This is a genomic window from Arthrobacter sp. 135MFCol5.1 (assembly GCF_000374865.1).
Taxonomy (GTDB): domain Bacteria; phylum Actinomycetota; class Actinomycetes; order Actinomycetales; family Micrococcaceae; genus Arthrobacter.
On the sequence record NZ_KB895453.1, the window covers coordinates 1 to 115,343 of the forward strand.

Below are 115,343 nucleotides of genomic sequence, written 5' to 3' on the forward strand. Positions count from 1 at the left end.
GTCGTGTCGCAATGATCGAAACCATCCCCCGATACGTAGGAGCCGACCCTATCGTGGACCTCCTCCTGGAGGATCTGCCCATTGTTGATGGCAAATGGTCACCGCCCCGGCACGAAGGTCTGTACCTCCCCCTGGACTGGGCCCGCGTCGAGGCGTTGGCCAGTGTTTCTCGCACCTGGGCGCTCTGAAAAGACCCACGCCCGCAATCTGTTCCCTGTAAATCACCATCTCGAAGAAGAGGTAAAGCAATGAAAATAGGAATCCTGACAGCACTGTTCGACGCCAAGCCGCTGGACGAAGTGGCAAGTTATGTAGCTGATCTCGGCTACGAAGCGGTCGAACTCACCACCTGGGCAGGCTCTGGCCATTTCGATCTCGAGCAGGCCATCTCAGACCCGCAATACAGCCGAAATTTGAAGAAGATGTTGAACTCGCGAGGGCTTTCCATCTCGGCTCTCTCGGACCACCTGTCAGCACAGCAGGTGCTCCCGCCCAAGGACGCCAGTTTCGATGACTGGTCGCCGACAACCGACAAGCAGGAGATGTTCGAATACGGGAAGCAGCACCTGCTGAACACCGCACGAGCAGCATCAGACCTTGAAATCCCGGTGGTCAACGGCTTCTTCGGCTCGACCGTCTGGGGCTCCTGGTACACCTGGCCTCCGAAGCACCTGGAGCTTTACAACGAAGGCTGGGACCTCTTTGTGGAGCGCTGGAATCCCATCCTGGATGAATTTGCCAAACTCGGCGTGAAGTTCGCGCACGAGGTCCACCCGACCGAAATCGCTTACAACATCACCACAGCACAGACTGCTGTGGAAAAGCTTGGTCGTGACGACTGGGGTTTCAATTTTGATCCCAGCCACTTCATCTGGCAGCAGATCGACCCTGTCGTCTTCATTAAGACCTTCGGCAACCGGATCCTCCACGTCCACGCCAAGGACTTTGAAGTGCAGGAAGACGAAATCCGACGCGACGGGGTGCTCTCCACCGGATCATGGCGGAACATGCACCGGGCAGCACGGTACCGCGTGGTCGGATGGGGCCAGGTGCCGTGGAAGAGGGTCATCACTGCGTTGCTGGAGGTGGGATACGACTATGTCATGTCCTATGAGCACGAGGACCCGGTAATGAGCGAACGCGACGGTGCCGAAAAGGCCATTGACTACCTGCGCCCCCTGATCGTGAAAGAGCCGATGGATCCCGAAGCCCACCACTTCTGGCTCGTCTAAGACAAGTAAAAGGGAAGATTACGATGACACAGGATTTGCCAGCCTTCTTCACCCAGGGGCTGATGAAAGATGATCACCGGGAAGTCCCGGCCATCGGCGTCGGCATGCTCGGCTATTCGTTCATGGGCAGGGCACATACGAATGCCTTGAAGAAGATCACGTATACCTACTGGCCGCCGCCGATGCAGCCGGAATTGGTCGGAATCGCAGGCCGCACCCAAAGCGCCGTCGATGAGGCAGCCCGTCGATACGGTTATGCCAAGTCAACGACCGATTGGCGCGAGCTGGTCGAAGACCCAGCGATCGGGCTATTCGATAACACCGGGCCGAATGACCAGCACAAGGAACCAACCATCGCCGCGGCCAGGGCCGGCAAGCACGTTATATGTGAGAAGCCCCTCGGTCGAACTGCCGATGAAGCATACGAGATCTGGACCGAAGTCGCGAAGACTGGCGTTAAGGCGATGACCGCCTTCAACTACAGATTCTTTCCAGCAATCCGCCTGATCAAGGAGATGCTTGACGACGGGACACTGGGTGAAGTCCGCCATTTCCGGGCCAGGTACCACCAGGAGTGGCTCGTTGACCCGAAGAGCCCTACCTCATGGAGGCTGGACAAGAGCATCGCAGGTTCAGGAGCGCTCGGGGACCTCGGTGCCCACATCATCGACCTTTCCCGGTATCTCGTTGGTGAGCCCGTAAGCGTGTCAGCAAACATGAAGACGTTTGTAGAGGACCGTCCGGGCGGGCACGTGGACGTGGATGACGCGTTCGACGCCATCATCACCTTTGACACCGGCGCGCTCGGCACCCTGGAGGCAACCCGGGTTGCCCCGGGCCGTAAAAATCACATGCGCTTCGAGATCAGTACAACGAAAGGCACGGTGATCTTCGACCAGGAACGGATGAACGAGATCGAACTGCACCTGGCCGACTCGACACCAGGCCCGAAAGCACAAGGCTTCCGTACAGTTCTCGTTTCCGAAAGTTACCACCCGTACTGGGAACACTGGTGGCCGCACGGCCACATGATCGGGTGGGAGGACAGCTTCGTCCACGAGCTCGGCCACCTGCTGCAAGCCATTGCCGATGACAGCGAGATCGGGCCCCATGGCGCGACCCTCGAGGACGGTTACCGCTGCGCCGAGGTGACCGATGCCATCGAACGATCAGCAACAACCGGTGCACGACAAGAGATTGTTTATCGAGAGGCATCAGTGCCTGGTGTTGGAACTGCCGGAGAGAACAACCGCCCAAGGTACGCTGATCCGCAGCCAACCGCTTGAATGAAACCGAACTGCTGCCTCAGCTGACGTAAAAGGAGATCGGTGCGGGTGCACCCGCACCGATCTCCTTTGCGCGTTCCGTGAAAGACCTAGGACTGCGGCATCAGCAGCGTTTAGGGCCTTTTGCGCCATTGCTACGAAATTTGAGCGCCTTAGGGTCCTGCCCATTGGCAGAGCTGGAAAGGCGGAGGATGTCCCGGGACGTTCTCATTATCATCAGCCGGTGAAAGGGGATGGGACATGTCGAACCGCGCTGCCGAATCGGGGGAGTCAGCCGTACTCTAAGAAGCACACCTTATCCCGCACCGGAATCTAATGGTCATCTCCGCCCGGTTTCCGCTTGAAGCGGATCCAATCTAGGTGGTAAACGGGGGGACCATAGACGTTGCGGGGCACCCCGCTCAGCCCCTATAGCCCATTCGGTGTGAATTCCGTGACTCATGACTTGGCCGGGGGAGCACCCGGAAGAGGGGCCTCAGGCCTGGACTTCAAGGAAAAGTGCTTACGGCGCTAGATACGGGCTGCGAGACGCGAAATGCCCCGGCAACCTCAACCCTAAGAGCTATTTGGGTCGGCACTCAACTTATGCCCGCGTTACCGATAACCGCCGTCCACTTATGAATCAGGAACCAAAACGATGCGCGGGCAAGCCTTTAACACCGAGGCCCTCAATAGCGAAAACGGCGCCTCGCATCGGGCCGTCGTCGGGCAACCCAGGCAGGGGCGGCCGGCCCATGCTCGTCACGTACAGAATGTCGAGATTGGGACCACCAAACATGACACTGGTGACCTTCTTGACCGGCATGGCGACCGTGCGGTCCAGCGATCCGTCCGGTGCGTAGCGGTTGAGTTTGCCTCCGAATACATGCGCTTCCCACAGATAGCCTTCCGCGTCGACCGTCATGCCGTCCGCGACTCCACCGTCTGATTTGTCCATGCCGACAAAGCTCCTACGGTTCGATACAGCTCCAGATTCCGGGTCGTAGTCGTAGGCCCAAATGTCGTTGCCCCATGAGTCGGTGAAATAAAAGGTCTTTTCGTCAGGGCTCCAGCAAGGTCCGTTTGAGCAGACGATCCCCGAGTCCAGGGTGGTGAGGGTGAGGTCAGGGTCAAGGCTATACAGCTTTCCGGTGCCATCCTTTTCGTTAGTGTCCATTGACCCGACGACAAACCGGCCTCGGGAATCAACCTTGCCGTCGTTGAAGCGGTTGGACGGAATATCGGACTCGGGGGAGTGGAGCAGCTCAAGCCGGTCATGTTTAAAGTCGAAACTATACAGTCCATGCTGAAGAGCCACGATTGCGCTCTGCCCGTCTGCACGGAGCGCCATGGACCCAATCTTTTCGCGGACATCCCATGCCTTGATTTGCTGACCGTCCGCCGTAGATCGGAAAATACGGCCGTCGGCGGAGTCAACGAAATAGAGCATCTGCTGCTCCGCGTCCCAGAGCGGGCCTTCTCCGAGGCTTGTTTTCAGGTCTGCAATGGCACGGATGCGCACTGGTCTCCTCTTAGCTGCTAGTAGTCACTTAGTCCTACAAATGGGGATCAAAAACGAACTTCATCCCGTCTCCCTCACGGGTGGCTTTAAAAATGCGTTCCCAGTCACCTAGGCCGGCGACTTCGGTTACGAGGGGCCCTAGGGAAACTTTTCCGCTCGTGACCAGTGCGATGGCTCGGTGCCAGGCAGGGGTCGGAGAAGCCAGGCCAGATGTGATGGTCAATTCCTTCATCAACACTTTGTCCAGTGGGACAGTCACGGGCTTTCCGAATACTCCCACCTGAACGTAGGCCCCGCGGGGTCCCACGTTTTCAAGGCACAGAGCAGCACCTGCAGGGTGGCCGGAGCATTCGATAACGACGTCGGCGGGGCGTGTCCCTGGCCTATAGCTTTCGTCGGTAGCAGTGGCCAAGCCGAGGGAGTTGGCGATCTGCAGCCGTTGGGCGTCCCGGGCGGTACCGACGACGGTTACATGGGCTCCCGATGACTGTGCGATCTGAGCCGCGAGAATCCCCATCGTGCCGGGCCCCGTGACAAGAACGGAATCGCCGGGGTTGATGATGGGCGGATCCAACAGGCAGTTCGCCACGGAACCCAGGGGTTCCAGCAGTGCCGCATGGTGCAAATCCATCCCGTCCGGAAGACGGTGCAGGTTTCGGACCGGGACGAGCACTTCTGAAGCAAAGCCCCCGTTGACATGGCTGCCGATGGAGACCCGCTCTGGACATAGATTGCGGTGCCCGGACAGGCAGGATGGGCAGTGCCCGCATGTGGAAAAGAAACTCTCAAGGGCGACAGGGGAATCCCGCCAGGCTTCGTCCACGCCTGGACCAAGGTGGCGGACAATCCCGGCAACTTCGTGCCCAAGCACGACGGGAGGATTAGTAGGCCACTCTCCGTCCATGATGTGCAGGTCAGTACCGCAGAGCCCAGCACCATAGACCTCAACAACAACCTGATCTGGTCCCGGAGTGGGCCGTTCGACCTCCGTCAGGAACATAGCGCCCCTGCCCGGGCTGAGCTTCACGATGGCAGACATACTGGGCATAAGGGAACCTCCACGGCTTTGGGGCGGCAGTAAATCAGGCGGACTTCGAACTCCAGCAAGAATAGCCGATAACGCTTACAACTGTAAATATATGAAATCACTTTCAGATAGCAATACTCAAGGGAGAGCTAGTCCACGCCAGCTCCAGCCCTCTTATAACTATCTTGAGCGGATTCAATATATTGACAAGATATCCGCCTCCCTGCCAGACTTCCTAAGGTGAACGACATCGAGGTCGGATGGAAACAGGAGCATGCGGCAGGCGGGCACGTGGCTGTGCCTCGCGCGTCGGCTTGGGACTTTGCGTCCTGCCCGACGGACGTCGTTCGCTGCCGCAGGCCTCGCAGAGGCACTTGGCCGCAACAGCCCGGTGAGCGTGCCAGCCGGGGTGAGGCAACTTCTAGCTGCAGGGTCCTCGGTAAGTTCACGCTAACGAGGGCACCTCTGCAAACTTCCGTCCGTGCAACCGACTCTTCCGTGAAATATCCCGTATCCGCCGCACCTTGTTGATTGCGGAGTCCTGGAGGGCGTGGGCTTGCGCAAGATCCGTCGGCGCTCAGCAGTCCGGCAAGTAAACATGAAGTGAGGAAGAATGACCATTTCCAGCGAATTGACACCCCTTGAGGCCTACAGGCGGATGGCGCTTATTCGCGCATTCGAAGAACGTGTACTGGCGTTGTCGCTTGACGGCCACGTAGCAGGCTCAGTGCACCTGTGCCTCGGCCAGGAGGCCATTCCCGTTGGAGCCTTGGCGGCACTCGGGCCGGCCGACCGCGTTCTTGCTACCTATAGAGGACATGGGTGGGCGATCGCTCGCGGCAGCAGCCCTACCGGGGTTCTCGCCGAAATCGCACAGCGGGAAGGCGGGGTTAATGGGGGCCGTGCCGGTTCTCCGCTGCTCAGCGACCCGGCAGTAGGTTTCCTTGGAGAAAATTCCATTGTGGGCGCCGGATCCCCCATTGCCTCTGGTGTCGCCCTTGCCGCCAAAACTCAAGGCTCCGACCGGGTCGTTGTCACCACCTTCGGTGACGGTGCCATGAACCAAGGCGCAACCACCGAAGGCATGATCTTCGCGGCAGCGAATAATCTTCCCGTTATCTTTATCTGCGAAAACAACGGCTGGGCCGAGATGACACCGCAGGACAGAACAACCCGCGGCCCCGATCTCGCCATGCGGGGAGAAGGCCTGGGGATCGAAAGTCACGTCGTAGACGGTGGCGACCCGTTCGCTGTTCGCGACGCAGTCGCAGCAGCAGCAGAAACCTGCAGGCGCGGCGAGGGCCCAGTACTGCTCGAGTGCAAGACCGTCAGGTTGAGCGGACACTACAACCGGGACATCGAACACTACCGCCCTAAGGCCGACAAGCAGAACGCCATCGACACCGAGCCGCTCACCCGCCTCCGTTCCAGCGGCGCGCTGAACGGGGACGCGGTCGCAGCCATTGACGCCGAAATCGCAGCCGAAATCGAAAAAATTGTGCAAAGCGTCCTGGCCATGCCAACTCCAAACCCGTCGACTGCGCAGGATCACCTCTACGGGCCTGCCGTAGAACTTGATACCAATGCCAAGCACACCCAGTCTAAAGAGCTCACATACCAGCGAGCGGTCAACCAGGCACTCGCGGATGAACTGGACAGCAGGCCGGACCTTCTGGTCTACGGCGAGGATGTCGGGTTTGCAGGCGGCATCTTCGGCGTCTCCCGCGGTCTTCAGAAAAAGTATGGCGAAGAGCGCGTCTTCGACACCCCCATCTCCGAGTCCGCAATTCTCGGTTCTGCCGTCGGGGCCGGCATGGAGGGAGTACGGACGGTTACGGAAATCATGTGGGCTGATTTCGTATTCGTTGCTCTGGACCAGATCATCAACCAGGCTTCAAACGTCAGGTACATCAACCGGTCAGCCATCCATGCCCCCTTGACCATTCGGATGCAGCAGGGCGTCACGCCGGGATCGTGTGCCCAGCACTCCCAGAGCATAGAGGCGATCCTGGCCCACATTCCGGGTATCAAGGTAGGTCTGCCGGCGACACCGCAGGATGCCTACGACATGACACGAGCGGCCATTGCAGACCCAGACCCAACCATCCTCCTCGAGAACCGTGCGCTGTATCAGGTTTCCGCTCCGGTGAACTTTGGTGCGGTAGTTGAACGTGCGGAGGGCGCCCGTCACCACCGCGATGGCAAGGATCTCACTATCATCACGTGGGGCAGCACACTTTCCCTTGCCTTGGAAGCCGCAGAGGAATTGGAACGAGACGGGATTTCCGCCGGAGTTCTCGACCTTCGATGGTTGCGGCCATTGGACCTGGATGCCATTGCCCGCGCAGTCAGTGCTTCTGCTGGACGCATCCTTGTCGTCCATGAGGCGCACACCAGTGGGGGGTTCGGCGCTGAAGTCGCCGCAAGGATTACAGAACTGCACTTCGAGAAACTCACCGCACCAGTCCAGCGGGTGGGTACCCCTGATGTGCGCATGCCATCGGCGCCTGCACTTCAGGATGCGCTGCTGCCGACCACCGGCAGGATTGTCGCGGCAGCCCAGGCGTTGGTGAGTAGCGCGCCTACTGGCCACGCCATCGGAGTGTAAAGGCGGTGGAGTTCCTCGTTGAAGTATCTTTCACAACTCCAGTTGGAATGGATCCTGGCGTTCTTGAGGAGCTCAAAACGGCAGAAGCACGGCGGGCCGGGCAGCTCGCTGCCTCCGGGCATCTGCGTCGGTTGTGGCGCCCCCAAGTGCCGGGATGGCGGAACATCGGTCTGTGGGAGGCCGAAGACGTGACCAAACTCCAGACGCTGTTGGACTCCCTGCCGCTAAGGGAATTTATGTCAATAACAATTCGACCGCTGGATCCCCATCCATCTGACCCACCGCTGATGCTGGGCAAGGTTTAACTACCATGCTCGTTGACGGGTTCTTTTACTGCTAGAAGGTCTGGCCCCATCCGCCTGGGCGGGGCCAGACCGCCTGCTCATCATCGAAGCCGCATGCCCAGCTGCCCGCCACTCCTTTTGCGGCCCGTCCCGCAAGATTCCGAGATGTTACCAGTTCGTCGCCCTGAAAGGGCTTTGAGAAACGACGTGAAAAGCCTGTATCCACGACAGCAGCAGCACCATCACGCTGCGTCCAATCCTAAGTGAGCAGACGTGGTTGGAACGATGCCAGTGAAATGCAACTGTCCACCTGAGGAGAGTCGCCCGCCGAAGGCCCTTCCCCGGCATGTCGACGATTGGACCGGTTTGACGGGATCCAGGGTCGAGATTCGGAAAGACGGGCAGGTTCACTCTGCCGGCATTGTTGATGCCGTCACTTCTGACGGCATGATTCTCTGGCTTCAACCCCCATCCGACCAAAGGCGGCTCTACGAGAAATCCGCCTCGTACGAAGTCTGGGTGCACGTCGCACCTGGGTAAGGCCCAATCAAGGCACCCCTCATTCCGCGCTAGTTACCGGAACGGAGCCACGATTGGCCAACTGTTTCGAGATGGAGGGGGCATGAACGGTGAAAAATATAACGCGATCTTCCTGATCAACAGCTGTTTGGGCCTTTATGAAACCGCCAGCTGGCCTCCCGTCCTCCCCAAAGCGGCAAAATTGCGTGCACCACCAAGCAGATCGTTTCGAAGTTACCGTCAATCGTCCTGAGGAATCGAGCCGGCTATTAGACAAAGGCTCACCCAAATGATCCCCGCATTGGCATGAATGCAAGACCACAGAAGTAAGGTTCACAATGGAGTCTGCCGATATAACTTTCCGCACTCGAAAGTGGGTGCGCCCAGAAGACCTGAATGCGAACGGAACCCTGTTCGGTGGAAGTCTTCTCAAGTGGATTGATGAGGAAGCGGCGATCTATGCCATTCTCCAGCTTGGCAATGGCCGGGCGGTGACCAAGTACATCTCGGAGATCAACTTTGTCAGCTCCGCCGCGCAAGGGGACCTCATCGAGATGGGTCTGGCGGCAACCAAATTTGGCCGGACTTCACTGACTATGCGAGCGGAAGTCCGCAACATGATCACCCGACGAAGCATCCTCACCATCGAAGAGATCGTGTTTGTAAACCTGGACGTCGAGGGCAAGCCTGAGCCCCACGGCTACGCAGAAATCACATACGACAGGGACAGGATCCCCGCTCACCACCCCGCAGGATGGCGACCCGAGTAGAAGGTAGCTGCGCAGAGTTACCACGCTAACCATAGGTGCCCCAGGAAACTTAGCCTCTCAGCGGACTCTCATTGACGTCCCCTATTTCTACGTCCCAACCCGGCAGCACCCGAAAATTCCCGATGACCAGCTCAAAGTTGAGCTGAACGCTCATCCATATACAGGAGGTAAATCTTGTTTCCACTGATAGTCGCCACGGCTGGCGGATCAGCTGACGTCCCGCCGGCAAGTGGTCCGGCGCAATTGATCACGGTCGCCCTTATCGCAGTCGTACTTATTATCGCCCTCATCTCGTGGCTCAAAGTACATCCTTTTCTTGCCCTGACTGGCACAGCCATCTGCGCCGGGATCGCCGCTGGCATGGCACCGGGTAAGTCAGTCGATAGCTTCACAAATGGTTTCGGGGCAACTATGGCGGGCGTCGGCGTTCTCATCGCTATAGGCGCTATTTTTGGTAAGCTCTTGGCCGATTCTGGCGGTGCGGACGCGATCGTTGACGCTCTCTTGCATCGGGCAGGGTTTCGGTCGCTGCCTTGGATTATGGCGGTAATTGGCGCCGTAGTGGGCCTGCCAATGTTTTTTGAAGTCGGTCTGGTCCTTCTCATGCCGATCATTCTTCTGGTGGCACGCCGTAGTGGCGTGCATCTGCTGAAGGTTGCTCTGCCGGCGATAGCAGGCCTCTCGGCGATGCATGGGCTTGTCCCTCCGCATCCTGGTCCGCTTGTGGCCATCTCCACGCTCAACGCCAACATCGGCCTAAGTCTGGCCATCGGGGCAGCATTGGCGGTGCCCCTCGTGGTGCTCGCCGGCCCTGTGCTCAGCTTTGCTGCCGCACGATGGATGCCGCACGTTCGAGTTCCCGAAATGTTCACAGGAGAAGGCCGTGGCGGCGTTCTCCAAACGAACAGTAATGATGACTCATCCAGGCCTCCGGCTGGTTCCCACGGTGGCCATTCTGTGGGCTTGGAACTGCAGGAGCAAACACAGCTCTCGACGGCCGTTGTCCGAAAGCGGCCGTCCGCTCTCGTGACAACAATAGGAATTCTGCTCCCCATCGTTTGCATGCTTGTTCGCGCCGTGAACGAATCGTTGAATCCAAATGCCACCGATTCGTTCTCAACTTTGATTCACTTCATAGGAACTCCAACTATTGCTCTGGGTTTGGCTTTGATCTACGCAATGATTTTCTTCGTCCGCGCGAGCAACATGCGGCAAAGTGACGTAGGAAGGTCCGCAAGCGATGCGCTGCTTTCTGTAGCCGGCATCTTACTCATTGTCGGTGCTGGTGGAGGCCTAAAACAGATCCTCATTGATGCCGGAATTGGAAGTCTGTTGGCGAAGGCTGCCTTGGGCAGCGGTATCTCCATCGTATTACTCTCATGGTTGGTCGCAGCTCTGGTCCGCGTTGCCACAGGGTCAGCAACCGTCGCAACGGTAACCGCCTCCGGAATTTTGGCTCCTTTGGCTGTCGGCCTTTCATCACCGGAATTATCCCTCTTGGTCATTGCAATCGGTGCTGGCTCACTCTTCTTGTCCCATGTGAACGATCCTGGTTTTTGGATGGTGAAGGAGTTCTTAGGTCTCACGGTCAGCCAGACATTCAAGACGTGGACTCTCATGGTAACCCTGCTATCTTTTGCGGGCCTTGCCGGAGCATTGCTTATCGAAGCATTTATTTAGAGTTAGCAACTTTCACACTCCCTTAGTTGTTGTGAGCAACGAGAAGACAAGAAGTCATGGCATTTGAAAGGTTGGGCAATATGACGCGCCAGACCGCGCATTCGGATCCGGTCGTCCTTGAGATGCGGTCCATCACCAAGGAGTTCCCGGGCGTTAAAGCCTTGTCGAACGTGAGCCTCCGGGTCAGGGCCGGCGAAATCCACGCCATCTGCGGCGAGAACGGCGCCGGGAAGTCCACCCTAATGAAGGTCCTCTCCGGGGTGTACCCATACGGCAGCTACGACGGGGACATCGTCTATCAAGGGCAGGTGCAACAGTTCCGGGATATCCGGGCCAGCGAGCACGCGGGCATCGTGATCATCCACCAGGAACTGGCGCTGATTCCGGAACTGTCCATCATGGAGAACATCTTCCTGGGCAACGAACCCACCAAACGCGGAGTCATCGACTGGGCCGAGGCGCGGCTGCGGTCCCTGGACCTGCTGGCGCGGGTGGGCCTGCGGGATGACCCCAACACCCCCATCAAGGAAATCGGCGTCGGCAAGCAGCAACTGGTGGAAATCGCCAAGGCGCTGAACAAGTCGGTCAAGATCCTCATCCTCGACGAGCCCACTGCGGCGCTGAACGAGTCCGACTCCCAGCACCTGCTGGACCTGATGCTGGGCCTGAAGGCCAAGGGCATCACCTCGATCATCATTTCGCACAAGCTCAACGAGATCGAGCAAATTGCCGATTCGATCACCATCATCCGCGACGGCAAAACGATCGAGACCCTGGACGTCAAGAAGGACGGCGTGGACGAGGACCGGATCATCAAGGGCATGGTGGGCCGGACACTGGAATCCCGATTCCCGGACCACACACCCAAGATCGGCGAGGTGTTCTTCGAGGTCAAGGACTGGACTGTTGGCCACCCCACCGTGCAGGACCGCCTGGTCTGCAAGAACTCCAGCTTCTTCGTCCGCCGCGGCGAGGTCGTGGGCTTCGCAGGGCTCATGGGCGCCGGCCGCACCGAGCTGGCCCGCTCGGTCTTCGGCCGCTCCTACGGCCGCTTCATCGATGGTCACATATATAAGGACGGCAAGGAGGTCGTCCTCAAAAACGTCCGCCAGGCCATCGACGCCGGACTGGGATACGTCACCGAGGACCGCAAGACCCTCGGCCTAAACCTCTTGGACGACATCAAGACCACCACCGTGTCAGCGAATCTCGAGAAGATCAGCCGCAACTCGGTGGTGGATCCGAACCAGGAGTTCACGGTGGCGGAGCAGTACCGCAAGTCGCTGCGTACCAAGACGCCGTCCGTGGAGGAGGGCGTGGCCAAGCTGTCCGGCGGCAACCAGCAGAAGGTGGTCCTGGCCAAGTGGATGTTCACCGACCCGGACCTGCTGATCCTGGATGAGCCCACGCGCGGCATTGACGTCGGGGCAAAGTACGAGATTTACGGCATCATCCAGCAGCTGGCCAACCAGGGGAAGGGGGTCATCGTGATTTCCTCCGAGCTGCCTGAGCTCTTGGGCTTGTCCGACCGCATCTACACCATCTTCGAAGGCACCGTCACAGGTGTCCTGAACAAAGACGAGGCCAGTCAAGAGAACTTGATGAAGCTGATGACCTCCGCCCGCAAAGCCGAAGCCGCCTGACCCTCTGAATCATCCCAGAACCTTCCGGACACAAGGACTGACACCATGAACGCCCTCAAGAAGCTGTTTGGCGGAAACACCCGCCAATTCGGCATGATCTTTGCCCTGGTGGCCTTGATCGTCTTCTTCCAGATCTTCACCGACGGCCGGACCCTGACGCCCGGCAACGTCATCAACCTCTTCAACGGCAACTCCTACATCCTGATCCTTGCCATCGGCATGGTCCTGGTGATCATCGCCGGCCACATCGACCTTTCCGTCGGCTCGGTTGCGGCGTTCGTGGGTGTCACGGTTGCCCTGGCCATCCGGGACTGGGGCATCCCCTGGTGGGCGGGCGTGCTGCTCGGCCTCGTACTCGGCGCCGCCATCGGTGCCTGGCAAGGCTGGTGGACCGCCTATGTGGGGATCCCAGCCTTCATCGTCACACTGGCCGGCATGCTCCTGTTCCGCGGATTCAACCAGTTCGTCGGCAAGTCCAACACCATCCCCGTCCCCAACGACTTCCAGTACCTCGGCTCCGGCTACCTTCCGGAAGTCGGGCCCAACACCGGGTTCAACAACCTCACCCTGCTCCTCGGCATCGCCGCCGCGGCGTTCGTGGTCTGGGGAGAACTGCGCTCCAGGTCCCGCGCCAAGGCCTTGGGCGCCGAGGTCCCCGAAATGTGGGTCACGGCCCTGAAGCTGGTCCTGGTCTGCGGCGCCATCCTCTACGCCACATACCTGTTCGCCACCGGCCGGCCCGGGACCTCGTTCCCCATCCCCGGCCTCATCCTGGCTGTCCTGGTACTGATCTACGGCTTCATCTCCTCCCGCACCATCCTGGGACGGCACGTCTACGCGGTCGGTGGGAACCGGCACGCAGCCGAGCTCTCCGGCGTCCAGTCCAAGAAGGTCAACTTCCTGGTCATGATGAACATGTCCATCCTGGCCGGCCTGGCCGGCATGATCTTCGTGGGACGCTCCACCGCGTCCGGCCCCTTCGACGGCGTCGGCTGGGAGCTGGACGCCATCGCCGCAGTCTTCATCGGCGGCGCGGCAGTCACCGGCGGTGTGGGCACCGTGGTCGGCTCCATCATCGGCGGCCTGGTCATGGCAGTGCTCAACAACGGCCTGCAGCTCCTGGGCGTAGGCGCCGACCTCACCCAGATCATCAAGGGCCTGGTACTGCTGATCGCCGTCGCCTTCGACGTCTACAACAAGAGCCAGGGCAAAAAGTCGATCATCGGCCTCCTGACCCGGAACATGAACGGCCCCACTTCCGGGCCCAGCAATCCGTTCCAGCCCGACGAAACCACCTCCACCAAGGAAGCAATCGCCAGGGAAGCCTGAGCTTGCAGCCTGAATACCGTTCCATCACACAAAGAAAGAGAACCAACAATGCGAATGATTGGCAAAGCAGGAAAGGCCGCAGCGGTAGCTGCCATCGCGGCACTGGCGCTGACAGGCTGCGGCCGTGCCGAGACGGGAACTTCCAGTGGGGCAACCGCCGAATCCATTCCCAAAGATTCAGTGATCGGAGTCGCTCTCCCTCAGAAAGCAAGTGAGGTCTTCGTTCGGGCAGAGGGCCTATTCCGAAAAGGGCTCACGGATGCGGGATTCAAGCCGGATATTCAATTCGCCAACGGCGGTGCATCGGAGCAGCAGAACCAGATCAGTGCCATGGTCACCAAAGGCGCCAAAGTCATCATCGTCGCGGCAAACGACGGCTCGCAGCTTGGCACGCAGCTCAAGCAGGCCAAAGACGCTGGCGTTACAATCATCGCGTACGAACGACTGCTGCTGAACACCGATAACGTGGACTACTACGCGGCCTACGACAACTTCAAGGTCGGCGTCCTCCAGGGCCAGGCCCTGCTGGAGGGCCTCAAGGCCAAGAAGCCTTCCGGACCGTACAACATCGAACTGTTCGCCGGATCCCCGGATGACGCCAACTCCAAGGTCTTCTTCGACGGCGCCATGAGTGTCCTGAAGCCGAAGATCGACGACGGCACCCTGAAGGTTGTGTCCGGCCAGACCAGCTTCGAGCAGGCCGTAACCCAGGGCTGGAAGGGTGAAAACGCACAGAACCGAATGGACACCCTTCTCAGCGGCAGCTATGCCAGCGCATCTTTGGACGGCGTTCTGGCCCCTAACGACAATCTCGCTCGGGCAATCCTGACCTCGATCAAGGCCGCCGGCAAACCTACCCCTGTCGTCACTGGGCAGGACTCCGAGGCGGAGTCGGTCAAGTCCATCATGTCCGGCGAGCAGTACTCCACCATCAACAAGGACACGAGCAAACTGGTTGAGCGCGCGATCACAATGGTCAAGGACCTGCAGGCCGGCAAGAAGCCCGAAATTAACGACGACAAGTCATACAACAACGGAGTGAAAACTGTCCCTGCATACCTGCTGGACCCGGTCCTCGTGACAGCCGCAAACGTCAAGACTGCCTACGAGGGCGATCCAGTATTGGGGCCGCTCACCAAGTAACGTGCTCCTGGAGTGTCTGAGCTGTGGGGTCTGGCCGGCCACAATTGACTCATACATTGAACTGCTCCCCGTGTAGCTCTTGATCCAAAAGACGCCAACACGGGGGGCAGTTCCATCTCGGAAAGCCATTCGACAACGAAGGCGACCGACACCACAACCAAAAACTCCACGGCGCCGCCGCAGGCATCATCGCCCATCTCGGTATAACCATCAAACAGCTCGCTGTTTGATGGGTTCCGTAGCGAGCCTCGCCACCGCAAGTACTTCTACTCGTCTTACTCGAACGCCGATAATTAATCTTTCGTCAAGCTAACGGCCGAGGCTGGGGAAGGGGCCTGCCTCCTACGGCCGGGGCCGTGAGGCCTGTAAAAATGGGTGCCATGGACAACTCAGAGGCGAGACCGGGTATTGGACATGGACAAGGCTCCGTCCTGGAGGTTCGCGTGGCCCTCGTCGACAGCGTGCCTGAGATTTGGCGTCGATTCGAGCTCCGGGGCTACCTGACCCTAAGCCAGGTACACCAGGTCCTGCAGGCAGCATTTGGCTGGGAGGACGCGCACCTGCACAGGTTTGTAACAAGCGACCCGTTCGCGCCGCTGCGGCCGGTCGACGGTGAATTTCCGGAAGTCCCGCAGTGGCTTCCAAGGCAGCAGTGTGAAGAACCGGGCGACAGGCCTGAGGAAGATTGCTCCCTGGATCAGTTGCTTGCGCTGGGTTCTGCCGAGGCGTTTTACGAGTACGACTTTGGTGACAGCTGGCTTCACCGGCTTGAGCTGGTATCCCGCCGGCCGGCGGACAAAGATAGTCCGCCGGCCCGGTTGATTGACGGCGCGCGGCGCGGCCCGCTGGAAGACTCCGGCGGTTTTCCCGGGTACGAAGAGATCATGGACGCGCTGGCCGACCCGACGCATCCCGACCACGTTGAGCACTCGGCCTGGGTCGCCGACATAACCGGCTCCGTTGCGCCTCTTGACCCTGCATTCCTCGACATTCCCGCCGTGAACCGGGCGCTGGCTGAGCAGTTCCGACGGACGCAGTCTGGGGAAAAATCCCGTAAGTGACGGGCAGGAAATAGCCCCTTTTCGGGGCGCTCCCCGCCTGTTTTAAGGAGCCGATAAGATAGGTTCTGTAAAGCTGCGGGAGTAGGGGAATAGCCTAATATGCTCTGGGGACCGAGCTGCCCCACCCAAATTTGGTTGCGTTCATAAACGCCTTAGCGCTTGAGGGCCTGCTAAACGCGGGGTTGGTTATTGCAAACCACAGCGAATGCACAATACGACGCCCGTTGAGCATGCAGATGCGAAAGTCATGTAGAAGGGAGACACTCCCGGAGGTACATGTCAGGAGGACGCTCCGGAGGGTGCTGCGGCGTCTGACCCGCCAACCACCTGCCGAGCAAGGCGGTGAGGCTCAGGCAGTGTCCGGGTGCTTTAGCATGCTGAGATGAGTGGAAGTAAGTCGAGAGCGGCGCGGCGCAGTCAGCGATCCGAATCAAAAGGAGTTGGCATACCGAGGACAATCAACCTCTATGGCTCGCCAGACATCGTTCACTTCTTTATTCCCTTGCCGGAGCCAATCAAAGTTCTTGACGTCACTGAACTGCCTGTCAGCTACGTTTGGAACCCAATTGCTGATGACGGGCCCTGTTTCCTTCTGCCATCCAAAGGAAACGTCCATTACGCATCTCGGCAGACCATGATCTTCCACCAAGACGAAGTGTCTATGGACATGGGTCCGTTCGAAGCGGCGATGAAGATTGCAACCATGGCTTTGAAACTGTCAGGGTCGCGTTTTGGGAAATTGCCCGCAGAGGAAAATCCTGGGCTTCCGCTGGCCCATACCACCGTCGAAGTAATATGTATTCTAGAGCCCAGCCAGGCTGACCCCATGGAGTACGCTCTCGAACGAGCCTTGGAAGTGGTCAGAGACTTCCAGACGTATTACCACCTGTTCACGAAGACTCCGGTACGCAGGCTGACAAGGAAGCTTCTCCCACCGGTTATACCAGTCATACGCCGGTCGTACCCGGCGCTCGATACGTGGGAACCCGAATTACTCCATGTGAACAACGGAGGGACGGCCTTGCGGGCGGCCGCCACCCCGACGCTGTCTCCAGAGCAGCTACAGAATCTGTTGAAGCACAACCGGGCGTCAAGGGCAGATGTTTTTAATGCTTTCCTGCTGATGCGCCAGGAAGCTATGCTCTCCTTCGCTACGGGCAGCAATGCGGCGGCGAGCCTGTTCGTCGCGATTGCGGCGGAAACGCTACTGACTGAGCTGTTCCTTCTACTGTCTTGGGAAGAAGTTGCGGATCTTCAAAAGACCGCTGACATCCTGGGGGAACGTGACAACATATCCAAGCGTCTCCTCAACGAACTGGCTTCCAGACTCAAGGGCGACTGGGACCGGAACGGTAACGGTCCGCTCGGCGAATGGCAACGCCAGATAGCGAATTTGCGTAACGATGTGGCGCACGCAGGGAAGGTCCCGTCCGAGCCTGAAGTCGACGCGGCTATGAATGCACTCACGGCACTTGAGGCATACGTGGGAGATCGGCTGGCCGAAGTCTTCAGAAGTTACCCGCAGGTGGCGGAGATTTATCTGGGGAACGACGGCTTCGCCAGAAGGAACAAGCTCAAGTCATGGCAAAAGTTCTCACCACAAGTACAGTTTCCGGCGCATGCCAGTGAGCTCTTCACCAGATGGAAGGCCGAAGTAAAGCGTTTTCGTTCAGGTCCACATGAGGGCAACTTGGAGGTCAGCAAGGCCGTCGTTGTTATGTTTGGGAATGGAGCAGAACGGTGGTACCTGGTCGATGACGAGAAGGAATTGTCTTGCCCTATCCCAGCACCTCGGCTGTCCCCCTTCTCACGCGAGAACCTCGTCAAGCTTTATAGCGACGGAGGATTCGATGTGCTGAGTATGGAATTCGACGACCTCAAACCTTCATTTCCGAAGGATCCCGAGTGGGTGCCGAGTTATGCCGTACTGCCGCTAGCGAGTATCCACCGCTGGGAACAATGCCTGTGGGTCCCCCCGACTCGTCATCCGTAGATTTCCGTCGGTATACGGAGGCCCTTTTCGGACCTCTTCCAAAGGGCATTTTGAACCCGATAATTGATCTTCTGTAGGGCTGGGGGAGTGGCGAGGTTAGAGCGTATTTTCAGGAACGGTACATGGGGTGTCACCACATGGTCGGCTCGTGTCGCCCGGCAGCACTCTGAAAATCGTGGATCGCATCCACGTGGACACCATGCAAAAACGTCCGTCCGCACCTTCATTTTTCTCCGTATGCTCTCATGGGAAGTGAGCAATCATAAGGCCGGGACCCGAGGCGCGTACGCATGAAACTTGACACTATCCAGTATGGTCAAAGGTAGAAGAAGCTGCCTTCCTCCCAGCACAGGATCCGATTCTGCAGCACTCGAGGACCGGAACTGCAGACCGACCCGCGGCGCTGAATTTGCCTGGCGATAGACACCCGAACCCTCAACTTGCAAGTGACACGGAAGTCGCGGGAATATCGGGCATAGCTCAAGAAGGACCCCTGCCTGCCGCAGGGGACTCCTCCTTGCGAAGGCGAGAAAACACTGGCCGATGATCTGCGTGCACAGTTGAATTTGGAGCGACTGCTAATGTAGAAATAGACACCAACGTCCCCTGTTACGCGTAACCAGAACCTGTTGACACGACCCGCCATCATGATTCGTATAGGCAGTCTGATCGCCAGCCTTCAGACCCTGTGATCATCACCGTTGAATTGGTAACGGCATACGGGGCATACTGCCTCAACAACCTTCGAACCTCTGCAGCAGCAGGGGTTCTTTTCTTTTAAGCACCGAAAGGAGTCAACCTTTTCACCCTAAATCAGCCTCAAAATCATGACCCCTCAAAGGACCGTCTCCTGGACGGTCCTTTTTTGCGCTTATCCCAAAATTCCGGGCGCCGCAGACGCCCCTCAGACACTGGAGGTTAACCATGAAGTCACACCCATATGCACGCTTCATCAACTGGACCGCGGCGACCTACATCGAGGAGCGGCGGCCGGGCACCGGGCAGTCCCAGGCGGTATTCACTTGGCTGAGAGCCTATGGCATTACAGCCGCAAGGGTCGATGCGTTCCTACGGCTTGGCGGCCAGGACGCCGCGACAATGGCCAACGCGCTGGTCATGGACATTCTGGAGCTCAGCAACTCAAAGGTCCGCCAAACGCTGAAGGACGAATATCTGCTCGATGCGCTGCTTCACACGTGGAGCTCCCTGGCAGATGTCTACGGCAGGGCGGCTACCCCGGCCGCCCAAGAAGTGGCCAGACTACTACTTCTGGACGAAGGCGGCCACGCGCTCATCATGGCCCAGGGCGTGGGATACCCCGGAGAAGAGACATTGCTGAGGAGGTACTGGTTGGAGACCGACCTCCTGGACCTTTCCCAGATTCACAAAGGCACAGCGGGTTTCAAAGATGTCGGCAGGCTCCTTGAGGACATCAAGCGGCAGAGGAAGGAGCTTCCACAGCGGCCAACTCCTGCGCAGGCCCCGCAACAGCAGCAATCTGTACGACCGACTTCAGCGCACAGGAAGACGCCAACCTCTTCGGCATACCAGCGCCCGGGCACCTGCACGCCTGACCAGGATTCTGATCGACTCCCGCCTCTGCCTACCAGCGGTCGGCACTGGCGTCACCCCTCTGCAGACCTGAACGATGGACTGTACGGAAACTGGCGCGATCATTGGGACAACACGTTGCCCGAACGGTAAAGCATCCTACTCCGACCCCGCCGCTCACTTCGCGGCGGGGGAACGGCGCCTCCCTACCGTCCGTTCACGCGTTGACACCGCCCCTGACATTTGTCAGGCGATGTCGGCGGAAGGCCTGGAATTGGCGAAACTCCGGCCAAATAGCGCTTGGCCGAAGTTCCATGAACAACCCTGCAGGGTAAACCTTGGGGTTGTCTGGGATCGCATAGGAGGGGAGGGGCCTACTTCAACGCTGCGTGGCGGAGGTACTGATAGACCGTTTCCCTGCTGATTCCGTAATCGCGGGCCAGGACGACTTTAGGGATACCGCTGCCGGCGCGTTGAACCAGTTCTGCTGCACGCTCTGGTGTCAGCGTCTTTTTCCGTCCTTTGTAAGCGCCGCGCTGTTTGGCCAGGGCGATGCCCTCGCGCTGGCGTTCCCTGATCAGTGAGCGTTCGAATTCGGCGAAGGCACCCATGACGGAGAGCATGAGGTTAGCCATGGGGGAGTCCTCACCGGTGAAGACGAGCTGCTCCTTGAGGAACTTCACCCGCACCCCGCGCCGGGTGAGCCCTTGGACCAGGGCGCGCAGGTCATCGAGGTTGCGGGCGAGCCGGTCCATGCTGTGCACGACCACGGTGTCCCCGTCACGGACGAACCGCAGCAACTCTGTCAGCTGCGGCCGCGCGGTGTCCCGGCCCGAGGCCTTGTCAGTGAAAACCCGGTCCAGGATCTGGTCCTCGAGCTGACGCAGCTCATTCTGGTCCACGGTGCTCACCCGCACGTAGCCGATCCGCTGCCCATTCACGGCGGCCTCCAATCCTGACTGTGAGAACGAGTGTCAGCCTCTTTGAGGAGGAGGTCAAGATATCCGCAGACAGGGTATGGCCGAAACCGTCAAGGAATCCCGGGACTGTTCCCTGGAGGCGCTGAAATCCGCCAGCGCCCCGGAAGCCCGCAGCGTTGTCACCGAACTAGAGGAGGCCGAGGCCCTCGACGAAGGGCTGACGCCCGGCGGGGAAACCCTCTCAGAGGAACTCATCGTCCAGGTCGTCCCGCAGGGCGCGGACGAGTTCACCTGCTCATCCTGCTCACCGCAGCTTTACATACGTCCGCTATCAGCCAGGCAATGCCTCACAGCCTTCCGCAGTGACGGACTCCCCGCTTACGCTTCATCGGTGAAACACATGGGCTAATCAGCGACCGTCACAGATTCGAATCCCAGGCCACCTGAGTGCCATTTTATGGCACTGGCCACGCCGTCGGCGGTCCGGTGCAGGGACGCAGCGATGCTGGAGGAGAGGCCCGACAGGGCGTTCTTCTGTCGCGTGACAATGGCGTGGATCTCGGACCAGGTTACCCATGCAACGCAGAACGGAATCGAGGCAAGCAAAGCCTCATAGTCTTCGGCAGTCATTCCGGCGCGGGCGCACAACGACTCAAGGCCTATGGCAACGCCCGCGTCGATCTCGTGGCGGCCACTGCCGGCGAGCCTGATGGGTGGGGGAGTGGTCAGAACCAACAGGAGCAAGGGCGCGCGGTTCTTGTTGTGCGCGTGTAGGCAGAGCAACTCCCGAGGAAGCTGTTCGACATTGAACGTCGCTCCTTTCCTAAAGCCTTTGGCCTCCACTAAAAGTTGGACCGAGGGAGTGGTCACCCACACGTCCGGCTGGACATCGATTTTGAGGGCAGGCAGCAGAAGACTGCCAGGCAGCACGTCGAGGTCAGCATGCTCAGCCTCGTCAGCTGCCGCTAGTCGGGTTTCGTCTGCGCCATGGGCACACCGCAGGATCTCGCCGAGGAACAAGTCTCGCGGGAGGTTGGACAGGCCCTGAAAAACCTCTGCGGTCAGCGGGTTTTCCATGCCGCGACCGCCGTTGCGGTAACGCTTGACGTTGCTGCCTTCCCACGACACCTCGTCCAGTAGCCGGCTGATAACCGAGGGCTTGTGATCAGGTTCCATACCCACACGGTAATGCCCACCATCAACATCGTCGGCTTGCTTGCGGAGCTGACATATCGAAAGTCGCCCTCAATGCGGGAGAGAGGCTGCCTGTTATAAGCGGTCAACGGGCTACATGGTGATCGCACTCAAGACCGGAAAATATAAACCGGAGTAGCCTGGCAAGGGCCGGACTCGCAGGACCCCGACTCGCCCTTGGACATCAATCACGCGTTCAGACAATCCTGGTGACGATTTCCTGGTATTGGGCGCAAGGACCAGCAATCTCAGGCGATTGGATCACTCGCCAGATCTGAATGCAGCACAGAAAATACATGTCCATATCGCCTACATACTTTTTGAATTAGATCGCTCACCCAACCGGGAGCGTCTGGGGCAACGTGAACAGCCTGAATCAACCGCTTGAGATCGACAGGTATGGGAATCACCGGCGGCTCCGGCCCAAGGGGGATGGTGGTGTTTTCCTCAGTAGGGTGCGGCATGCTTCGCCCTGTCATCATGATGAGACGAACCTCGCGCTCGTGGCTGAAACTCAATCGCTTGTGCATGAAACGATCGAAGAAGTTGCCCTCCGGGATAAAGGTTGTCCTGTAATCGACGTAGTTGACGCGACCTCCGAAAATACTCCTATCAGAGCCGATACTCGCTATCAGGTTCGCCCATGTTGTCTTAACGGCGACTCCCCGGCCCTCACGCTGGTAAATGTCCCACATGGCCGCCGATTCAACGGGCGACTCATGCCAGCAATTAATGTGAGTCGATCTAAGCCCTGATTCGCGCATGCCCACATACTGACGGTTCATATCCTCAAACAACTCACCGTAGAGCTGCGGGCGCAGCTCCACGTTTGCTTGGCTAAAGGAGCCTTCCCACCTGTCGCTCATCTGGTCTGCGCGAGCAAAATAGATAGCTTCGTCTTCAAGTAAAGAGAGGAACCGGGCAAGATCCATGTAACGCCAGAGCACATCATCGTCGCCCGGCTTGTTCGTGAAGCTGGGGTGAAATTCAGAAACAAACACGTCCTGCAGCCTATCCGCTTGTCAGCTCGGCTGGATGCTGGGTGAAGCCTTGCGGCGAAGGCTAATAGCCCCAGCATGGCATTGGGAACCTTTCCTGACGCCAAGGACTCGCGGTGCTCCGAAGGAAATGACAACTTTTCAGAGAGCGGGAAAAGGCCCCGAAATGATGCATCGGATGCAACACTCAGCCTTCAGGTTGACGTAACGTCGGTTATCGGTTCCGGCCGGTGTCCGGCCGACTCCGATCCTGGGCCAACTTAGGACCTTCCTTCCCGCCGTAGCATCCGGACACACAGCGCAACGCAGGCACCCCCACACGTAACCTGATTAAATGCCTCGTTTCGCACTGGACATCGAGTCCGTCCCCCGCCCCGCCCGTTCCCAGGAACTCCTGGACGCAGTGAACCACCGGGTGGTCATTGCCGACGGCGCCATGGGCACCATGCTGCAGGGCCGGGACCTGCAGCTCGACACGGACTTCCAAAACCTCGAGGGCTGCAACGAGATCCTCAACGACACGCGCCCGGACGTCATCGCGGATATCCACGACGCCTACTTCGCCACCGGCATCGACGCCGTGGAAACCAACACCTTCGGCGCCAACTGGTCCAACCTCTCCGACTACGGCATTGATGGCCGCATCGAAGAGCTCGCCCGCAAAGGCGCCAGCATCGCCCGCGAACGCGCCGAAGCGGCAGAAGAAACAGACGGCCGCATGCGCTGGGTCCTCGGCTCGATGGGCCCCGGCACCAAGCTCCCCAGCCTGGGCCACACCAGCTACGACTACCTCAAGCAGACCTTCGCCCTTCAGGCCGAGGGCCTCATCGACGGCGGTGCGGACGCGTTCCTCATCGAAACCAGCCAGGACCTCCTGCAGACCAAGGCCGCCGTCAACGGCTGCAAGCAGGCCATCGTGAACCGCGGCGTCCGGCTCCCCATCTTCGTTGAGGTGACGGTCGAAACCACCGGAACCATGCTCATGGGCTCCGAAATCGGCGCCGCCCTCACCGCCCTCGAACCGCTCGGCGTCGACGCCATCGGCCTGAACTGCGCCACCGGCCCTGACGAGATGAGCGAGCACCTCCGCCACCTCTCCAAGCAGTCCTCCGTGGCCATCGCCTGCATGCCCAACGCCGGCCTGCCCATCCTCGGCGCCAACGGCGCGCACTACCCGCTCACCCCCACCGAACTCGCCACCGCGCACGAACAATTCGTCCGCGAATTCGGCCTCGGTCTGGTGGGCGGCTGCTGCGGTACGACGCCGGAGCACATGGCCGCCGTCGTCGAACGCCTTGCTCCCTTCCGCACCAAAGCCGTGGACGCCAAGGCAAGCAACGCACCGGCGCGAATCCCCACCGAGCGCGAGGCCGGCGTCGCCTCCCTCTACCAGCACGTGAACTTCGACCAGGAATCCGCCTACCTGGCCATCGGCGAACGCACCAATGCCAACGGCTCCAAGGCTTTCCGCCAGGCCATGCTCGAGGAACGCTGGGACGACTGCGTGGACATCGCCCGCGAGCAGATCCGCGTCGGCGCCCACCTCCTGGACGTCTGCGTGGACTACGTGGGCCGCGACGGCGTCGCGGACATCAAAGAGGTCGTCTCCCGCTTCGCCTCCGCCTCCACCCTCCCGCTGGTCATCGACTCCACCGAACCCCCGGTGCTGCAGGCAGGCCTGGAACTCATCGGCGGCCGCCCGGTGGTCAACTCCGTCAACTACGAGGACGGCGACGGCCCCAACAGCCGCTTCGCCCGCATCATGCCGCTGGTGAAGGAACACGGCACCGCCGTCATCGCCCTGACCATCAACGAAGAGGGCCAGGCCCGCACCACCGAGGGCAAGGTGGCCATCGCCTCCCGCCTGGTGGACGCCCTGGTGGGCGAATGGGGCATGCGGGTGGAGGACATCATCGTCGACTGCCTCACCTTCCCGGTCGCCACCGGCCAGGAGGAAACCCGCCGCGACGGCATCGAAACCATCGAGGCCATCCGCCAGATCACCGCCAAGTACCCCGGCATCAACACCACGCTCGGCGTCTCCAACGTCTCCTTCGGCCTCAACCCGGCCGCCCGCATGGTCCTGAACTCCGTGTTCCTGCACGAGGCCGTCCAGGCCGGCCTGACCAGCGGCATCATCGACGCCGCCAAGATCGTCCCGCTCGCCTCCCTCCCGGAAGAGCAGCGCAAAGTGGCGCTGGACCTCGTCTACGACCGCCGCGAGTACGACGCCGACGGCAACACCACCTACGACCCCCTCGCCAGCATGCTGGACCTCTTCGCCGGCGTCGACACCGCAGCGCTCAAGGACCAGCGCGCCGCCGAACTCGCCGCGCTGCCCACGGGCGCCCGCCTGGAACGGCGCATCATCGACGGCGAAGGCAAGGGCCTGGAAGAGGACCTGGACCTGGCCCGCAGCGAAGGGATGACCCCGCTCGGCATCATTAACGACCACCTGCTTGAGGGCATGAAGGTGGTGGGCGAACGCTTCGGCGCCGGCGAAATGCAGCTGCCGTTTGTGCTGCAGTCCGCCGAGGTCATGAAGAACGCCGTGGCGCTCCTCGAACCGCACATGGAAAAGGCCGACTCCTCCGGCAAGGGCACCATGGTGATCGCCACCGTCCGCGGCGACGTGCACGACATTGGCAAGAACCTGGTGGACATCATCCTCACCAACAACGGCTACAAGGTAGTCAACATCGGCATCAAGCAGGGCATCGCCGAGATCATCGCCGCCGCGGAGGAACACGACGCCGACGTGATCGGCATGTCCGGGCTGCTGGTGAAATCCACCGTGGTGATGAAGGAAAACCTCGCCGAACTGCAGACCCGCGGCCTGGCCAAGAGGTGGCCGGTCATCCTGGGCGGCGCCGCCCTCACCCGCGCCTACGTGGAGCAGGACCTGGCCGAACAGTTCGAGGGCACCGTCAGGTACGCCAAGGACGCCTTCGAGGGCCTTGCCCTCATGGAACCGCTGGTCCGCGTGGCCCGCGGCGAGGACCCGGACTCCGTGGGCCTGCCGCCGCTGAAGAAGCGCATCCACAAGGGCGGCCCGAAGTTCACCATCACCGAGCCCGAGGCCATGCCCGGCCGGTCCGACGTCGCCACCGACAACCCCGTCCCCGCGCCGCCGTTCTGGGGCACCCGGATTGTCCGCGGCGTCTCGCTGCACGACTACTCTGCCTTCCTCGACGAGCGCGCCACCTTCATGGGGCAGTGGGGCCTCAAGCCCGGGCGCGGCGAGGACGGCGCCTCCTACGAGGAACTGGTGGAACGCGAAGGCCGGCCGCGCCTGCGCTACTGGCTGGACCGCATCCTGGGCGAGGGCATGCTGGACGCGTCCGTGGCCTATGGCTACTTCCCCGTGGTCTCCGAAGGCGAACAGGTGGTGGTGCTGCACTACGGCGAGGATCCCGACGGCGTCCTGGGCCAGGCGGGCCTGCTCGCCCCGGACGGTGGTTCAGGCGGTCCGATCGGCACCGACCGCCTGCGCTTCGATTTCCCGCGCCAGCGCCGCGACCGGCACCTGTGCCTGGCCGACTTCGTGAAGTCCCGCGAATCGGGACAGATCGACGTACTGCCCGTGCAGTTGGTCACCGCCGGCTCCAAGATCGAGGAGTTCACGTCCAAGATGTTCGCGGCCAACCAGTACCGCGACTATTACGAGCTCAACGGACTGGTCATGCAGCTGACCGAGGCGCTGGCCGAGTTCTGGCACGCCCGGATCCGCAAGGAGCTCGGCTTTGGGTCCGAGGAGCCGAAGGACACGGCCGGGTATTTCAAGCTCGACTACCGCGGCGCCCGGTTCTCGCTGGGCTACCCCGCCTGCCCGGACATGGAAGACCGCCGCAAGGTCACCGAGCTGCTGAAGCCCGAGCGCATGGGCGTGGTCCTGAGCGACGAGCTCATGCTGCACCCCGAACAGTCCACCGATGCGTTCGTGTTCCACCACCCGGAGGCCAAGTACTTCAAGGTGTGAGCTGGCGCCGGCCCGGCCGTCCGCGCCGGAAGCGGCGCCGGGCTCTTGTCATTCCGCGCCAGGCAGCGAGGCCAGCTCCGTCAACGACCCGTCGCGTCCCATGCCGAGGATGAGGTCCAGGTCCAGCCGGTCCAGGAAGGCGTCATCGTGGCTGACCACGATGACGGCGCCGCCGTAGGCCCCGAGGGACTCCACCAGCTGGTCAACGCTCCGGATGTCCAGGTTGTTGGTTGGCTCATCCAGGATCAGGACTTGAGGCGGCGGGTCGGCGAAAAGCAGCCGGGCCAGGGAAACCCTGAACCGCTCACCGCCCGAGAGCGTGTGCACTGGCCGGTTCACGCTGTCGCCGCGGAGGAGGAACCGGGCCAGCTGGTTGCGGATATCGCCCGCAGGCACGTCCGGCGCGGCGTTCTGCACGTTTTCGAGGGTTGTTTCGTCCTCCCGCAGCCCGTCGAGGCGTTGACGCAGGTAGCCGGCGCGGTCCGTCAGCAGGCTTCCACCGGCTTGGCCCTCCATGCACGGGACACCGCCCATCAAGCGTTCCAGGAGTGTGGTCTTGCCGGCGCCGTTGGGTCCGGTGATGGCCACCTTCTCCGGGCCCTGCACCACGAAGGAGCGGTTGGTGCCCCGCAGTTCCGCGATCCGCCGGCCGCGCGGAACGTCCGGGTCGGGAAGGTTCAGGGATATCCGCTCCTGGTCCCGCACCCTCGCTGCGGCGGCGTCCAGGGCCGCTTGCGCGGCCTGCACTTTGGCGTCCATGCCGGAACGCATTCGTCCGGCTGAGACCTGGGCATCAGAGGCCCGCTGGTTCATCAGGATCTTGGATCCCTTCTTAGTGTCGTAGCTGGCCTGGCCCGTCCTGGCCCGTTGGGCGAGCTTCGATTCCGCCTCCTGCTTTTGCCGCTTTTCCTTCTTCACCAGTTGTTCAGCGGCACGGGTTGCCTGTGCGGCTGCGGCTTGCTGGCTGTCCAGGTACGCCTGCCACTCGCTGTAGGGGCCGCCGAACACCGTGAGCCCTCCCTCGTACAGTTCGGCCGTGCTGTCCATGAGTTCCAGCAGTGCCAGGTCGTGGCTGACCACCACCAGGCTGCCCGGCCAGTCAGCCAGCATCCCTCCGAGCGCCGAGCGTGCCCCGCGGTCCAGGTTGTTCGTCGGTTCATCCAGCAAGGTGATGGGGGTGCGCCGGATCCGGAGCCCGGAGATGGCGGCCAGCATGGCTTCCCCGCCGGACAGTTCGCCCACGCGCCGGTCCAGTCCGACGCCGGTCAGGCCGATCCCCTCCAGCGCCTCGTCCGCACGGGCCTCGATGTCCCAGTCGTCGCCCAGCACATCGAAGTGCTCCACCGCCGCGTCGCCGGATTCGATAGCCCGCAGGGCACGGACTTTGTCCCTAATCCCGAGCAGCTCCATCAGGGTGGCATCGTCGTGCAGCGTCAGGGTCTGCGGAAGGTAGCCGACGTCGGCTCCCGTGCTGATACTGCCGGCCGTCGGTGTGAGGGTCCCGGCCACGAGTCGCAGCAGCGTTGACTTCCCGGAGCCATTCGTTCCGACGAGCCCGGTTTTCCCGGGCCCGAAGCTCCCGGAGATCCCGGACAACGCCGGCGAGCCGTCCGGCCACCGGAAATGCACGTCCGTGAGGACGATGGATGGATTTTTTGTTGCAGGCATGGTGCTCCCAAAACAGGGTGTTGGGCGGCTGGGCCGCGGTTCGCCAAGGTCAGGTCCGAAAGGAGCGGGTCCTAAGGCGGACGGGACGTGGCGGCGGGCGGCCACGGCGGCCCGGGGAATGGGCAGGCGTATGCTGCGGGGCAGGAAATCAGTGCAGGGGAAAGAAAGCCGTGGATCGGCATCGGGCTCCGGGTGGTTTCAGCGGGTGAAGCGCTGAACTTGCCGGCCCTTGGGGCATCAGGGAAGTGTCAGCGCGCGGACTGCGTCGCGAAACCTGAAATGCCCGTCAAAACATTGCCTAACACTGGGGAACAGAGGACAACAGTGTCACAAATTCGTTGGCTGGAGGCAACCTTCCTGCGTCACGGTGTGAGCTGGCGCCGGTCCCGCACCTGCGGTGACGGCACACTGGCGGCCGGGCCGTCCGCGCCGGAAGCGGCGCCGGCCACCGGCTTCACCCGGCGGAGCGAGGCCAGGACGGCGCGCCCCACCACGGCGATGCCGATGACCGTGGTGACGGCGCGCAGGGTGTCCCAGCCCGCCGTCGACGTCAGCAGTGAGTAGAGCAGGAAGCTGCTGAGGTTGGTGCCCAGCGGTGCGCCCGGCACGTAGGAAATCCCGGTGCCGCTGCCCACGGCGAAGGGCCAGAACCACAGGTTGAGCAGCAGGCCGAACACATAGGACGCCACCACGCCGTACCCGGCAAGCATCCACAGCTCTGCCCTGCCGCGCACCCGGCGGGGGAGCAGCCCGGCTCCCGCACCCACCCAGGCGCAGGCGAACATCTGGAACGGTGTCCACGGCCCGATTCCGCCCCACAGCACGCTGGAGACGGCGATGGTGGCGGCGCCGAGGAGCAGGCCAAACCGCGGACCGAACGCCCGGCCCGCCAGGACCAGCAGGACGAACACGGCCTCCACGCCGCCGACGCCGGTACTCGCCACCCGGACCGCGGAACCTACCGCGGCGAGGACGCCGAGCAGCGCCACGGTGTGTGCCGAGCGGACCGAGCCGTCCAGGGACACCACGACGGCGGCCGCCGCCAGGGGTGCGATGGCCAGGGCAGCGTACGGGGTGGCCGCAGCGGCATCCTGCGGCAGTGCCGCGGCCAGCAGCGGCCAGCAGAACGCCGCCAGGGCCACCAGGTTTGCTGCCGCCAGGACGGCCAGCTCGGCGCCCCGCGGCATTCGAGGGCGGCGGGCCGGCTTCTCGGCAGGCAGGTCAGGCCGGCGCCCGGCGGCCCGGGCCGAGGCCACGGGCAGTGCCGCGGGAACGGCAGCAGCGACATCTACTGACTCGGCCAGCACGGCTGTCACGGCGGCCGGCGCCACCCCGTCCCGCATCGGCAGGATCCGGGCCCCAAGCCGGTGCGCAAACTCGAGATCGTGGGTGGCGAACAGGACCGCGGCGCCGTCATCCGCGGCCGCCCGCAACGCCGCCGCCACCGCCGTCCGCGCCGCGGGGTCCAGCCCACGGGTGGGCTCGTCAATCAGGAGCACCTGCGGCCGGTCCATGGTCTGCAACGTCATGGCAAGGATCCTGCGCTCGCCGGCGGACAGGTCCCGGGGATGCTCATGCCCGATCGGCATGCTGGCGTTGCCCCGCAGGAGGGCCAGCCGGGACGCCGCAAAGCCGGGCTCCGCAGGCTGGCCCGGCTTTCCCCGCGCCAGGCGCCGCTCCGCCGCCCGCAACTCGGCGGCGACGGTGTCCCTGGTGAAGAGGTCGTCCGAGGCGTCCGGCACCAACGCCACCCGGCCGCCGTCGTCCGTCCTTGAACCGCTGGTCCCCTCACCGAGGGCCAGCGCCACCAGGAGGGAGGACTTCCCGGCACCGTTCGGGCCCACCAGCGCCACAATCTCGCCGGGATGCAGGGCAAGGGAAGCCTCCCGCACCACGGGCGTGCCGCCGCGGTGCACGGCCAGGTTCACGGCCTCCAGCACGGGCGCGGAGGCCGGCGGCGCCGTGGCCGGACCAACAAAGGGACGCAGGGGCGCGGGCGTTGGGGCCGTACCCGCCACCAGCACGCAGCCCTCAAGGGACCACCAGGAATCGGCGACGGGGACCAGCGCTTCCGCCCGGTGCTCCGCCACGATCACGCACACCCCGGAGTGGTGCGCAAGGCTGCCGAGCACGGCGGTCACGCGTGCCCTGGCAGTGGAATCCAGGTCGGCCAGCGGCTCGTCCACCATGAGCAGGACGGGATGGTCCACGACGGCGGCCGCGATGGCCACCAGCGTTGCCTCACCCGCCGAGAGGGTGCTGGGATCCCGATCCAGCAGCGCCGAAACCCCAACCCGCTCCGCCACCTCCAGCACCCGGGCTTTGGCGGCCGGCCGGCCCACGCCACGCAGCTCCAGGGCCAGGCCAATCTCGTCCCGGACCCTTGTGCTGGCAAAGGCGGCGCGGGGATGCTGCAGGACCACGCCGATCAGGCGCGCGGTGTCCCGCGGCGGTACGGCAGCGCGGTCAACGCCGGCCACCTGCACCATGCCGGAGATGTCCCCGCCGTCGACGTGGGAGAGCAACCCCGCGATGCCGCGCAGGACGGTGGACTTGCCGGACCCCGTAGGCCCGGTGATCACGGTGAGGGATCCGCCGGCGGGCGCGAACCCGGCCGCGTGCACCTGCGCCCCGCCCACCCGGAACAGCGCGTCCCGGACCACCAGCGGCGCATCGCTTCCGGAGGCCGGTGGCGGTACGGGCCGGCCCGCGAAGCCGCGCAGCTCCAGGGCCGCCGCAACCCGGCCGGCATGTTCGAGGGTGCGCTCCAGGACGGGCACCAAGGCCCGCGGCCCGAAGCGTTCGCCACGCAACCGGAAGGCCAAGCGAACGGACCCCGCGGCGTCGGCGAGTGCCGGGAGCGCCGCCCACGCCACCACCAGCATCCGGGCCACGCCCTGCAGCGGGCCGCCCCGGGCCAGCCGGACGAATCCGCGGGACACATCCACCCACGCATTGAGCAGGCCGAAGCCCAGGATCAGCCCGGCAATGGGCAGCGCGGACAGGACCGCTTGCCAGAGACCGGGTGCCGTGACCGGGCCCAGGAACACCACGTGGGCGTACGGAGCCGGAAGCCGCAGCGGCGGCAGGGCCAGCAGGAGCGGCTCCCCAATACCCGCCCCGTTAAAGAGGACCCGGTAGAGGACCCGCGCCGCAATGAACACAGCAGCGAGAACCGCTGCTGCGCGCAACGGCGCGGGCCGGAAGGTCATGCCGCGGGTGCAGCCGGTTCGTTGTCCACGGTGTAGAGCAGTTCAAGGCTCTCGCCGGGGCTGAGCTTGAGGGTGTCCAGGCCTTCCTGCGCGTAGGCCCATGCGCCGGCGGCGGGCTTCACCCAGAGGGCCCAATAAGAGACCGTGTTTTTGTCATCGCACGCTTCGCGGGTGCTGCCGCCCTTGTGCTTGATGTCGAAGTCCGCAGCGGGCACGCCGTTGACGCGGCACGCGAAACTCGTGGGGTACTTGGCGGTGCCCTCGATCTTCACGTTGGCCTTGGCCAGCACGTCCGATGCCGGAGTGGGTCCGTCCGCGGGCACGCAGGCGGAGGTGTCGGCGGCGGACTGCTTCAGGGAGGCGGAATCCACCACGACCTTCACCCCGGTGCAGGGCCCGGCGGAGGCAGAGGCGCTGGCCGATGCCGAGGTGGAAGCGGATGCGGAGGGAGCGGACTGGGTGGCGGCCGGCGTGGAGCAGGCGGCAAGGGTCAGCAGGAGGCCGGCGGCGGCGAGGGAGCTCGCGGCGGCGGTGCGGGTCTTAGTCAATGTCACCTGTCAAGGGTAGGGCGTGCCGGGCCGGGAACCGGAGGCGGTCGCGTTGTGTGACGCAACGTCTCGGCCCGGCGCGCACCCGGCCCCGCGCAAAGGCCGACGACGGCACCCGGGTGGGGCGCCGTCGTCGGCCGTTCTGTTTCAGTGCTGTTAGCTTTCGGTTGCCAGGACCGCGTTGGCCGGCACCGCGTCCTCCGGCGCGTCGTACCGCGGGTCATTGGACGACGGATGGGCGGCAACGGACGCAGCATGCTCGGCCAGCACCCCGGTCTGGTGGCGGATCTTCAGCCGGTAGAGCAGGGTCCCGCCAACCACCACCGCGGCCACGAAGATCACCCCGCCCCACTGCAGGTACCACTCGAACGGCGGCACCGAGTTGTAGATCTCCGGGCGGGGCCACACCAGGTTCACTGTCATGGCGGCACCCCACAGGACCGCCAGGATGTTCACCGGAACTCCCCACTTGCCCAGGCAGAACCCTGGCTCGGAACTGTCGTCGGCCAGCGGCCATTTCTTCAGGAACCGTTTGCGGAGCAGGGGAACCGTCACCAGGAGGTAGGAGAGGTAGATCAGGACGATGCTGATGCTGGACAGGATGGTGAAGATGGCCGGCTGCGTGACGTTGACCAGGAGCGGCAGGACGGCCAGGACGCCAATGACGATCGCCGCGACCGTGGGGGTCCTGCGGACGGGATCCACCTTGCTGAGCTGCCGGCTGAACGGCAGGTTGTTGTCCCGCGCCATGGCGAACATCATCCGGATGGCGGCGGCGTGGACGGCCAGGGTGCACACCACCACGGCCACCACGATGCATGCCAGGAAGGCCTTGCCGAACGGGCCGCCCAGGACGGAGAGCACGATGTGCTGCAGGCCGCCGTCGGGAGACCCCACCTGCGGGTCGGTGAGGTCCGGTGCGGCCAGGATGCCGAACAGCAGGATCCCGCCGCCCAGCAGGAACGATGCCGTGACGGCGCGCAGGATGGCCTTGGGAGCGGTCTTCTTGGGGTCCTTGGTTTCCTCGCCGAGGGAGCTGGCGGTGTCGAAGCCGTACATGACGTAGCCGGAGGCCATGGCGCCGATCAGGAAGACGCCGAAGAAGCCAAGGTCGTGGCCTTCGCCGAAGCCGTTGGTCTGGAAGAAAACCTCAGGGCCGCGCACCACATGCCAGCCCAGGGCCAGGATCAGCAGCACGGCCGCGACCAGCTCCACGAACACGCCGATGCTGTTGATCCGGGTCATCAGCTTCACTCCGAACGCGTTGATCAGGGTGGAGATGGTGATCATGATGGTGGCCAGCACCACGCCGTTCATGGCGAAGTCGTACGGGCCGGTGCCGTCACCGACGAACTGGAAGCCGGACCAGAGCTGCGGCAGCGTGATCTGCAGGGCCAGCGCCACCGAGCCCAAGGCCATGATGGAGGAGAGCAGCAGCAGCCAGCCGGCCAGCCAGGACGAGGTCCCCGACGCGAGCCGCTTGGCCCAGTTGTACACGGAACCGGCCACCGGGTAGCGGCCGGCCAGTTCGGCGAAGCACAGGGCCACCATCAGCTGGCCGACGAACACGATGGGCCAGGACCAGGCGTACGCCGGGCCGGCCATGGAAAAACCGAAATAGAACAGTTGGAAAACACCGGTGAGGATGGAGATGTAGCTGACACCTGCGGCGAAGCTGGCAAATTTGCCGATGCTCCGGTCAAGGGTCTGGGTGTAGCCGAATTCGTCCATGCCGCTTGAATCAATACTCTTGCTGGGTTCCACTATGGACTCCTGGATCAGAAAGCACGATTGGACCGGCCGCCCTGGGGTGCGGCGGAATGACGTTGGCGGGGGCCGTTGCCGTTGGGGAGACGGCCCCCTGAGGTCCTGCCGCTCAGGCGAGGGACGTGGTGAGCTCCTTCTCTTCCATGGCCTCTTCGGCCGTGCGGTCCGCGGCCGTTTGGGCGGCCCGGATCAGATCGGCGCAGCGCTCGCCGATCATCATCACGGTGATGTTGGGGTTGACCGTGACGTGTTCGGGCATGACGGACGCATCGGCCACGCGGAGGCCTGTGACGCCCTTGACCCGCAGCTCGGGGTCCAGCGGCGACATGTCGTCGTCGGCTGCGCCCATGCGGACGGTGCCCACCGGGTGGTACACGGTGTTGTGGGTCTTGCGGATGTAGTCCTGCAGCTCCTCGTCCGTCTGCGCCTCGATGCCGGGCGAGAGTTCGCGGCCGGTCCACTCCGCCATGGCGGGCTGCGCGGCGATGTCGCGGGCCTTGCGGATGCCGGCCACCATGACGCGCATGTCGTGGCCTTCCGGATCGGTGAAGTAGCGCGGGTCCACCATGGGCTTGTCGCGGAAGTCGCGGCTGCGCAGCCGGACGGTGCCGCGGGAGCGTGCGTGGGTGACGTTGGGAGTGAGGCTGAAGCCGTTTTCCGTGGTGGGGTAGCCGTGCCGCAGCGTGTTCATGTCGAACGGAACCGAACCGTAGTGCATCATCAGGTCGGGGCGGTCCAGGCCGGCCTCGGTGGGGGTGAAGATGCCGATCTCCCACCACTGCGTGGAGGTCTGCACCATGGGCTGCCTGGCCTCGAACTGCACCACGCCTTCCGGGTGGTCCTGCAGGTTCTCGCCGACGCCGGGGGAGTCCACCAGCACTTCGATGCCGTGCTGGGCCAGGTGCGCTGCCGGGCCGATGCCGGAGAGCATGAGCAGCTTGGGGGAGTCGATGGCGCCGGTGGACAGGATAACCTCGCGGTGCGCGGAGAGCCGGTGGGTGCGGCCGAACGCCCCGTCCACCACGTCCACGCCGGTGCAGCGCTTGTCCGCGTCGAACACCAGCTGGCGGGCGCGCAGGCCGGTCAGCAGGGTGAAGTTGGGCCGGTCGATGATGGGGTGGATGTAGGAGACGGAGCTGGAGGAACGGGTGCCGTCCGCGCGCCGGTTGATCTGGAAGAAACCCGCTCCGTTGACCACGGTGGTGCCCGTGTTGAACTTCGCGCGGGGGATGCCGGCCTGCTCACAGGCGTCCAAAAGCGCGACGCCGGCAGGATCCGCCGGGGGAACGTTCATCAGGTGCACGGGGCCGGAGTCGCCGTGGTGCGGTGCGTCCGGGCCGGCGTCCTCGTTGGTCTCCAGTCGCTGGTACAGCGGCCAGGCTGCGTCGGAGTTCCAGCCGGTGGCGCCGTACTTGGCTTCCCACTCGTCCAGGTCCTCGCGCGGCGCCCAGAAGGCGATGCAGGAGTTGTGGCTCGAACAGCCGCCCATCACTTTGGCGCGGGCATGGCGCATGAAGGAGTTGCCGTTTTCCTGCGGTTCGATGGGGTAGTCCCAGTCGTAGCCGGATTCGAGCAGTTCCATCCACCGGTCCAGCTGCAGGATCTCCGGGATATTGCGGTCATCCGGGCCGGCTTCGACGAGGGCCACGGTCACCTCCGGATCCTCGCTCAGCCGGGCGGCGACGGCGGCACCGGCGGATCCGCCGCCGATGACGACGTAGTCGAACCCGCGGTCGGTGAGGTCCTCGATGTTGTCGTAGTGCATCTAGTTCTCCTTGCCGTGGTCAGCGAACCAGCCGGTGACCTGGGGGCTGGTGTTCTGGTAGATGTGCTTGGCTTCCTGGTACTCGGCCAGGCCGGTGGGGCCCAGCTCGCGGCCCACGCCGGACTGGCCGAAGCCGCCCCACTCGGCCTGCGGGAGGTAGGGGTGGTAGTCGTTGATCCAGATGGTGCCGTGCCGCAGCCGGGCGGCGACGCGCTGCGCCTTTCCGGCGTCCTGGGTCCACACCGCGCCGGCCAGCCCGTAGATGGTGTCGTTGGCGGTGGCCACGGCCTCGTCCTCGGTGCGGAACGTCTCGACCGTGACCACGGGGCCGAATGCCTCGTCGGTGACCACGGACATGCCGCGCTGCACCTGGTCCAGGATGGTGGGCTGATAGAAGAACCCGGCGTCGTACTTCCCTCCGGAAGGTGCCGCGCCGCCGGTCCGGAGCCGGGCGCCTTCCGCGATGCCGCGCTGGACGTAGGCGCTGACTTTGTCCCGGTGGGCCGCGGAAATCAGGGGGCCGGTTTCGGCGTCGTCGTCGAACGGGCCGCCGAGCCGGATCTCCCGGGCACGGCGCACCAGCTCGTCCACGAAGCGTTCAGCGATGGATTCCTCCACCACCAGCCGCGCCCCGGCGGAGCAGACCTGCCCGGAGTGGACGAAGGCGCCGTTCAGGGCATTGTCCACGGCGGCGTCGAAGTCGGCGTCCGCGAAAATGACGTTGGGGTTCTTGCCGCCGAGCTCCAGGGCCATCTTCTTGACGGTGCCCGCGGCCGCCGCCGCGATCCGCTTGCCCGTTTCCAGGCCGCCGGTGAAGGAGACGAGGTCGACGTCGGGATGTTCCGAGAGCGGTGCGCCTGCCTCAGCGCCGGCCCCGGTGACGAGGTTGGCGACGCCGTCCGGCAGGCCAAGGTCCTGCAGCAGCTGCATGGCCAGGATGGCGGTGGACGGGGTCAGCTCGGAGGGTTTGAGGACGAACGTGCACCCGGCCGCCAGCGCGGGCGCGATCTTCCACGCCGCCTGGAGCAGGGGGTAGTTCCACGGGGTGATCAGGCCGCAGACGCCCACGGGTTCGTAAGCGATCCTGCTGACCACGGCGGGGTTCCCGGCGTCGACGATGCGGCCCGCCTGCTGCCCGGCCAGCCTGCCAAAGTACTCGAAGCAGGCGGCGATGTCGTCCATGTCGATCCGGCTTTCGACCATCCGCTTGCCGGTGTCCAGGGACTCGGCGCGGGCGAATTTTTCCCGGCGTTCACGGAGTCCGGCGGCCACCTTCAACAGGAAGGTCCCGCGCTCCGGGGCAGGAACCGAGGACCAAACGCCGGCGTCGAACGCGGCGCGGGCCGCGGCAATGGCCCGTTCGGCGTCTTCGCGGCCGGCCTCGGAGACCGTGGCGACCAGTTCGCCGTCGGCCGGGTTGCGGATTTCACGGACAGCGCCGGACGCGGCCGGCTCCCACGCGCCGTTGATGAACAGGGTGGCTGCTGCCTCGGGTGCAGTGCTCTGGGCGGCTTCCCGCGCTGGTGTGGCGTAAGTCATAGGAAGGACAGTAATGCACCTTGAACGAGTGTTCAATACTTTTTTGAACGCTCGTTCAATGTTACTGAGGGGCTGCCGGCGTGACCGCGGCCGGTCGTTCAGTGCGGGCGGAGTTCCGCGCTGCCCGTGCTTCCGTCATGGACGGGAGCGAACGCGATCTGCTCCGTCCGCTCGATGCTCCGCTGGATGGCGGCCGTGTCGACGCCGAGCAGCGCCGTCAGCCACACGCCGTTCTGGATCACCACGATGTCCGCCGCCCGGTCCCTGCAGGCCTCCCAGGACAGTGCGGGCTGGGCGGCGGACACCAGCGCGGCGACGCCGTCGATGTAACGGTCAAAGGCCACTGCGTTGATCTGGGCGTAGTCCTCGTCGGCCTGGGCCAGGGCCCACAGGTGCAGGCGGAGGGACAGGTAGCGGGTGGTCAGCAAATCCTTGGCCGCCACCCGCCGCAACGCCTTGCGGAGTTGCTCGTCCGGGGGCAGCGACGGGTCCGGCGCGACCAGCAGGAGGTCATGCTCGTCCACGCGCCGCAGGGCAGCCCGGATCAGCGTGGTTTTGTCATCGTAGTAATAGTTCACCAGGCCCAGCGCCACGCCTGCTTCGCGGGCCACGGACCGCATGCTCACCCCGGCGATGCCATGCCGGGACAGCAGGTCCATCGCCGCCTCGAGGATGCGCGATTGCCTGTCCACCTGTTCGCCGGAGTTCACGGCACTCGTCCCCATCTGGCCAGACTATTGCCTCCCGGCGCGGAGCGCACTTTCCCGGATACCTGCCAGCACAAGGAGAATCCCCGCCGGGAGCAAGCGGCATGCTCACAACCCGGCGGGGATCCATTCGTCGGCGGGCCGCCTACTTCTTGGGCAGGCCCGCCGGGTTCAGTTCGGACTTCTGGATGGCCTCGGAAGAGAGGCCCCAGCGGTCCAGGATCCTGGCGTAGGTGCCGTCGTCAATCAGGTGGTTCAGCGCTGCCTGCGCGGCAACAGCCAGGCCGTTGCCCTTCTTGGTGGTGAAGGCGATCTGCGCGGTCAGAGGCCAGCCGCCGTTCAGCGTGCCCACCTGCTTGGTCTTGCCGTCCTGCGCGGACTTGTACGCCGCGGCGGCGTTGGGTCCGAAGGTCAGGTCCGCACGTCCGGACTGGAGGGCCAGGCTTGAGGCGGAATCGTCGTCGTAATACTGGAACTGGACCGGCGCCAGGCCGTTCTTCTTGTTCTCCTCGTCCCAGCGCACCAGGATCGCTTCCTGGTTGGTGCCCGAGCCCACGATGATCCGCTTGCCCGCCACGTCCTTGGCTTCCTTGACCTCCCCGATGCCGGAGTCGCTCTTGGCGTAGAAGCCCAGCAGGTCGTTGCGGTAGGTGGCGAAGTCGAACTTTTCCTTGCGCGCCTCGGTGACGGTCACGTTGGACAGCACGGCCTCGTACTTGGACGATTCGATGCCCAGCGGCCAGTCCGCCCAGGCGACGGGCAGGACCTCGACGTCCAGTCCCAGGGCCCCGCCCACGGCTAGGCGATGTCTACCTCGCTGCCGATCAGGGTCTTGTTGTCCGTGGCGAACAGGCTCAGCGGCGCCGCGCCGCCCGTGGTCACTACGGTGAGCTTGCCGTCGGCCTTGACCGCCTCAGGCACCAGGGCCGCCGCGGCGGCGTCCTTGCTCACCGGGAAGCGGTCCTGCTGCGGCGACAGGTTGAAGGTCCTGCCCGCGGCGCTGGCGGTTGATGACGACGACGGTGCTGTCGCCGCCGAGGCGCCCGGATCGGCGCAGGCGGACAGCCCCAGCAGTACTGCGACGGTGAGCGCCACGACGGCGGACGGCGTGGATTTGATGGCCAATGGTTCCTCCTTGGAGGTGGGTGGGGATGCGGGGGAATGTGCGCGTTGCAGCAACTATCCGGCAGCCCCGCCAAGGGAACCAAAGCCCGCGAAACCGGGAGATACAGGGCGTAACGGCGGTTAACCGGAGGACCGCGGCGGTCACATTACGGGCCGCTCCCGGACTCCGCGGCACGCACCATCGAGGTGCCCGCGGCACGCAAAAGGGGGACCGGCGAACCGGTCCCCCTTGCCCTGCGCTGCCAGCCGGGCGTTAGCTGAGCGCGGCCAGGACTTCCTTGGCCACGTCCTCGCTGGACTGCGGGTTCTGCCCGCTGATGAGGTTGCCGTCCCGCACCACGTGGGAGGACCAGGCGGCCCCGTTCTCCACCACGGCGCCCTTGTCCTTGAGCGCGTCCTCCACCAGCCACGGGGTGTTCTCGCCGGTGCCGCCGCCGAGTTCTTCCTCGTTGGTGAAGACCGTCAGGCGCCGGCCCTTGAAAGCGAACCCGCCGCCGTCGTCCGTTGCACTGAGCAGCCCGGCTGGGCCGTGGCAGAACGGCGCAATGACCTTCCCGTCCTTGTTGGCTGCCACCAGCAGGCGGCCCAGGTCCGCGTCCTTGAACAGGTCGGCCATGGGGCCGTGGCCGCCGGGCATCACCACGGCGTCATAGCCGTTGATGTCGACGTCGGCGAGGACCAGCGGGTGCGCCAGCTCGCCGTCGATCTTGGCCAGGTAGTCGCGGAAGCCCTGCGCACGGTCCTCGCCGCCGGCCGATTCGGGGGCAAGGCTCACCTGGTCCACCGTTGGCTTCCTGCCGCCGGGGGTGGCGATGTGGACGGTGTTGCCGGCATCGGTCAAGGTCTGGTGGGAGACCACCAGCTCCTCCGCCCAGTAGCCGGTGGGGTGTTCGCTGCCGTCCTTCATGGTGAGGGAATCGGCGGCCGAGACGACCATCAGGATGCTTGCCATGGTGTTTCTCCTGTCGTTGGGTTTCTACTTGCCGGCGGCTTCGAGCCCGGCGTACGTCTCATCGTCGAGCGTGAGGCCGGCGGCGGCCAGGTTTTCTTCGAGGTGGGCCACGGAACCGGTGCCGGGGATGGGCATCATCACCGGGGAACGGCGCAGCAGCCACGCGAGGGCCACCTGGGAGGTGGTGGCACCGAGGCGCTTGGCGGCTTCATCCAGCGGTCCGCCCGGCTTGGCGAGCTCGCCCGCGGAGATCGGCGCCCACGGGATGAACCCGATGCCGTTCTCCTCCGAGTACCGCAGCACGTCCTCCGAGGACCGGTCGGTCAGGTTGTAGCGGTTCTGGACGGTGGAGACGGTGAAGTGCTTTCCGGCTGCCTCCAGCTCCGCCACGCTCACCTGCGACAGGCCCAGGGCGCGGACCTTGCCCTCGTCCTGGAGCTCACGCAGCACACCGAACTGCTCCTCGGCGTCCACCTTGGGGTCGATCCTGTGCAGCTGCAGCAGGTCCAGGGTGTCCACCTTCAGCTTCCGCAGGCTCAGTTCCGTCTGCTGGCGCAGGTATTCAGGACGCCCCACCGGGATCCACTTGTTGGGCCCGGTGCGGGTGAAGCCCACCTTGGTGGCCACCTTCAGGCCCTCCTTGTACGGGTGCAGGGCCTCCGCGATGATTTCCTCGCTGATGTTGGGGCCGTAGGAGTCGGCGGTGTCGATGAAATCCACGCCGAGCTCGACGGCGCGGCGCACCACGGCCACGGCGGCGGCGCGGTCTGCGGGCTCACCCCACACCCCGTCGCCGACGATGCGCATGGCGCCAAACCCGAGCCGGTGCACGGTTCCCAGGTCCTTGAGGTCGATCGTTGCGGACAGTTCCAGCTGCTTCGTTGAATCTTGGCTCATAGGGGCGGCAACATCATCAGCGTGCTGAGTATTCCGCAACTCACAGAAATAAGCCGGGGCCCGCCGTCGTTATGCATCAAGTGCCCGCCGCCATCCGGGGGCACGCCCCACGAAACGTTTTTTTGAAAGGCCGGCACCTGACGTGACTCTTCCCCTCTCCATCCTTGACCTGGCAACCATCGGCAAAGGCCAGACGGCGGCGGAGAGCTTCGCGGGCAGCGTGGCCATGGCGCAGAGCGCGGAGAAGCTCGGATACCGGCGGGTCTGGTACGCGGAGCACCACAACATGTCCTCCATCGCCTCCTCCGCCACCAGCGTATTGATCGCGCACGTGGCCGCCCACACCGAAAGCATCCGGCTGGGCGCCGGCGGCATCATGCTGCCCAACCACTCGCCGCTGACCATCGCGGAGCAGTTCGGAACCCTGGAAACCCTTCACCCCGGCCGGATCGACCTGGGCCTGGGGCGGGCACCGGGCAGTGACCAGAACACCATGCGCGCCCTGCGCCGGGACCCGATGTCCGCGGACAGCTTCCCGCAGGACGTCCTGGAACTGCAGGGCTACCTAACCGGCCCCACCCGCATCCAGGGCGTCGAAGCCACCCCTGGCAAGGGAACCAACGTCCCGCTGTACATCCTGGGCTCCTCCCTGTTCGGCGCCCGCCTGGCCGCGCAGCTGGGCCTCCCGTACGCCTTTGCCTCGCACTTTGCCCCCGCCGCCCTGCGGGATGCCGTGGCCATTTACCGCCGCGAGTTCAAGCCCTCCGCGCAGCTGGACGCGCCGCACGTGATCGCCGGCGTCAACGTGATCGCCGCCGACTCCGCCGCCGAGGCCCAGGCCATGTTCCAGGCCACCAAGCGCGCCCGCGTCTCGCTGTTCTTCGGCGGCGGCCGGGAGTTCACCGACGACGAGGCGGACATGGTCCTGGACTCCCCGCAAGGACAGCATGTGGCCCAGATGATGCGCTACTCCGCCGTGGGCACCCCGGACGCCGTGGTGGACTACCTGGCAGATTTCGGCAAGCACGCCGACGCCGACGAACTCATCGTGGCGCACCAGAGCACCGGCACCGAGGCGCGGCTGCGCTCCGTCGAGCTGCTGGCCGAGGCCGCCGGACTGGCCCGGGTGGGCGCCTGAGGTTTCGCCGGGCACGATGCCCGAAGGTCCTGTCCGCTGCTTTTACACGGACGCAATGAAAGCGACTCCCCGGGGAAACCCCCGCGGCTGAAGATGGGTACTGCCCCGTCAGGGATTGCTGGGATTTCCGGGCGGGGCACCAACCGGTAGTCCGCAGGCGATCCAGCGGCTGAGTTCCCGGCCTGGTTCTGCCTTGAAGGGGTACCTGGATGCCTACGCCGTTGAACCAAAGCGTGGCGGAATCCGCGCTGCTCACCCGCTCGCTCCCGTTGGACATGCTCCGCGCCTTCATCCAGTCCGATGCCGCGGACAACGGGCTCACCCCCGCGCTGCTGGCCGAACTCAAGGTGCTTGCCCGGGTTCCGTCCCTGCTGGTGGCCTGCAACTACGGCGGGACGCTCTGCGAGGCTGAGGGCATCTCCACGGAGATCCTGCCCCTGGGCAACGCGGCGATCGCCCTCCGCGCCCTGGCGGCCCTGCCGAACACGCATGCAGCGATTATTTCCGGCCGGTCCCTGCGCGACCTGGCGGCGGTGTCCCGGCTGCCCGTGGAGGTCCACCTGATCGGGTCGCACGGTGCGGAGACGGACATGGGCTTCGCACATGCCCAGAGCCTGGCCACCGAATCCGTCCTGCTCAAGGTCAACGCCGCGCTCAACGAGGCCGTGGGCTTCCAGGAGGGCATCTGGATCGAACGCAAGCCCGTGGCCGTTTCCGTCCACACCCGGCCCGCGCCGCCGGAGGTGGTGGAATCGGTCACGGAAACCGCCCGGGAAATCGCCCGCCTCCATGGCTTGTTCTTCATCGTGGACGGGTCCGTGCTGGACCTCTCCGTGGTGGAACCGTCCAAGGCGGAGGCACTGGAAAGCCTCCGCTCCCGGCTCGGCGCCAGCGCCGCCATGTTCGCCGGTGACGCCTACAGCGACGAACTGGCCATCGCCACCCTCCGCGGTCCGGACCTGGGACTGCGGGTCGGGCCCGGGGAGACCGCCGCCGCACACCGCGTCCGCGACCCCGAAGCCTTCGCCCGCGTCCTGGCCCTCCTTTTCGAACTGCGCCGGGCCTGGCTGTTCGGTGAGGACGCCGTCGGCCTGGAACGGCACTCGATGATCGGCAACGGCTCCTCCACCGCGCTGCTGACCCCGGACGCGAAGATCTGCTGGATGAGCCACCCGCTGCCGGACTCCGGATCCCTGTTTGCCCATATCCTGGGCGGCGACGCCGCAGGCCACTTCTCCGTGGAACCGGTCAAAGCCTCCCAGGTGCTGGGCCAGCGCTATGTGGACAGCACCATGATCGTCGAAACCCGGTGGGCGGACGTGACGGTAACCGACTACCTGGAGCCCGCCCCGGACGGCATCACCAGCCTGGTGCGGGTGCTCTCCGGCCACGGCGCCGCGAGGATCACCTTCGCGCCCAGGCCGGACTATGCCAACGCCCCGTTCAGCATGGAATCGCGCGGAGAGGAACTGCATGTGGTGGGGACGTCGGATCCCATCATCCTGTTCGCGCCGGGGGTGAGCTTCAGCATCGCCTCGGACGGCATCCACGCCACGGCCACGGCGTCGGTGAACCTGCAGGACGGCCCCGTCGTGTTGAACCTGCGCTGTGGCGATACCGATCCGCAGCCTGCGGATCCCGACGGCGAGACGGAGCGCCGGGCCGGGGTGGCCCTGCAATCGCGCCAGTGGGTGCAGGACCTCGCCCTGCCCTCCGTCAAGCCTTCCCTGGTGCGGCGTTCAGCCCTGGTGCTCCGCGCCCTGGTCCACGAGCCCACGGGCGCCGTCCTCGCCGCACCCACCACGTCCCTGCCCGAGGGCATCGGCGGGACACGGAACTGGGACTACCGCTACTGCTGGCTGCGCGACGGCTCCATGACGGTCAACGCGCTCGTGGACCTGGGCTCCACCGCCGAGGCCGCGGGTTTCCTGGACTGGCTGGGCCGCATCCTCGAACACGCACCCGGCCCCGAATGGCTGCACCCCCTGTACTCGGTGACCGGCGCACCGCTCTCCACGGAAGCCGTCGTCGACAGCCTGCCGGGGTACGCGGGATCCCGCCCGGTGCGGATCGGCAACGCGGCGGACCACCAGGTCCAGCTGGACGTTTTCGGGCCGGTCGCCGAACTGATCCATGCGCTGAGCGGGCGGGAGGGGTCGCTGGAGGACGCCCACTGGGAGCTGATGGTGCAGATGGCATCGGCCGTCCTGGCCCGCTGGCACGAACCGGACCACGGGATCTGGGAGGCCCGGCGCGCGGCCCGCCACCACGTCTACTCGAAGGTGATGTGCTGGGTCACCCTGGACCGGGCCCTGCGGACAGCGGCCCGCCACGGCCGCCGGCCTGACCCTGCATGGGCGCCGGCGGCGGCAACCATCCGCGACGAGGTCCTGCGCGAGGGCTGGGACGAATCGGCCAGGTCCTACACCGTGGCCTACGACAGCCCGGACCTCGACGCCGCCGTCCTGCACATCGGCCTCTCGGGCCTGCTGGACGTCACGGACCAGCGCTTCCTGGAGACCGTCACCGCCGTCGAACGCGAACTCAGGGTGGGTCCCACCGTGTTCCGTTACCGGTACGACGACGGCCTGCCGGGCCTGGAGGGCGGGTTCCACATCTGCACTACGTGGCTGATCGAGGCCTACGTGGCCGTGGGCCGCATCGACGAGGCCTGGGACCTGTTCGACCAGTTGGTGAACCTCTTCGGGCCCACCGGACTGCTCCCGGAGGAATACGATCCCGGCACCGAAACCCACCTCGGCAACCACCCGCAGGCATACTCGCACCTGGGCTTCATCCGCTGCGCCCGGCTCCTGGACGCACACCAGGGCAGGCGGTAGTCCGCTTCCGTCGTGGGTACCTAGAGTGGAGGTAGCAGGGACCCGAAAAGACTGAAACGAGACTGATGATGACTGCCCGCGCCCAGGGAGTGGGGTTCCGTTCCGAGCGGGGCCCGATTCTCATCGCCTTGATGCTGTCCACCGGACTGGTGGCCATCGACTCCACCATCGTCGCCACCGCCGTACCGTCGATCGTCCGCGATGTGGGCGGGTTCTCATCCTTCCCGTGGCTCTTCTCCGCCTACCTGCTGGCCCAGGCGGTCTCGGTGCCCATCTACGGCAAGCTGTCCGACATGACCGGCCGCAAGCCCATCATCCTCACCGGCATTGGGCTGTTCCTGCTTGGCTCGGTCCTCTGCGGCCTGGCATGGAGCATGCCCTCCCTGATTGCCTTCCGGGCCCTGCAGGGACTCGGCGCCGGGGCGGTGCTGCCGGTGTCCGTGACCATCGCCGGCGACATCTACACCCTGCAGGAACGCGCCAAGGTCCAGGGCTACCTGGCCAGCGTGTGGGCGGTCTCCTCGGTGGTGGGTCCCAGCCTGGGCGGCATCTTCTCCGCACTGGGTATCTGGCGCGGCATCTTCCTGGTCAACGTTCCGCTATGCCTGCTGGCCGGCTGGATGCTGGTCCGCACCCTGCACGAGGACGTGGAACGGGCCAAGCACAAGGTGGATTTTGCCGGTGCCGTGCTGCTGGCGGGATCCCTGGGCCTGTTGATCCTCGGCGCCCTCCAAGGCGGCCAGGCGTGGGCGTGGAACTCGCCCATCAGCATTGGCGTGTTCGCGGTGGGTGCCGTGCTGCTGGTCGCGTTCCTCCTGGTGGAGCGGCGTGCGGCGGAGCCCATCCTGCCTTCCTGGGTGGTGTCGCGCCGCCTGCTGGCCACCACCACCCTGGTGTCCTTCGGGGTCGGGTCCGTCATGATCGGCCTGACCTCCTACGTGCCCACCTACCTGGAGGGTGCGCTGTCCTCCTCGCCGCTGGTGGCCGGCCTGGCGCTCGCCGCGCTGACCCTCGGCTGGCCCCTCAGTGCCTCGCAGGCCGGCAAGTTCTACCTGCGGATCGGCTTCAAATCCACGGCCCTGATCGGCATCGCCATTTCCGTGGCGGGCCTGCTCATCCTGTCGCTGACTGCCTCATCTCCCAACGTGGCGCTGATCGCCATCAGCTGCTTCGTCGTCGGGCTCGGCCTGGGCCTGCTGGCCACGCCAACCCTGATCGCCGCCCAGTCCAGCGTCCCCTGGCACGAACGCGGCGTGGTGACCAGCACCAACATGTTTGCCCGGTCCATCGGCAGCGCCCTGGGCGTGGCCGTCTTCGGCGCCGTGGCCAATGCCATCTACGGCGGCAGCAGCGGCGGCGATACCGACCCCGCCACGGTGGTGGCCGCGTCCGGAGCCGTGTTCTTGGCGGCACTGGTGGCCGGGCTGCTTACCGTGGCAGCGGTCCTGGCCATGCCGGCAGTGAAGGCTGACGATGCCGGAAAGGCCGACGGGCAGCCGGTCCCCAGCAGCGCGGAGGGCAGCGCCACCTAGCGTAAACCCGCGGCTGGCGGGGTGCCGCGGCCAGTTGGAAGCTGCGGCTAGCGGGATGCCCGGAAGATGGCAGGTGCGTCCCGCGTCCCGGTGGCAAGGTCCGCGAGGATCCGGCCGATCACGGGCGTGAACTTGAAGCCGTGGCCGGAAAACCCTGCGCCAATCACCACCGGGCCCACCCGGTCCAGGACGAAATCCTCATCCGGGGTGGTGGTGTAGGTGCAGCTGATGGCCTCGAACTGCTCGGGGTCGACGCCGGGCAGCCAGTCCCGCGCGTACCCCTGCAGGGCGGCGAGCTGGGCCGGCTCCGGCAGGAAATCCCGGTGGTCCGGATCCACCACGGGCCCAACACCGTGCCAGCCGGCCTTGATGCCTTCACCGGGGGTCTGCATGCCGTACACGGGGGAGTACCAGCCCTGGTAGTCCGGGCCCGGGTAGTGGTTGAACCCGGGCCACACTGCCCCGGCGTCTGCCACCCGGAAATGCGCCGGCTGCTCCTGCGTGACCCGCAATTTCGGGATCCGCATGGCCGCCGCATCGATCCCGGCGGCGGAGGCCAGCAGCTTCTCCGTCCAGCCGCCCGCCGTCACCACGGCCTGGGCTGCGGTGACCACCTCGGTGCCTCCGGCGGATTCGAGCGTCAGCCGGACGCCGTCGTCGAACACCTTGAAGTCCACCACCTTGGTGTGATGCCGGATCTCGGCGCCCCGGGCCGCCGCCAGCTGCTGGAACACCGGAAGCGCGGCCTCCGGATTGAGCTGCCCGCCGTCGGGCATGTGCAGCACCTGCCGGTCGAAGCGGATGCCGCGCCACCGCTCACCGGCTTCCGCCGGCGCCAGGAACTCGGCGCGGATCCCGGCCGAACCCAGCGCCGCGGCCACCTGCCGCGGATCGAAGCCGGGCCCGTGGTTGACGATGCCCGTACGCGCCAGCAACCGGACGCCGCTCTCCTGCTCCAGCTCCTCCCACAGCGACAAGCCCTCGGCCAGCATGGCCACGTAGTCCGGCTGGTGGTAGCCCGGATTCAGGTTCCGGGTGGCACCGTGCGACGCGCCAATCGTATGCCCGGGGCCAAACTGCTCCACCAGCGTCACCTGGCGGCCGCGGCGGGAGAGCGCCCAGGCGGCCGCGGAGCCCATGGCGCCGCCGCCGATCACCACGGTGTCAAGATTGGTATTCATCAGCCCTCCAAGCTGGGGTGGTGCGGTCAAGAAGCTAGGCCAACAGGAGCGCGACGCCGATCATCGCCGGCACGGCCACCACCGTGGTGATCAGCACGGTATCCTTCGCCACGGTGAGCCCGGTCTGGTAGCGGCTGGCGGCAACGAAGACGTTCTGGGCTGTGGGCAGCGCCGAGGTGACCACCACCGCGAAGAGGGCATGGCCGTCCATTCCCAGCACGAAGCGGGCGAAAACGTACGCAAGGGCCGGCTGGACGGCGAGCTTAAAGCCACTCGCCAGCAGGGTGTCCACGCGGCGCCCGGCGGAGGCCTGCAAGGGGCGGGTGCCGTTCAGGCTCATCCCGAACGCGATCAGCATGGCGGGAATCGCGGCGCCGCCGATCAGGTGGATGGGTTCCATCACCAGCGCCGGGACCTGGAAACCGGTACCGGCCACCACCAGGCCCAGGGCGGAGCCGACGATCATCGGGTTCCGCAGGATCATGAGCACGAACCGCAGGGGAGTGGTGCGGTGGGCGCTGGTGCTTGAATCGAGGACCATGAGGAACATGGGAGTGAAGAACGCCAGCTGGAAGATCAACAAGGGTGCCACGTAGCTGGCGTCCCCCAGGACATATACCGCAATGGGAATACCCAGGTTGGCCGAGTTCGCCAGCGAAGCGGACATGGCGGACATCAATGATTCCGGCAGGGCCCGCTTCAGCCAGAACCGCGCGATCAGGAAAAAGATCGACGCGGTGGTGATTGCGGCCACCGCCGTCACCAGCAGCGGCTGGGCAAAGACTTCATGGAGCCGTGCCTTGCTCAGCGTTTCAAAGAGCAGCGCCGGGCTTGCCACGAAGAAAGTCAGTCCGCTCAGCACCGGCCGGGCGTTCTCGCCGAGGATCTTTTGCCGGCCCACGAACCATCCCACCAGGATGATGCACCAGACCACGAAGAATCCTGCCAGGACCCCTAGCACGGGATCCCTCCGCGGCCGCGGCGGGAGCGTCTACCGGACTTCACGCTCCGGGTTCAGAGGGTGGCGTTGTTCAGCGCGAACGGCGGACGCATCGTGCCGGCGGTGAGGCCCTCGGCGGGGTCGTTGCCCAGCTGGATGATCCGGTTGCCCTGGTCCACGTGGACCACCCGGGGCTCGTACGCCTTCGCTTCCTCGGTGGTCATCTGGGCGTAAGTAATCAGGATGACAATGTCGTTCTCGTGCATGAGGTGCGCCGCTGCACCGTTAATGCCGATCACGCCGGAGCCACGTTCACCGGCGATGGTGTACGTCTCCAGCCGTGCCCCGTTGGTGACGTCCACGATGGACACCAGCTCGCCGGGAAGGATGTCCGCAGCCTCGAGCAGGTCAAGGTCAACGGTGACCGAACCGACGTAGTGAAGGTCGGCGTGCGTGACGGTGGCCCGGTGGATTTTGGACTTGAACATTGTTCGATTCATAACGGATCCAGTCTAGACCTGTGCTCCGTTGCCCGCAGTGACGCAGGAAACACATTGGTCACGGACGACGGCGGCCGGTCACCCGGCGTCGTTCCCCGCCACGGCTGCGGCGGCTGCGGCGAGCGTCTCGCGGGCCGCGAGGATTGCCGGGCGCTGGACGCTGGAGCGGCGGACCGAGGTGAAGATGGTGCGGTGCGGCGTGCCGGGAAGCTCCAGGAGCTGCGCTGTGGTGCCGCGGCCGGTCCACACCAGGTCCGGCATCAGCGCCACCGCGTTGCCGGACTCGATCAGGCGGGCCTGGGCCTGCAGGTCAGCGGTTTCAAAGCGGACATCGGGCTCGAACCCGGCACTGCGGCAGGCCTGCTCCGCCCAGTGCCGGGACGCGGCACCCCGCGGTTCCATGACCCAGGCAAGGTCCGCGGTGTCCGCCAGCGACCGGATGGCCGGGCCGTCGTCGGACGCCGGGGGAACCGCAAGCCGGATGGCGTCGGTGGTCAGCTTAACCCGGTCCAGCTCGGGGTAGCGCGGGGCGGCGTGGCCCGGGTACTGCTCCGCGATCACCAGGTCGAAGTCCCGCGCCCACGTCTCGTGCAGTGCCGTTTCGGGCTCCCGCTGGATCATCTCGATCCGCACCTCGGGGTAGGCGGCGGCCATGCGCGTCAGGGTGTCCGGCATCAGCGCCAGCGCGGCCGACTGGAAGACCGCAATCCGCACCGTGCCGGTCACCGTGGTCAGGGATGCGGCCAGGTCCGCCTCGGCTTGTTCCATGGTTTCGAGCAGTTGCGCGGTGTGCGCCACGAGCACCTCGGCCTGGGGCGTGAGCTGCACCCGGCGGCCGGTTTTGCGGAGCAATTCGACGCCGACTTCCTTCTCCAGGAGCGCGAGCTGCTGCGAGACGGACGACGGGCTGTACTGGAGTGCCTCCGCCACCTCCGCGAGCGTTCCACGGATGCTCAATTCTCGCAGGAGCCGCAGCCGGCGGACGTCAAGCATAGCGGATTCCTAACTGAAACTAACGAATATTGGTTAGAAGGATTCACTTTATCTAATGCAAGCGCCCACGCATACTGTTGGAACCGAGTTACCCCCGTCACAGCCATCCCCTGGCGTGCCGCGGCGGGGTCGCACCCCACAGCAGGAGTTCCTGATGAGTAGAGACATGACCCAGTCGATCATGCGGCGCAAGCCCATCGACGACATCGAAGAAGAAAGCAAACACAGCGGCCTTTTCAAGTCCCTCGGGCTGTGGCAGCTCACCGCCATCGGTGTTGGCGGCATTATCGGCGTCGGCATCTTCTCCCTCGCGGGACTGGTGGCGGCCGGCAGCGACGGAACTCCCGGGGTGGGGCCCGCGGTGCTGATCTCGTTCCTGATCGCAGGCCTCGCCTCAGCGGCCGCCGCCCTCTCCTACGCGGAATTCGCGGGCATGATCCCACGTGCCGGTTCCGCCTACACCTATGGCTACGTAGCGCTCGGCGAGGTGATCGGCTGGTTCATCGGCTGGGACCTGCTGCTGGAATACATTGCCATCGTCGCCGTGGTGGCCATCGGCATCTCCGGCTACCTTGACGCCTTCCTCGCCGGCATCGGCATCCACCTGCCGGCCGCGGTCACCTCCACCTTTGACGAAGGCAAGGGCGGCATCGTCAACATTCCCGCCATCCTGGTCTGCCTCCTGGTCACCTGGATCCTCTCCCGCGGCACCAAGGCGTTCGGCCGGTTTGAACTCGTGGCGGTGGGCATCAAGGTGGTCCTGATCCTCTTCATCATCGGGCTGGGCGTCTTCTACATCGACACCAACAACTACAACCCGTTCATGCCCAGCGGCTTCGGCCCCGTGGTTGCCGGCTCCGCCACCGTCTTCTTCGCCGTGTTCGGCTACGACGCCATGAGCACCGCGGCCGAGGAAGCCAAGGACGGCAAGAAGCACATGCCCAAGGCCATCGTGCTCTCACTCATCATTGCCATGCTGCTGTACGTTGCCGCCACGCTTGTCCTCACCGGCATGCAGAACTACAAGGACATCGACCCTAAGGCGGGCTTCGCCTCCGCGTTCACGTCCGTTGGGCTGCCGGTTATTGCCACCATCATTTCGGTGTTCGCCGTGCTGTCCATCCTCACCGTGATGCTCACCTTCCTCCTGGGCGTGACCCGCGTGTGGTTCTCCATGAGCCGCGACGGCCTGCTGCCGGGCTGGTTCGCCAAGACGGACCGCAACGGTACCCCCCAGCGCGTCACCTGGATCGGCGGCATCGCGTCCGCCTTCCTGGCCGGCGTCTTCCCCATCAAGGCGGTCGCGGACCTGACCAATATCGGCATCCTGGCCGCGTTCGTCGTCGTCTGCCTGTCCGTGATCATCTTCCGTTACAAGCGGCCGGACGCGCCCCGTACCTTCCGCCTGCCCCTGATGCCCGTGATCCCGGCCTTCGGCGTGCTCGCCTCGGCCTTCCTGATGCTGCAGCTGCACTGGGAAACCTGGCTGCGGTTTGTGGTGTGGCTCATCATCGGCCTGGTGATCTACTTCGGCTACGGACGCAAGCACTCGCTGATGAACCCCAACAGCCCGCGCCACCAGGAGCTCGCGGACACGCACCGCCCCCTGTCCTGACCCCTTCCCGACGCCCGCTCACATCCGACCGTTATTCCTGAGACGCCCGCTCACATCTGGCGGCGGTTCCTGAAACGCCCGCTCACATCTTGCAAGAACAGGGGACCCTACTGCGCATCACGTGCAGGAGGGTTTCGCTGTTTAGTCGCAGAATGTGAGCGGGCGTTTGGAATTTATTCGCAGGATCTGAGCGGGGGTTGGGGTTTTGAGTGTCAAAGGTGAGCGGGGGTTGGGGTTTTGAGTGTCAAAGGTGAGCGGGGGTTGGGGGAGGGGCTAAAAGATTGGTTTTCCTAACCTGTATTGGTTGGAAAAGATCGCTTTATCTTATGTGATTCGAAGCTCATACTGGTGGAAAGACCTCCTCCCAACCCCAGGAAAGAACGGGAAAACCATGACCCACGTTGCAATGGAACCGGCAGCCCCCGTCGCTGCCACGGCGCAGACGGTCGACGTCGACGTCCCCCAGGCGAAGGCACTCGCCGACGAAGCGGTCGCCTTGGTCCGCCGCTGGCTCACCGAAGCGTCGAAGGTTCCGGTCGACGCCTCCGCCCAACAGCTCGCCGGCGTGCTGAAAGACCCCAACGGCCTGGAGTTCACCGTTGGATTCGTGGACGGCGTGGTCCGCCCCGAGGACCTGAACGTCGCCGCCCGCAACCTGGCCGCACTGGCCCCCAAGGTTCCGGCCTTCCTGCCCTGGTACATGCGCCGCGCCGTGGCTCTCGGCGGGACCATGGCCCCCGTCCTGCCCCGGGTTGTCATCCCCGTGGCCCGCAAGGTCCTGCGCGAAATGGTGGGCCACCTGATCGTTGACGCCACCGATGCCAAGCTGGGTCCGGCCATCGCAAAGATCAAGAAGGACGGCATCAAGCTCAACGTCAACCTGCTCGGCGAGGCAGTCCTCGGCGAGCACGAGGCCTCCCGCCGGCTGGAAGGCACGCACACCCTGCTGGCCCGCCCCGACGTCGACTACGTTTCCATCAAGGTCTCCTCCACCGTGGCCCCGCACTCGGCCTGGGCCTTCGAGGAAGCCGTGGAGCACGTCGTCGACAAGCTCACCCCGCTGTTCCGGCGCGCTGCCTCCTTCGCGGGCCCCGGCAGGAAGGCCAAGTTCATCAACCTGGACATGGAGGAGTACAAGGACCTGGATATGACCATCGCGGTCTTCACCAGGATCCTGGACAATCCGGAGTTCAAGGACCTCGAAGCCGGCATCGTGCTCCAGGCCTACCTCCCGGACGCACTGTCCGCCATGATCCGGCTGCAGGACTGGGCCGCCGCGCGCCGCGCCAACGGCGGGGCCGGCATCAAGGTCCGCGTGGTCAAGGGCGCCAACCTCCCCATGGAGCAGGTGGAATCCTCGCTGCACGACTGGCCGCTGGCCACCTGGGGCTCCAAGCAGGACTCCGATACCAGCTACAAGCGGGTCATCAACTATGCGCTGCACCCGGACCGGATCAAGAACATCCGGATCGGCGTGGCCGGCCACAACCTCTTCGACATCGCCTTCGCCTGGCTGCTGGCCAAGCAGCGCGGCATCGCGGATACCGCAGAACAGGGTATCGAATTCGAGATGCTGCTGGGCATGGCGCAGGGCCAGGCCGAAGCCGTCAAAAAGGACGTCGGCTCCCTGCTGCTCTACACCCCGGTGGTGCACCCGGCCGAGTTTGACGTCGCCATCGCCTACCTGATCCGCCGCCTCGAAGAGGGCGCCAGCCAGGAAAACTTCATGTCGGCAGTGTTCGAGCTCAGCGAGAACGAGGGACTGTTCGAGCGGGAAAAGCAGCGGTTCCTGTCCTCGCTGGACGCCCTGGACAACACCGTTCCGCTGCCCAACCGCAGGCAGGACCGGAACCAGGCCCCGGAGGCCCTGCCGCACACCGGATTCCGGAACACCCCCGATACCGACCCCGCGCTGCCGGCCAATCGCACCTGGGGCCGGGCCATCCTGGAACGCGTCCCGTCCTCCACCCTGGGCAACGCCGCTGTTGAGGCCGCCTTCATCAACGGCGAAGCCGCGCTCAACACCGCCATCGAAACCGCCGTGGAAAAGGGCAAAGCCTGGGGCAAGCTTTCCGGCAACGAGCGCGCCGAGATCCTGCACCGCGCCGGCGACATCCTCGAGGCCCGCCGCGCCGATCTCCTCGAGGTGATGGCCAGCGAGACCGGGAAGACGATCGACCAGGGCGATCCCGAGGTCAGCGAGGCCATCGACTTCGCGCACTACTACGCCGAGTCCGCACGCAAGCTGGACACGGTCGACGGCGCCACGTTCGTCCCAGCCAAGCTCACCGTCGTCACACCGCCATGGAACTTCCCGGTCGCCATCCCCGCAGGCTCCACGCTTGCGGCACTCGCCGCCGGGTCCGCCGTCGTGATCAAGCCCGCCAAGCAGGCCGCCCGCAGCGGTGCCGTGATGGTCGAAGCCCTGTGGGAAGCCGGCGTCCCCAAGGACGTCCTGATCATGGTGCAGCTGGGGGAGCGGGAGCTCGGCCGCCAGCTGATCAGCCACCCGGCCGTGGACCGCGTGATCCTCACCGGCGGCTACGAGACCGCCGAACTGTTCCGCTCGTTCCGCAAGGACCTGCCGCTGCTGGCCGAAACCAGCGGCAAGAACGCCATCATCGTCACCCCCAGCGCCGACCTGGACCTGGCAGCCAAGGACGTGGCCTACTCCGCGTTCGGCCACGCCGGCCAGAAATGCTCCGCGGCCTCGCTGGTGATCCTGGTGGGCTCCGTGGCCACGTCCAAGCGGTTCCACAACCAGCTGATCGACGCCGTCACCTCACTCAAGGTGGGCTACCCGCAGGATCCCACCAGCCAGATGGGCCCCATCATAGAGCCCGCCAACGGCAAGCTCCTCAACGCGCTCACCACGCTGGGCGAGGGCGAAAGCTGGGCCGTGGAACCGAAGAAGCTGGATGGCACCGGGCGGCTGTGGAGCCCCGGCGTGCGGTACGGCGTCAAGCGCGGCTCCTACTTCCACCTGACCGAGTTCTTCGGCCCGGTCCTGGGTGTGATGACCGCTGCGACGCTGGAAGAAGCCATCGCCATCCAGAACCAGATCGAATACGGACTCACGGCGGGCCTGCACTCGCTCAACACGGAGGAACTCGGCATCTGGCTGGACACCATCCAGGCCGGCAACCTCTATGTGAACCGCGGCATCACCGGCGCCATCGTGCAGCGCCAGCCCTTCGGCGGTTGGAAGAAGTCAGCCGTCGGAGCCGGCACCAAGGCGGGCGGCCCGAACTACCTGGCAGGCCTGGGCGACTGGGTTCCTGCCACCAGCACCGCCACCGCCCCGGTGACCCACGCGGGTGTCCGCCGGGTCCTGGACGCAGCCGCACCGGTTCTTGGCGCCGCAGCGCTGGAATCGGTCCAGCGGGCACTGGCGTCCGACGCCGAGGCCTGGGCCGGGGAGTTCGGCACCGCCAAGGACGTCTCGGGCTTGAGCGCGGAACGCAACGTCTTCCGCTACCGGAACCTCCCCGTCACGATCCGCCTGTCCGATGGTGCTCCGCTGGCGCACCTCGTCCGGACCGTGGCGGCCGGCGTGCTGGCGGGCTCCGCGCTCACCGTTTCCACCGCCGTCGAACTTCCGGCCCAGCTGCGTGCCGTGCTCACCGCACAGGATATTGGAGTGACGGTGGAGTCCGACGCCGGCTGGCTGGCTTCGGCAGGACGCCTCGCCTCCGCGGGCAAGCTGTCCGGCGGCCGCATCCGCCTGATCGGCGGCGATGCATCCGCCCTTGCCGAGGCGACCGGCGGACGGCCCGACCTTGCGGTGTACGCCCATCCGGTCACGGAGGCCGGGCGGGTGGAGTTGCTGCCGTTCCTGCACGAGCAGGCCGTCAGCATCACCGCCCACCGGTTCGGAACCCCGAACCACCTCTCCGACGCACTGATCTGAGCCACTGAGGCTCTGATCCCTGGCAACCCGCGCGCCGCAGCCAGGCGCAAGGAAAGGCCGGGCAGCCACTGAATGGTGGCTGCCCGGCCTTGTCTCTTTAATGCAATGTGTCTGGCCGGTTTCTTTAGCCCAAGTACCAGCCGGGCGGCGTCCAGGTCACTGGGACGTTGTGGGCCGAGAATTCCTCGCAGTGGGTGCAGGTGTAGGCCACTTCGCCCAGTGCGGCCACGCTGCCGTCGCGACGGTACGTGGGGGGAATATAGGACTCAAGGTAGACGAATTCGTCGGTCCGGCACTTGTCGCAGGTGGGTTTGCCGACGTATCCGGTATCAACCGAAGCCCGTCCGCTGCCGAGGGTGCTCTGGCGGGTGGAAGGCCGTGCCTCGGCGTACGGGCGTGCGTGCGCGGAGTTGAGATGGGTGTTCCTGGCTGTCGTCATTGGCTGCCTGTCCCAAACGCGGCCGGCATGCGGACGCGCGTCTGTGTTGGTGAACGCGGCCTGCTGCTTGACCTTGGTAACAGAGCATAGAGGATGGCACCTCCCCTATCAATGGACACGGTCCCCCTAATCCCGCCAAATGCTGGAATTCGGGCTTCCGCGGGGTTAGGTTTGGCGGTTAATGGTCCTGCCAACGATCGATTGGGTGAGGGCGTCAATTACCTCTGAGTTTGCCAGCGGATTGCGGATCAAGGTGAAGTCCACATCTCCCACCGCGGGCAGGTCGAAGCGCCGGGTGATGATCTTCAGGTCATCCGGGACCAGTGACGTGGGCATGACGGCAACGCCGATGCCCGCCCGGACGGCCGCGAGCACCCCGCTGATCTGGCGGGTGGTGCAGGTGATCCGCCAGGTCCGGCCGTGGGCTTCCAAGGCATCGATGGCCAGTTTCCGGCTGAGGCTGGGGGACGGGTAGGCGATCAACGGCACGGGCGTTCCGGGTTCCAGTGACGTTTGTTCAAGGCCCACCCACGAGAACGAATCGTGCTGGACCACCGTGCCGTCCTTCGCCCCGGCCACCCACTTCACGAAGACCAGGTCCAGTTGGCCGGCGTTGAGTTTTCGGTAGAGCTGGTCACTTTGGCCCACCGTGAGTTCCAGGTTGATCTGCGGATAGATCTGCCGGAATTCGCGCAGGATCCGCGGCAGGCCGGTGATGGCGAGATCATCCGCCGTGCCGAACCGCAGCCGCCCGCGCATTGCGGACCCGGAAAAGTAGCGCGCGGCTGCATCGTGGGCCGCGAGGATATTCCGGGCAAATCCGGCCATGGCGTCGCCGTTGTCGGTGAGCCGCACGTCCCTGGTGTCCCTGGCGATCAAGCTGCGCTTGGCGGCCGTTTCAAGCTTGCGGATGTGCTGGCTGATGGTGGGCTGCGCCAGCCCCAGGCGTTCGGCGGCCTTGGTGAAGCTCAGGGTATCGGCCACCGCAAGGAAGGATCGCAGTTGGGCTGGTTCAAACATCTCGTGGCTCCCGCGGCATTCACAGTCGGCGTGTATTGCGTTTTGCAATACGAGTTATAGGGACCATACCGCTCCATAATTGGCTCCGCCAGCCTAGCGTTAAGGACATCCCAGACCGCCCGCAATTTTGAGGACACACCTGTGGCACCCCCACCGCCTTCGTCGGCCTCCGTCACCCAGCCAGTTATCGACGCGGCGGGCTCAGCGCCGCCGGACAACCAGACCCAGCCGCTCGCCGTCGTCCCTGAAAAGCTGCCTTGGCGGCACACCTTCATCTCGCTGAAAGTGCCCAACTTCCGGATCTTCGCCATGGGCCACTTCATCGCCGTCATCGCCATCTGGATGCAGCGCATCGCCCAGGACTGGCTGGTGCTGCAGCTCTCGGGATCCGTGACGGCCGTGGGGTTCACGGTGGCCCTGCAGTTCATGCCGTCCCTGGTGCTTGGCCCCTGGGGCGGGATGATCGCGGACAGGTTCGCCAAACGGAAGATCCTGATCCTGTGCCAGAGCGTGGCCGCCGTCCTTGCGGCGGCGCTGGCCGTCCTGGCCCTGACCGGCGTGATCATGGTGTGGCACGTCTACGTCATCGCGTTTGTCCTGGGCCTGGTGACCGTCCTTGACCAGCCCGCCCGCCAGGTGTTCGTCAACGAGCTCGTGGGCCCCAGGTACTTGCGGAACGCCATCAGCGTCAACTCCACCACCTTCCAGCTGGGCGGCCTGATCGGGCCGGCCATCGCGGGGCTGCTCCTGACGGCGGTGGGGGCCGGCTGGGCGTTCGCGGCGAACGCGCTGGCCTGCTGCTCCACGGTGACCATGCTCCTGCTCCTGCGCAAGGACCAGCTTTTCGTCAGCGCCCCGACGCCCAAAAGCAAGGGCATGCTCCGGGAGGGGCTGCGCTACGCCCTGAGCAAGCCCACCATTTACTGGCCATGGCTCATGGCCGGGTTCATCGCGGTGTTCGCCATGAGCCTGCCGGTGCTGCTTGCCGCGTTCGCGGACCACGTCTACCAGGTGGGGGCCGGCGGGTATGGCCTCCTCAACGCCCTGGTGGCACTCGGGGCACTGTTCGGCGCCGTGGCGTCCACCCGGCGTCGGCAGTTGCGCCTGCGGTCCGTGGTGTTCTGCGCCGGGATGTACGGACTGATGCTCTGCCTGGCTGCCCTTGCCCCGTCCATGGTGTGGTTCGGGGCGGTCATGGTCCTGTCCGGGTTCTGGTGCCTGATGTTCCTCACCGGGTCCAACCAACTGGTGCAGGTCAGTTCCAACATGGCCATCCGCGGCCGGGTCATGAGCCTGTACATCATGGTGCTGATCGGCGGCCAGGCGCTGGGCGGGCCCATGCTGGGCTGGATCGCCGAGCATGTGAACCCGCACGCCGCGCTGCTGGTGTCCGGTGGCGTACCCGCGCTGGCCGCGTTGTCGGTGGGGGCCGTGCTGGCCCGCAAGGGCGGCCTGCAGCTCCGGATGGACCTGAAGGGGCGCCACCCGTTGCGGATCGTCAGCCGGCACGCCGGCGCCTAAAACCCCGGCGCCCCAAAAACCCGGCGCCTAATAGGGGCCGCAGGCGCTACTGGGGCAACCGGGGTCGGCGCCGTGCCCGGTTGCCCTTCGGGGGGAGCTGCCTAGAGGGCTGCCAGCTGCAACGCCGGGTGCGGGTACTCCGCGGCGCGTTCCTGGAATTGCAGCACAGCCTCGTTTCGAATGACGCCGTCGCGGATCTCGATGGCCCGCGCTATTGTGTCGTTCGCGTCCCACGCGGCCGGTCCGCCCATGACTGTTTCGAGGAACGGTTGAAGCGCCTGGCTGATCTCCCAGCTTGAGGAGTTCCAGAGGTAGGACGGGCTGTGGTCCACCGCGTAGTAGTTGATGTGGTCGCCGACCGTGATTATCGGAGCCGCAAACGTGGTGGACTTGGCCCAGCTGAAGCCCATGCCATCATCGCAGGAAACATCAACGATAAGGCTGCCGGGGCTGAATGCTGCCAGGTCCTCGGTCCGCAGGTACGTGAGCGGGTTGTTCGGGTCCTGCAGCGTGCAGTTGACCACGATGTCGCTCTCGGCGAGGAACGGTGCCAGCGGAACCCTGCCCCGTTCGGTGATGACCTGGCTCAGGAAGGGAGCCTCGTCGTCGTGGTCGAACTGCACGATGTTCACTGAATGGATGGGGGCGCCCACCGCTGCTACGCCGCGGTTGGTCAGCACCTGGACATCGTGGATGCCGTGCGCGTTCAGCGCCGTCACCGCCCCGCGCGCCGTGGCGCCGAAGCCAATCACGACGGCGCTTAGCCGGCGCCCGTAGTCCCCGGTGGAACCCGTCAGCGCAAGGGCGTGCAGGACCGAGCAGTAGCCGGCCAGCTCATTGTTCTTGTGGAACACGTGCAGGCCGAACCCGCCGTCGCTGGCCCAGTGGTTCATCGCCTCAAACGCGATGAGGGTCAGTTTCTTGTCAATCGCCAGCTGGGTGATGGCGCGGTCCTGGACGCAGTGCGGCCACCCCCAGAGGACCTGTCCGTCCCGCATCTCCGCCAGGTCTTCCGGCTGCGGTTTGGGCAGGAGGACGACGTCGGCCGCGGCCAGCAGTTCTTCCCGGGCCGCCATGCGTCCCACCAGCGTGGAGAGGTGGCTGTCCGGGACGCCGAAGCGCTCGCCGTAGCCCTGCTCCAGGATGATGCGCTGCCGCAGTGCGGGGGCGATCCGTTCGACGTGCAGGGGGTGGATGGGTACGCGGCGCTCGTCCGGTTTTCGCGTGGAGGCCAGGACGCCCAGGCTCAGCCGGGGTTCGTGGCCGCTCACTTCTTTTTTGCGGCCTTGGTGGACGTGATGTCCAGGGAGCTGGCCGGCGCTGCGGCGGCCTTCTTGTCTGCGCGCTTTTCCTTGATGGACTTGCCGGACTTTTTTGATGCCGATTGACGCGGGGACTTGTCAGCCATGATTGCTCCTGTAGCGGAACCGAAAGGGTTCCTGACTACCGACCCTACACCCCTGCACCTAATGGGCACCGGGGTGGCTGCAACATGCGGGGAGTGAGGTTTCAGAGCGGCTGACGGGAATCGAACCCGCGTATCAAGCTTGGGAAGCTAGCGCTCTACCATTGAGCTACAGCCGCAGTGCCCCCATTCGCGCGGGGCAGAACTTAGCTTAGCGCAGATCGAGGGGCTCCCCGCCAACCCGGCAAGCAGGGCGTTGCGTGTCCTCCAAACCCGCGGCGTCATCCAGTAACTCTTCAATAACGTCGGCCCTGCCGGCTAGGTCCGGCGGACGGGCGCTGGCTAACCTGATCCGGGTAGCGGCCACGTTGGGGGAGGCGGCTACTGCGGCAGCCGACGTCAACCACAGGAAATATCTTCATGGCAAGCGCAGAAAACGAGGTCCTCATTGAGCGTGACGCCATGGCCGTCTACCAGTTCCTCCTTGACGCCACCAACCTCCCCTCCTGGCGGCACGACGTCCGCAGTGTCAAGCTCGTGCAGGGTCCGGCCGACAGCAAGGGCGCCGTTTACCGCAAGATGGTGGCCGGCCGTTCCGGGCTAAGCATTCCGGCGGAGCTGGAAATCACCAATATCCGGCCCGGGGCTGAAATCGAGTTCCACATCGTTTCCGGGCCCGCCACCCGTTGGGGCGGGTACTACCTCAGCACCGAAGGCTCCGGCACCCGCGTCAGGTTCGCCGTGGAGGCCAAACGCGAAGGCCGGTTCAGCATCTTCAACCGGTTGGGGCTCCTGGACGGGATGCTGCAGCGCCGCGTCAGCTCCGACGTCGGCCAGCTCGATCGGCTGAAGGACGTCCTGGAACTCCAGCCCGCCCTCTGAACCCTGCGGAGCCGGCGGCCCCACCTCCCGGGACTACTGCGCCAGCCGCTGGCCGGTCCAGGGCCCGGCAATGTTCGACGGCGACGCGAGGCTTCCGGAGCCCAGGTCCCAGTACTGCACGGTGTCGTTTGCCCGGCGCAGTGCCACCCCCCGGGAGTTCAGCGCGGTGACGTTGCGCAGCGCGCGGATCCCGGTGACGTCCGTCCATCCCGTGGCTACGGTGGGCCGTGCCTCAGCGCGAAGCGTGGTGGTACCCCACCCGCGGTACAGCGTGGCACTGCCGTCGGCCTTGAGCGCCAGGATGTCCTGGAAGCCGTCACCGTCGAAGTCCACCATGGCCAGCCGGGAGGCGGTGATGCCGGTGGCAATGGTGACGCGGTCGGCAATGTCGCCGGTGCCCTTGTTCGGGTAGAGGAACAGGTTTCCGGAGCCGTCGAGGGCGAGGATCTGGGGCATCCTGTTGTTGGCGCACCAGCCTCCCACCGCCAGGGTCAAGGTGTTCCAGCCGCCGGTGCCGAGCGTGATGGGCGCCTGGAAGCCGCCGGTGGCGATACCCCGGTAGAGGGCCAGGTTGCCCGTGGTCCACTGGACCAGGACGTCGTAGGTGCCGTCGCGGTCCCAGTCCGTCACGAAGACTTCCTTGGCGCCGGCAAACCCTGAGCCGATCACTTTCGCTGCGGCGTAGGTACGGGGGCCGGTGGCTGCCCTGTTCAACAGTTGCCCCGCGGAGTCGACCGACACGAGGTCAGCCGGGCCGGTGATGGCGGCGGCGGAAAGGTTCAGGGTGGGCGGCATGTGCCGTACCGGGGCATCGCAGAGGCTTGGCGGGGGTGCCGGGAAGGGCCCGCCGGAGCCGGCGCCGCCCGGGGAATCGAGGGTGCCGGCGGGCAGCGTGGTGTAACCGAAGAAGTTCACCACTCCCCAGATCTGGTAGGTGGAGTTGGTGTAGGAGATGCCGGCTCCCATGACGTTGAACCTGGGATCCAGGAGCATGGCGTTGTGCCCGGGGGAGCCCTTCCACCATTCCACGAGCTGGGCGGCGTCGCGGTCCGTGCGGATGGCGATGATCTCACCGGCCCCGTTGTTGGGGCTCATCGCGCGGGGGTCTGTCCAGAAGGAGGCCCGGTGTTCCACCACCTCACGGGTGGCGATATTGTCAGACCAGTCCTGAGCTAGCCCCGCCACGATGGGGTGGTATTTCACCTTGTTCAGGCCGTTGGCCACCCGGTACTCATTGATCTTGGTGAAGACCGTGAGGATGGCGGCGGCGTTGCTGTCCGGGACCAGCGCCTCGGTGGAGGGCAGCGCGGTGGCCGATTCGGGTGCGGCCAGCTGGGCCGGGGCGGCGAGTTCGTGGTCGGGCGCCCAGAGCGGAGGGATGGACGGCACGTCGGATGTCGTCGCTGCGGAGGTGGCGGCGGGGAGCGCCCCGGTGGACGGCGTGGTGGACGGCGTGGTGGACGGGGAGGATGCCGCAGCCGTTGATGACGTGGCGGGCGCGGACGCAGCGGTGGGCGGGGTGGAGGCGGGCACAGGTGAAGCGGCCCGGATGTCCGGGTCCACGGCCGGCGTGAGGTTTCCGACGCCTGTGTTCGCCGCAGCGGACCGGCCGGCGTCGCGCACCAAGGGAGCCGCGAGGGTGATGCTCGCCGTGCCCGAAGCCTGGCCAAACGGCGGCGCAGGAGGAGCAGTGGCGGACGATGAGACCAGCGCCAACGCGCAGAGCACGCCAATAAAAGACGGTGCCACCAATTTATTCACAACATCCCCAGCTCTGTCATGCCTACCCGGGAGACCATTCCGGCGGCTTTCATTCGCAACATTAGCCCCACGGGGCCACAGCAACAACGGGAAAGTGCGGGTGTGGATAACCGATACGGTAATTTGGGAGCCGTGCTGATCTCTGACCGCGACATTCGTGCCGAAATTGATTCCCAGCGGATCGTGCTGGAACCTTACGACCCCGCGATGGTCCAGCCATCGTCCGTGGATGTGCGGATCGACAAATTCTTCAGGTTGTTCGACAACCACAAGTACGCGCACATCGACCCAGCGCTGGAGCAGCCCGAACTGACGCGGCTGGTGGAAGTGGAGCAGGACGAAGCGTTCATCCTCCACCCTGGGGAGTTCGTCCTGGGGTCCACGTACGAAACCGTCACCCTGCCCGATGACATCGCCGCCCGCCTGGAAGGCAAGTCATCCTTGGGCCGGCTTGGCCTCCTGACACACTCCACTGCAGGCTTCATCGATCCTGGTTTCTCCGGGCACGTCACGCTGGAGCTGTCCAACATGGCCACCCTGCCGATTAAGCTCTGGCCCGGCATGAAGATCGGCCAGCTCTGCTTTTTCCGGCTCAGCTCCGCCGCGGAGTTCCCCTACGGCCAGGGGGAGTACGGCAACCGGTACCAGGGCCAGCGCGGTCCCACGGCCAGCCGCAGCCACCTGAACTTCCACCGCACCAGCATCTAGCTCCGGCAGCGCTGGATCCGGCGGCGCGGCAGCCCTAAACCCGCGGCGCGATCACGGGCCGCCGGATGGCAGCCTTTGCGAGGGGTTCCACGTAGCGCGCCGCCAACGGGCCCAACACCGCCATGAGCAGCACATAGGCCGTGGCCAGCGCCGCCAGCTGGTGCGGAACCGCCCCGGACGCGACCGCCAGCCCCGCGATCACGATGGAGAATTCGCCGCGTGCGATGAGCGCGGCGCCGGCGCGGAAGCGGCCCGGGCGGGCGATTCCGGCGCGTTTCGCCGCCCAGATACCGGTCAGCATCTTGGTGCCCGCAGTGACTGCCGCCAACACCAGGGCCCAGCCCAAAACCGGGGGGATGGACGTGGGATCCGTGTTCAGCCCGAACGCCACGAAGAAGATAGCGGCGAAGAGGTCGCGCAGCGGCTCGAGGATGCGGGTGGCGCTGTGTGCCGTGGCGCCGGAGATGGCGATGCCCAGCATGAAGGCGCCCACCGCAGCGGACACCTGCATGGCCGACGCCGCGCCGGCTACCAGCAACGCGGCACCCAGGACGTTGAGCAGGAAGACCTCGGAATTCTCGCTGTGGACGGCTTTGGAGACGTGGTGCCCGTGCCGCAGCGCCACCATCAGGACCAGGCTCACCACCGCCAGGGCGATTCCCACCGTGGTGAGGCCGCCCAGGAAACTCACACCTGCGAGCGTGGCAGTGAGGATGGGCAGGTACACGGCCATGGCGAGGTCCTCGAAGACCAGGATGGACAGCACTACCGGTGTTTCACGGTTTCCCAGCCGGCCCAGGTCCGTAATGACCTTGGCAGCAATGCCGGACGACGAAATATACGTGACCCCGCCCATGACCATGGCACCGACGCCGCCCCAGCCCAGGACCAGCGCCAGGCCTGCGCCGGGGATGAAGTTCAGGACCAGGTCCAGGACGCCGGCCTGCCACGAACGGCGCAGCCCGGTGAAAAGCTCGGCAGCCGTATATTCCAATCCGAGCATAAGCAGGAGGAGGATGACGCCAATTTCGCCGGAAAGGTGCGCAAACTCGTGCATTCCCTCCAGCTTGACGATGCCGCCTGCCCCGAACGCGAGTCCGCCCAGCAGGTAGAACGGGATGGGGGACATTCCAATCCGGCCGGCCAGCCTGGCCAGTAGGCCGAGGCAGAACACAACGGCCCCCAGCTCAATGAGGGTCTGGGCCAACGGGTCCATTCGGCTTAGCCGTGGCGCAGGATATTGGCCGCGGAGTCCAGGCCTTCCTGGGTGCCCACCGCCACCAGCAGGTCGCCAGGGTGGAGGACGACGTCAGGCCCGGGCGAGGGCAGCACCTCTCCTTCGCGCATGATGGCCACAATGGAGACGCCGCACCTGGTACGGATGCAGGCCTTGCCCATGGGCTGGTTCTGGAACGGGGAGTCAGCGGCGATGGAGAACTGGCGGGTAACGATGCCCGGGACGTCCTTGTGTTCCTCGGCGAGCTTCATGGCCAGGTGGGTGCCGCCCAGGAGGTTGCCCAACGTGGCGGCTTCGTCGCTGGTGAGCGGAATCGACGCCTGGCAGGTATCAGGATCGTCCCAGGTGGAGACGATGAGTTCGGTCTGGCCTTCCCGCAGCTCCACGACGCCAATGCGGCGCCCCGAGGCGGTCATGAAATCCCTCCGGCGGCCCAGGCCGGGCAGGTTGGTCTCGTCCACGTTCATAGTTCCAGCCTAGTCTGCCTGGCAACACCGGGCCCGGGCCCTGGCCGGGTGCCTGAGGCAGGGTCAGGCAGTGGGAACCACGGCGATGGGGGCCTTGTCCGGTGACTTCACCGGCAGCAGGACCAGAAGCCCGGCCAGGAGCACCACCATGATGCCCAGGATGCCCCAGCGCTGGGCCTGCCCGGCTGGCACCAGCGGGGTGGCCACGGTGATGCACAGGGTGAAGAGGGCGGGGGCCAGGAAGCTGACGGCGCGTCCGGTGGTGGCATACAGCCCGAAGAGCTCTCCCGATTCCCCGTGCGGCGCCAGGCGGGCCAGGTAGGCGCGGGATGAGGACTGGGCCGGGCCGACGAACAGGCAGAGGAACAACCCGAACACCCAGAACGTGGTGCTCCCCGCCCAATTCATGCCGAAGAAGGAATAGTTTCCGTTGCCCAGCACCAGGATGGCGGTCCCGGCGGCCAGGAGCCCCACCAAGGAACCCGTAATGACGGCCTTGGGGCCCACTTTGTCATCCAGGAAGCCGCCGATCACGGCACCGATGGCCGCCACCACGTTCCCGAAGATCGCGAAGAAGATGACCTGCGACAGAGCGAAGCCGAAGGTCCCGGCCGCGATGATGCCGCCAAAGGTGAAGACGGCGGCCAGCCCATCCCGGAAGACGGCACTGGCCAGCAGGAAGTAGATGGTGTGCGGACTGGTGGCGTAGATGGCCTTGATGCGCCGGAACAGCAGCCCGTAGCTGGCCAGGAAGCCCAGGCGGGCGGTATTGGTGCCGCGGGGCAGTTCGGGAACGGCGAACAACACCGGAAGGGCGAAGACGAAAAACCAGAGCGCGGAGAAGACAGCTACCAACCGGATGTTCAGGCTGTCCGTGGTGGACGCCCCGACCCAGTCGAAAGCCGGTTGGACGAACAGTTGCAGGACGATCAGGAGGGCCACGATTCCGCCGACGTAGCCCGCGCCCCAGCCGAACCCGCTGACCCTCCCGATGTTCTGCGGCGTGGAAACCTGGGCCAGCATGGCGTTGTAGTTCACGCCGGCGAACTCGAAGAACACATTGCCCAGCGCAATCAGGCAGGCGCCGGGAAGCAGGAATTCCGGGTGCGGAAACACGAAGAAGCACAGGGCGGTAAGGATGGCGACGGCGGCCGAGTTCACTCCCAGCCACAGCTTGCGGCGGCCGCCCGCGTCCGAGCGCTGGCCGGTGACCGGAGCCAGGAGCGCGATGGCCAATCCGGCAACAGCCAGGGCGGAGCCCAGGACCGCGGAAGCACTGTCCTCCCCGCCGAAGGCGTTGGACGTCAGGTAGACGGTGAAGACGAACGTGGTCATGACCGCGTTGAAGGCCGCCGAACCCCAGTCCCAGGAGGCCCACGCCAGGATGCGGCGCTTGGTGGAAGTCCGGGTTCCGGACTCAAGTTCCGAGGCAGGCCGCATTGCCCCCTGAGCGCTGGCGCTGTTCATACGTTGAATCGTATCCGCCCGTGGCGAACACCCGGCGGAGCACAGCCCTGTGACGTGGGGGAATTCGCCGCCCGGCCCACCCCGCACAAGAAAAGGTGGTGCCGGGGCCTTGGTAAACTGGAGCCTCCCGGATCTAACTTTCTTGCCGCCTGCTCCAACTTTTGACAATCGAATCCCTGACGTTGCGGAGATACCAGTGATAACAGTCCTTGCCGTGCACTTTTCGGTGGCTGTCCTGGCGCCTTTCCTCTTCAGGGCCTGGGGCCGGAATGCGTTCTACGCACTGGCGGCCGTCCCGGCTGTTTCCTTCGCCTGGTTGGCCTTCCAGCACGACGCCGTCTATTCCGGGTCCGGCGCAGTATCCGAAGTCTTTGAATGGATTCCCGGCCTCCACCTTGAGTTTGCGTTCCGGATGGACGCGCTGGCTTGGGTGATGTCCCTGCTGGTGCTGGGTGTCGGTGCGCTGGTGCTGCTTTATTGCGCCCGGTATTTCAAACGGAAAGACCAGGACCTCGGTGCGTTCGGCGCGCAGTTGCTTGCCTTCGCCGGCGCCATGTTCGGCCTGGTGCTGGCCGATGACCTGCTGCTGTTGTTCATCTTCTGGGAACTCACCACCATCCTGTCCTACCTCCTGATCGGGTTCGCCAGGACCCGGCTCGCGGCCCGCCGGTCCGCCCTGCAGGCGCTCATGGTCACCACGGCAGGCGGCCTGGCCATGCTGGTGGGCCTGATCATGCTGGGCTACACCGCAGGGACCTACCGCATCTCCAGCATCCTTGAGCAAGCGGCCGCGCTGGTCTCCGGACCGTCAGGCGCCACGGTGGGCGCCGCCGTCGTGCTTATTCTGGTGGGTGCCATCACCAAGTCCGCGCTGGTCCCGTTCCATTTCTGGCTCCCCGGTGCCATGGCTGCGCCGACCCCCGTCAGTGCCTACCTGCACGCGGCGGCGATGGTCAAGGCGGGAATCTACCTGGTGGCCCGCCTTGCGCCGGGCTTTGCGGAGACGGCGTACTGGCAGCCCGTGGTCCTGGGCCTGGGCCTGGCCACGATGCTGGTGGGAGGCTACCGGGCGCTCCGGCAGACCGACATCAAGCTGATCCTTGCCTACGGCACCGTCAGCCAGCTGGGCTTCCTCACCATGGTGGTGGGCCTGGGGACGCCGGACGCCGCCCTGGCCGGGCTGGCAATGCTGCTGGCCCACGGCCTGTTCAAGGCCACGCTGTTCCTGGTGGTGGGCATCATCGACCACCAGTCCGGGACCCGTGATGTGCGGAAACTCTCCGGCGTCTTCCGGTCCTCGCGGGCCCTGGGCATCGTGGCGGGCATCGGTGCGGCCTCCATGGCCGGGGTGCCGCTGCTGGCCGGGTTTGTGGCCAAGGAATCGGTACTCGAAGCGTTCGTTCACCACGCCACCGGCCCGCATGCCGGTCCGTGGGGCATGGTGGTGCTGGCCGGACTGGTGGTGGGATCCATCCTGACCTTCGCCTACAGCGCCAGGTTCATGTGGGGTGCCTTCGCGGCGAAGCCCGGCGTGGAGCCCACCCCGTTCAAAGCCATCCGGCCCTCCTTCCTTGCCGCGCCCGCGGTCCTGAGCCTCCTGACCATCGCCTACGGGCTCTGGCCGGTACCGGTTGACGCCTGGATCCAGCCTTACGCGGCGCTGTTCGCCTCCACGGCGCCCGACGCCGGAACGCCGGCTGAGCAGGCCGGCCACCTGGCGCTGTGGCACGGTTTCACCCCCGCACTGGGGCTGACGGCCGTCACGTTCGTGCTGGGCCTGGCGATGTACGTCGGCCGCAACGCCGTGGCCAGGGCGCAGGCACGGGTTCCGGGCTGGGTGGACGGCGACCGGGGCTACCAGCTCACCATCGGCGCCCTGGACGACGCCGCCGTCTGGATCACGGGCCGGACCCAGCGCGGTTCCCTCTACTTCTACCTCGCCGTAATCCTCAGCGTGGCGTTCGTCCTGCCGCTCACCGCCATCCTGCTCAGCGGCAATGCCCTGCCGCAGGACATCTACCTCGTGGACCCGCACTCGCCGCTGCAGCTCGTGGCCGGCGCGGGCATCGTGATTGGCGCCCTTGCCGCCGTCAAGGCCAACAAGCGCTTCCTGGCGGTGCTGATGGTCTCCGTCACCGGGTACGGCATCGCCCTCATGTTCGCCCTGCAGGGCGCCCCCGACCTTGCCCTGACCCAGATGCTGGTGGAAACCATCATCCTGGTGGCGTTCGTCCTGGCCATGCGCAGCCTTCCTCCTGAGCTTCGTGACCGCACCGGCGGAAAGTACCGGGTGCTGCGCGTCATCATCGGGTTGGGCTTCGGCGTGACCATGGTGTTCGCCGCGATCTTCGCCATGGGAGCCAGGACCGCCATCCCGGTGTCCCTGCAGTTCCCGCAGCTCGCCTACGAGGGCGGCGGCGGCCTGAACGTGGTGAACGTGACGCTCGTGGACATCCGGGCGTGGGACACCTTCGGCGAGATCAGCGTCCTGGCCCTGGCCGCCACCGGCGTGGCCAGCCTGATCTTCGTCCGCGGCCGCGGAGACCGCCTGCAACGGTCCGCCTCCGTTGCCGAGGGCACCGTGGGGCGGTACCACGGCGTGGACCCCGGGTCCCGCGACGGTGCGGCGCTGGCCATCAGCCGGAAGTTCGCCGCCTCGGCACGGGACGCCTGGATCGTGGCGGGCAGGACCCTCGCCCCGGAACGCCGCTCCATCATCTTCGAGGTGGTCACCCGCCTGATGTTCCACTCGATGATCATCTTCTCGCTCTACCTGCTGCTGGCCGGCCACAACCTGCCCGGCGGCGGTTTCGCCGGCGGCCTGACCGCCGGCCTGGCCCTGACCATCCGCTACCTGGCCGGCGGCCGGTTCGAACTGAGGGAAGCCGCACCGCTGAGCGCCGGTGCGTTGCTGGGCACCGGCCTGGCCCTGGCCGCTGCCTCCGGCGTGACGCCCCTGCTGTTGGGCGGCCAGGTGTTCCAGTCCGCCATCATCGAGGTGTGGCTGCCCGTCTTCGGCGACATCAAGTTCGTCACCTCCACCATCTTCGATATCGGCGTGTACGTGGTGGTGGTGGGCCTGGTGCTCGACGTGCTGCGCAGCCTGGGTGCCGAGATCGATGAACACATGGAAGAACGGTCCGCTGCGGCCGGGCCTGAACCGGCACAGCAGGACCAGGAACCGGACCGTATTCCTGCCGAGACCACCGCAAAGGGCAACGCATGAGCGTCAACCTGACCCTGCTGATCGTCATGGGCGCCCTCTATGCCTGCGGTATCTACCTGATCCTCGAACGCAGCCTCACCCGCGTCCTGCTGGGGCTGATGCTGCTGGCCAACGCCACCAACCTGCTGATCCTCTCCACCGGGGGATACGCCGGCCTGGCTCCGTTCTTCACCAAGGACACCCCCGCCGGTGACTACAACGACCCCCTGCCGCAAGCCTTGATCCTGACCTCGATCGTGATCTCCTTCGCCGTCACGGCGTTCATGCTGGGCATCATCTACCGCACGTGGGTCCTGGCCCGCCAGGACGATATCCAGGACGACGTGGAGGACCTCCGGGTGGCGGAAACACCGAGCTTCGACGCGGAGGACGACGCCGAAATCCCGGCCGAAACATCCGAGTTTCCGCTCGCCACCGTCACGGCGGGAGGCCGGGAAATGCCGGCCGAACAGGCGGCCGCGGAAGAACAGCCCGGCTCGCCCACCATCGAATCCGGCCCGGAAGGCGGCAAAAAGTGAACATCGCCAGCCTGGCCCCGCTCGCCGTCGTCCTTCCCATCCTGGGCGCCGCACTGACCTTCCTCCTGATCCGGCACTCCCGGGCCCAGCGGGCGGTCAGCATCGGACTGTTGTCACTCACCCTGGCCCTCGAATGCCTCCTGTTGGCGTCCGCGTGGAACAGCGGGACCGCCGCGGTGACCATCGGCGGCTGGCTGCCGCCCTGGGGCATCGTGATGGTGGTGGACCAGTTCTCCTCGCTGATGCTGGTGGTCTCCTCGGCAGTGAGCCTCGCCGTGCTGGTGTACGCCACCGGGCAAGGCATGGCCGACGGCGACGAAGACGCACCGGTCTCGATCTTCCACCCCACCTACCTGATCCTGGTGGCAGGGGTGTCCAACGCGTTCCTCTCCGGCGACCTCTTCAACCTCTACGTAGGCTTCGAGATCCTGCTGACCGCAAGCTACGTGCTGATGACCCTGGGCGGCACCGGGCCCCGGATCCGCGCCGGCGTCACCTACGTGGTGGTGTCGGTGGTGTCCTCCGTGCTGTTCCTGATCGCCATCGCCATGGTGTACGGCGCAACCGGCACCGTCAACATGGCTGACCTCGCCCTCAAACTGGGCGACCTGGACCAAGGCACCAGGACCCTGCTGCACGTCATGCTGCTGGTGGCGTTCGGCATCAAGGCCGCCGTCTTCCCGCTGTCCTTCTGGCTCCCCGACTCCTACCCCACGGCGCCGGCACCCGTCACCGCCGTGTTCGCCGGCCTGTTGACCAAGGTGGGCGTGTACGCCATGGTCAGGACCGAGACGCTGTTGTTCCCCGGCGACACCCTGAACACGCCACTGATGGTGGTGGCGCTGCTGACCATGGTGGTGGGCATCCTTGGTGCGCTGGCGCAAAGCGACATCAAACGTCTGCTCTCGTTCACCCTGGTCAGCCACATCGGGTACATGGTGTTCGGGCTGGCCATGTCCTCCGTGGCCGGGCTGGCGGCGGCGGTCTTCTACGTGGCCCACCACATCACCATCCAGACCAGCCTGTTCCTGGTGACCGGCCTGATCGAACGCCGCGGCGGCAGCTCCTCCGTTGACCGGCTGGGCGGCCTGGCCAAGCTCTCGCCCCTGCTGGCAATGCTGTTCTTCATCCCCGGCATGAACCTGGCCGGCATCCCCCCGTTCTCAGGGTTCCTCGGCAAGGTGGGCCTGCTGCAGGCCGGCATTGAGCTGGGGACCCCGCTGGCCTACGCACTGGTGATCGGCGGGGTGCTGACCAGCCTGCTGACGCTGCTGGCCATTGCCCGCGTATGGAACCGGGCGTTCTGGCGGAAGCCGGAGGACGCCGAACATCCGGACCCCGTGCTGCTGGCCGGCCCCTCGGGGCGCGCCGCCGGTCCGGGCGCCAAACTCAACACGGTCACGCTCCTGCCGCGCACCATGGTGGGATCAACCCTTGGCCTGGTGGTGCTCGGCGTCGCGCTCACCGTGTTCGCCGGGCCGCTGTTCGGGCTCTCCGACCAGGCTGCGCGGGACATGCTGGACCGGGCCCCCTACATCCAGTCGGTCCTCGGCAGCAATACCGCCGTTCCGGCCACCGTGACGGGAGGAGGACGATGAGCCGCAAACGGATTTCGCTGCGGCAGGAGCTTCCCCTCCTGGTGTGGCTGGTGATCGTGTGGGGCGCCCTGTGGCAGGACTTCAGCCCCGGGAACCTGCTCTTCGGTGCCCTGCTGGCGGTAGGCGTTGCCAGGCTGTTCTACCTTCCGCCGGTGGAACTCAGCGGCCGGTTCAACATCCTGTACGCCGTGCCCTTCGCCTTTGCCTTCCTGGCGAAAGTGGTGGTCGCCAGCGGCCAGGTCCTGTACCTGGCCACCGTCCGCGGACCCAAGGTGACCAACGCCGTCGTCGCGGTGAAGCTCCGGAGCCACCAGGACCTGATCGTCACCGCCACCGGGCACGTGATCTCCCTGATTCCCGGCTCCCTGGTGGTGGAGGTGGACCGCCCGGCCTCCACCCTGTACCTGCATGCACTCAACATCACCTCCAAGCAGGACATCGAGGGCCTGCGGAACGAGGTCCGGTCCATCGAAGCGGGCCTGATCCGCATCATGGGGTCCGCCGAAGAACTCGAAGCCGTCCGAATGGAGGCGTCCGCATGATGCCTGTTGTCCTGGCGGTCACGGCCGTCATCTTCTCCCTCGCCGCGGGCGGGGCCATCATCAGGATTGCCCGCGGCCCTTCGCTGCTGGACCGGGTGCTTGCGGCCGATGTCCTGCTCGCCATCCTGGGCGGGGCCCTGTGCGTGGACATGGCCGTGAACCGGCACCTGAACAACCTGATGCTGGTGGTGGCCATCTCCATCATTGGGTTCATCGGGTCGGTCACGGTGGCCCGGTTCGTCGCCGACCGGAGGGTGAACCCCCATGAATCCTGACTTTTCCGGCGCGGACGCGTGGATCGACCTTGCCTCCGCGGTGTTCATGGTGGCGGGTGCGCTCCTGTCCCTGGGCGCCGCCATCGGGCTGCTTCGCTTCCCGGACCTGATGAGCCGCATGCACGCCGCCACCAAGCCGCAGGTCCTGGGCCTGTTCCTGCTGCTGGCAGCCATAGGGCTGCAGATGCGCAGCTGGTGGGTTTGGCCGGTCCTGGTGGTGGCCTGGATCTTCCAGCTGCTCACGGTGCCGGTGTCCGCGCACATGGTGGGCCGGGCCGGCTACCGCACCAAGCACCTGCACCGGGAGCTGCTCGCCGCCGATGAGCTTGAGGCCGTAGTGCAAAAAGCCGCCGCCGAGGCTGCCCTGACGGACAACCGCGACGACGGCGAAAACCGCCAGTAGCTAGACGATGTCCTGCGTCTTGGCGAATCGGGTGATGGCGCGCTGGGTGCCCCGGTTGGCCAGGACCTGGATGATGGCGCTGACGGACGCGGAGATCAGTGCGAAAGTCAAGGCCGACCGCAGGCTGGTGGGCACGTCCTCGCCCTTGCCGCTGGGCGGCTTCTGCCCGGTGGTCTTCTCCCAGATGGTGTTGACGAGCTTGGTGCCGACCAGGCCTGCGCCCAGGCTCACCGCGGTACCGAGCAGCTTGATGAAGAGGTTCATTCCTAGTACTCCTTGCGGGCGGAAAACGGACTGCCTCCAGCCTAGCCGTACACCCGGACCGGTCCGGGCAAGGGCATGGCCGGCATCCTCTCGGGCCCGCTGACGGCGGTCCGCGGTCACATCCGGTTCAACAGCCGGCATGGCCGCCGCCCAGCCCCCGCCAGGTGTAAACTTGACCACGCCCAAACAGGGCAGTATTTACACGCGAACATCAACATTCAAAAACGACAGGGGAGCGCCGCCGTCGGACAACCTGGCCATGCCGGGCACCGCAGGTGGGCGCTGAGAGTGCGGGACAGCCGCAGACCCTCGAACCTGATCCGGTTAGTACCGGCGCAAGGGAGTCGAGTTCTCAAAGTGTCCGGCCGGACCGGCAACGGTCCGCCAGCCGGAGCCACTTTCCCCTCCTGTTACCCAGGAGGATCACATGAGTACTGCTGCAATCAAGAAGACCACCAGTAAGTCCTGGCGCGTCGTCGACATCGTGGTGGCGGCCTTGGTGGCCATCGCCGGCGGGGTCATTTTCTGGGCCTGGGACCAGGGCGCCGCCGCCCTGTCGGCCCCCATGAACGCCGCCTACCCGCCCTTGACCGGGATCCTTGCCGGCGGCTGGATGATTCCGGGCGTGCTGGGAATGCTCATCATCCGCAAACCCGGAGCCGCCCTGTTCTGCGAAACTGTGGCCGCAACGGGCGAGCTCCTGATGGGTTCCCAGTACGGCGCCTCCGTCCTTTTCTCCGGTTTCATCCAGGGGTTGGGCGCGGAAATCATCTTCGCGGTCTTCGTCTACCGCAAGTTCAACCTGCCCGTCTCCCTCGTGGCGGGGGCGGCCGCGGGCTTCTTCTGCGGCCTGAATGACTCATTCGCACCGTGGGGCTGGAACATTGCCTACTCCGGGGCGGACAAGCTCGCCTACATCGTCCTGACCACGGTGTCCGGCGCCGTGCTGGCGGGCGCGTTGTCCTGGCTCGCCACCCGCGGCCTGGCCCGCACCGGGGTGCTGAGTTCCTTCGCGTCCCGCAAGGCTGCAACGGAGCCAGTGTTCTCCTGATGGCACCTTCCCAGGACGCCGCAGGAGGCGTGCGCCCTGCCGCCGTCACGGCCCGCGGCTGGGGCTGGCGGCATGCCGGTAGGGCCAAACCTGCCGTCCACGCCCTCGACCTGGATATCCGCCCCGGCGAGCGGGTACTCCTGCTCGGTCCCTCGGGTGCCGGGAAGTCGACGCTCCTGCATGCCCTCGCCGGGGTCCTGGGCGACATCAACGACGACGGCGAGGCCGGCGATGCGGACGAGTCCGGTTCGTTGCTGGTTGACGGCGCCCCTCCCCGCGAGCGTCGCGGCCGCTCCGGCCTGATGCAGCAGGACCCGGAGACGCAGGTGGTCCTCTCCCGGGTGGGGGACGACGTCGCCTTCGGCGCCGAGAACCTTGCCGTGCCCCGCGACGCCATCTGGGCGCGCGTGCACGAGGCGCTTGCCGACGTCGGACTGTCCCACCTCCCGCTGGACCACCCGACGTCGGCCCTCTCCGGCGGTCAGAAACAGCGCCTGGCGCTGGCGGGCATCCTTGCGATGCGTCCCGGGCTGATCCTGCTGGACGAGCCCACCGCCAACCTCGACCCGGACGGCGTCCTGGAGGTCCGGGACGCCGTGGCACGCTGCCTCGACAAGACCGGGGCCACTTTGGTGGTGGTGGAGCACCGGGTTTCCGTCTGGAAGGACCTGGTGGACCGGATCGTGGTCCTGCAGCCGGGCTCCGCCTCGGATCCCGCCGTGCTCCTGGACGGACCTCCGGACCGGGTGCTCGGCGAGGCCCGGGCCATGCTGACGGCGGCCGGAGTCTGGGTGCCGGGGTATGTGCCGGCCACCCGCCGCCGGTCCGGCATCCCCGCCGCCGTAACCGGCAACCTCCTGCTTGCAGCCGAAGACCTGGCGGTCTCCCGCGAGCGTCCCCGCCGCAAAGGCTTCCGCAAGATTCCGCCGGTTCCTGTCCAGGAGGGTGTTGCCGCGCAGGTCCGGGCCGGCCAGGCGCTGGCCGTCACCGGCCCGAACGGCGCCGGAAAATCAACGTTCGCACTGACCCTTGCCGGGCTCCTTGAACCGGTGTCCGGAAAGGTGTCGGCCGCCGTGGACCTGAGCCGCGGTGCCGGGATCGACCCCTACGCGTGGAAGGCAGAGCAGTTGATCTCACGGGTGGGCACCGTGTTCCAGGAACCGGAGCACCAGTTCGTGACGGGCAAGGTGTTGGACGAGCTGCTGTTCGGGCCGCGGCACCTGGGCCGCGGCGAGGACCGGGTGGAGGAGCTGCTGGAGCGGCTGCGGCTCACCCAGCTGGTGGACGCCAATCCCTACACATTGTCCGGCGGTGAGAAGCGTCGGCTGTCCGTGGCCACGGTCCTGGCCGCCAGCCCGCAGGTGCTGGTCCTGGACGAGCCGACGTTCGGGCAGGACGCCAACACCTGGGCGGAGCTGGCCTCGTTCCTCTCCGAACTCCTGGACGCCGGCACGGCCGTGGTGTCCGTGACCCACGACGCCGAATTCACCCGGGCTTTGGGCGGGGCCGAGCTGCGGATGGCCGCCACGGAACCGGTGGCGCCATGAGGCAGCAGCTGACCCTGGACGGCAACCGCGCCCTCCTTGCCCGGGCCAACCCGCTGAGCAAATTTGCCGCCGTCGTGCTGATCACCGCGGTCCTGGCGCTGTCCATCGACTGGGTGTCCGCGTCCGTGGCGCTGGTCTTCGAACTGATCCTGTTTCCCCTGGCCGGCCTCACAGTGTCCCTGCTCTGGCAGCGGGGCTGGCCGCTGATCCTCGCCGCCGCCATCGGCGGCTGGAGCACGTCCATCCTGGCGCCGGACAGCGGGAGGATCCTGCTCGACGCCGGCATCTGGACCATGAGCGAAGGCTCCCTCCAGCTGGGCATCGGCTTCCTGCTGCGGGGTTTCGCGATCGCCCTTCCGGCGGTGCTCCTGATGAGCTGCACCGATCCGACGGACCTTGCCGATGCGCTGGCACAGAAGGCGCGCCTGCCGCACCGGTTCGTCCTGGGAACCCTGGCGGCGATGCGCCTGGTGGGGCTCATGGCCGAGGAATGGCAGACCATCGGCATGGCCCGGCGTGCCCGCGGCGTGGGGTCGCGCGGCAACGTGGTCCAGCGGGTGAAGGCGACCCTGGGCCAAAGTTTCGGGCTCCTGGTGCAGGCGATCCGCCGCGCGTCGAGGCTTGCCGTGACCATGGAAGCGCGGGGTTTCGGCGGCGGGCAGCGAACCTGGGCCCGCGAATCGACGTTCAGTGTGCTGGACCTGTGGGTGGTAGGCGGTGGCGTCCTGATCGCCGGGTGCGCCCTCGGTGCGGCGCTTGCCGCGGGCCGTTGGAACATGGTGTGGCTGGGCAGCTAGCAGGGTTACCTGCCGGTACTATCGCATGTAGCGGGTAGGTCACCCCGGATACTCCCTCGGATGGCCATACCGCGACCTTCTATCTCATTTATGATATATTCGCGTCATGACTCAGGAGACCGCCGGCCACGTCGCCGCCATGTTGAGGAACGCCCGGACCGAGAAGGGCTGGACCCAAGGCCAGTTGGCTTCCGAACTCGGAACCAGCCAAAGCGCCGTCGCCCGGATGGAACAAGGCAAGCAGAACCTCAGCCTCAAGATGATCCAGCGGCTGGAGACCATCTTCGACCGGAGCATCGTCAACGTGGGCAAGCCCAGGATGACGCACCTGCGGGTGGAGGGCGGCCGCACCCTCTCCGGCGCGGTGGACGTCAACAGCAGCAAGAACGCCGGCGTGGCGCTGCTGTGCGCCAGCCTGATCAACCGGGGCACCACCGTGCTCCGCCGCCTCGCGCGGATCGAAGAAGTCAACCGCATCGTTGAAGTGCTGACCAGCATCGGCGTGGAATGCACCTGGCTCAACGACACGGATCTGCGCCTGCGCCGCCCGGCCGTCCTGGACCTGGAAGGGATGGACGTTGACGCGGCCCGGCGAACCCGCAGCGTCATCATGCTGCTGGGCCCCCTCCTGGACGAGTCACGGGAGTACCGGCTGCCCTACGCCGGCGGCTGCGACCTCGGCACCCGCACGGTGGAACCCCACATGCAGGCACTGCGCGAATTCGGGCTCTCGGTGGAAGCCACCGCCGGTTTCTACACGGTCCAGGCGCCTCCCGCGGACACCAGGGACCGTTCCTTCGTCCTCACCGAACGGGGGGACACCGTTACCGAGAATGCGATCATGGCGGCGGCCCACCGGCCGGGAACAACCGTGATCCGCAACGCCAGCCCCAACTACATGGTGCAGGACCTGTGCTTTTACCTGCAGATGCTCGGGGTGGCCATCGAGGGCGTGGGAACCACCACGCTCCGGATCACCGGCAGGCCGGTGATCGACGCCGAGATCGAGTATTTCCCGTCCGAGGACCCGATTGAGGCCATGAGCCTGATTACGGCCGGCATCGTCACCAATTCCGAGGTCACGGTCCGGCGGGTACCCATCGAGTTCATGGAAATCGAGTTGGCCACCCTGGGCCAGATGGGGCAGAAGCTCGAAATCTCCGGCGAATACATGGCCCGCAACGGCCGCACCCGGCTGGTGGACGTGACCACCAAGCCGTCGGAGCTGCGCGCCCCCGAGGACAAGATCCACCCCATGCCGTTTCCCGGGCTGAACATCGACAACCTGCCTTTCTTTGCCGTGATCGCCGCGAACGCCCACGGGCAGACCATGATCCACGACTGGGTGTACGAAAACCGTGCCATCTACCTGACCGAGCTGAACCGGCTCGGTGCGCAGGTGCAGCTGCTGGACCCGCACCGGATCTACGTCAACGGACCCACCAAGTGGCGTGCCGCGGAGGTGGGCTGCCCGCCGGCGCTCCGCCCCGCTGCCTGCCTGCTGCTGGCCATGCTCGCCGCACGGGGCGTCTCCGAGCTGCGCAACATCTACGTGATCGAACGCGGCTACGAGGACCTGGCGGAACGCCTCAACACCATCGGCGCCAAGGTGGAGTACTTCCAGGACTAGGCGTTCATGCTTCGTCATGATCAGCAGCTGCGCCCGGAATTTCCTGGCCCTGACGCAGAATGTTCGTATGCGTACTTTCGGCGTCGAGGAAGAACTCCTGATTGTTGATCCGGAGTCCGGGGAGCCGCTTGCCCTGGCGGACGCCCTCCTCGCCGGACACCGTGTCGCTGCGGACGATCTCCCGGTGGACCCGGACCTCCACCACTCCGGGAAGCAGGCGGATCACGACGACGAGATGGGCCTCAGTGCCGAGCTGAAGCTTGAGCAGATCGAGACGCAGACAAAGCCCTGCCTGGAGTCCGGGGCCCTGCTCGAGCAGATCAGGGCCGGCCGCGCCATGGCCAATCAGGCGGCCGCCAAACACGGAGCCAGGGTGGCTGCGCTGGCCACGTCTCCGCTGGCATCCGCCAGCCACACCACGCCGGACCCTCGCTACGCCAGGATGCTGGAGCGCTTTGGCCTCACGGCGCAGGAACAGCTGACCTGCGGTTTCCACGTGCACACCTACATCGAATCGCCGGAAGAGGGCGTGGCGGTCCTGGACCGGATCCGCGACAAGCTGGCGGTGCTGACGGCGTTGAGCGCCAACTCGCCGTACTGGAACGGCGTCCCCACCGGGTTCGAAAGCTACCGTACCCAGGCCTGGAACCGGTGGCCGACGTCCGGCCCGGCCGCGATCTACGGGACGTACCCCGCCTACCGGAGGGTGGTCACCCGGCTGCTGGACACCGGCGTGATGCTCGATGAAGGGATGCTGTATTTCGACGCGCGGCTCTCCCGGAGCCACCCGACGGTTGAGGTGCGGGTGGCGGATGTCTGCCTCCGCGCCGAGGATGCAGCCTTGATCGCCGTGCTGGTCCGCGCCCTGGTGGAATCGGCCGGCAGGGAATGGCGCGAGGGGGTGGACCCGGCCCCCGTGCCCACTGTCCTGCTGCGGATGGCCTCCTGGCAGGCCAGCAGTTCGGGACTCGGCGGCGAGCTCCTGGACTTTGGGAACTTCCGCCCGGCCCCGGCCGCGGACGTAGCCCGTTCCCTGGTGGATTACCTGGCGCCTGTCCTCCAGGAACAGGGCGAACTGGCCATGGCCCGCCAGGGCGTGGAGCACATCATCGCCCGCGGGACAGGGGCCGCCGAGCAGCGCCGGGCCCGCGACAGGGCGCTGGCCGGACCGCCTCCCGAGGATATGGGCTTCGGTGCAGTGGTCCGGCACGCCGTAGACGCCACCATGCGCGGCGCCCTGGATCTTTCCGGCGTGGAAGACACCCCGGAACTGCTGCGGGTCCGCCAGGCCTGACGCCTTAGATCTGCTTCAGGGCCTGTTCCAGGTCGCGGATGAGGTCGTCCGCGTCCTCGAGCCCCACGGAGAGCCGGACCACGCCGTCACTCAAGCCAATGGCGGCCCGCCCCTCCGGCCCCATGGCGCGGTGCGTGGTGGTGGCGGGGTGGGTGATCAGGGATTTCGAATCGCCCAGGTTGTTGGAGATGTCGATGATCCGCAGCCCGTCCAACAGGGCGAAGGCCGCCTCCTTGCCGGAGCGCCCGCCTGAGGGCGCCAGCTCAAGGGTGAGGACCGTGCCGCCGGCGCTCATCTGCTTCGCCGCCAGCTCATACTGCGGGTGCGATGTCAGCAGCGGGTACTTCACCCAGCTCACTGCAGGCTGCTCCTCGAGCCATTCAGCGAGCCGCAGGGCGGTGGCCGAGGAGTGCCGGACGCGCAGGCTCATGGTTTCCAGGCCCTTGGTCAGGACCCAGGCGTTGAACGCCGAAAGCGCCGGACCTGTGTGGCGCATCAGCTGCTTTACCGGGCCGTCGATGAACTCCTTGGTGCCCAGGATGGCACCGCCCAGGACCCGGCCCTGCCCGTCGATGTGCTTGGTGCCGGAGTACACGATGACGTCCGCGCCCAGGTCCCCGCAGCGCTGCAGCAGGGGAGTGGCGAAGACATTGTCCGCAACTACCGTGGCGCCGGCGGCATGGGCCAGTTCGCTCACCGCGGCGATGTCCACGATTTCCTGCATCGGGTTGGACGGGGATTCGAAGAAGACGGCGGTGGTGGGCTTGGACAGGGCCTCGCGCCACTGGTCCAGGTCCGGGCCATCGACGAAGACCGTTTCCACTCCCCACCGCGGCAGGATCTCGTTCAGGATCACGAAGCATGACCCGAACAGTGAGCGGGCGGCCACCACGCGGTCACCGGCTGCAAGCAGCGCGCCCAAGGCCGTGAACACCGCGGACATGCCCGACGCCGTCGCGAAGCAGGCCTCGGTGCCTTCCAGCAGCCTGAGCCGTTCCTGGAAGGTGGCCACGGACGGGTTGCCGTAGCGCGAGTACACAAAGCGCTCGTCCTCGCCGGTGAAGGCGCGTTCGGCCGCGGCCGCGGATTCGTAGACGAACCCGGAATTCAGGAAGACGGCCTCTGAGGTTTCCTGGAAGTTGGTGCGGTCCAGCCCGCCGCGGACAGCCTGGGTGTCGGGGCTCCAGCCGGGGGCATCTTGATTGAAAGTCACTTAGTTCTTTCCGAGGTTGGTGGGCAGGCCGCGGTTCTTCCAGCCGTTGACGGTCCGTTCGCCGTAGCGGTCGGGTTCCCCTTCGAAGCCCTCCAGGACGTTGTAGGAAGTGAAGCCGGCCTGGGTGGCCGCCACGGCCGCGGCGATGGATCGCTGGCCCGAACGGCAAAGGAACACGAGCTCAGCGCCCGGGTCCTCAGGCGCCTGCTCCTTGAGGTCCTTCACGAAATCGGGGTTGGGGATGCCGCCTGGGAAGGTCCACTGGATGAAGAGCGGATCGTTGTCCGTTGCCTTGGTATCCGGAATGCCAATGTGGGCCCATTCGCCCTCGGTGCGGACGTCCACCAGGATGGCGCCCTGCTCCAGCTTGGCCCACGCTTCCTGCGGCGTCAGGTCTCCCGCGTAGCTCATGCGTGGCCCTCGCCGTCGAACTCGCCTTCCAGGTCGTCAACGGCCGTGGCCACCGCGGCGTCAGCCGACGCGATGGCGGCCGGGAGGACAACGGCCTGGGCCACGATGACGCTGCTGCCGTTGAAAGTGGCCGCCGGGCTGCCGTGCAGGACGTAACCGTCCGCAAGCGCAGCCGAGATCCGCTCACAGAAGGAGCGGTCGTCCGGGCCCGTAATCAGGCGGTAGGACAATTTTTCGTCAGGGGCGGGTGCGTCAGACACGACGGATCTCCTTCTTTCACGCTTGCAGCTCGAATCGGTCGATATGCCAAGTATTCACCTGAGGCACCCCGCCGCGAGAGGAGGGTTGCCGACCGGCCAGTCAGGGCTTAACACCGGTACTCATTACTCCCCAAAAACGTAACACCTGCGCCGCCAAGCCGCACGGCCGCCGTCGTCATGTTCCGTAATTGAGAGCCCGCGACCACCGCGTCACGGGAACGCGGCAGGGCGGCCGGACCGATAAAGTTTCTACCGGGGGCGCCGCCCTGCCGTCACAGTGGGAGTACCGGGGGGTCTTGCCAGCATGCGAGCAGCAACATCGCACCACCAGGCCGGCCGTCGTCGTGCCCGTCACCGTTCCCCCGGGGCGTTCCTGGCCGCCGCCGTCGTCGTGCTCCTGGCGCTGCTGGCGCCCGCAGGTACCGCGCAGGCGGCCTCCGCGGTACCGGACCAAGGCAAGCCGTGGCTGGGTGCCGTCCTTGAATGGGGCGAGGATACCGCCGCTGGATTCTCCGACCGGCTGGGTGCGAGCCCGGCCGTGTTTGGCCACGACATCGGCCTGCCGTTCCGCGACTCGGACCAGAACAACATCGAGGGATTCCTGCAGCAGGCCTCGGCCAAGGGCGCCCACGCCATGCTCACCGTGAAGCCCACGGTGCCGCTGGACCAGATCGGCGCCTCCGAAGCGGAAGCCTTCGCCGGCAAGGTCCGCGACCTGGCCTCCGGGTTCAAGGGCCGGCTGTTGATCCGGTTTGCGCCGGACATGAACTCGAGCTGGGTGGCCTGGGGGCAGCAGCCGGCCGCCTATCGGGAGGCCTTCAAGGCGGTCGCGGCAGCGGTCAAAAAGGACGACGGCGGCCGGGCCGCCATGGTCTGGGCGCCGTACCTGGGCAAGGACTACCCCTTTGACCGGAGCAGGAATGCCCCGCAGCCTGGAAGTGACGGCTTCGCACTCCTCGACAGCAACGGCGACGGCGCCTGGAACGGCTCCGACGCCGCCTACGCCCCCTACTATCCGGGGGACGACGCCGTGGACTGGGTGGGCCTGACTGCCTACCATGACGACACTGCCGGCGCCGCTGCCGTTAACACCGTGCCGCGTGCCGGTGAACTCCAGGAGATGCTGACCGGCTCGGGCAGCGAGAACTTCTACAGTGCCTACGCGGAGGTCCGCAGGAAGCCGCTACTGCTCCAGACGTCGGCGTTCTACAGCCCTGCCGCGGGCGGACCGCCGGAGGCGGATATCAAGACGGCCTGGTGGGACCAGGTGGTGGGTACCGCCACCTCGCCGGCTTTCGCCAGGACGGCGGCGGTGGTGTGGGACGAGCGCACCAGCACCCGGGATACCGGCGTGGCCAGCATCGACTGGCTGCTCACCGGAAATCCCGCCATCGCCAAAGCTGCGCTGGACCGGCTGAAGTCCTCTGCCGTGGTCACCGGGCCGGTCACCGATGTGGCCGCGGACGGATCGTATGTCCGGGCCAACACCCTGTCCGGGGCAGCGGTCTGGACCGTGGCCGTGGCGATGGCCATCCTCCTGGCGGCGCTGTGGCAGATTCCCCGCCGGGTCAACGCCGCCACCGCATGGAGCTACCAGGAGCCGGGAAACAGGGACTCGCGCGTGGATCTGCTGCGCGGGATGGCCATTGTCTTCGTGGTGGTCAACCACCTGGGCCTGGTCTCGCTGTTCCAGCTGCTCACCCAGGAGGCCGTGGGCTTCGTATCGGGTGCCGAACTCTTCGTACTGTTCTCCGGCCTGGTGGTGGGCATGGTCTACGGGCCGAAGGCCAGGGAAGACTTCGGCAAGGTTGTGGACCTCACCTCCCGCCGGGCGGGGAAGCTCTATGTGACCGCGCTGTCGGTGCTGATCGGCGTCTTCCTCATCGCGCAGCTTCCGTTCTTCCACACCGAGGCCTTAACCACGTTCGTGGACCAGGGGACCGGCGGGGCCGGGCATAACGGTGCCGGCCGGACGTACGACCTCTACGCCGGGATGTCGTCGCTGTTCCAGTTCCCGGTGCCGCCCCAGGTCCTGCCGGCCATCCTGCTGCTGCAGTTCGGGCCCTGGCAGTTTAACGTGATGGGCCTGTACGTGGTGTTGCTCCTGGCCAGCCCCTTGATCCTGGCCCTGTTGAACCGCGGAAAGGCCGTATGGGTCCTGGTGGTATCGCTGGCGGTGTACGCCGTGGGGGCCGGAACCAGGTTCAGGATTTTGCCGTCGCAGTTCGAGGACTCTTTTCCACTGCTGGTGTGGCAGGTGCTGTTCGTGCTGGGGCTCGTGGTGGGATACCACCGGCGCAGCATTATCGCGTGGTTGTCGGCGCATGCCTGGGTGGTGGCCGCCTGTACGGTGGCTGCAGTCGCCCTGGCCTTCCTATCCTGGGGCAACCCCTACTTGGCCAACAACTACGACGTCCGGCTGGCGCTGATGCCGGACGCCACCTACCGGGCCATGTATGACGCCCTTTTTGGCCGGACCTACCTGGCCCCGGGCCGCCTGCTCAACGTCGTCTTCCTGGTGGTGGCGGCGTATGCGTTCCTCAGCGCCTACTGGAAACCGGTTGAGCGGGCGCTGGGCTGGTTCCTGATCCCGCTGGGCCGCGCAACGCTCTATGTCTTCATCATGCACGTGGTGCTGATCGCCGTCGTGGCCAACATCCCCGCCCTCCAGCAAGAGAGTATCTTCCTCAACACCGTGGCCTACGCCGTGGTGCTGGGCCTGCTGTGGGTGATGGTCCGCACCAGGTTCCTGTTCCGGATCATTCCCACCTAGGCCCCATCTTCCACCTGGGAACCATGGCCCGGGCATGAAAAATGCTGCGGCACGGTGGGTGCCACAGCATTTCGATCACTTGCCAGGCAAGGACTGGGAATCCCTTGGAGGGTATGTGTCCTAGACCAGCTCGGGATACGAGGACACGATGTAGTCGGCGGCAGCCGGACCTTTCATGCGCAGGCCCTTGCGGCTGCCCGGCAACCGCGTCTTCATCGCTGACCAGAAGGTCGTTTCCGTACCCGGCAGGTGCTGGTTGATGAAGCACCAGCTCATGTACAGGCCGTAGAAGCGGTCGCGTTCCAGGGTGGACTCGGAGGTCTGGTCGAAGTAGGTGGCGTCTTGGAGAAAGAGATCAAACTGGGAATGTGCCATGAGGGCGTCCCTTCGCTAAGTGCGTGGCGCCGCCGTTCGGCTACAGCAGCGAACCTCGATGCCCTGCACTGGTGGCAATCGGGTCCATAGATTAATCCTGTGAAAGAAACCGGGATCATGAGCGCCGTCAACGCCTGTCTACACTGTAGACTTTACCCGTAGACTACATATGAGGCAACCCTCTCGAATGATCTCGGGTCAGTTGTCCGCAGCGAGGACAAATTCATGACTTCCCCCAAACCAACCGGCACCGGCAAGGCCAAGGCCAGGCTCAGCCGGGACATCGTGCTGGCCAAAGCGCTGGAAATGGTGGATGCGGAAGGTCTCGAAGCATTGACCATGCGCCGCCTGGGCCAGGAGCTCGGCAGGGACCCGATGAGCCTTTACCGCTATGCGGAGAATCGGGCTGCCTTGCTCGACGGGGTTTCGGAACTGGTGCTGGACCAGCTCACCATCCAGCAGGATGACCCTGACTGGAAGGCGCAGTTGCGGGCGATCGCCCACAACCTGCGGACCCTGGCGCTCCAGCATCCCAACGTGGTGCCCCTGTTGGTGACCAGGCCACTCTCCACGCCCCTCGGCTTGCGCCCGCTGGGCACGCTGCGGCCGCTGGAGAAGATCCTTTCCCTGCTGGTGTCGGCCGGATTCGATCCCTCAGACGCGCTGCACGTCTACCGCGTGTACTACGGCTTCCTCTACGGCCACATCCTCAACGAACTGCAGGAGTTCGTGGTGGACCCCGAAGAGAACGAGGTGCTGCTGCGGCTGGGGCTCCACCGCCTGCCCGCCAAGGAATTTCCCAACCTGCGGGCGTTGGCCCCGGCCTTGGCAGATTACGACGGCGCCAGCGAGCTTGACCAGGGGCTCACCATCCTCTTGTCCGGACTGGAAGCACAGCTGTCCCGGCAGGCGGCAGCAGCGCTCGGCTAGAACGGAAGCGGGCGGCGGGGCATTATTCGAACGAGGCCCTGCGCCGGTCCTGCACGCGGGTGTTCCAGACATCCGGCCGGTTGACCTGGAACCTGCGGCCGGTCAGGGCCTTCGCGTTCAGCCGGACGTAGTTGGCCTTTTCGCCGGGCTGCCACGGTTCCAGGCCGAGGCCGTCCACTTGGTCCTTTACCGCCTGGTCCTCGATGATCCCGGTATCGCCGCGCACCACCACGCTCCATGCCATTTCGGTGGCGGGGTCGTAGCCGTCGATCTCCAGCGACGCCGGCCGCTCCATTTTGGCGCCCCAGAGCTTGGAACCGGGCGCTGTCCGGAAGACGATGCTGCGCAGGTGGACGATGTAGTTCACGGGAAAGATTTCGGGATGCTCGTCCACCACGATGGCCAGCCTGCCCACGGTGTCATTGGCGAGGAGTTCCCAGCAGTCGTCAAAGGAGAGGTTTTCGATCGGCAGCTTGTGCGAGTCCATGGTCCACACCTTACGGGTGAAGCCGGGAGGGCAAAAGGGGCCGGTGGCCCTGTTGCGCGGCTACTGGATCCCGGCGAAAAGTCCGCTCAACTCCGCTGTCAGTTCCTTCTTCACGGCCGGCGTGCCGATTTCCTTGCCGTCGATACGGTTCACGGGGGCCAGCAGCCGGACGCTGGAGATCAGCCAGACGGCATCCGCATCCAGCAGGTCGCGGGGCTCCAGCGGGCCGTACCCCAGCTCCCAGCCCGCCGCCTTGGCCGCCGCGAAAAGCGCGCCCTGGGACGTTCCGGGCAGGATGCCGCTGTCCAGCTGCGGCGTGATGAGGCGCTTGACCGCAGTGCCGTCGTCGGACTTTTCCACGTGGGCCAGCAGCACGGTGGAGGTGGGCCCTTCCAGGACGCGGCCGTCGGATGAGGTGAAGATGACGTCGTCCGCGCCCTGCTTGTGGGCGTGCCGGAGGGCCGCCATGTTCACCGCGTAGGACAGCGTCTTGGCACCCAGGAGCAGCCACGGGGCCCGTTCGGCCACGTCACTGTCATAGCCGCGGTCCAGCAGGATTACGTCGATGCCGGTTTCCCGCTGGCGGCGGCCCGCCGCTCCGGCAGGTGAGACCTGCACCCAGGCGGTGGGGGCCGGGGCGCCCTCGACGCCGCGGGTCACCACCAGCTTGACCACCAGTTCGTCGGCGGCAGCGTCCGACGGCGGGTTCCCGGCGCGGTGCCGGGCAACGGCGGCCGCGATGGCGCGCTGCCACACGTCCTGCCCCGGAATGTCGAGGTCCAGCGCGCGGGCGGAGCCTGCAAGCCGGTCCAGGTGGGCCTGCATTTTCCGGACTGTCCCGCCGACGGCCAGCATGGTTTCGAAGATCCCGTCACCCCGGGTGACGCCCAGGTCCGTGACCAGGAGCTGCGGTTTGGCGGCGTCGGCCACCCTGCCGTCAGGGTAGGCAGGGTCAAGGAAAACGAGGACAACGGGGGCTGGAGAGCTCATGGCACCAGCTTAGTGCGGCGGCGCCGCTAAGCTGGGCGGAGTGCGCCGGCCGGAACCGTCCCCGGAGCCCGACCTCCCCGGGAGATATTGACGTGTTGTGGCCTTTTTCGCTTGCCGGCACCGCGCCGACGTGGGTTGTGGTGCTCCTGGGCTTTGCCGACCTGGTGATCAGGGTCCTCGCACTGGGCATCATCCCCGGCAACAGGCGCCCCACCACAGCCATGGCGTGGCTGCTGGGGATCTTCTTCATCCCGTTCCTGGGCATCGTCCTGTTCCTGTTGTTCGGCAACTTCCAGCTGTCCAGCCGCCGCCGCGCGCAGCAGGAACAGGTTAACGACCGCGTGCGGGCCGGCATCACTGCCTTGTCGGACGTCGAGAGCGACTACCCCGGGCCGGAATGGGTGAAGTCCGCGGCGGAGCTCAACCGCACCCTGGGTTCGCTTCCCATGGTGGACGGCAACTCCGTTGAGCTCATCCCCGGCTACCCGGACTCCATCCTGGCCATGACCAACGCGGTGCGGAAGGCGAAGACCTTCGTCAACGCCGAGTTCTACATCATGAGCTCGGACCACGTCACCAACGACCTGCTCACGGCCATGGAAGAGGCCGCCGAACGGGGCGTGGAAGTGCGGCTCCTGTTCGACCACATCGGCACGTTGCGCATCAAGGGCTACCGGAAGCTGCTCAAGCGCCTGCGGGCCGGCAAGATCCAGTGGAAGCGGATGCTTCCCCTGCTGCCCATCCATGGCCAATGGCGCCGGCCGGACCTGCGCAACCACCGCAAGATCATGGTGGTGGACGGCGAAATCGCCTTCACGGGGTCGCAGAACCTGATCGAGCCCTCCTACAACAACCCGCGGCACCGCAAGGCCGGCCGCGAATGGGTGGAACTGATGGCCTGCCTGCGGGGGCCGATCGTGACCACCCTGAACGTCGTCTTCGCCACCGACTGGCTGAGCGAGACCGACGAATCCCTGGAGCACCAGCTGCAACTGCCGGCGAATCCCGAGCCCGGAGATGTCACGGCCCAGGTGGTGCCCAGCGGTCCCGGGTTCATCACGGAAAACAACCTCCGGCTCTTCAACACGCTCATCTACTCCGCGCAGCACCGGATTTCCATCTGCAGCCCCTATTTCGTCCCGGACGACTCCCTGCTGTATGCCATCACCACCGCGGCGCAGCGCGGCGTCGATGTGGAACTGTTCGTCTCCGAAAAGGGCGACCAGTTCCTCGTCCACCACGCGCAGCGGTCCTACTACGAAGCACTCCTCGAGGCAGGCGTACGCATCTACCTGTACAAGGCGCCGTTCGTGCTGCACGCCAAGCACTTCACCATCGACGACGAAGTGGCCGTCCTGGGATCGAGCAACATGGACATGCGTTCCTTCTCGTTGAACCTTGAGGTTTCCGTGATGCTCCTGGGCGAGGACATCGTCAACAAGATGCGCGCGGTGGAGGACACCTACCGGGACATCTCCCACGAGTTGAAGCTGGCGGACTGGCTGAACCGGCCGCTGGCCGCCCGGTATGTGGACAACGTGGCCCGGCTGACGGCCACGGTGCAGTAGGACCGCCGTGTTCCGCTAAGCCAGGGTCAGTCCTCCGGGAAGTCCGAGCCGAGGGTGGAGAGCACGCCAAAGGCCTTGGTGCGGATCTCGTCGTACTCGTCGTCCGGGTCGGAGTCCGACGTGATGGCACCGCCGACGCCGAGCGTCAGGTCCGCGGCTCCGTCGCCGGAGGCGTCGATCACCAGGGTCCGGATGGCGACGGCGAGGTCGGTCGCCGAGTTGAGCGAGAAGTACCCGATGGCCCCCGAGTAGAATCCGCGGGGCCTGGCCTCCAGCCGGTCCAGGATGGCCATGGTGCTGATCTTGGGCGCGCCGGTCATGGACCCTGCCGGGAAGCAGGCCGCCACTGCCTCAGCCCGGGCCGCCCCGGGGAGGAGCCGGGCGTCGATGGTGCTGACCATCTGGTGGACGGTGGCGTAACTTTCGATCGCGCACAGCCGGCTGACCGTCACGGAGCCGGGCACCGCAAAGTGGCTGAGATCGTTGCGCAGCAGGTCAACGATCATGATGTTCTCGGCGCGGTCCTTCACGGACGTGGCCAGGTCGGCGCGCAGTTGCGAGTCTTCCTGCGGATCGGCAGCCCGGCGGCGGGTGCCCTTGATCGGTTCGGCGCGCATGCCGCCGTCGGCTGCTATCTTCAGGAACCGCTCGGGCGAGGTGCTGGCGACGGAAAGGCCGCCCAGCCGCAGGTAACTGGCGAACGGGGCCGGGCTGCGGCGGCGCAGCGCGAGGTAGGTGGCCCAGGGATCCAGGGTCTCCGCCGGGATCCGGGCTTCCAGGGTGGTGGTCAGGCAGACTTCGTAGGTGTTTCCCTGCGCAATCTCGTGCTGGGCGGCCGCAATTTTCGCCCGGTAGCGGGCGCCCGTGTCCCGGCTGCGGAAAACGGGCGGGCCGGGGCGTCCGACGCCGGTGCTGCCGCCGGCATCCCCGGCGCCCACCGCTCCTGTGCCCACCGCTCCGGCGGGGCCCGCGGGGGTCGTGGCGGCTGAAGCGGCGGCCTGAACGGCTGCCCGTGAGCGGTCCAGCCATTCATCGGCGTCAGGTGCCGCAAGCGCCAGGAGCCAGGCGGTGCCTTCGGCATGGTCCAACACCACGGCCCGGCCGGCGAAGATCAGGGCGGCGTCCGGTGTGGGGGCGGAAAGGTCGCTGCCGCCGGTTTCGCGCTTGAGTTCGTAACCCAGGCAGCCAAGCCACCCCAGGGTGAATTCGCCCGGATAGCCCTCGGGAGTGCGGACCGCCCGCCGGCCCCAGACGGTGTTCAGCCAGCGGAAGAACGGGCCCGGAACCTTCGCCACGGACGAACCCGCGCTGATGAAGCCCACCCCCGCGCGGTGCGTGACATACTGCCCGAACGTGCCGGCGTCGTCCGCCATGATGCTGAACCGGCTGCGTTCGGCGGCCGTCCTGTCCTGCGGACCTGACGCCTGCGGACCTGACGCCTGCGGACCGGACGCCGGCTGCCCGGGGGCGGCCGGTGCGTCCCGGTGGTTGGAGGAGTCCAGCCAAACGGCGTTGGGGGAGCGGCCGTACAGGGATTCGAACAGGGCCGGTGCGTCCGGTGCCAGGTCCAGGCGCTCGGCGTGCAGGCGGAGGCCCCGGCGGGCGGACAATTCCGGGGCGAGCACCGGTGCCAGCGCAGGCAGGTAGGGGAGAAGCCGCAACAGGTCTGCGGGCGCGGAGCCGTCAGCGCGGTTGTTGACGCGCAGGTCCGCCCGGCCGGGGACGTTGTCGCGGCCCAGCCATTCTTCCTCCTGGGCCGCCCACTGGTCCCAGAACGGCCTGTAGGTGTCGCCGTCGCGGTCCAGGGCCCGGGTCCGTCGGACGTCGTCCGGTGCCTCCGCCCAGATCACGGCGTTCAGGAACGGGCGGGCAGGCTCGGACGCTGCGCCCACGCCCTCCACGATGACGATCTCCGCCGGCAGTGTTACCCGGGCATCGCCGTCGTAATGGTTGGCCCAGTCCCAGCTGGTCCAGGTGGCGGCCTCGCCCCGGCTCAGCGGCGTGAGGACCGTGGACACATAGCGTTCGACGCCGGCCGCGAGCCCGTCCCAGCCCGGGTAGATGTCCTCGAGGTGGAACAGGGACACCTTGTGGTGGGCGCGGAGCAGCGCCGCGAGTTCGACTGCCAAGGTGGTCTTGCCTGCGCCGGAGCGCCCGTCGATGGCGATGATGACGGGGGCTGGGCTCATGGACTAGAGCGTACCGTTTTCAGCGTGCCTGCCGCTGCAGTCCCGTGTCCCGCAGGGCCTCCGACTTGATGTGGTCCACGATCCCGGGAAGGGCGGAGTGGATCTGGTGCCAGACGGCGTCGAAATCGGCGTGGCCGCCGTACCAGGGATCCTCGATGCCCTGGTCCAGCCGGTCGCGGCCGGCCATGGCCGGGTCGAAGCTGCGGAGCATCCGGATCTTGTTCAAGGCATCCCGGCCCGGTGCTGCCTCGGTGAGCCAGGCGTAATGGTCGATGTCCAGGGCCAGGATCAGGTCGCGCTCGCTGAACCACCGCGGGTCCCACTCCCGGGCGACATGGTTTTCGGAGGCCAACTGTGCTGCCGCGAGCCGGCGGGCGGCCCGGGGATCGATGGGCCTGCCGGCCTCGTAGCCGGTGGTGCCGGCGGAGTCCACCTCCACCAGCCCGTCCAGCCCTTCGCGTTCCAGCGCTGCCGCGAGCATGAACTCGGCCATGGGGGACCTGCAGATGTTGCCGGTGCAGACGGTGATGACACGGTATGGGCTCGACGTTGAGTTCATGAAGCTAAGCATGCGCGCTGGTTGCCCGTCTTGGCTAGCGGGCTGTTCACAATGTTTTACGGGTTTGTAAAGATGAATTACTGGCTGTCATATGGGGATGGCTTCGCCCTCCGCCCGGCCGCTAGTGGATCAGGGCCAGCAGGATGCCAACGCCCACGAACAGGGTGCCGAAGACCCTGCTGAGGACGATTTGGCCCGGCTCGGTGCTGGTGAAGCGCTGGAAGGACCTGGCGGCCGCGGCGAAGAAGAACCACATCACCAGGATGTCGATGACCACGATGGTGGCGGTAAGCACCGCGTATTGCGTGAACAGGGGTTGCTCAGGCCGGATGAACTGCGGTGTGAACGCCAGGAAGAACACGATCGCCTTCGGATTCAGCAGGTTGACCCAGAAGCCGCGCCGGAAGATGGACCACGCCGGTTCATCGCGCAGGGCGGCGGCCTCCTCCCGGGCGGCCGTGGGCTTGCTCAGGAACTGACGGATACCCAGGTACACCAGGTACGCGGCGCCGGCGTATCGGATCACGTTGAAGGCCACGGGCGAGCTCGCCACCAGCACCCCTACGCCCAAAGCGACAATCAGCACATGCACCACCAGGGCCGCCTGCTGGCCCAGGATTCCCCAAATGGACCGGCGGAACCCCGCATTCAGCGAGTTGCTCATGGTGTTGATGGCCCCGGCACCCGGGGTGAAGCTGATAAGGGCGCCGGCACCTGCAAGGGCCAGCCAAAGGGAAAATTCCACTCATCAATCCTAGGGGCGGCACGCCTCGGGTTCAGCGCTAGGCCCGGGCGATCACTTCGCCATTGGGGATCAGGAACCAGCCGTCGTCTGTGGAACCCCACCGGTGCCAGCCCGCGGAAATCCTGGCCAGGTCCGCCGGGTTGGCGAACCCGTACTCCAGGGCCTGCTCCGCGAAGGCTGAATGCAGCACCCGCTCGCCCCACACCCGCGCTTGCCAGCGGCGCTGCTGGGCCGTCGCGTACAACCAGTTGCTGCTGCTAGGGGCGACGTCGCTGAACCCCGCGGACTGGGCCCAGCTGACCAGCCGGCGCCCGGCGTCGGGCTCTGCTCCGTTGCGGCGGGCAATCCGCTGGTACAGGTCCATCCACTCGTCCAGTTCCGGGATGGCCGGATACCAGCTCATCCCGTGGAAGTCCGCGTCCCGGACCGCCACGATGCCGCCGGGTTTGGCCACCCGGCGCATCTCCCGCAAGGCCTCCACCGGGTCCGTCAGGTGCTGGAGCACCTGGTGCGCGTGGACGAGGTCGAACGTTTCGTCCGCGAAGTCAAGGTCGTAGATATTGCCGGCAACAAATTCAACATTGGGAACGCCGCGTTCGGCGGCGAGGGCCTGTGCCTGGGCGATGACGTCCGGCGAGCGGTCCAGGCCGGTGACGTGCCCGGGGTTGACCAGCGCGGCAAAGTCGCAGGTGATGCTGCCGGGCCCGCAGCCCACGTCCAGCAGGGCTGTTCCCGGCGTAAGGTGCGGGAGGACGAACGCCGCGGAATTTTCGGCGGTCCGGGCGGCATGGGCGCGGACCACCGATTCGTGGTGGCCGTGCGTGTAGATGTCTTCCCCTGGCTGCTGCGCACTCATAACCAAACGCTACTCCCAACCGGGCTGCGGTTGGCGCCTCTTCGCGGCCAACACCACAAGCCCCGGGGCTTATCCAGGGTGGCCGCCCTTGGGTTTTTCGTCGTCGGATTCTTCCCGGGCCGCGGCGGTTGCCTCGACCATGGCGGTCATGAAACGGGTCACTGTTTCCAGTTCCGCCGCGGAGAACCCTGCCATGGCGCTGTCCATGTGCTGCGCCAGCGGGGCGAAGATGGCGCCGCCGTCCCTGAAAGCCTTGGGCGTCATCTTCAGTTGGACCTGGCGCCGGTCCGTGGCGTGCCGTTCACGGACCACATGCCCGGAATTGTCCAGCCTGTCGATCAGTGCCGTGGTGGCGGGGGAGCTCAGGTTGAGCTCCTTCCGCAGGACGCCGGGGGTTACCACCTCGCCCCTTGCCGTATGGCGCATGATCACCGCCAGGGCATTCATGTCTGTCCGGTGCATGTCCTTGCGGTCACCGGCCGCGTCCACGTACCGGTTCGCCTCGATGGTGAACTCCTGCAAAAGCCGAAGCAGGGGGTTCGGCGGGCCGAATTCCGGTCCAGCCTGGGGAAAGGACGGTGGACCTGATGCAGTCTGTCCTGCCATGCCCGCCTCCCTTCAGCCATTCGTGTTTGCGTTCGTGCCGGACCGTTCCTGCCGGGCCTTTTCCGCCCGACCGTACTGACGGATATTACTGCAGCAGCCTGAGGCCCGGCCCTGTCCGCGCTATCCGTGCCGGCGGGACCGGAGAAAAAGCTCGACTGGCACTTATCTCCATGATGGAGATAATCTATGCTGGAATCAATCCTACTCGCGGCACCCTGGATGGAAGGCATCATGAAACGCACAAAAGTTGCCAAAGAGCGCGTCCCGTTCTGGCTGCGCTGGCTCATCCCCGTCGTCCTGGTCGTGACCTGGCTGGGACTGGCCGGGGTGGGCGGCCCCACGTTCGGCCGCCTCGAAGAAGTCTCCAGCAATGACCAGGCGTCCTTCCTGCCCGCCAGCGCCGAAGCGACCGAGGCGCAGGACTGGCAGGCAAAGTTCCGGGACTCGGACGAGGTGCCCGGCATTATCGTCATCGAAAACACCGCCGCCTTCACCCCCGCGCAGCTGGGCGAGCTGGCCACGCTTAAGACCAGCCTCGAAGGCCTCAAACTGGGCAGCGCCGTGATCGGCCCGATCCCCTCCAAAGACGCCAAAGCCGTCCAGTTCGTTGTCCCCATCGGGTCCTCCACCGAACTGAAGGACGCCGTCAAGGAGCTCCGTAACACGGTGTCCGCGGCGGCGCCGCAGGGAACCCAAACCTTCGTGACCGGACCGGCAGGGCTGGCCGCCGACCTTGCCGCCGCGTTCGGCGGCATTGACGGCATCCTGCTGCTCGTGGCCCTGTCCGCCGTCTTCGTGATCCTGCTGATCGTCTACCGTTCCCTGCTGCTGCCCATCATGGTGCTGCTGACCTCCGTCTTTGCCCTCTGCGCGGCCATCCTGCTGGTGTTCGGGATGGCCAAGGCAGGCTGGATCCAGCTCAACGGCCAAAGCCAGGGCATCCTGTCCATCCTGGTGATCGGCGCGGCCACGGACTACGCCCTTCTCTTCGTGGCCCGCTTCCGCGAAGCCCTCACCCACACCACCAACCGCACCGCCGCAGTCCTCACCGCCTGGAAGGCCTCGTTCGAGCCGATCCTGGCCTCCGGCGCCACGGTGATCATTGCCCTGCTGTGCCTGCTGTTCTCGGACCTCAACTCCAACAAGGCCCTCGGCCCGGTCGCCGCCGCCGGCATCCTGTGCGCCCTGTTCGCCGCGCTGACCCTGCTGCCTGCACTGATGGCGCTCCTGGGCCGGGCCGCGTTCTGGCCGTTCCGCCCCAAGCTGGTCCCCGCCGACCAGCGCGAACCCGAGCTGGTGACCGGGCTGGAAGGACAGAAAGGCCTGTGGCGCGCCACGGGTTCCCTGGTGTCCCGGCGCCCCAGGACCGTATGGGTCGCGTCGGTCCTGCTGCTCCTGGTGGCGGCCGGCGGCCTGCTGCAGCTCAAAGCCAACGGCGTACCGCAAACGGACGTCATCCTCACGGCCTCCAACGCCGTTGACGGCCAGGACGCGCTGGCGCGCCACTTCGACGCCGGCAGCGGAAGCCCCGCCGTCGTGGTTGCGGACCAGGCCAAGGCCGCCGAAGTGCTGGACCGGGTCAAAGCGGACGACGGCGTAGGCGAGGCCTACCTCCTGGGGCCGGGCAGCGTGCCCATCACCGGAGCGCCGGGAGCTCCCAACACCCCGGACGTGAGGGACGGGAAGGTCCTGATCAACGCCACGCTGAACGACGCCGCCGACTCCCTGCAGGCTGAAGAAACCATCAAGGCCCTCCGCAGCGAGGTCAAGGCCGTGGATCCCGGCGCGCTGGTGGGCGGCGTGACCGCCACAGCCCTGGACACCAACACCACCGCCCAGCATGACCTCGTGGTCATCATCCCGGTGGTGCTCGTGGTGATCCTCTTCATCCTGATGCTGCTGCTGCGCTCCATCGTTGCCCCGGTCCTGCTGGTGCTGTCCGTGGTGCTGTCCTACGCGGCGGCGCTCGGCGTGTCCGCGTTCGTCTTCAACAACATCTTCGGGTTCCCCGGAGCGGATGCCACTGTCCCGCTGTTCGGCTTCGTGTTCCTGGTGGCCCTGGGCGTGGACTACAACATCTTCCTGATGAGCCGGGTCCGGGAGGAGTCGCTCAAGCACGGCACCCGGCCCGGGATCCTGCGCGGCCTCAGCGTGACCGGCGGGGTGATCACCTCGGCGGGCGTGGTGCTGGCCGCAACGTTTGCCGCCCTTGGCGTCATCCCCATCATGTTCCTGGTGCAGTTGGCCTTCATCGTGGCGTTCGGCGTGCTGCTGGACACCGTGCTGGTGCGCTCGCTGCTGGTTCCGGCGCTCGCCTACGACATCGGCCCAAAGATCTGGTGGCCCGGAAAACTGGCCCGCGCCCAGGCCGGATCCGGCACCCGATCCCGGGAGTCCGGCCTCGAGCCCCGCACGGAGGTACCCACCCGCTGACGCTCAGCCCTGCCGCCGCCACCATTCCACGGTGGCGGCGGCAGCCGCGTACAGCGGGGTGGGCCGTACGCCAAGGATGGCCTCCGAACGGGCCGAATCCATCACGAACGGGTGCTCAAACTGGTAGCCGAGCTCCGCCAGTTCCCGCATGTCGGCGGAAAAGAACGCCGCCGCCCGCAAGGCCCAGCCCGGCAGGACGCGCACCTTGGGTGCCGGCACGCCCGCGGCCCGGGCAAAGGCACGAACCAGCTCCCGCTGCGTCAGGGCCGGGCCGGTGGGGGCGTGCCAGACCGAGTTCCAGGCGGCGGGGTTGGCGGCTGCGGCGACCATCGCTGCGGCCAGGTCCGGAACGTAGGTAAAGGAGTGCGGCTGGTTCGCGCTCCCCACCACGCTGACATTCCGGCCGGCGAGGATGGGGACCACGATGCGCTCGCCGCCGTGCGCCATCCGGACCCGCGGACCAAAGAAGTCCCCGGCCACCACGCTGACAGTTGCCGCAGCTGCGTCCTCCCTCGCCTGCAGCAGGCGGGTGCGCACGCCGCGCTTGCCGCCGGCCGCCCGGCGCGGGCTGTCCTCGGTCATCACGCGGTCCGGCTCGCTGTATGAATACAGGCTTTCCGGAAAGACGACGACGGCGCCTGCCTCGTGTGCCGCGTTCAACACCGCCTGCTCGGCTGCGGGCAATTCCGCCTCCCAAGCTGCGGCGGTGTAGGACGAGCCGTGGATGCAGTGGAAGACGGCATCGACACCGGCGAAGACCTGCCGCAGGGTTTCGGGATCCTTGGCGTCTCCCGTGATCCGCTCAACCAAGGGGTGGTCGGGTCCGCTGCCGGACCGGGTGACTACGCGGACGCGGTGTCCATCGGCCGCGAGCTGCTCGGCGACCGTCCAGCCCACCGGCCCCGCACCGGTGACGACGAAATTCTTGACCATGAGTCCTCCTGGGAAAAGTTTGTAGCGAGAGCGGTGCTCTCGCTTTCAGCATGGACCGGGTGTCGCAACCTTGTCAAGAGCACTGCTCTCCTTTGTTGGCACCGCTCTCGGTTGTGGCATGCTGGAGCCTGTGACGGACACAGAAAAAACGGACGCGACGGCGGCACCGGCCCGGGCCCTGACGCCCAGGCACCGGGCACGGACGCAGACCGTGGCCGACATCATCCGGCTGGGACGGCGCCACCTGGCCCTGCACGGGGCGGCGGCACTGTCCCTCAGGGCGGTGGCCAGGGACTTGGGAGTGGTTTCCTCAGCCGTGTACCGCTACGTGGAAAGCCGGGATGAGCTGCTGACGCTGTTGCTGATAGATGCCTTCAATGAGCTGGGGGACGAGGTGGACGCCGCCATCGGGGCGGTTCCAGTCGATGACCACGCCGGCCGCTTCACGGCCTTGGGCCGCGCGGTACGGACCTGGGCGCTGCGGGAGCCGGCAAGCTATGCGCTCCTGTTCGGCAGCCCGGTCCCCGGCTACAACGCGCCCGCCGAGCGGACCACGGTCCCCGGTACCCGGGTGATCGTCGCCCTGATTGGCATCCTGGAGTCTGCCTTCCGGGCCGGGCGGCTGGCCGTGGCGGATGCCGTGCGGGCAGAGATCCCCACCGCGCTCCAAGCTGACCTGGACACCATCCGGGCACAGTTCGGCCTTACCGTCCCCGAGGAACTCGCGGCCCGGGGAGTCCTGGTGTGGAGCGCATTGTTTGGCGCCGTCAGCTTCGAGGCCTTCAACCAGTACGGGCCGGATACCTTCAGCGTTCCGGCGGAACTTTTCGACCACCATCTTGCCGTCCTTGCCGGCGTGGCGGGGCTGCAGCTGCGCGCGTCCCGTGATGACGGGTAGGCCTGGCCCTGTTGGCGGCCAGGGGGCCTCGGTAGACTGCCAGTGCGCCCGCACGGACGCGGAGCCTCGAAGGAGAGATGCACCATGACTGAGAACCCCGAAGTTGCAGCCGAGGAACCACGCAAGGGCAGCAGCGCCCCGGGCCTGGAAGGGGAAGGTGGTCAGTACGTGGACGGGGACTACGGCGCCGCGGGCACCATCAACGAGCCGGAACGCGAAGCCGACGGCGAATACGAGGAAGGCAACTACGGCGACGCCGGAACCACGGGAGGCGCGCGCACGGAGGAAGCGATCCGAGACGGCCTGACCGACGGCCAGGTCCAGTCGACCGCGGAGGATCGGGGACCGTTGCACGGCCGCCCGGACTCCGACCGGTAAGGAGTCCTCCCGGGCCGCTTCCTGTGCGGCCCGCTTCGCCCATTTATCGCAACGGCGCGGCTAGCGGCCCGCGGATTCCGGAACCGCTCCTGCGGCGACGTCTTCCGTGCTGCCCGAGTGGTTCCCGGCGTCCGGTGCCGCCACTGTGGCGTCCCCGGCCGGTTCGGCGTCGCTGCTGCGGGCGCGGCTGATCGCAGCCACCGCGGCCAGGATCGTCACCAGCCCGCCATACGCGTAGGTGGTGACCGGGAGGGACAGCACGGGGGCCAGCAGGCCGGCCAGCACTGCTGGAACGCCGAAAGCCGTATATGCCACCACGAAGAGCGAGGCGAAGGTGCCGGCGCGTTCGTGGTCCTCGACCAGGGGGCTGATGGACCGGATCACGCCCATGAACGCCGTGCCAAAACCTGCTCCGGCCACCACTACGGCAGCCAGGAACAGGCCAAACGAGCCCAGGCCGATGGCCAGCAGGGACAGCGCAGTTCCCAAGGCCAAAGCCGAGGTGCCGAAAATGGTGATGGTACGGGCTCCGAAGCGGTGCAGGACTGCAGCGGTGGCTGCTCCGGTGCCTGCCAGGATGGTGATCACCATGCCTTGCCACAGGTGCTCCCGGATGCCGAATGTGGCGTGGACTATCGCGGCGCCGAGCGAGAGGTACAGCCCGCCCGTGGCCCAGCCGGCAAAGACGGCCGGGGCGCCGGTGACGAATCCGCGGCGTGCGGCGGGTGGCAGGGTCAGGTGCGGCTTGAGCGAGGCCGCTGCCCCGGGCGTCCGGGGCGAGGTTTCGGGGGCGGCCCACACCAGTGCGGCGAACACCATGTACAGGACGGTCAGCGAAACGAACACCAGCGTGCGCGGCTCAGCCAGCAGGTCCAGCAGCAGGCCGGACGCCAGGGCGCCCAGTGCCAGGCCGCCCAGCGGCGCCACGGTGTTCCAGGCCGCACTGGAGCCCGGGTCATCCTCTGCTTCCAGGTCCGCGATCGCGGCGGAGAGCGTGGTCAGCAGGATGCCGCTGGCGATGCCCTGCAGTACGCGGGCCACCAGGAGCATGGCCAGCGAATCGGCAACCAGGAAGGCCGTGACGCTGGAGGCGAGCAGGATGAAGGCTGCGCTGATCACCGGCCTGCGGCCCAAATGGTCCGAAATCGAGCCGAAGACCAGCAGGGCTGCCAGCAGTGCCACGGCGTACACGGCAAAGATCCCGGTGGTTGCCACGGGCAGCAGGTGCAGCTGCTCCTGCAGTGTGGGGTAGAAAGGCGACGGCGCGCTGGCTCCGGCCATCATCGCTGCCGTGGCAGCCGCGATCAGGGCAAAGCCCAGCCGCCGGCGTGCCTCCTGGGGCCGGGCTGCGGGGGAGTGCGTCAAAACGTGCCGCCTTCTGCGTAGGGTGAATTTGGTTCGAAAATAGTCGAAACCTCAGCCTACTGGCAGTGACGCCAATGGTTCAACTAAAGTCGAACTGTGGCTACACCGGCGAACCTTCCCCATCCCGAACGCGCGGACCTCCAGTTGCCCAGTGTGCTTTTTGCCCTGAGTGACCCGGACCGGCTGGAGATCGCGCGCCAGCTTCGCGCCGGCCCCCTTGATATGGCTGAGTGTGCCCTGAGCAACCCGGACATGCCCAAGTCCACCAAGTCCCACCTGATGAAGGTGCTGCGCGAGGCCGGCGTGATCCGCAACGAGGCCAACGGCCGCGGCCGCCGTTTGACCCTGCGCACGGAGGATCTCGAGGCGCGGTTCCCCGGACTGCTTGCGGCAGTGCTGGATGCGCCCGCCCCCGACTGAAGCCTCCGCGCCGATGGCGACGGGCCGCCGTCGTCCGTCCTCCTTGTACGCCGTGGGCAATGTTGAGCGTAGTTCACTCAAGTTGTGTTGACATCTGGTGGTGCCTGAGTAAAGTTGAGTCCAGAACGCTCAATCATTGGGCGCCACCCAGTTTCCAAGGAAAGAAGGAAGCAACACATGTCACGTGCAGTAGGTATCGACCTCGGAACCACCAACTCCGTCGTCTCCGTTCTCGAAGGTGGCGAGCCCACCGTTATTGCCAACGCCGAGGGTGGCCGCACCACGCCGTCGGTCGTTGCATTCTCCAAGTCCGGCGAAGTCCTGGTCGGCGAAATCGCCAAGCGCCAGGCCGTCAACAACATCGACCGCACCATCGCATCCGTCAAGCGCCACATGGGCACCGACTGGACCGTCGCGATCGATGACAAGAAGTACACCCCGCAGGAAATCTCCGCGCGTATCCTCATGAAGCTGAAGAACGACGCCGAGTCCTACCTGGGTGAAAAGGTCACCGACGCCGTCATCACCGTCCCGGCCTACTTCAACGACGCCGAGCGCCAGGCCACCAAGGAAGCCGGCGAGATCGCAGGCCTGAACGTCCTGCGCATCGTCAACGAGCCCACCGCCGCAGCCCTCGCCTACGGCCTGGACAAGGGCAAGGAAGACGAACTCATCCTCGTCTTCGACCTCGGCGGCGGCACCTTCGACGTCTCCCTGCTGGAAGTCGGCAAGGACGAAGACAACTTCTCCACCATCCAGGTCCGCGCCACCGCCGGTGACAACCGCCTGGGCGGCGACGACTGGGACCAGCGCGTCGTCGACTACCTGCTGAACCAGCTCAAGGTCAAGGGCATCGACCTGTCCAAGGACAAGATCGCCCTCCAGCGCCTCCGCGAGGCAGCCGAGCAGGCCAAGAAGGAACTCTCCTCCTCCTCCAGCACCAACGTCTCCCTCCAGTACCTCTCCGTCACCCCCGACGGCCCGGTCCACCTGGACGAGCAGCTCACCCGCGCCAAGTTCCAGGACCTCACCAAGGACCTGCTGGAGCGCACCAAGAAGCCGTTCCACGACGTCATCAAGGAAGCCGGCATCAAGCTTTCGGACATCAACCACATCGTGCTGGTCGGTGGCTCCACCCGTATGCCCGCCGTCTCCGAACTGGTCAAGGAACTGGCCGGCGGCAAGGAGCCCAACAAGGGCGTCAACCCGGATGAGGTCGTCGCCGTCGGTGCAGCCCTGCAGGCCGGTGTGCTGAAGGGTGAGCGCAAGGACGTCCTCCTGATCGACGTCACCCCGTTGTCCCTCGGCATCGAAACCAAGGGCGGCGTCATGACGCACCTGATCGAGCGGAACACCGCCATCCCCACCAAGCGGTCCGAGACCTTCACCACGGCGGACGACAACCAGCCGTCCGTGGCCATCCAGGTCTTCCAGGGCGAACGCGAGTTCACCCGCGACAACAAGCCGCTGGGCACGTTCGAACTGACCGGCATCGCGCCGGCTCCGCGCGGCGTCCCCCAGGTCGAGGTCACCTTCGACATCGACGCCAACGGCATCGTCCACGTCTCCGCGAAGGACAAGGGCACCGGCAAGGAACAGTCCATGACCATCACCGGTGGTTCCAGCCTCTCCAAGGAAGACATTGACCGCATGGTCAAGGACGCCGAGGAGCACGCAGCCGAGGACAAGGCCCGCCGCGAGGCAACCGACACCCGCAACACGGCCGAGCAGCTCGCCTACTCCGTGGACAAGCTGATCGCCGACAACGCGGACAAGCTGCCCGAAGAGGTCAAGACCGAGGTCCAGGGCGACGTCGACAGCCTCAAGAAGGCCCTCGAAGGCACGGACGACGCCGCCGTGAAGGCCGCGTTCGAGAAGCTGCAGGCCTCGCAGACCAAGCTGGGCGAAGCCATCTACTCGCAGGCCGGTTCGCCGGACGGTGCCGGCGCTGCCGGTGCCGAGGGTGCCGCCGGTGCCTCTGCGGGCAGCAAGGCCGATGAGGACATCGTCGACGCCGAGATCATCGACGAAGACGAAGCGAAGAAGTAGCCATGCCGCACCACGGTAACGAGGAAGAGCACAACTCATCCGCGAACCATGACGCCAAGCAGGGCAACGGCGAACCGGTCATCCGGGACAACCGCAAGGTTGACCCGGTGACCGGCCAGGCCCGGCACCCCGAAGGCGGCCACGCTTCAAGCGCCGGCCACCAGCAGGGCGCTGCCGATTCCGATGGCGACGCACTGGCCCAGGCAGAGGAAATCCTCAACGGGGTGGACGTGCCCGCAGAGGAATCCGTGGCCCAGGGGGCTCCGGCCGCCGCCGGCAGCGCAGAGGCCGCCGAACTGCGCAACGACCTGCTCCGCCTCCAGGCCGAGTACGTCAACTACCGCAAGCGGGTTGAACGGGACCGCGCCGTGGCCGGGGAGATGGCCGTCATCGGCGTCCTGAACTCCCTGCTCCCGGTCCTGGACGACGTCGACGCCGCACGGCAGCACGGCGACCTCACCGATGGGCCCTTCGCCGCGATCGCCACCAAGCTGGAGAACGCGCTGAAGACCTACGGCCTGGTCCGGATCAACGAGACCGGCGTGGAGTTCGATCCCACGATCCACGAAGCCCTGATCCAGCAGCCCGGCGAGGACATCGAGGTTGACACCGTCAGCCAGGTCCTCCGCTCAGGCTACAAATCAGGAGACCGCGTGCTCCGCGCCGCCCAGGTCATCGTCGCCGTCCCTGCGTAGCATTACCCCAACGCCTCCGCGGATGAGGGGGCCCCGCCCCTACGCTGGGTGGCTAACGATCTACGATCGTTAGCCACCCAGCTCCGGCAGGCCCGATGCCACTCCCGGGCCCCCTCATCCGCTCCGGCTTAGCGGTAATCTCGCCATACGCTTTTGTACTTTGAAAGGAAACGCCATTGGCTAGCCAGGATTGGGTGGACAAGGATTTTTACAAGATCCTTGGTGTTGCCAAGGACGCTTCCGAAGCCGACATCAAGAAGGCCTACCGGAAGCTTGCGCGGCAGCACCACCCTGATACCAACGCCGGGAACGCTGCTTCCGAGAAGAAGTTCAAGGACATCTCCGAGGCCTACTCGGTGCTCTCGGACCCGGACGAGCGCCAGCAGTATGACGCCATCCGCGCCATGGGCAGCGGAGCCCGCTTTGCCCCCGGCGGCGCCGGCGCCCCCAACGGCGGGTTCGAGGACATGTTCGGTGGCCTCTTCACGGGCAACACCGGGCGCCACTCGGGCGGGTTCAACCCGTCCGCAGGCGGCATCCCGCCCGAGTTCGCAGACCTGTTCGGCGGCTTCGGTGGTTCCCCCGGCTTCCAGCGCACGCCGCAGAAGGGCGCCGACCGCACCGCGTCCACCAGCATCTCGTTTGCCGGTTCCATCCGCGGCACCACTATCGGCCTGCGCGAGCCCAGCGGCGAGGTGATCGACGTCCGTGTCCCCGCCGGCATCAAGGACGGCCAGAAGGTCCGCGTCCGCGGCAAGGGCCAGCCGGGTGCGGCCGGCAACGGTGACCTGGTGGTGTCCGTCGCGGTCCAGCCGCATGCGTTCTACACGCGCGACGGCGACAACCTCCGCATCCACGTCCCTGTCACCTTCCCCGAGGCTGCCTTGGGCGCGGACATCGAAGTTCCCACCATTGACGGCGACAAGGTCAAGGTCCGTGTTCCGGCAGGAACGCCGTCGGGCCGCACGCTGCGGGTCAAGGGCAAAGGCGTAAAGACGTCCAAGGCGACCGGTGACCTGCTGGTGACCATCGACGTCGCCGTTCCCAAGAATCTCAACAAGGACGCCGAAGCTGCGGTCAGGGCGTTCGCCGAGGCGACGTCGTCGGCGGACGTCCGTGAGGGCCTGGCAGCCAAGGCCCGGCTCTAGGAGCGGAGGTGAGCCGTGGACATCAGTGCTGACCAGCCGATCTTCGTGATCTCCGTGGCGGCCGAGCTTGCAGACATGCACCCGCAGACGCTGCGGCAATACGACCGGCTCGGCATCGTCAAGCCGAGCCGTGCCCCCGGGAAGTCCCGGCGCTACTCGCAGCGCGACGTCAACATGCTGCGGGAGGTGCAGCGGCTGTCCCAGGAGGGGGTCTCGCTGGAGGGCATCAAGCGCATCCTGGAACTTGAAAACCAGGTGGCTGCCCTCCAGAGCCGGATCGCGGAACTCACCGAGGAACTGGGGCGCCGGCCGCGGGCCGTGGACTCGCGCATCTTCGCGGCCGGTGCCGCCGGCGACGTCGTGAGCCTTTCCCGCGGGCAGCGGCCCCGGCCACGGTCGCAGGCCGTCATGCTGTGGCGGCCGCGCGCCATCGGCAAGTAAGTACAGCGGTTGGGTCCCTGCGAAAACTAGAGTACCCACTACTCGTGACCCCAAAGCCTCCCGAACCTTGAATGGAACCATCGCCGGATCAGCGGCGGTGGTTCCGCAAGTTCTGGGGGTTTTCCGTGTTTGGTGCAGTCAGCAACGGTGTCAACCGCAAGGCCCGGCCATGAGCCCGGGCATGGAGTCCGTCGCGGCATTCAGCGGCTCAATGCAGGGCCAGATGCTCCTGGCCCTGGGGCAGACCATTGTGGTGGTCTGTGTCTGCTTCGACATGGTCCGCGAACTGTCCGTCCCGAGGTCGCACCGGCGCTATGTGGCCAGTACCGTGTTCCGGACACTGGCCATCCCGTCCATCGTCGCCAACGCACTGACGGTCTTCGTGGCCCTGGTGATGGCCTCCTGGGTGGATGTGGTGATGGGCATGTTCGTGCTGGTGGCCATCGTCTTCCGGTTCCACCACAACCAGGACGAGGACAACTGGTGGAAAGGCAAGGGCAGGAAGCTCGCCCGCTGGGCCCGCCGGCAGTTCGCCGGCCGGACCGCTGCCGCCCCGGCCCTGGGATAGCCCGGCAAAGCCCCGGGAGCCCGGCATCGGCAACCTGCGTGCCGGGCTCCCGCTTCAACCTCAGCCGTTGATGACCTGCGGTACCCCGAGTGCTTTGAGCCCTTCCACGCCGAATTCGACGCCGTAGCCGGACTGCTTGGCCCCGCCGAAGGGGATGCGGGGATCCACGGCACCGTGCCGGTTGATCCACACGGTCCCGGCCTGGATGCGGGCGGCCACCTCGCGTGCGGCGGCCAGGTCCCGGGACCAGACCGAGGCGCCCAGTCCAACGTCGAGGGCGTTGGCCTTCTCCACTGCTTCGTCGATGGTGCTGTAGCGGATGATTGGCAGGGCAGGGCCGAATTGTTCTTCGGCGACGAGCGGGTTGTCGTTATCGATGTCCGCCACCAGGGTGGTGGGGTAGAAGTACCCGGGCCGGCCGGTGTCCGGGTTCCCGCCCAGCAGGATGCGTGCGCCGGAAGCCTTTGCCGCCTCCACGAGGTTGGCGACGACGTCGTACTGGGCCTTGTTCTGCAGCGGGCCCAGCACGTTGTTTTCGTCCAGGCCGTTGCCCATCGGCATGGCCTTGGCGACGGCGGTGAGTTCCTCGCAGACGGCGTCGTAGATGTCGCTGTGGACGTAAAGGCGCTTGAGGGCGGCGCAGGTCTGGCCGGTGTTGATGAAGGCGCCCCAAAAGATGTCCTGGGCGATGGCCTTGGGGTCGGCGTCGGGCAGGACGATGCCGGCGTCGTTTCCACCCAGTTCCAGGGTGAGCCGCTTAACGGTGTCCGCGGAGGACTTGATGATGGCCCGGCCGGTGGCGGTGGAGCCGGTGAACATGACCTTGCCGATCGCCGGGTGTTCGGCCAGCCGGGCGCCGACGTCGCGGCCGCCGGAGACCACGGTCAGGAGGCCTTCCGGGAGTTCCTCATTAATGACCTTGGCCAGCGCCAGGACGGAAAGCGGTGTGTACTCGGAGGGCTTCACCACGATGGCGTTGCCCATGCGCAGTGCGGGCGCGAGTTGCCAGACGGTGATCATCATGGGCCAGTTCCAAGGCCCGATCGCGCCCACCACGCCGATGGGCCGGTAATGCAGCTCAGCCCGGGTTTCGCCGTCGTCCACGATGGTTTCCGGCTCCAGCGGCAGGCCGGCCGTGGCACGCAGCCACGCCAAGCAGGCGCCCACCTCGAACCGGGCGTTGGGGCCGTTCAGTGGTTTGCCCTGCTCACGGGAGAGCAACCGGGCCAGTTCCTCGGCGGAACGCTCGACGGCGTCTGCTGCCTTCAGGAGCGCAGCGGACCGGGCCTCATGGCCCAGCGCAGCCCAGGCCGGCTGCGCGGCGACGGCCGCGGCCACGGCGCTTTCAAGGTCGTCGAGGCCGTGGACGGGAGCTTCGCCGACCGGCTGGCCCGTGGCCGGATCGAGGATGGTCCGGCCGGCGCCGGCAGCGGGGGCAATGGACGCGAGGAGCGCATCGTAGGTTTCCAAGGGGTCCTCCACTTCGAGTAGTCAAGGGCGCCAGCCGGGCGGCATAGCGGGTTGCTCCCAGTCTGGTTGAGAGCCCCGTCCCGCTCTTGTCTGTGTGCGCAGAGCCCTTGGACGGCAGCGAACGCAATGTCACGCCAAGCACGTTTTTGCGCAACAGACAGTGGCGCGACCCCGTGTTTCCTGGGTCCCGCCACCGAAGTTGGCCCTAAAGGCTGCCGTGCGTGACGCCGTCGCCCCTTCGGTATTCGGTGTTGTTGGCGGGCTCGCAACCTACCGGGGAAGCGCAGAAGCCACTGTCATGAAAGAAATCCTTGGGGAACAGACGTCAGTAGCTGGCAGGGGTGTCGCCGTCGACGGGTTTGATGTAGTTGGCGGCGAGGGCTTCGGAGCCGCGGGCCAGGAGGGCGACGTCGGCGCCGACCAGGATGAAGTCCGCGCCACACGCCAGGTAGTGCTGGGCGGTGTCGGGGTTGAAGGCGTTGACGCCCCCGGGTTTCCCGGCCGCCTTGGCAACGGACAGGCAGTGTTCGACGGCGGCGCGCACCTCGGGGTGTTCCTGCTGTCCCAGCAGGCCCATGGAGGCGGCGAGGTCGGAGGGGCCGACGAAGATGGCGTCCACGCCGTCGAGTTTGAGGATGTCCTCCACAGCCTCGACGGCCGCCGTCGATTCAATCTGGACGGTGACGCTGATGGTCCCGCTGGCCCGGGCGAGGTAGTCCGGGACCCGGTTCCAACGGGCGGCACGGGCCAGGGCCGAGCCCACCCCACGGACGCCCTGGGGCGGGTACCGGGTGGCCGCCACCGCCGCCTCCGCTTCCGCCACCGAATTCACCATGGGGATCAGCAGGTTCTGCACGCCGAGGTCCAGGTACTGCTTGATCACCACAGTGTCGTTCACGGGCGGCCGGACCATGGTGTGCACCGGGTAGCCGTGGATGGCTTGCAGCTGCCCCAGGATGGACTCGAGCCCGTTGGGGCTGTGCTCGGCGTCCACCAGGAGCCAGTCCAGGCCCGCACCCGCGCAGAGCTCGGCCACCAGCGGGCTGCCGGAACACACCCACATCCCGGCCAGTGGCCGGCCTGCCTTTCCCTTTTGCCTTTGCGCGGCCAGCGCGGAGCGGAAGGTGTCTTCTATTCGAAGCGGCATGTCACAGCTCCCAGGGGTCCGTAGTCGGCGTGTACCGTATCGCCCTTGTAGACCCAGAGCGGACGGGTGAAGGACCCGGCCAGGATGATGTCGCCTGCCTTGAGCGAGTCCCCGTGCTCGGCGATCTTGTTGGCCAGCCAGTGGACCCCGTTGGCGGGGTGGTCCAGGACGCCGGCGGCCACACCGGTTTCCTCCACGGTCTGGTTCTTGTAGAGGATCGCGGAAACCCAGCGGAGGTCCACGGCGTCCGGCTTCACGGGCCGGCCGCCGATTACCATGGCGCCCATGGCGGCGTTGTCGGAGATGGTGTCCACGATGGTCCGGCCCTCCATCTCGATCCGGGAGTCCAGGATTTCGAGGGCCGGGACCACGTAGTCGGTGGCCTTGAGGACATCGAAGATGGTGACGCCAGGGCCTTTGAGTCCGTCCTTGAGGACGAACGCCAGCTCCACCTCCACGCGCGGGTGGGTGTACTGGTCCCACCGAACGGAGCAGCCGGTCTCCAGCACCATGTCATCGAAGATGGCGCCGTAGTCCGGTTCGGTGATGCCCGTGGCGGCCTGCATGGCCTTGGACGTGAGGCCGATCTTTCGCCCCACCAGGGTCCGGCCGGCGTCCTCGTTGCGGCGCCGCCAGAGCTGCTGCACCGCGTAGGAATCCTCCACCGTCATCTCCGGGTACCGGGCGGTCAGGCGGGGGACAGGGGTGCGGGTCCGGCCGGCTTCCACCAGCTCGTCCGCGATGGCCTCAATCGTCGTGGGCTCCAGCATGGCTAGACCTGGACTCCCAGCTTGAAGCCCGTCCGGTCGCCTTCGGGCGAGCCGTCCTTGCGGGTGTAGGAGAAGCCGTCGGCGCCCACGGTGACCGCCATCTCGGACTTTTCCTCGCGGATGATGACCGGCTGTGGGTTGCCGTCCAGGTCCAGGACCAGGGAGGCCTCGGTGTACCAGGAGGGGACCACAGGGTTGCCCCACCAGTCGCGGCGCTGGTTGTCGTGGACGTCCCAGGTGATGGTGGGGTTGTCCGGGTCGCCGGTGTAGTAGTCCTGAGTGTAGATCTCGATGCGGTGGCCGTCCGGGTCCAGGATGTAGAGGTAGAACGCGTTGGACACGCCGTGCCGGCCGGGGCCGCGTTCGATCCGGTCGCTGATGCGCAGGGCGCCCATCTTGTCGCAGATTTGGATGATGTTGTGCTTCTCGTGCGTGGCGAACGCGACGTGGTGCATGCGGGGGCCGTTGCCGCCGGTGAGGGCGGTGTCGTGCACGGTCTGCTTGCGGTGCATCCAAGCGGCGTAGGTGACGCCGTCGGCATCCTTAATGTCCTCGGAGACGCGGAAGCCCAGGTCCTCCAGGTATGCCCGGCCGCGCGGGACGTCCGGGGTGACCTGGTTGAAGTGGTCCAGGCGGACCAGTTCACCGGCGGAGTAGAGGTCGTAGCGCTGGGTGAGCCGCTCCACGTGCTCCACGTCGTAGAAGAACTCGTACGGGAAGCCCAGCGGGTCCTCCACGCGCACGGAGTCGCCCACGCCCTTGGTGAAACCGTCCTTGCGGCGTTCCACCCGGCAGCCGAGTTCGCGGTAGTAGGCCTCGGCGGCGTCCACCTCGGCGGGGGACTTCACCCGGTAGGCGAAGGCGGCGACGGCGGCGATGGGTCCCTTGCGGAGCACCAGGTTGTGGTGGATGAACTCCTCCAGGGACCGCAGGTAGATCGCGTTGTCGTCTTCCTCGGTGACGTGCAGGCCCAGGACGTCGACATAGAACTCGCGGGACCTGGCGAGGTCGGTGACCACGATCTCCATGTAGGCGCAGCGGACAATGTCCGGTGCCGGGACGGTGGGGGTGGGAACGAAGTTGGTCATGGGAGTCTCTCTTCTTTGAAAGGGGGCTGGCTAGGCGCCGAATTTGGGGGTGTGGACGGTGCCGAGGGTGATGTGCACGGCCTGCTGGTCGGTGTAGAAGTCGATGGAGCGGTAGCCGCCCTCGTGGCCCAGGCCGGAGGCCTTGACGCCGCCGAACGGGGTGCGCAGGTCGCGGACGTTGTGGCTGTTCAGCCACACCATGCCGGCTTCGACGTTCTGCGAGAAGTTGTGGGCGCGGGTCAGGTTCTGGGTCCAGATGTAGGCGGCGAGCCCGTACTTGGTGTTGTTCGCCAGGGCGAGGGCTTCGTCGTCGGTCTCGAACGGGGTGATGGCCACGACGGGTCCGAAGATTTCCTCCTGGAAGATCCGGGCGTCAGGGGCGACGTCGGCGAACACCGTGGGTGCGATGTAGTTGCCTTCGGGCAGGTGGTCGGGGCGGCCGCCGCCGGCCAGGAGCCGGCCTTCGGACTTGCCGATCTCCACGTAGGAGGCCACCTTCTGGTAGTGCTCGGGGTGGACCAGGGCGCCCACCTGGGTCTTGGGGTCGTGCGGATCGCCCACCACGATGTTCTTTGCCCGGGCGGCGTACTTTTCGCAGAATTCGTCGTAGATGGCGCGCTCCACCAGGATGCGTGAGCCGGCGGTGCAGCGCTCGCCGTTGAGGGAGAAGACGCCGAACAGGGCGGAGTCGATCGCGGCGTCCAGGTCGGCGTCGGCGAAGACGACGCAGGGGGACTTGCCGCCGAGCTCCATGGAGAGGCCCTTCAGGTTCGCGGCGGCGTTGCGGAAGATGGTCTGGCCGGTGGTGGTCTCGCCGGTGAAGGAAATCAGGGGAACATCCGGGTGCTTGACCAGGGCGTCGCCGGCTTCTTCGCCGAGCCCGTTGACCAGGTTGAAGACGCCGTCCGGCAGGCCCGCATCCTTGAAGATGGTGGCCCACAGGGAGGCGGACAGCGGGGTGAACTCGGCGGGCTTGAGGACCACAGTGTTGCCGGTGGCCAGGGCCGGGGCGAGCTTCCAGGACTCCAGCATGAACGGCGTGTTCCACGGGGTGATGAGGCCGGCCACGCCGATCGGCTTGCGGTTGACGTAGTTGATCTGCGAGCCGGGGACCTTCATGGCGTCGTCGAACTGGGCCACGATCAGGTCCGCGAAGAACCGGAAGTTCTCCGCCGCACGGAGGGCCTGGCCCTTGGCCTGGGTGATGGGCAGGCCGGTGTCGAACGTTTCCAGTTCGGCGAGCCGGGCTTCCTGGGCCTCGACGGCGTCGGCGATCCGGTTCAGGATGCGGGCGCGTTCCCGGGGCTTCATCTTCGGCCATGGGCCGTTCTTGAAGGCTTCGCGGGCCGCGGCGACGGCGAGGTCGATGTCCTCTTTCTGGCCGGCGGCGGCGGTGGCGTAGTTCCGGTTGGACACCGGGTCCAGGACGTCGAAGGTCGCCCCGCCCACGGAGTCCACGAACTTCCCGTTAATGAAGTGCTGGATATGGGTGGGCAGGTCCTCAGGGACGTAGTGCGTGCTCGTTTCTACCGAGGTCGTCATCGTTGAAGTCCTATCTGGGGGTCAGGGGTTGTTGGCCTGGGCGAGGTAGGCGTCCAGGGTGGCGGAGCGGTGGAGCCGGGCCGCCTTTTCGATCTGTTCTGCGTCCGCGCCTGTTTCGATGAGCTTCAGCAGGTTCTCGTGTTCCTCCACGGAGTCGCGGGCGCGGCCGGGGACAAAGCGGAAGGTGGAGGACCGGAGCGAGGCGAGCCGGTTCCAGCCGCGGTGCACCAGGTCCAGGATGTGCGGGTTGGGGCAGTGCTCGAACAGGACGCTGTGGAAGTCCTGGTTCAGCCGGGTGAACCGGACAGGGTCGAAGTGGTCCAGGCACTCGCGCATTTCCTGGTTCACGGCGCGGGCCCGGGCGATGGCCGCCGGGTCGATCAGCGGGGCCGAGAGGGCTGTGGCGGCACCCTCGACGATGCTCAGGGTCTGCATCGTGTAGAGGTATTCGGTGGGGTCGATGCCGGCCACGGTGGCGCCGACGTTCCGCTCGAACGTCACCAGGCCCTCGGCCTCGAGCCGGCGGATGGCTTCCCGGACCGGGACCACGCTGACGCCGAGGTCCTTCGCAATGGAACCCAGGACCAGGCGGTAGCCCGGCGTGTAAGTGCCTTCCACGATGCGGGCCTTGACGGCCTGGTATGCCTGCTCGGACTTGCTGCCGGGAGTGGCAGCGGGGAGGTCGGTCGCTGTGTCAGTCATTGGCCTGCCCTTCCCATGCCTTGTACTTTGCCTGCCACTCTTTGTTCATCGGGTAGAGCCCGTCAACGCTGTTGCCCTGCTTGACCATCTCGAAGATGAAGGCTTCTTCCTTTTCCTGCTGGATGCAGTCCTCAACGAGTTCTTCGGCGATGGCGGGCGGGATCACCAGGACGCCGTCGGAATCGGCCACGATGATGTCGCCGGGCTGGACAGTGGCGCCGCCGCAGGCGATGGTGATGTCGGTGTCCCACGGGATGTGCCGGCGGCCCAGCACGGCCGGGTGCGGGTTGGCGAACCAGGTGGGCATGTCCAGGCCGGCTACCGCGGTGTAGTCGCGGACGCCGCCGTCGGTGATGATGGCTGCGGCGCCGCGGACCTGGGCGCGCAGGGCCAGGATGTCGCCCACCGTGCCGGTGCCTTTTTCGCCGCGGGCTTCCATCACCAGGATTTCGCCCTCGTTGACGGAATCGATGGCGCGTTTCTGGGCGTTGAAGCCGCCACCGTGGATCTTGAAGAGGTCCTCGCGGTTGGGAACATAGCGCAGGGTCCGGGCCAGGCCCACCACGCGGCGGTCCGGTCGGGTGCCCTGAAGGCCGTCGATGCTGACGTTATTAAGGCCGCGCTTACGCAACTGTGAGGACAGCGTGGCGGTGGCAACGGATTCGAGCTTGGCTTTCAGCTCCGGGGACAGGGCCGGCGCGACGGCGGCAGGAGCCTGGGCTTGTTCAGCAACGGGTGCCAGCCCGGCGGCCTCGCGGGAGCCATAGGCTTCCTCCCGCTGCAGGTCATCCACCTTGGGCTGGGCACCAAAGTCGGCGAACGTCGTCGTGCCTTCCTCAACGGTGGTGACCAGCCGCCCGGTGCTGAGGCTGCCGTCGATAGTCTCCACTTCCACTTCCAGGACGTCGCCGGGCTTCGCCACGGACGCCCCTGCCGGGGTGCCGGTAAGGATGAGGTCCCCTTCTTCGAGGGTGAGCAGCTGGGACAGGTCCGCCACCAGGCGGGCGAAGGGGAAGAGCAGGTCCCCGGTGGTGTCGTCCTGGACCAGTTCACCGTTGTGCCAGGTGCGGATGCGCAGTTTTGAAGGGTCGACGGCGTCTGCCGGAAGAAGTGCCGGGCCCACGGGGGTGAACCCGTCGCCGCCCTTGGACCGGAGGTTGGAGCCCTTGTCCGCCCAGCGCAGGTCATAGACGCCGAGGTCGTTGCTGGCGGTGACGGCGGCGACGTGGCTCCAGGCGTCCTCGATCGAAACGCGGCGGGCGGCCTTGCCGATGATGAGCGCAATTTCGCCTTCGTAGCCGAGCAGTTCGCAGCCGGCCGGGCGCTCCACGGGGCTTCCGCTCAGGGCCAGCGAGCTCGAAGGCTTGAGAAAGTAGGACGGCTGCGCCGGCGTGCGGCCCCGCTGGGCAGCGCGGCTGGGGTAGTTGATGTGCACCGCGACCACCTTGCGGGCTGCTGCCAGGGTGTCGCCGTTGACCTGCTCCAAAGCCTTCTCCTCATCAGGTACGAAATCGTATACGATCACTATCACGCATGCTGCCGCATCCGTCAACCCCCGGAATTCCGCTGGTACGCGGGCGTCCCCGGCGGTACTTGTCGCCCGCGTCACATCCGGCGTACAGTGGAAACCAGGCTCCTGATTTTCTATTATCGAATCTCCAGTTCTCATATAGAACACATGCGGAGATCATCATCCACAACGAAGTGAGGCATCCCGTGCAGTTCCACCACCACGGATACGTATCCGGCGACCCCCGCGTCCAACCGGCGGCCGGCGTCGGCCTGAACCGCCCCGAGGACCTCCCCGAGGAAGTGGACGTTCTCATCGTGGGCACCGGTCCGGCGGGAATGCTCGCCGCCGCGCAGCTGTCCATGTTCCCCAACGTGAGCACCCGCATCATCGAACGCCGCCCCGGCAGGCTCGCCATCGGCCAGGCGGACGGAATCCAGGCCCGCAGCGTGGAGACCTTCCAGGCGTTCGGGTTCGCGGAGCGCATCATCGCCGAGGCCTACCGGATCACCGAAATGGCCTTCTGGAAGCCGGACCCCGCCAACCACGCCAACATCATCCGCACCGCCCGCGCCGTGGATGACGAAATGGGCATCAGCGAGTTCCCACACCTGATCGTGAACCAGGCGCGCGTGCTGGACTACTTCGCCGAGTACATGGCCAACGCACCCACCCGGATGAAGCCCGACTACGGTTACGACTTCCAAGGACTGGAGGTCACCGGCGAGGGTGACTACCCGGTCACCGTGCGGCTGGTCCACACCTCCGGCCCCAAGGAGGGACAGGAGCGGGTAGTCCGCGCCAAATACGTCGTGGGCGCCGACGGCGCCCGCAGCAAGGTCCGCCAGGCGATCGGCTGCACGCTCGCCGGGGACCAGGCCAACCACGCCTGGGGCGTCATGGACACCCTCGCCGTCACCGACTTCCCGGACATCCGGACCAAATGCGCCATCCAGGGCGCCGAGGGCAGCATCTTGCTCATTCCGCGCGAAGGAGGCCACCTCTTCCGCATGTACGTGGACCTGGGGGAAGTAGACCCGAACAGCCAGCACTCCATCCGCAACACCACCATCGAGGAGATCATCGCCAAGGCGAACGCCATCCTGCACCCGTACACGCTGGACGTGCGGAACGTTGCGTGGCACAGCGTGTACGAGGTGGGGCACCGCCTCACGGACCGGTTCGACGACGTCCTGCCGGCCGACCGCGGCACGCGAACCCCGCGGGTCTTCATCACCGGCGACGCCTGCCACACCCACAGCGCCAAGGCCGGCCAGGGCATGAACGTTTCCATGCAGGACGGCTTCAACATCGCCTGGAAGCTGGGGCACGTCCTCGAGGGCCGCAGCCCGGAAAGCCTGCTCTCCACCTACTCGGAGGAGCGCCAGGTGGTGGCAAAGAACCTCATCGACTTCGACAAGGAATGGTCCACCATGATGGCCAAGAAGCCGGAGGAGTTCGAGCACCCCTCCGACCTTGAGGACTTCTACGTCCAGACCGCCGAGTTCCCGGCCGGGTTCATGACCCAGTACGCGCCGTCGCTGATTGTTGGCGGCACCGACCACCAAGACCTGGCCACGGGCTTCCCCGTGGGCAAGCGTTTCAAGTCCGCACCGGTGGTCCGCGTGGGGGACACGAACCCCATCCACCTGGGCCACCACGCCACAGCGGACGGACGGTGGCGGATCTACGTTTTCGCCGATCCCGCGCTGCCCGGCACCGGTTCCGCCACGGACTTGCTCGCCGATTGGTTCGCGAACTCGCCGGAGTCCCCGCTGGCCGCCACGCCCTCCGGCGCCGACCTGGATGCGTGGTTCGACCTGAAGGTCATCTACCAGCAGCCGCACACCGCCGTCGACATCAATGCCGTGCCCGCCGTGTTCAAGCCCCTGGTGGGCCCCTTCAAGCTGACCGATTACGAGAAGGTGTACGCCACGGACCCCAAGGCGGACATCTTCGACGCGCGCGGCATCGACCGTGCCGGCGCCGTGGTGGTGGTCCGCCCCGACCAGTACGTGGCCAACGTCCTGCCGCTCACCGCAACGGCGGAGCTGGGTGCGTTCTTCGGGCCCTTGCTAAACCGCCCGGCACCCGCGCAGGTACCGCGTCAGGCGGTGGCTGCCGCAGCCCGGTAGTCCGCGGCCGGGTAGACGCCGAGGATCCGAACCTCGGTGGTGAAGAAGTCCAGTTCCTCGAGGGCCAGCTTCAGCGGCAGGTCCTCGGGG

General features: G+C 66.0%; 94 protein-coding genes, 1 tRNA gene, 3 pseudogenes and 2 riboswitches (1 of these 100 running past the window's edge). Of the genes and pseudogenes, 47 read left to right on the forward strand and 51 right to left on the reverse strand.

Annotated elements, in window-relative coordinates; genetic code table 11:
• The 3 genes and pseudogenes from C563_RS20835 to C563_RS0103645 form a co-directional block, all read left to right on the forward strand.
• Positions 1-188, forward strand: a pseudogene (locus tag C563_RS20835) (enolase C-terminal domain-like protein); the annotation flags it as partial.
• 60 nt (positions 189-248) lie between these two features.
• A complete protein-coding gene (locus C563_RS0103640) occupies positions 249-1,232 on the forward strand; it encodes a sugar phosphate isomerase/epimerase family protein (protein ID WP_018760674.1) in 984 nt (327 codons plus the stop codon).
• A gap of 23 nt (positions 1,233-1,255) precedes the next feature.
• Complete coding sequence (locus C563_RS0103645) at positions 1,256-2,518, forward strand: Gfo/Idh/MocA family protein (RefSeq protein WP_018760675.1); 1,263 nt, start codon at positions 1,256-1,258, stop codon at positions 2,516-2,518.
• A gap of 622 nt (positions 2,519-3,140) precedes the next feature.
• Here the strand turns inward: C563_RS0103645 and C563_RS0103650 are convergent.
• Entirely contained in the window at positions 3,141-4,019 is an 879-nt protein-coding gene (locus tag C563_RS0103650; RefSeq protein WP_018760676.1) for an SMP-30/gluconolactonase/LRE family protein, read from the reverse strand.
• 34 nt (positions 4,020-4,053) lie between these two features.
• Complete coding sequence (locus tag C563_RS22980) at positions 4,054-5,067, reverse strand: alcohol dehydrogenase catalytic domain-containing protein (protein ID WP_018760677.1); 1,014 nt, start codon at positions 5,065-5,067, stop codon at positions 4,054-4,056.
• 592 nt (positions 5,068-5,659) lie between these two features.
• On the opposite strand from C563_RS22980, the gene C563_RS0103660 reads away from it, so the two are divergent.
• The 10 genes from C563_RS0103660 to C563_RS0103705 all read left to right on the forward strand — a co-directional run bounded on the left by C563_RS0103660 (position 5,660) and on the right by C563_RS0103705 (position 19,780).
• Positions 5,660-7,654 (forward strand): alpha-ketoacid dehydrogenase subunit alpha/beta, encoded by a 1,995-nt coding sequence (locus C563_RS0103660; RefSeq protein ID WP_018760678.1) that lies wholly within the window; start codon positions 5,660-5,662, stop codon positions 7,652-7,654.
• Positions 7,655-7,659: 5 nt separating this feature from the next.
• On the forward strand, positions 7,660-7,959 hold the full coding sequence (locus C563_RS22985) for a muconolactone Delta-isomerase family protein (RefSeq protein ID WP_081624107.1): 300 nt from the start codon (positions 7,660-7,662) through the stop codon (positions 7,957-7,959).
• Between the two features lie 836 nt (positions 7,960-8,795).
• Positions 8,796-9,227: an acyl-CoA thioesterase gene (locus C563_RS0103665; protein WP_018760679.1), complete on the forward strand. Its 432-nt coding sequence runs from the start codon at positions 8,796-8,798 to the stop codon at positions 9,225-9,227.
• 174 nt (positions 9,228-9,401) lie between these two features.
• The gene (locus C563_RS0103675) at positions 9,402-10,907 is read left to right on the forward strand and encodes a GntP family permease (protein ID WP_018760680.1); all 1,506 of its coding nucleotides are present in this window, start codon (positions 9,402-9,404) and stop codon (positions 10,905-10,907) included.
• Between the two features lie 80 nt (positions 10,908-10,987).
• A complete protein-coding gene (gene mmsA, locus C563_RS0103680) occupies positions 10,988-12,550 on the forward strand; it encodes a multiple monosaccharide ABC transporter ATP-binding protein (RefSeq protein ID WP_026264343.1) in 1,563 nt (520 codons plus the stop codon).
• Between the two features lie 45 nt (positions 12,551-12,595).
• Positions 12,596-13,879 (forward strand): multiple monosaccharide ABC transporter permease, encoded by a 1,284-nt coding sequence (gene mmsB / locus C563_RS0103685; RefSeq protein ID WP_018760682.1) that lies wholly within the window; start codon positions 12,596-12,598, stop codon positions 13,877-13,879.
• A 54-nt stretch (positions 13,880-13,933) separates the two neighbouring features.
• A complete protein-coding gene (locus C563_RS0103690) occupies positions 13,934-15,022 on the forward strand; it encodes a substrate-binding domain-containing protein (protein WP_018760683.1) in 1,089 nt (362 codons plus the stop codon).
• 380 nt (positions 15,023-15,402) lie between these two features.
• Positions 15,403-16,083 carry a plasmid pRiA4b ORF-3 family protein gene (locus C563_RS0103695; RefSeq protein WP_269208827.1) on the forward strand — a complete coding sequence of 227 codons (681 nt, stop codon included), beginning with the start codon at positions 15,403-15,405 and terminating at the stop codon, positions 16,081-16,083.
• Positions 16,084-16,465: 382 nt separating this feature from the next.
• The gene (locus C563_RS0103700) at positions 16,466-18,076 is read left to right on the forward strand and encodes a hypothetical protein (protein WP_155845095.1); all 1,611 of its coding nucleotides are present in this window, start codon (positions 16,466-16,468) and stop codon (positions 18,074-18,076) included.
• 924 nt (positions 18,077-19,000) lie between these two features.
• Positions 19,001-19,780 carry a hypothetical protein gene (locus C563_RS0103705; RefSeq protein ID WP_018760686.1) on the forward strand — a complete coding sequence of 260 codons (780 nt, stop codon included), beginning with the start codon at positions 19,001-19,003 and terminating at the stop codon, positions 19,778-19,780.
• Positions 19,781-20,001: 221 nt separating this feature from the next.
• Here the strand turns inward: C563_RS0103705 and C563_RS0103710 are convergent, their stop codons facing one another.
• On the reverse strand, positions 20,002-20,568 hold the full coding sequence (locus C563_RS0103710; protein ID WP_018760687.1) for a recombinase family protein: 567 nt from the start codon (positions 20,566-20,568) through the stop codon (positions 20,002-20,004).
• 76 nt (positions 20,569-20,644) lie between these two features.
• Here C563_RS0103710 and C563_RS20840 point away from each other — a divergent pair, with 76 nt between their 5' ends.
• Entirely contained in the window at positions 20,645-20,956 is a 312-nt protein-coding gene (locus C563_RS20840; protein ID WP_018760688.1) for a DUF4193 family protein, read from the forward strand.
• Here the strand turns inward: C563_RS20840 and C563_RS0103720 are convergent.
• The gene (locus C563_RS0103720; protein ID WP_018760689.1) at positions 20,953-21,723 is read right to left on the reverse strand and encodes a hypothetical protein; all 771 of its coding nucleotides are present in this window, start codon (positions 21,721-21,723) and stop codon (positions 20,953-20,955) included. The genes C563_RS20840 and C563_RS0103720 overlap by 4 nt on opposite strands.
• A gap of 266 nt (positions 21,724-21,989) precedes the next feature.
• Positions 21,990-22,742 (reverse strand): DUF2971 domain-containing protein, encoded by a 753-nt coding sequence (locus tag C563_RS0103725; RefSeq protein ID WP_018760690.1) that lies wholly within the window; start codon positions 22,740-22,742, stop codon positions 21,990-21,992.
• A 331-nt stretch (positions 22,743-23,073) separates the two neighbouring features.
• Here C563_RS0103725 and metH point away from each other — a divergent pair, with 331 nt between their 5' ends.
• Complete coding sequence (metH, locus tag C563_RS0103730) at positions 23,074-26,718, forward strand: methionine synthase (protein ID WP_018760691.1); 3,645 nt, start codon at positions 23,074-23,076, stop codon at positions 26,716-26,718.
• Positions 26,719-26,766: 48 nt separating this feature from the next.
• On the opposite strand, the gene C563_RS0103735 is transcribed toward metH, so the two are convergent.
• From C563_RS0103735 to C563_RS0103780, 11 genes and pseudogenes are all read right to left on the reverse strand, one after another.
• Positions 26,767-27,828: an ATP-binding cassette domain-containing protein gene (locus tag C563_RS0103735; protein WP_442852925.1), complete on the reverse strand. Its 1,062-nt coding sequence runs from the start codon at positions 27,826-27,828 to the stop codon at positions 26,767-26,769.
• Between the two features lie 48 nt (positions 27,829-27,876).
• Positions 27,877-28,386, reverse strand: a pseudogene (locus C563_RS22990) (ATP-binding cassette domain-containing protein); the annotation flags it as partial.
• A 362-nt stretch (positions 28,387-28,748) separates the two neighbouring features.
• Positions 28,749-31,598, reverse strand: a complete 2,850-nt coding sequence (locus C563_RS0103740) for an ATP-binding cassette domain-containing protein (protein WP_018760693.1) — start codon at positions 31,596-31,598, stop codon at positions 28,749-28,751.
• On the reverse strand, positions 31,595-32,152 hold the full coding sequence (locus C563_RS0103745) for a hypothetical protein (protein WP_051083402.1): 558 nt from the start codon (positions 32,150-32,152) through the stop codon (positions 31,595-31,597). The genes C563_RS0103740 and C563_RS0103745 overlap by 4 nt, the downstream gene beginning before the upstream one ends.
• A 150-nt stretch (positions 32,153-32,302) precedes the next feature.
• Positions 32,303-33,877 carry an APC family permease gene (locus C563_RS0103750; protein ID WP_081624114.1) on the reverse strand — a complete coding sequence of 525 codons (1,575 nt, stop codon included), beginning with the start codon at positions 33,875-33,877 and terminating at the stop codon, positions 32,303-32,305.
• A 145-nt stretch (positions 33,878-34,022) separates the two neighbouring features.
• The gene (locus C563_RS0103755) at positions 34,023-35,678 is read right to left on the reverse strand and encodes a GMC family oxidoreductase (protein ID WP_018760696.1); all 1,656 of its coding nucleotides are present in this window, start codon (positions 35,676-35,678) and stop codon (positions 34,023-34,025) included.
• Positions 35,679-37,217: an aldehyde dehydrogenase family protein gene (locus C563_RS0103760; RefSeq protein ID WP_018760697.1), complete on the reverse strand. Its 1,539-nt coding sequence runs from the start codon at positions 37,215-37,217 to the stop codon at positions 35,679-35,681. It lies immediately after the preceding gene.
• A 98-nt stretch (positions 37,218-37,315) separates the two neighbouring features.
• Entirely contained in the window at positions 37,316-37,942 is a 627-nt protein-coding gene (locus C563_RS0103765; RefSeq protein WP_051083403.1) for a TetR/AcrR family transcriptional regulator, read from the reverse strand.
• 127 nt (positions 37,943-38,069) lie between these two features.
• Positions 38,070-39,049 (reverse strand): annotated as a pseudogene (locus C563_RS20845) (ABC transporter substrate-binding protein).
• A 253-nt stretch (positions 39,050-39,302) separates the two neighbouring features.
• Entirely contained in the window at positions 39,303-40,001 is a 699-nt protein-coding gene (locus tag C563_RS0103775) for a type 1 glutamine amidotransferase domain-containing protein (RefSeq protein WP_018760699.1), read from the reverse strand.
• Positions 40,002-40,025: 24 nt separating this feature from the next.
• Positions 40,026-40,898: an aldo/keto reductase gene (locus C563_RS0103780; RefSeq protein WP_018760700.1), complete on the reverse strand. Its 873-nt coding sequence runs from the start codon at positions 40,896-40,898 to the stop codon at positions 40,026-40,028.
• 142 nt (positions 40,899-41,040) lie between these two features.
• Between C563_RS0103780 and C563_RS0103785 the strand changes: the two genes are divergently transcribed.
• From C563_RS0103785 to C563_RS0103795, 3 genes are all read left to right on the forward strand, one after another.
• Complete coding sequence (locus C563_RS0103785) at positions 41,041-42,036, forward strand: LLM class flavin-dependent oxidoreductase (protein WP_018760701.1); 996 nt, start codon at positions 41,041-41,043, stop codon at positions 42,034-42,036.
• Positions 42,037-42,245: 209 nt separating this feature from the next.
• Positions 42,246-44,876: a trehalase-like domain-containing protein gene (locus tag C563_RS0103790; RefSeq protein ID WP_026264345.1), complete on the forward strand. Its 2,631-nt coding sequence runs from the start codon at positions 42,246-42,248 to the stop codon at positions 44,874-44,876.
• A 65-nt stretch (positions 44,877-44,941) separates the two neighbouring features.
• Entirely contained in the window at positions 44,942-46,408 is a 1,467-nt protein-coding gene (locus C563_RS0103795; protein WP_018760703.1) for an MFS transporter, read from the forward strand.
• A gap of 47 nt (positions 46,409-46,455) precedes the next feature.
• Here the strand turns inward: C563_RS0103795 and C563_RS0103800 are convergent, their stop codons facing one another.
• The 4 genes from C563_RS0103800 to C563_RS0103815 all read right to left on the reverse strand — a co-directional run bounded on the left by C563_RS0103800 (position 46,456) and on the right by C563_RS0103815 (position 50,022).
• On the reverse strand, positions 46,456-47,589 hold the full coding sequence (locus tag C563_RS0103800; protein ID WP_018760704.1) for an FAD-dependent oxidoreductase: 1,134 nt from the start codon (positions 47,587-47,589) through the stop codon (positions 46,456-46,458).
• A 34-nt stretch (positions 47,590-47,623) separates the two neighbouring features.
• Entirely contained in the window at positions 47,624-48,550 is a 927-nt protein-coding gene (locus C563_RS0103805; RefSeq protein WP_026264346.1) for an AEC family transporter, read from the reverse strand.
• A 53-nt stretch (positions 48,551-48,603) separates the two neighbouring features.
• Positions 48,604-49,029, reverse strand: a complete 426-nt coding sequence (gene panD, locus C563_RS0103810) for an aspartate 1-decarboxylase (RefSeq protein ID WP_026264347.1) — start codon at positions 49,027-49,029, stop codon at positions 48,604-48,606.
• 78 nt (positions 49,030-49,107) lie between these two features.
• Positions 49,108-50,022: a LysR substrate-binding domain-containing protein gene (locus C563_RS0103815; RefSeq protein WP_018760707.1), complete on the reverse strand. Its 915-nt coding sequence runs from the start codon at positions 50,020-50,022 to the stop codon at positions 49,108-49,110.
• A 166-nt stretch (positions 50,023-50,188) separates the two neighbouring features.
• Between C563_RS0103815 and C563_RS0103820 the strand changes: the two genes are divergently transcribed.
• Positions 50,189-51,637 (forward strand): amino acid permease, encoded by a 1,449-nt coding sequence (locus C563_RS0103820; RefSeq protein WP_018760708.1) that lies wholly within the window; start codon positions 50,189-50,191, stop codon positions 51,635-51,637.
• Between the two features lie 391 nt (positions 51,638-52,028).
• Positions 52,029-55,547, forward strand: coding sequence for a bifunctional proline dehydrogenase/L-glutamate gamma-semialdehyde dehydrogenase (locus C563_RS0103825; protein WP_018760709.1), 3,519 nt, complete (start codon positions 52,029-52,031; stop codon positions 55,545-55,547).
• 124 nt (positions 55,548-55,671) lie between these two features.
• Here C563_RS0103825 and C563_RS0103830 read toward each other — a convergent pair whose 3' ends face one another.
• Entirely contained in the window at positions 55,672-55,986 is a 315-nt protein-coding gene (locus C563_RS0103830) for a hypothetical protein (RefSeq protein ID WP_018760710.1), read from the reverse strand.
• A gap of 165 nt (positions 55,987-56,151) precedes the next feature.
• Entirely contained in the window at positions 56,152-57,006 is an 855-nt protein-coding gene (locus C563_RS0103835) for a LysR substrate-binding domain-containing protein (RefSeq protein WP_018760711.1), read from the reverse strand.
• A gap of 141 nt (positions 57,007-57,147) precedes the next feature.
• On the opposite strand from C563_RS0103835, the gene C563_RS0103840 reads away from it, so the two are divergent.
• Complete coding sequence (locus C563_RS0103840) at positions 57,148-58,527, forward strand: MFS transporter (protein ID WP_018760712.1); 1,380 nt, start codon at positions 57,148-57,150, stop codon at positions 58,525-58,527.
• A 101-nt stretch (positions 58,528-58,628) separates the two neighbouring features.
• Here the strand turns inward: C563_RS0103840 and C563_RS0103845 are convergent, their stop codons facing one another.
• From C563_RS0103845 to C563_RS0103855, 3 genes are all read right to left on the reverse strand, one after another.
• Complete coding sequence (locus C563_RS0103845; protein WP_018760713.1) at positions 58,629-59,798, reverse strand: N(5)-(carboxyethyl)ornithine synthase; 1,170 nt, start codon at positions 59,796-59,798, stop codon at positions 58,629-58,631.
• Complete coding sequence (locus C563_RS22540; RefSeq protein ID WP_018760714.1) at positions 59,795-59,935, reverse strand: hypothetical protein; 141 nt, start codon at positions 59,933-59,935, stop codon at positions 59,795-59,797. The genes C563_RS0103845 and C563_RS22540 overlap by 4 nt, the downstream gene beginning before the upstream one ends.
• A 105-nt stretch (positions 59,936-60,040) precedes the next feature.
• Positions 60,041-60,111 (reverse strand) — tRNA-Gly (locus tag C563_RS0103855).
• Between the two features lie 241 nt (positions 60,112-60,352).
• On the opposite strand from C563_RS0103855, the gene C563_RS0103860 reads away from it, so the two are divergent.
• Positions 60,353-60,814 (forward strand): SRPBCC family protein, encoded by a 462-nt coding sequence (locus tag C563_RS0103860; protein ID WP_018760715.1) that lies wholly within the window; start codon positions 60,353-60,355, stop codon positions 60,812-60,814.
• A gap of 33 nt (positions 60,815-60,847) precedes the next feature.
• Here the strand turns inward: C563_RS0103860 and C563_RS20850 are convergent, their stop codons facing one another.
• Positions 60,848-62,563, reverse strand: a complete 1,716-nt coding sequence (locus tag C563_RS20850; RefSeq protein ID WP_231369836.1) for a CAP domain-containing protein — start codon at positions 62,561-62,563, stop codon at positions 60,848-60,850.
• A gap of 144 nt (positions 62,564-62,707) precedes the next feature.
• On the opposite strand from C563_RS20850, the gene dcd reads away from it, so the two are divergent.
• A complete protein-coding gene (gene dcd / locus C563_RS0103870; RefSeq protein WP_018760717.1) occupies positions 62,708-63,283 on the forward strand; it encodes a dCTP deaminase in 576 nt (191 codons plus the stop codon).
• 34 nt (positions 63,284-63,317) lie between these two features.
• Here dcd and C563_RS0103875 read toward each other — a convergent pair whose 3' ends face one another.
• The 3 genes from C563_RS0103875 to C563_RS0103885 form a co-directional block, all read right to left on the reverse strand.
• Positions 63,318-64,499, reverse strand: a complete 1,182-nt coding sequence (locus tag C563_RS0103875) for a cation:proton antiporter (RefSeq protein WP_018760718.1) — start codon at positions 64,497-64,499, stop codon at positions 63,318-63,320.
• Positions 64,500-64,504: 5 nt separating this feature from the next.
• Positions 64,505-64,987 (reverse strand): cation:proton antiporter regulatory subunit, encoded by a 483-nt coding sequence (locus C563_RS0103880; protein WP_018760719.1) that lies wholly within the window; start codon positions 64,985-64,987, stop codon positions 64,505-64,507.
• Between the two features lie 63 nt (positions 64,988-65,050).
• Complete coding sequence (locus tag C563_RS0103885) at positions 65,051-66,454, reverse strand: MFS transporter (protein ID WP_026264349.1); 1,404 nt, start codon at positions 66,452-66,454, stop codon at positions 65,051-65,053.
• Positions 66,455-66,650: 196 nt separating this feature from the next.
• On the opposite strand from C563_RS0103885, the gene C563_RS0103890 reads away from it, so the two are divergent.
• The 6 genes from C563_RS0103890 to mnhG are packed head-to-tail and all read left to right on the forward strand — an operon-like array spanning position 66,651 to position 73,016.
• Complete coding sequence (locus tag C563_RS0103890) at positions 66,651-69,680, forward strand: Na+/H+ antiporter subunit A (protein WP_018760721.1); 3,030 nt, start codon at positions 66,651-66,653, stop codon at positions 69,678-69,680.
• Positions 69,677-70,198 (forward strand): Na(+)/H(+) antiporter subunit C, encoded by a 522-nt coding sequence (locus C563_RS0103895; protein WP_018760722.1) that lies wholly within the window; start codon positions 69,677-69,679, stop codon positions 70,196-70,198. The genes C563_RS0103890 and C563_RS0103895 overlap by 4 nt, the downstream gene beginning before the upstream one ends.
• Complete coding sequence (locus C563_RS0103900; protein ID WP_018760723.1) at positions 70,195-71,796, forward strand: Na+/H+ antiporter subunit D; 1,602 nt, start codon at positions 70,195-70,197, stop codon at positions 71,794-71,796. Before C563_RS0103895 ends, C563_RS0103900 begins: the two co-directional genes overlap by 4 nt.
• Positions 71,793-72,338 carry a Na+/H+ antiporter subunit E gene (locus C563_RS0103905; RefSeq protein ID WP_018760724.1) on the forward strand — a complete coding sequence of 182 codons (546 nt, stop codon included), beginning with the start codon at positions 71,793-71,795 and terminating at the stop codon, positions 72,336-72,338. The genes C563_RS0103900 and C563_RS0103905 overlap by 4 nt, the downstream gene beginning before the upstream one ends.
• Positions 72,335-72,613 (forward strand): monovalent cation/H+ antiporter complex subunit F, encoded by a 279-nt coding sequence (locus tag C563_RS0103910; protein WP_018760725.1) that lies wholly within the window; start codon positions 72,335-72,337, stop codon positions 72,611-72,613. The genes C563_RS0103905 and C563_RS0103910 overlap by 4 nt, the downstream gene beginning before the upstream one ends.
• Positions 72,603-73,016, forward strand: a complete 414-nt coding sequence (mnhG, locus tag C563_RS0103915; protein WP_018760726.1) for a monovalent cation/H(+) antiporter subunit G — start codon at positions 72,603-72,605, stop codon at positions 73,014-73,016. Before C563_RS0103910 ends, mnhG begins: the two co-directional genes overlap by 11 nt.
• Here the strand turns inward: mnhG and C563_RS0103920 are convergent, their stop codons facing one another.
• Positions 73,017-73,280 (reverse strand): DUF4235 domain-containing protein, encoded by a 264-nt coding sequence (locus C563_RS0103920; RefSeq protein WP_018760727.1) that lies wholly within the window; start codon positions 73,278-73,280, stop codon positions 73,017-73,019. It lies immediately after the preceding gene.
• Between the two features lie 219 nt (positions 73,281-73,499).
• A riboswitch (TPP riboswitch) is annotated at positions 73,500-73,640 on the forward strand.
• Positions 73,641-73,707: 67 nt separating this feature from the next.
• Between C563_RS0103920 and C563_RS0103925 the strand changes: the two genes are divergently transcribed.
• From C563_RS0103925 to C563_RS0103945, 5 genes are all read left to right on the forward strand, one after another.
• On the forward strand, positions 73,708-74,331 hold the full coding sequence (locus tag C563_RS0103925) for an ECF transporter S component (RefSeq protein WP_018760728.1): 624 nt from the start codon (positions 73,708-73,710) through the stop codon (positions 74,329-74,331).
• The gene (locus C563_RS0103930) at positions 74,331-75,878 is read left to right on the forward strand and encodes an ABC transporter ATP-binding protein (protein ID WP_018760729.1); all 1,548 of its coding nucleotides are present in this window, start codon (positions 74,331-74,333) and stop codon (positions 75,876-75,878) included. Before C563_RS0103925 ends, C563_RS0103930 begins: the two co-directional genes overlap by 1 nt.
• Entirely contained in the window at positions 75,875-76,675 is an 801-nt protein-coding gene (locus tag C563_RS0103935; RefSeq protein ID WP_018760730.1) for an energy-coupling factor transporter transmembrane component T family protein, read from the forward strand. Before C563_RS0103930 ends, C563_RS0103935 begins: the two co-directional genes overlap by 4 nt.
• A gap of 106 nt (positions 76,676-76,781) precedes the next feature.
• Positions 76,782-78,305, forward strand: a complete 1,524-nt coding sequence (locus C563_RS0103940) for a UDP-N-acetylglucosamine 1-carboxyvinyltransferase (RefSeq protein WP_018760731.1) — start codon at positions 76,782-76,784, stop codon at positions 78,303-78,305.
• Between the two features lie 67 nt (positions 78,306-78,372).
• Positions 78,373-79,599 carry a glutamate--cysteine ligase 2 gene (locus tag C563_RS0103945; protein ID WP_026264350.1) on the forward strand — a complete coding sequence of 409 codons (1,227 nt, stop codon included), beginning with the start codon at positions 78,373-78,375 and terminating at the stop codon, positions 79,597-79,599.
• A gap of 4 nt (positions 79,600-79,603) precedes the next feature.
• Here the strand turns inward: C563_RS0103945 and C563_RS0103950 are convergent, their stop codons facing one another.
• The 3 genes from C563_RS0103950 to C563_RS0103960 are packed head-to-tail and all read right to left on the reverse strand — an operon-like array spanning position 79,604 to position 81,483.
• Complete coding sequence (locus tag C563_RS0103950) at positions 79,604-80,812, reverse strand: O-succinylhomoserine sulfhydrylase (protein ID WP_018760733.1); 1,209 nt, start codon at positions 80,810-80,812, stop codon at positions 79,604-79,606.
• Entirely contained in the window at positions 80,813-81,223 is a 411-nt protein-coding gene (locus tag C563_RS0103955) for a rhodanese-like domain-containing protein (RefSeq protein ID WP_018760734.1), read from the reverse strand.
• Positions 81,220-81,483 (reverse strand): DUF1737 domain-containing protein, encoded by a 264-nt coding sequence (locus C563_RS0103960; protein WP_018760735.1) that lies wholly within the window; start codon positions 81,481-81,483, stop codon positions 81,220-81,222. The genes C563_RS0103955 and C563_RS0103960 overlap by 4 nt, the downstream gene beginning before the upstream one ends.
• A 13-nt stretch (positions 81,484-81,496) precedes the next feature.
• A riboswitch (SAM riboswitch) is annotated at positions 81,497-81,611 on the reverse strand.
• Positions 81,612-81,787: 176 nt separating this feature from the next.
• Here C563_RS0103960 and opgC point away from each other — a divergent pair.
• Complete coding sequence (opgC, locus tag C563_RS0103965; protein WP_026264351.1) at positions 81,788-84,256, forward strand: OpgC domain-containing protein; 2,469 nt, start codon at positions 81,788-81,790, stop codon at positions 84,254-84,256.
• Positions 84,257-84,376: 120 nt separating this feature from the next.
• On the opposite strand, the gene C563_RS0103970 is transcribed toward opgC, so the two are convergent.
• Positions 84,377-84,631, reverse strand: a complete 255-nt coding sequence (locus C563_RS0103970) for a hypothetical protein (RefSeq protein WP_018760737.1) — start codon at positions 84,629-84,631, stop codon at positions 84,377-84,379.
• Between the two features lie 225 nt (positions 84,632-84,856).
• Between C563_RS0103970 and C563_RS0103975 the strand changes: the two genes are divergently transcribed.
• Entirely contained in the window at positions 84,857-85,561 is a 705-nt protein-coding gene (locus C563_RS0103975) for a TetR/AcrR family transcriptional regulator C-terminal domain-containing protein (RefSeq protein WP_018760738.1), read from the forward strand.
• Between the two features lie 22 nt (positions 85,562-85,583).
• Here C563_RS0103975 and C563_RS0103980 read toward each other — a convergent pair whose 3' ends face one another.
• Both C563_RS0103980 and C563_RS0103985 read right to left on the reverse strand, forming a co-directional pair.
• Entirely contained in the window at positions 85,584-86,048 is a 465-nt protein-coding gene (locus C563_RS0103980; RefSeq protein ID WP_018760739.1) for a pyridoxamine 5'-phosphate oxidase family protein, read from the reverse strand.
• Between the two features lie 60 nt (positions 86,049-86,108).
• Positions 86,109-87,038, reverse strand: a complete 930-nt coding sequence (locus C563_RS0103985) for an aminodeoxychorismate lyase (RefSeq protein WP_018760740.1) — start codon at positions 87,036-87,038, stop codon at positions 86,109-86,111.
• 92 nt (positions 87,039-87,130) lie between these two features.
• On the opposite strand from C563_RS0103985, the gene cls reads away from it, so the two are divergent.
• Positions 87,131-88,606 carry a cardiolipin synthase gene (cls, locus tag C563_RS0103990; protein WP_018760741.1) on the forward strand — a complete coding sequence of 492 codons (1,476 nt, stop codon included), beginning with the start codon at positions 87,131-87,133 and terminating at the stop codon, positions 88,604-88,606.
• A 26-nt stretch (positions 88,607-88,632) separates the two neighbouring features.
• Here cls and pabB read toward each other — a convergent pair whose 3' ends face one another.
• From pabB to C563_RS0104020, 5 genes are all read right to left on the reverse strand, one after another.
• Complete coding sequence (gene pabB, locus C563_RS0103995; protein WP_018760742.1) at positions 88,633-90,795, reverse strand: aminodeoxychorismate synthase component I; 2,163 nt, start codon at positions 90,793-90,795, stop codon at positions 88,633-88,635.
• A 19-nt stretch (positions 90,796-90,814) separates the two neighbouring features.
• Positions 90,815-91,354 carry a low molecular weight protein-tyrosine-phosphatase gene (locus C563_RS20855; protein ID WP_081624108.1) on the reverse strand — a complete coding sequence of 180 codons (540 nt, stop codon included), beginning with the start codon at positions 91,352-91,354 and terminating at the stop codon, positions 90,815-90,817.
• 121 nt (positions 91,355-91,475) lie between these two features.
• On the reverse strand, positions 91,476-92,099 hold the full coding sequence (locus tag C563_RS0104010; RefSeq protein ID WP_018760745.1) for a LysE family transporter: 624 nt from the start codon (positions 92,097-92,099) through the stop codon (positions 91,476-91,478).
• 37 nt (positions 92,100-92,136) lie between these two features.
• A complete protein-coding gene (locus C563_RS0104015) occupies positions 92,137-92,955 on the reverse strand; it encodes a methyltransferase domain-containing protein (RefSeq protein WP_018760746.1) in 819 nt (272 codons plus the stop codon).
• A 69-nt stretch (positions 92,956-93,024) separates the two neighbouring features.
• A complete protein-coding gene (locus tag C563_RS0104020; protein WP_026264352.1) occupies positions 93,025-93,561 on the reverse strand; it encodes a MarR family winged helix-turn-helix transcriptional regulator in 537 nt (178 codons plus the stop codon).
• Between the two features lie 231 nt (positions 93,562-93,792).
• Here C563_RS0104020 and C563_RS0104025 point away from each other — a divergent pair, with 231 nt between their 5' ends.
• Positions 93,793-95,994 carry an MMPL family transporter gene (locus C563_RS0104025; RefSeq protein WP_043423818.1) on the forward strand — a complete coding sequence of 734 codons (2,202 nt, stop codon included), beginning with the start codon at positions 93,793-93,795 and terminating at the stop codon, positions 95,992-95,994.
• A 3-nt stretch (positions 95,995-95,997) separates the two neighbouring features.
• On the opposite strand, the gene C563_RS0104030 is transcribed toward C563_RS0104025, so the two are convergent.
• The gene (locus C563_RS0104030; RefSeq protein ID WP_018760749.1) at positions 95,998-96,927 is read right to left on the reverse strand and encodes an NAD-dependent epimerase/dehydratase family protein; all 930 of its coding nucleotides are present in this window, start codon (positions 96,925-96,927) and stop codon (positions 95,998-96,000) included.
• 130 nt (positions 96,928-97,057) lie between these two features.
• Between C563_RS0104030 and C563_RS0104035 the strand changes: the two genes are divergently transcribed.
• The gene (locus C563_RS0104035) at positions 97,058-97,825 is read left to right on the forward strand and encodes a TetR/AcrR family transcriptional regulator (protein ID WP_018760750.1); all 768 of its coding nucleotides are present in this window, start codon (positions 97,058-97,060) and stop codon (positions 97,823-97,825) included.
• 84 nt (positions 97,826-97,909) lie between these two features.
• Positions 97,910-98,203 carry a hypothetical protein gene (locus tag C563_RS0104040; RefSeq protein ID WP_018760751.1) on the forward strand — a complete coding sequence of 98 codons (294 nt, stop codon included), beginning with the start codon at positions 97,910-97,912 and terminating at the stop codon, positions 98,201-98,203.
• A 60-nt stretch (positions 98,204-98,263) separates the two neighbouring features.
• Here the strand turns inward: C563_RS0104040 and C563_RS0104045 are convergent, their stop codons facing one another.
• On the reverse strand, positions 98,264-99,568 hold the full coding sequence (locus C563_RS0104045; protein ID WP_018760752.1) for an MFS transporter: 1,305 nt from the start codon (positions 99,566-99,568) through the stop codon (positions 98,264-98,266).
• Between the two features lie 96 nt (positions 99,569-99,664).
• On the opposite strand from C563_RS0104045, the gene C563_RS0104050 reads away from it, so the two are divergent.
• The 6 genes from C563_RS0104050 to C563_RS0104075 all read left to right on the forward strand — a co-directional run bounded on the left by C563_RS0104050 (position 99,665) and on the right by C563_RS0104075 (position 104,889).
• Positions 99,665-99,988: an ArsR/SmtB family transcription factor gene (locus C563_RS0104050; protein WP_018760753.1), complete on the forward strand. Its 324-nt coding sequence runs from the start codon at positions 99,665-99,667 to the stop codon at positions 99,986-99,988.
• A gap of 177 nt (positions 99,989-100,165) precedes the next feature.
• The gene (gene dnaK, locus C563_RS0104055; RefSeq protein ID WP_018760754.1) at positions 100,166-102,037 is read left to right on the forward strand and encodes a molecular chaperone DnaK; all 1,872 of its coding nucleotides are present in this window, start codon (positions 100,166-100,168) and stop codon (positions 102,035-102,037) included.
• A 2-nt stretch (positions 102,038-102,039) separates the two neighbouring features.
• Positions 102,040-102,732: a nucleotide exchange factor GrpE gene (locus C563_RS0104060; protein ID WP_018760755.1), complete on the forward strand. Its 693-nt coding sequence runs from the start codon at positions 102,040-102,042 to the stop codon at positions 102,730-102,732.
• Positions 102,733-102,908: 176 nt separating this feature from the next.
• The gene (locus C563_RS0104065) at positions 102,909-103,880 is read left to right on the forward strand and encodes a DnaJ C-terminal domain-containing protein (protein ID WP_026264353.1); all 972 of its coding nucleotides are present in this window, start codon (positions 102,909-102,911) and stop codon (positions 103,878-103,880) included.
• Between the two features lie 15 nt (positions 103,881-103,895).
• On the forward strand, positions 103,896-104,321 hold the full coding sequence (locus C563_RS0104070) for a heat shock protein transcriptional repressor HspR (protein ID WP_018760757.1): 426 nt from the start codon (positions 103,896-103,898) through the stop codon (positions 104,319-104,321).
• A gap of 181 nt (positions 104,322-104,502) precedes the next feature.
• Positions 104,503-104,889, forward strand: coding sequence for a hypothetical protein (locus C563_RS0104075; protein ID WP_018760758.1), 387 nt, complete (start codon positions 104,503-104,505; stop codon positions 104,887-104,889).
• A gap of 60 nt (positions 104,890-104,949) precedes the next feature.
• Here C563_RS0104075 and C563_RS0104080 read toward each other — a convergent pair whose 3' ends face one another.
• The 7 genes from C563_RS0104080 to C563_RS0104110 all read right to left on the reverse strand — a co-directional run bounded on the left by C563_RS0104080 (position 104,950) and on the right by C563_RS0104110 (position 113,094).
• Positions 104,950-106,359, reverse strand: coding sequence for an aldehyde dehydrogenase family protein (locus C563_RS0104080; protein ID WP_018760759.1), 1,410 nt, complete (start codon positions 106,357-106,359; stop codon positions 104,950-104,952).
• A gap of 325 nt (positions 106,360-106,684) precedes the next feature.
• Positions 106,685-107,506, reverse strand: a complete 822-nt coding sequence (locus C563_RS0104085) for an HpcH/HpaI aldolase family protein (RefSeq protein ID WP_026264354.1) — start codon at positions 107,504-107,506, stop codon at positions 106,685-106,687.
• The gene (hpaH, locus tag C563_RS0104090) at positions 107,491-108,276 is read right to left on the reverse strand and encodes a 2-oxo-hept-4-ene-1,7-dioate hydratase (protein WP_018760761.1); all 786 of its coding nucleotides are present in this window, start codon (positions 108,274-108,276) and stop codon (positions 107,491-107,493) included. Before hpaH ends, C563_RS0104085 begins: the two co-directional genes overlap by 16 nt.
• Before the next feature lie 2 nt (positions 108,277-108,278).
• The gene (gene hpaD / locus C563_RS0104095) at positions 108,279-109,364 is read right to left on the reverse strand and encodes a 3,4-dihydroxyphenylacetate 2,3-dioxygenase (protein WP_018760762.1); all 1,086 of its coding nucleotides are present in this window, start codon (positions 109,362-109,364) and stop codon (positions 108,279-108,281) included.
• Between the two features lie 30 nt (positions 109,365-109,394).
• Positions 109,395-110,906: a 5-carboxymethyl-2-hydroxymuconate semialdehyde dehydrogenase gene (gene hpaE, locus C563_RS0104100; protein WP_018760763.1), complete on the reverse strand. Its 1,512-nt coding sequence runs from the start codon at positions 110,904-110,906 to the stop codon at positions 109,395-109,397.
• Positions 110,907-110,927: 21 nt separating this feature from the next.
• Complete coding sequence (locus tag C563_RS0104105) at positions 110,928-111,608, reverse strand: GntR family transcriptional regulator (RefSeq protein WP_018760764.1); 681 nt, start codon at positions 111,606-111,608, stop codon at positions 110,928-110,930.
• Entirely contained in the window at positions 111,601-113,094 is a 1,494-nt protein-coding gene (locus C563_RS0104110) for a fumarylacetoacetate hydrolase family protein (RefSeq protein WP_026264355.1), read from the reverse strand. Before C563_RS0104110 ends, C563_RS0104105 begins: the two co-directional genes overlap by 8 nt.
• Before the next feature lie 230 nt (positions 113,095-113,324).
• On the opposite strand from C563_RS0104110, the gene C563_RS0104115 reads away from it, so the two are divergent.
• Complete coding sequence (locus C563_RS0104115) at positions 113,325-115,253, forward strand: FAD-binding monooxygenase (RefSeq protein ID WP_018760766.1); 1,929 nt, start codon at positions 113,325-113,327, stop codon at positions 115,251-115,253.
• On the opposite strand, the gene C563_RS0104120 is transcribed toward C563_RS0104115, so the two are convergent.
• Positions 115,226-115,343: the end of a prephenate dehydratase gene (locus C563_RS0104120; protein WP_018760767.1), read on the reverse strand. It continues 737 nt past the right edge of the window; 118 of the gene's 855 nt are visible here — the last part of the coding sequence; the start codon falls outside the window, past its right edge; it ends in the stop codon at positions 115,226-115,228. The two genes, C563_RS0104115 and C563_RS0104120, sit on opposite strands and share 28 nt — an antisense overlap.

What these genes read in the sequence shown, in the direction of transcription:
- C563_RS0103880 (WP_018760719.1), bottom strand. Translation starts at nt 64,987, where the DNA reads ATGAACGTGGACGAGACCAACCTGCCCGGCCTGGGCCGCCGGAGGGAT.
- C563_RS0103740 (WP_018760693.1), bottom strand. Translation starts at nt 31,598, where the DNA reads ATGACCTTCCGGCCCGCGCCGTTGCGCGCAGCAGCGGTTCTCGCTGCT.
- C563_RS0103815 (WP_018760707.1), bottom strand. Translation starts at nt 50,022, where the DNA reads ATGCTTGACGTCCGCCGGCTGCGGCTCCTGCGAGAATTGAGCATCCGT.
- panD (WP_026264347.1), bottom strand. Translation starts at nt 49,029, where the DNA reads ATGAATCGAACAATGTTCAAGTCCAAAATCCACCGGGCCACCGTCACG.
- C563_RS0103955 (WP_018760734.1), bottom strand. Translation starts at nt 81,223, where the DNA reads ATGAGCTACGCGGGAGACCTGACGCCGCAGGAAGCGTGGGCCAAGCTG.
- C563_RS0103835 (WP_018760711.1), bottom strand. Translation starts at nt 57,006, where the DNA reads ATGTTTGAACCAGCCCAACTGCGATCCTTCCTTGCGGTGGCCGATACC.
- C563_RS0103800 (WP_018760704.1), bottom strand. Translation starts at nt 47,589, where the DNA reads ATGAATACCAATCTTGACACCGTGGTGATCGGCGGCGGCGCCATGGGC.
- C563_RS0104025 (WP_043423818.1), top strand. Translation starts at nt 93,793, where the DNA reads ATGAAACGCACAAAAGTTGCCAAAGAGCGCGTCCCGTTCTGGCTGCGC.
- C563_RS0103885 (WP_026264349.1), bottom strand. Translation starts at nt 66,454, where the DNA reads ATGAACAGCGCCAGCGCTCAGGGGGCAATGCGGCCTGCCTCGGAACTT.
- C563_RS0103665 (WP_018760679.1), top strand. Translation starts at nt 8,796, where the DNA reads ATGGAGTCTGCCGATATAACTTTCCGCACTCGAAAGTGGGTGCGCCCA.
- hpaD (WP_018760762.1), bottom strand. Translation starts at nt 109,364, where the DNA reads ATGACCAACTTCGTTCCCACCCCCACCGTCCCGGCACCGGACATTGTC.
- C563_RS0103700 (WP_155845095.1), top strand. Translation starts at nt 16,466, where the DNA reads ATGAGTGGAAGTAAGTCGAGAGCGGCGCGGCGCAGTCAGCGATCCGAA.
- C563_RS0103930 (WP_018760729.1), top strand. Translation starts at nt 74,331, where the DNA reads ATGGCACCTTCCCAGGACGCCGCAGGAGGCGTGCGCCCTGCCGCCGTC.
- C563_RS0103970 (WP_018760737.1), bottom strand. Translation starts at nt 84,631, where the DNA reads ATGGCACATTCCCAGTTTGATCTCTTTCTCCAAGACGCCACCTACTTC.
- C563_RS0103940 (WP_018760731.1), top strand. Translation starts at nt 76,782, where the DNA reads ATGACTCAGGAGACCGCCGGCCACGTCGCCGCCATGTTGAGGAACGCC.
- C563_RS0103795 (WP_018760703.1), top strand. Translation starts at nt 44,942, where the DNA reads ATGATGACTGCCCGCGCCCAGGGAGTGGGGTTCCGTTCCGAGCGGGGC.
- C563_RS0104030 (WP_018760749.1), bottom strand. Translation starts at nt 96,927, where the DNA reads ATGGTCAAGAATTTCGTCGTCACCGGTGCGGGGCCGGTGGGCTGGACG.
- C563_RS0103825 (WP_018760709.1), top strand. Translation starts at nt 52,029, where the DNA reads ATGACCCACGTTGCAATGGAACCGGCAGCCCCCGTCGCTGCCACGGCG.
- C563_RS0103975 (WP_018760738.1), top strand. Translation starts at nt 84,857, where the DNA reads ATGACTTCCCCCAAACCAACCGGCACCGGCAAGGCCAAGGCCAGGCTC.
- C563_RS0103790 (WP_026264345.1), top strand. Translation starts at nt 42,246, where the DNA reads ATGCCTACGCCGTTGAACCAAAGCGTGGCGGAATCCGCGCTGCTCACC.
- C563_RS0104020 (WP_026264352.1), bottom strand. Translation starts at nt 93,561, where the DNA reads ATGGCAGGACAGACTGCATCAGGTCCACCGTCCTTTCCCCAGGCTGGA.
- C563_RS0103830 (WP_018760710.1), bottom strand. Translation starts at nt 55,986, where the DNA reads ATGACGACAGCCAGGAACACCCATCTCAACTCCGCGCACGCACGCCCG.
- metH (WP_018760691.1), top strand. Translation starts at nt 23,074, where the DNA reads ATGCCTCGTTTCGCACTGGACATCGAGTCCGTCCCCCGCCCCGCCCGT.
- C563_RS0103860 (WP_018760715.1), top strand. Translation starts at nt 60,353, where the DNA reads ATGGCAAGCGCAGAAAACGAGGTCCTCATTGAGCGTGACGCCATGGCC.
- C563_RS0103780 (WP_018760700.1), bottom strand. Translation starts at nt 40,898, where the DNA reads ATGAGCCAAGATTCAACGAAGCAGCTGGAACTGTCCGCAACGATCGAC.
- C563_RS0103690 (WP_018760683.1), top strand. Translation starts at nt 13,934, where the DNA reads ATGATTGGCAAAGCAGGAAAGGCCGCAGCGGTAGCTGCCATCGCGGCA.
- C563_RS0103695 (WP_269208827.1), top strand. Translation starts at nt 15,403, where the DNA reads ATGGACAACTCAGAGGCGAGACCGGGTATTGGACATGGACAAGGCTCC.
- C563_RS0103910 (WP_018760725.1), top strand. Translation starts at nt 72,335, where the DNA reads ATGATGCCTGTTGTCCTGGCGGTCACGGCCGTCATCTTCTCCCTCGCC.
- C563_RS0103985 (WP_018760740.1), bottom strand. Translation starts at nt 87,038, where the DNA reads ATGAGCTCTCCAGCCCCCGTTGTCCTCGTTTTCCTTGACCCTGCCTAC.
- hpaE (WP_018760763.1), bottom strand. Translation starts at nt 110,906, where the DNA reads ATGACGACCTCGGTAGAAACGAGCACGCACTACGTCCCTGAGGACCTG.
- C563_RS20855 (WP_081624108.1), bottom strand. Translation starts at nt 91,354, where the DNA reads ATGAACTCAACGTCGAGCCCATACCGTGTCATCACCGTCTGCACCGGC.
- mmsA (WP_026264343.1), top strand. Translation starts at nt 10,988, where the DNA reads ATGACGCGCCAGACCGCGCATTCGGATCCGGTCGTCCTTGAGATGCGG.
- C563_RS0103705 (WP_018760686.1), top strand. Translation starts at nt 19,001, where the DNA reads ATGAAGTCACACCCATATGCACGCTTCATCAACTGGACCGCGGCGACC.
- C563_RS0103775 (WP_018760699.1), bottom strand. Translation starts at nt 40,001, where the DNA reads ATGGCAAGCATCCTGATGGTCGTCTCGGCCGCCGATTCCCTCACCATG.
- C563_RS0103720 (WP_018760689.1), bottom strand. Translation starts at nt 21,723, where the DNA reads ATGGAACCTGATCACAAGCCCTCGGTTATCAGCCGGCTACTGGACGAG.
- C563_RS0104085 (WP_026264354.1), bottom strand. Translation starts at nt 107,506, where the DNA reads ATGCCGCTTCGAATAGAAGACACCTTCCGCTCCGCGCTGGCCGCGCAA.
- C563_RS0103750 (WP_081624114.1), bottom strand. Translation starts at nt 33,877, where the DNA reads ATGGACGAATTCGGCTACACCCAGACCCTTGACCGGAGCATCGGCAAA.
- pabB (WP_018760742.1), bottom strand. Translation starts at nt 90,795, where the DNA reads ATGAGCCCAGCCCCCGTCATCATCGCCATCGACGGGCGCTCCGGCGCA.
- C563_RS0103980 (WP_018760739.1), bottom strand. Translation starts at nt 86,048, where the DNA reads ATGGACTCGCACAAGCTGCCGATCGAAAACCTCTCCTTTGACGACTGC.
- C563_RS0103920 (WP_018760727.1), bottom strand. Translation starts at nt 73,280, where the DNA reads ATGAACCTCTTCATCAAGCTGCTCGGTACCGCGGTGAGCCTGGGCGCA.
- C563_RS0103945 (WP_026264350.1), top strand. Translation starts at nt 78,373, where the DNA reads ATGCGTACTTTCGGCGTCGAGGAAGAACTCCTGATTGTTGATCCGGAG.
- C563_RS0104040 (WP_018760751.1), top strand. Translation starts at nt 97,910, where the DNA reads ATGACTGAGAACCCCGAAGTTGCAGCCGAGGAACCACGCAAGGGCAGC.
- C563_RS0103895 (WP_018760722.1), top strand. Translation starts at nt 69,677, where the DNA reads ATGAGCGTCAACCTGACCCTGCTGATCGTCATGGGCGCCCTCTATGCC.
- hpaH (WP_018760761.1), bottom strand. Translation starts at nt 108,276, where the DNA reads ATGCTGGAGCCCACGACGATTGAGGCCATCGCGGACGAGCTGGTGGAA.
- mnhG (WP_018760726.1), top strand. Translation starts at nt 72,603, where the DNA reads ATGAATCCTGACTTTTCCGGCGCGGACGCGTGGATCGACCTTGCCTCC.
- C563_RS0103765 (WP_051083403.1), bottom strand. Translation starts at nt 37,942, where the DNA reads ATGGGGACGAGTGCCGTGAACTCCGGCGAACAGGTGGACAGGCAATCG.
- C563_RS0103820 (WP_018760708.1), top strand. Translation starts at nt 50,189, where the DNA reads ATGACCCAGTCGATCATGCGGCGCAAGCCCATCGACGACATCGAAGAA.
- C563_RS0103735 (WP_442852925.1), bottom strand. Translation starts at nt 27,828, where the DNA reads ATGCTGGCTGACTGGCCGGGCAGCCTGGTGGTGGTCAGCCACGACCTG.
- C563_RS0103935 (WP_018760730.1), top strand. Translation starts at nt 75,875, where the DNA reads ATGAGGCAGCAGCTGACCCTGGACGGCAACCGCGCCCTCCTTGCCCGG.
- C563_RS0103660 (WP_018760678.1), top strand. Translation starts at nt 5,660, where the DNA reads ATGACCATTTCCAGCGAATTGACACCCCTTGAGGCCTACAGGCGGATG.
- C563_RS0103925 (WP_018760728.1), top strand. Translation starts at nt 73,708, where the DNA reads ATGAGTACTGCTGCAATCAAGAAGACCACCAGTAAGTCCTGGCGCGTC.
- C563_RS22980 (WP_018760677.1), bottom strand. Translation starts at nt 5,067, where the DNA reads ATGCCCAGTATGTCTGCCATCGTGAAGCTCAGCCCGGGCAGGGGCGCT.
- C563_RS0104015 (WP_018760746.1), bottom strand. Translation starts at nt 92,955, where the DNA reads ATGAGTGCGCAGCAGCCAGGGGAAGACATCTACACGCACGGCCACCAC.
- C563_RS0104060 (WP_018760755.1), top strand. Translation starts at nt 102,040, where the DNA reads ATGCCGCACCACGGTAACGAGGAAGAGCACAACTCATCCGCGAACCAT.
- C563_RS0103755 (WP_018760696.1), bottom strand. Translation starts at nt 35,678, where the DNA reads ATGCACTACGACAACATCGAGGACCTCACCGACCGCGGGTTCGACTAC.
- dnaK (WP_018760754.1), top strand. Translation starts at nt 100,166, where the DNA reads ATGTCACGTGCAGTAGGTATCGACCTCGGAACCACCAACTCCGTCGTC.
- C563_RS0104075 (WP_018760758.1), top strand. Translation starts at nt 104,503, where the DNA reads ATGGAGTCCGTCGCGGCATTCAGCGGCTCAATGCAGGGCCAGATGCTC.
- C563_RS20840 (WP_018760688.1), top strand. Translation starts at nt 20,645, where the DNA reads ATGGCCGAAACCGTCAAGGAATCCCGGGACTGTTCCCTGGAGGCGCTG.
- C563_RS0103875 (WP_018760718.1), bottom strand. Translation starts at nt 64,499, where the DNA reads ATGGACCCGTTGGCCCAGACCCTCATTGAGCTGGGGGCCGTTGTGTTC.
- C563_RS0104105 (WP_018760764.1), bottom strand. Translation starts at nt 111,608, where the DNA reads ATGACTGACACAGCGACCGACCTCCCCGCTGCCACTCCCGGCAGCAAG.
- mmsB (WP_018760682.1), top strand. Translation starts at nt 12,596, where the DNA reads ATGAACGCCCTCAAGAAGCTGTTTGGCGGAAACACCCGCCAATTCGGC.
- C563_RS0103905 (WP_018760724.1), top strand. Translation starts at nt 71,793, where the DNA reads ATGAGCCGCAAACGGATTTCGCTGCGGCAGGAGCTTCCCCTCCTGGTG.
- C563_RS0103760 (WP_018760697.1), bottom strand. Translation starts at nt 37,217, where the DNA reads ATGACTTACGCCACACCAGCGCGGGAAGCCGCCCAGAGCACTGCACCC.
- opgC (WP_026264351.1), top strand. Translation starts at nt 81,788, where the DNA reads ATGCGAGCAGCAACATCGCACCACCAGGCCGGCCGTCGTCGTGCCCGT.
- C563_RS0103645 (WP_018760675.1), top strand. Translation starts at nt 1,256, where the DNA reads ATGACACAGGATTTGCCAGCCTTCTTCACCCAGGGGCTGATGAAAGAT.
- C563_RS22540 (WP_018760714.1), bottom strand. Translation starts at nt 59,935, where the DNA reads ATGGCTGACAAGTCCCCGCGTCAATCGGCATCAAAAAAGTCCGGCAAG.
- C563_RS0103640 (WP_018760674.1), top strand. Translation starts at nt 249, where the DNA reads ATGAAAATAGGAATCCTGACAGCACTGTTCGACGCCAAGCCGCTGGAC.